The 113,762-nt window shown below is 60.4% G+C and carries 107 protein-coding genes, 1 tRNA gene and 1 pseudogene (2 of these 109 only partly in view); 32 read left to right on the top strand and 77 right to left on the bottom strand.

The genetic code is table 11. The features are described 5' to 3' along the window. The 3 genes from fabF to AB8B33_RS08270 form a co-directional block, all read left to right on the top strand. Positions 1-548, top strand: partial view of a beta-ketoacyl-ACP synthase II gene (fabF, locus tag AB8B33_RS08280; protein WP_439014953.1) — the 3' end only. It extends 718 nt beyond the left edge of the window; only the last 548 of its 1,266 coding nucleotides appear in the window; the start codon falls outside the window, past its left edge; its stop codon occupies positions 546-548. 62 nt (positions 549-610) lie between these two features. Continuing rightward, positions 611-1,036, top strand: coding sequence for a DUF4864 domain-containing protein (locus tag AB8B33_RS08275; protein WP_113319928.1), 426 nt, complete (start codon positions 611-613; stop codon positions 1,034-1,036). A gap of 143 nt (positions 1,037-1,179) precedes the next feature. Further along, positions 1,180-1,509, top strand: a complete 330-nt coding sequence (locus tag AB8B33_RS08270; RefSeq protein ID WP_439014952.1) for a hypothetical protein — start codon at positions 1,180-1,182, stop codon at positions 1,507-1,509. A 72-nt stretch (positions 1,510-1,581) separates the two neighbouring features. Here the strand turns inward: AB8B33_RS08270 and tgt are convergent, their stop codons facing one another. The 5 genes from tgt to coaD form a co-directional block, all read right to left on the bottom strand. Then, a complete protein-coding gene (gene tgt, locus AB8B33_RS08265; RefSeq protein ID WP_439014951.1) occupies positions 1,582-2,715 on the bottom strand; it encodes a tRNA guanosine(34) transglycosylase Tgt in 1,134 nt (377 codons plus the stop codon). Then, complete coding sequence (gene queA / locus AB8B33_RS08260) at positions 2,712-3,797, bottom strand: tRNA preQ1(34) S-adenosylmethionine ribosyltransferase-isomerase QueA (protein ID WP_439014950.1); 1,086 nt, start codon at positions 3,795-3,797, stop codon at positions 2,712-2,714. Before queA ends, tgt begins: the two co-directional genes overlap by 4 nt. 72 nt (positions 3,798-3,869) lie before the next feature. Continuing rightward, positions 3,870-4,379: a peptidylprolyl isomerase gene (locus AB8B33_RS08255; protein ID WP_439014949.1), complete on the bottom strand. Its 510-nt coding sequence runs from the start codon at positions 4,377-4,379 to the stop codon at positions 3,870-3,872. A 25-nt stretch (positions 4,380-4,404) separates the two neighbouring features. Beyond that, positions 4,405-4,977 (bottom strand): peptidylprolyl isomerase, encoded by a 573-nt coding sequence (locus tag AB8B33_RS08250; RefSeq protein ID WP_113183026.1) that lies wholly within the window; start codon positions 4,975-4,977, stop codon positions 4,405-4,407. Between the two features lie 26 nt (positions 4,978-5,003). Beyond that, positions 5,004-5,498, bottom strand: coding sequence for a pantetheine-phosphate adenylyltransferase (coaD, locus tag AB8B33_RS08245; protein ID WP_113319923.1), 495 nt, complete (start codon positions 5,496-5,498; stop codon positions 5,004-5,006). A 92-nt stretch (positions 5,499-5,590) separates the two neighbouring features. Here coaD and AB8B33_RS08240 point away from each other — a divergent pair, with 92 nt between their 5' ends. Next, entirely contained in the window at positions 5,591-5,866 is a 276-nt protein-coding gene (locus AB8B33_RS08240; RefSeq protein ID WP_439014947.1) for a hypothetical protein, read from the top strand. Positions 5,867-5,964: 98 nt separating this feature from the next. Further along, positions 5,965-6,174, top strand: coding sequence for a hypothetical protein (locus tag AB8B33_RS08235; protein ID WP_439017305.1), 210 nt, complete (start codon positions 5,965-5,967; stop codon positions 6,172-6,174). A gap of 230 nt (positions 6,175-6,404) precedes the next feature. Here the strand turns inward: AB8B33_RS08235 and AB8B33_RS08230 are convergent, their stop codons facing one another. The 5 genes from AB8B33_RS08230 to gyrA all read right to left on the bottom strand — a co-directional run bounded on the left by AB8B33_RS08230 (position 6,405) and on the right by gyrA (position 12,612). Beyond that, positions 6,405-6,698 carry a hypothetical protein gene (locus tag AB8B33_RS08230; protein WP_439014945.1) on the bottom strand — a complete coding sequence of 98 codons (294 nt, stop codon included), beginning with the start codon at positions 6,696-6,698 and terminating at the stop codon, positions 6,405-6,407. Between the two features lie 32 nt (positions 6,699-6,730). After that, on the bottom strand, positions 6,731-7,804 hold the full coding sequence (locus AB8B33_RS08225) for a hypothetical protein (RefSeq protein ID WP_439014943.1): 1,074 nt from the start codon (positions 7,802-7,804) through the stop codon (positions 6,731-6,733). After that, positions 7,804-8,211, bottom strand: a complete 408-nt coding sequence (locus tag AB8B33_RS08220; protein WP_439014941.1) for a hypothetical protein — start codon at positions 8,209-8,211, stop codon at positions 7,804-7,806. Before AB8B33_RS08220 ends, AB8B33_RS08225 begins: the two co-directional genes overlap by 1 nt. A gap of 10 nt (positions 8,212-8,221) precedes the next feature. Then, the gene (locus AB8B33_RS08215) at positions 8,222-9,715 is read right to left on the bottom strand and encodes an FAD-binding protein (protein WP_439014940.1); all 1,494 of its coding nucleotides are present in this window, start codon (positions 9,713-9,715) and stop codon (positions 8,222-8,224) included. Positions 9,716-9,810: 95 nt separating this feature from the next. Beyond that, positions 9,811-12,612, bottom strand: coding sequence for a DNA gyrase subunit A (gene gyrA, locus AB8B33_RS08210; protein WP_439014939.1), 2,802 nt, complete (start codon positions 12,610-12,612; stop codon positions 9,811-9,813). A gap of 225 nt (positions 12,613-12,837) precedes the next feature. Between gyrA and AB8B33_RS08205 the strand changes: the two genes are divergently transcribed. Beyond that, positions 12,838-13,485, top strand: coding sequence for a MarC family protein (locus AB8B33_RS08205; RefSeq protein ID WP_113319917.1), 648 nt, complete (start codon positions 12,838-12,840; stop codon positions 13,483-13,485). A 42-nt stretch (positions 13,486-13,527) separates the two neighbouring features. Here the strand turns inward: AB8B33_RS08205 and AB8B33_RS08200 are convergent, their stop codons facing one another. Next, complete coding sequence (locus AB8B33_RS08200) at positions 13,528-14,091, bottom strand: single-stranded DNA-binding protein (protein ID WP_439014938.1); 564 nt, start codon at positions 14,089-14,091, stop codon at positions 13,528-13,530. A 254-nt stretch (positions 14,092-14,345) separates the two neighbouring features. Between AB8B33_RS08200 and uvrA the strand changes: the two genes are divergently transcribed. From uvrA to AB8B33_RS08185, 3 genes are read left to right on the top strand one after another with little or no spacing between them, the layout of a single operon-like run. Next, positions 14,346-17,270: an excinuclease ABC subunit UvrA gene (gene uvrA, locus AB8B33_RS08195; protein WP_113319916.1), complete on the top strand. Its 2,925-nt coding sequence runs from the start codon at positions 14,346-14,348 to the stop codon at positions 17,268-17,270. Next, positions 17,267-17,728: a GNAT family N-acetyltransferase gene (locus tag AB8B33_RS08190; RefSeq protein ID WP_439014937.1), complete on the top strand. Its 462-nt coding sequence runs from the start codon at positions 17,267-17,269 to the stop codon at positions 17,726-17,728. The genes uvrA and AB8B33_RS08190 overlap by 4 nt, the downstream gene beginning before the upstream one ends. 24 nt (positions 17,729-17,752) lie before the next feature. Continuing rightward, positions 17,753-18,559, top strand: a complete 807-nt coding sequence (locus AB8B33_RS08185; protein WP_439014936.1) for a DUF72 domain-containing protein — start codon at positions 17,753-17,755, stop codon at positions 18,557-18,559. Between the two features lie 4 nt (positions 18,560-18,563). Here the strand turns inward: AB8B33_RS08185 and AB8B33_RS08180 are convergent, their stop codons facing one another. Beyond that, positions 18,564-20,036 carry an NAD(P)H-hydrate dehydratase gene (locus AB8B33_RS08180; protein WP_439014935.1) on the bottom strand — a complete coding sequence of 491 codons (1,473 nt, stop codon included), beginning with the start codon at positions 20,034-20,036 and terminating at the stop codon, positions 18,564-18,566. 344 nt (positions 20,037-20,380) lie between these two features. On the opposite strand from AB8B33_RS08180, the gene AB8B33_RS08175 reads away from it, so the two are divergent. The 3 genes from AB8B33_RS08175 to hspQ all read left to right on the top strand — a co-directional run bounded on the left by AB8B33_RS08175 (position 20,381) and on the right by hspQ (position 22,691). Next, entirely contained in the window at positions 20,381-20,719 is a 339-nt protein-coding gene (locus tag AB8B33_RS08175) for a P-II family nitrogen regulator (protein WP_003539626.1), read from the top strand. A gap of 78 nt (positions 20,720-20,797) precedes the next feature. After that, positions 20,798-22,207, top strand: a complete 1,410-nt coding sequence (glnA, locus tag AB8B33_RS08170; protein WP_007811957.1) for a type I glutamate--ammonia ligase — start codon at positions 20,798-20,800, stop codon at positions 22,205-22,207. Between the two features lie 154 nt (positions 22,208-22,361). After that, a complete protein-coding gene (gene hspQ / locus AB8B33_RS08165) occupies positions 22,362-22,691 on the top strand; it encodes a heat shock protein HspQ (protein ID WP_007811955.1) in 330 nt (109 codons plus the stop codon). Between the two features lie 110 nt (positions 22,692-22,801). Here hspQ and AB8B33_RS08160 read toward each other — a convergent pair whose 3' ends face one another. Beyond that, entirely contained in the window at positions 22,802-23,473 is a 672-nt protein-coding gene (locus tag AB8B33_RS08160; protein WP_113319913.1) for an invasion associated locus B family protein, read from the bottom strand. 284 nt (positions 23,474-23,757) lie between these two features. Here AB8B33_RS08160 and AB8B33_RS08155 point away from each other — a divergent pair, with 284 nt between their 5' ends. Together AB8B33_RS08155 and AB8B33_RS08150 are read left to right on the top strand one after the other, a co-directional pair. Continuing rightward, on the top strand, positions 23,758-25,560 hold the full coding sequence (locus AB8B33_RS08155) for an extracellular solute-binding protein (RefSeq protein ID WP_439014934.1): 1,803 nt from the start codon (positions 23,758-23,760) through the stop codon (positions 25,558-25,560). A 126-nt stretch (positions 25,561-25,686) separates the two neighbouring features. After that, complete coding sequence (locus AB8B33_RS08150; RefSeq protein WP_439014933.1) at positions 25,687-26,358, top strand: DsbA family oxidoreductase; 672 nt, start codon at positions 25,687-25,689, stop codon at positions 26,356-26,358. Positions 26,359-26,423: 65 nt separating this feature from the next. Here AB8B33_RS08150 and mfd read toward each other — a convergent pair whose 3' ends face one another. Then, entirely contained in the window at positions 26,424-29,930 is a 3,507-nt protein-coding gene (mfd, locus tag AB8B33_RS08145; protein WP_439014932.1) for a transcription-repair coupling factor, read from the bottom strand. Then, positions 29,927-30,229 (bottom strand): succinate dehydrogenase assembly factor 2, encoded by a 303-nt coding sequence (locus tag AB8B33_RS08140; protein ID WP_007811944.1) that lies wholly within the window; start codon positions 30,227-30,229, stop codon positions 29,927-29,929. The genes mfd and AB8B33_RS08140 overlap by 4 nt, the downstream gene beginning before the upstream one ends. A gap of 95 nt (positions 30,230-30,324) precedes the next feature. Between AB8B33_RS08140 and recG the strand changes: the two genes are divergently transcribed. After that, positions 30,325-32,430 carry an ATP-dependent DNA helicase RecG gene (gene recG, locus AB8B33_RS08135; RefSeq protein WP_439014931.1) on the top strand — a complete coding sequence of 702 codons (2,106 nt, stop codon included), beginning with the start codon at positions 30,325-30,327 and terminating at the stop codon, positions 32,428-32,430. On the opposite strand, the gene AB8B33_RS08130 is transcribed toward recG, so the two are convergent. The 14 genes from AB8B33_RS08130 to pcsA form a co-directional block, all read right to left on the bottom strand. Further along, on the bottom strand, positions 32,427-33,113 hold the full coding sequence (locus AB8B33_RS08130; RefSeq protein ID WP_113319907.1) for a DUF502 domain-containing protein: 687 nt from the start codon (positions 33,111-33,113) through the stop codon (positions 32,427-32,429). The genes recG and AB8B33_RS08130 overlap by 4 nt on opposite strands. A 124-nt stretch (positions 33,114-33,237) precedes the next feature. Continuing rightward, positions 33,238-35,064 (bottom strand): glutamine--fructose-6-phosphate transaminase (isomerizing), encoded by a 1,827-nt coding sequence (gene glmS / locus AB8B33_RS08125; protein ID WP_439014930.1) that lies wholly within the window; start codon positions 35,062-35,064, stop codon positions 33,238-33,240. A 108-nt stretch (positions 35,065-35,172) separates the two neighbouring features. Continuing rightward, a complete protein-coding gene (gene glmU / locus AB8B33_RS08120; protein ID WP_439014929.1) occupies positions 35,173-36,534 on the bottom strand; it encodes a bifunctional UDP-N-acetylglucosamine diphosphorylase/glucosamine-1-phosphate N-acetyltransferase GlmU in 1,362 nt (453 codons plus the stop codon). Between the two features lie 64 nt (positions 36,535-36,598). Next, entirely contained in the window at positions 36,599-37,393 is a 795-nt protein-coding gene (locus tag AB8B33_RS08115) for a FadR/GntR family transcriptional regulator (RefSeq protein WP_439014928.1), read from the bottom strand. Further along, positions 37,386-38,354: a galactofuranose ABC transporter, permease protein YjfF gene (gene yjfF / locus AB8B33_RS08110; protein WP_037106090.1), complete on the bottom strand. Its 969-nt coding sequence runs from the start codon at positions 38,352-38,354 to the stop codon at positions 37,386-37,388. Before yjfF ends, AB8B33_RS08115 begins: the two co-directional genes overlap by 8 nt. Further along, positions 38,351-39,361: an ABC transporter permease gene (locus tag AB8B33_RS08105; RefSeq protein ID WP_439014927.1), complete on the bottom strand. Its 1,011-nt coding sequence runs from the start codon at positions 39,359-39,361 to the stop codon at positions 38,351-38,353. The genes yjfF and AB8B33_RS08105 overlap by 4 nt, the downstream gene beginning before the upstream one ends. After that, the gene (gene ytfR / locus AB8B33_RS08100; RefSeq protein WP_439014926.1) at positions 39,358-40,881 is read right to left on the bottom strand and encodes a galactofuranose ABC transporter, ATP-binding protein YtfR; all 1,524 of its coding nucleotides are present in this window, start codon (positions 40,879-40,881) and stop codon (positions 39,358-39,360) included. The genes AB8B33_RS08105 and ytfR overlap by 4 nt, the downstream gene beginning before the upstream one ends. Positions 40,882-40,999: 118 nt before the next feature. Then, positions 41,000-41,962, bottom strand: coding sequence for a galactofuranose ABC transporter, galactofuranose-binding protein YtfQ (gene ytfQ, locus AB8B33_RS08095; RefSeq protein ID WP_310389604.1), 963 nt, complete (start codon positions 41,960-41,962; stop codon positions 41,000-41,002). Between the two features lie 146 nt (positions 41,963-42,108). Beyond that, on the bottom strand, positions 42,109-43,185 hold the full coding sequence (locus AB8B33_RS08090; protein ID WP_439014925.1) for a BMP family ABC transporter substrate-binding protein: 1,077 nt from the start codon (positions 43,183-43,185) through the stop codon (positions 42,109-42,111). 52 nt (positions 43,186-43,237) lie between these two features. Next, positions 43,238-44,158, bottom strand: a complete 921-nt coding sequence (locus tag AB8B33_RS08085) for an ABC transporter permease (protein WP_439014924.1) — start codon at positions 44,156-44,158, stop codon at positions 43,238-43,240. Next, a complete protein-coding gene (locus tag AB8B33_RS08080) occupies positions 44,155-45,240 on the bottom strand; it encodes an ABC transporter permease (protein WP_439014923.1) in 1,086 nt (361 codons plus the stop codon). Before AB8B33_RS08080 ends, AB8B33_RS08085 begins: the two co-directional genes overlap by 4 nt. Beyond that, positions 45,230-46,798 carry an ABC transporter ATP-binding protein gene (locus tag AB8B33_RS08075; RefSeq protein WP_439014922.1) on the bottom strand — a complete coding sequence of 523 codons (1,569 nt, stop codon included), beginning with the start codon at positions 46,796-46,798 and terminating at the stop codon, positions 45,230-45,232. Before AB8B33_RS08075 ends, AB8B33_RS08080 begins: the two co-directional genes overlap by 11 nt. Before the next feature lie 39 nt (positions 46,799-46,837). Further along, positions 46,838-47,818 carry a quinone oxidoreductase family protein gene (locus AB8B33_RS08070; RefSeq protein ID WP_439014921.1) on the bottom strand — a complete coding sequence of 327 codons (981 nt, stop codon included), beginning with the start codon at positions 47,816-47,818 and terminating at the stop codon, positions 46,838-46,840. 11 nt (positions 47,819-47,829) lie between these two features. Next, entirely contained in the window at positions 47,830-48,555 is a 726-nt protein-coding gene (gene pcsA / locus AB8B33_RS08065) for a phosphatidylcholine synthase (RefSeq protein WP_113319895.1), read from the bottom strand. Between the two features lie 248 nt (positions 48,556-48,803). On the opposite strand from pcsA, the gene AB8B33_RS08060 reads away from it, so the two are divergent. Then, positions 48,804-49,616 (top strand): ferredoxin--NADP reductase, encoded by an 813-nt coding sequence (locus AB8B33_RS08060; RefSeq protein WP_113319894.1) that lies wholly within the window; start codon positions 48,804-48,806, stop codon positions 49,614-49,616. A gap of 48 nt (positions 49,617-49,664) precedes the next feature. Here AB8B33_RS08060 and AB8B33_RS08055 read toward each other — a convergent pair whose 3' ends face one another. The 10 genes from AB8B33_RS08055 to AB8B33_RS08010 all read right to left on the bottom strand — a co-directional run bounded on the left by AB8B33_RS08055 (position 49,665) and on the right by AB8B33_RS08010 (position 60,367). After that, on the bottom strand, positions 49,665-50,279 hold the full coding sequence (locus AB8B33_RS08055) for a GntR family transcriptional regulator (protein WP_439014920.1): 615 nt from the start codon (positions 50,277-50,279) through the stop codon (positions 49,665-49,667). A 101-nt stretch (positions 50,280-50,380) separates the two neighbouring features. Next, positions 50,381-51,583 carry an ABC transporter permease gene (locus AB8B33_RS08050; RefSeq protein ID WP_439014919.1) on the bottom strand — a complete coding sequence of 401 codons (1,203 nt, stop codon included), beginning with the start codon at positions 51,581-51,583 and terminating at the stop codon, positions 50,381-50,383. After that, positions 51,573-52,289, bottom strand: a complete 717-nt coding sequence (locus tag AB8B33_RS08045; RefSeq protein WP_439014918.1) for an ABC transporter ATP-binding protein — start codon at positions 52,287-52,289, stop codon at positions 51,573-51,575. The genes AB8B33_RS08050 and AB8B33_RS08045 overlap by 11 nt, the downstream gene beginning before the upstream one ends. Positions 52,290-52,301: 12 nt before the next feature. Beyond that, on the bottom strand, positions 52,302-53,600 hold the full coding sequence (locus AB8B33_RS08040) for an efflux RND transporter periplasmic adaptor subunit (RefSeq protein ID WP_439014917.1): 1,299 nt from the start codon (positions 53,598-53,600) through the stop codon (positions 52,302-52,304). Positions 53,601-53,857: 257 nt separating this feature from the next. Next, positions 53,858-54,754, bottom strand: coding sequence for a carbohydrate kinase family protein (locus AB8B33_RS08035; protein WP_439014916.1), 897 nt, complete (start codon positions 54,752-54,754; stop codon positions 53,858-53,860). Then, entirely contained in the window at positions 54,751-55,782 is a 1,032-nt protein-coding gene (locus tag AB8B33_RS08030) for an ABC transporter ATP-binding protein (protein WP_439014915.1), read from the bottom strand. Before AB8B33_RS08030 ends, AB8B33_RS08035 begins: the two co-directional genes overlap by 4 nt. Then, positions 55,782-57,296, bottom strand: coding sequence for an argininosuccinate lyase (gene argH / locus AB8B33_RS08025; RefSeq protein WP_439014914.1), 1,515 nt, complete (start codon positions 57,294-57,296; stop codon positions 55,782-55,784). Before argH ends, AB8B33_RS08030 begins: the two co-directional genes overlap by 1 nt. A 3-nt stretch (positions 57,297-57,299) precedes the next feature. Next, positions 57,300-58,157 carry a carbohydrate ABC transporter permease gene (locus AB8B33_RS08020; RefSeq protein WP_310389578.1) on the bottom strand — a complete coding sequence of 286 codons (858 nt, stop codon included), beginning with the start codon at positions 58,155-58,157 and terminating at the stop codon, positions 57,300-57,302. After that, on the bottom strand, positions 58,154-59,026 hold the full coding sequence (locus tag AB8B33_RS08015) for a carbohydrate ABC transporter permease (protein ID WP_439017200.1): 873 nt from the start codon (positions 59,024-59,026) through the stop codon (positions 58,154-58,156). The genes AB8B33_RS08020 and AB8B33_RS08015 overlap by 4 nt, the downstream gene beginning before the upstream one ends. A gap of 84 nt (positions 59,027-59,110) precedes the next feature. Then, positions 59,111-60,367 (bottom strand): extracellular solute-binding protein, encoded by a 1,257-nt coding sequence (locus tag AB8B33_RS08010; protein WP_439014913.1) that lies wholly within the window; start codon positions 60,365-60,367, stop codon positions 59,111-59,113. Positions 60,368-60,627: 260 nt separating this feature from the next. On the opposite strand from AB8B33_RS08010, the gene AB8B33_RS08005 reads away from it, so the two are divergent. From AB8B33_RS08005 to AB8B33_RS07995, 3 genes are read left to right on the top strand one after another with little or no spacing between them, the layout of a single operon-like run. Next, on the top strand, positions 60,628-61,848 hold the full coding sequence (locus tag AB8B33_RS08005) for an ROK family protein (protein ID WP_439014912.1): 1,221 nt from the start codon (positions 60,628-60,630) through the stop codon (positions 61,846-61,848). A 35-nt stretch (positions 61,849-61,883) separates the two neighbouring features. Then, positions 61,884-64,280, top strand: a complete 2,397-nt coding sequence (locus tag AB8B33_RS08000; protein WP_439014911.1) for a PIG-L family deacetylase — start codon at positions 61,884-61,886, stop codon at positions 64,278-64,280. Positions 64,281-64,290: 10 nt separating this feature from the next. Further along, the gene (locus AB8B33_RS07995; protein WP_439014910.1) at positions 64,291-65,157 is read left to right on the top strand and encodes a DMT family transporter; all 867 of its coding nucleotides are present in this window, start codon (positions 64,291-64,293) and stop codon (positions 65,155-65,157) included. Here AB8B33_RS07995 and AB8B33_RS07990 read toward each other — a convergent pair. The 8 genes from AB8B33_RS07990 to AB8B33_RS07955 all read right to left on the bottom strand — a co-directional run bounded on the left by AB8B33_RS07990 (position 65,154) and on the right by AB8B33_RS07955 (position 74,189). Beyond that, entirely contained in the window at positions 65,154-66,047 is an 894-nt protein-coding gene (locus AB8B33_RS07990; protein ID WP_439014909.1) for an ABC transporter permease, read from the bottom strand. The genes AB8B33_RS07995 and AB8B33_RS07990 overlap by 4 nt on opposite strands. Positions 66,048-66,058: 11 nt before the next feature. After that, complete coding sequence (locus AB8B33_RS07985; RefSeq protein ID WP_439014908.1) at positions 66,059-66,997, bottom strand: ABC transporter permease; 939 nt, start codon at positions 66,995-66,997, stop codon at positions 66,059-66,061. Position 66,998: 1 nt separating this feature from the next. After that, complete coding sequence (locus AB8B33_RS07980; protein WP_439014907.1) at positions 66,999-67,994, bottom strand: ABC transporter ATP-binding protein; 996 nt, start codon at positions 67,992-67,994, stop codon at positions 66,999-67,001. After that, on the bottom strand, positions 67,994-69,031 hold the full coding sequence (locus AB8B33_RS07975; RefSeq protein ID WP_439014906.1) for an ABC transporter ATP-binding protein: 1,038 nt from the start codon (positions 69,029-69,031) through the stop codon (positions 67,994-67,996). Before AB8B33_RS07975 ends, AB8B33_RS07980 begins: the two co-directional genes overlap by 1 nt. 13 nt (positions 69,032-69,044) lie before the next feature. Next, positions 69,045-69,878 carry a metallophosphoesterase family protein gene (locus AB8B33_RS07970; RefSeq protein WP_439014905.1) on the bottom strand — a complete coding sequence of 278 codons (834 nt, stop codon included), beginning with the start codon at positions 69,876-69,878 and terminating at the stop codon, positions 69,045-69,047. A gap of 57 nt (positions 69,879-69,935) precedes the next feature. After that, entirely contained in the window at positions 69,936-71,582 is a 1,647-nt protein-coding gene (locus AB8B33_RS07965) for an ABC transporter substrate-binding protein (RefSeq protein WP_439014904.1), read from the bottom strand. Positions 71,583-71,827: 245 nt separating this feature from the next. After that, on the bottom strand, positions 71,828-73,375 hold the full coding sequence (locus tag AB8B33_RS07960) for an alkaline phosphatase family protein (protein ID WP_439014903.1): 1,548 nt from the start codon (positions 73,373-73,375) through the stop codon (positions 71,828-71,830). Further along, positions 73,362-74,189, bottom strand: coding sequence for a DeoR/GlpR family DNA-binding transcription regulator (locus tag AB8B33_RS07955; protein WP_439014902.1), 828 nt, complete (start codon positions 74,187-74,189; stop codon positions 73,362-73,364). Before AB8B33_RS07955 ends, AB8B33_RS07960 begins: the two co-directional genes overlap by 14 nt. 306 nt (positions 74,190-74,495) lie before the next feature. Here AB8B33_RS07955 and AB8B33_RS07950 point away from each other — a divergent pair. The 4 genes from AB8B33_RS07950 (at position 74,496) to AB8B33_RS07935 (ending at position 76,043) form a co-directional block, all read left to right on the top strand. Continuing rightward, positions 74,496-74,571: transfer RNA gene (locus AB8B33_RS07950), tRNA-Lys, on the top strand. Positions 74,572-74,990: 419 nt separating this feature from the next. After that, complete coding sequence (locus AB8B33_RS07945) at positions 74,991-75,245, top strand: hypothetical protein (RefSeq protein WP_007826740.1); 255 nt, start codon at positions 74,991-74,993, stop codon at positions 75,243-75,245. Between the two features lie 80 nt (positions 75,246-75,325). Then, entirely contained in the window at positions 75,326-75,772 is a 447-nt protein-coding gene (locus tag AB8B33_RS07940; RefSeq protein WP_439014901.1) for a helix-turn-helix domain-containing protein, read from the top strand. Between the two features lies 1 nt (position 75,773). Next, complete coding sequence (locus AB8B33_RS07935) at positions 75,774-76,043, top strand: hypothetical protein (protein WP_007826745.1); 270 nt, start codon at positions 75,774-75,776, stop codon at positions 76,041-76,043. 131 nt (positions 76,044-76,174) lie between these two features. On the opposite strand, the gene AB8B33_RS07930 is transcribed toward AB8B33_RS07935, so the two are convergent. Then, positions 76,175-76,354 carry a hypothetical protein gene (locus AB8B33_RS07930; RefSeq protein WP_113183065.1) on the bottom strand — a complete coding sequence of 60 codons (180 nt, stop codon included), beginning with the start codon at positions 76,352-76,354 and terminating at the stop codon, positions 76,175-76,177. Positions 76,355-76,892: 538 nt separating this feature from the next. On the opposite strand from AB8B33_RS07930, the gene AB8B33_RS07925 reads away from it, so the two are divergent. Further along, positions 76,893-77,642 (top strand): cytochrome c biogenesis CcdA family protein, encoded by a 750-nt coding sequence (locus tag AB8B33_RS07925; protein WP_007822496.1) that lies wholly within the window; start codon positions 76,893-76,895, stop codon positions 77,640-77,642. A 31-nt stretch (positions 77,643-77,673) separates the two neighbouring features. Here AB8B33_RS07925 and AB8B33_RS07920 read toward each other — a convergent pair whose 3' ends face one another. Genes AB8B33_RS07920 through cysG form a run of 5 tightly spaced genes read right to left on the bottom strand, consistent with a single transcriptional unit; the run spans position 77,674 to position 82,881 of the window. After that, positions 77,674-78,885: a UbiH/UbiF family hydroxylase gene (locus AB8B33_RS07920; protein WP_439014900.1), complete on the bottom strand. Its 1,212-nt coding sequence runs from the start codon at positions 78,883-78,885 to the stop codon at positions 77,674-77,676. 41 nt (positions 78,886-78,926) lie between these two features. Next, on the bottom strand, positions 78,927-79,439 hold the full coding sequence (locus tag AB8B33_RS07915) for a DUF934 domain-containing protein (protein WP_439014899.1): 513 nt from the start codon (positions 79,437-79,439) through the stop codon (positions 78,927-78,929). Positions 79,440-79,449: 10 nt separating this feature from the next. Beyond that, complete coding sequence (locus AB8B33_RS07910) at positions 79,450-81,120, bottom strand: nitrite/sulfite reductase (protein ID WP_037106157.1); 1,671 nt, start codon at positions 81,118-81,120, stop codon at positions 79,450-79,452. A gap of 8 nt (positions 81,121-81,128) precedes the next feature. Next, on the bottom strand, positions 81,129-81,443 hold the full coding sequence (locus tag AB8B33_RS07905) for a DUF2849 domain-containing protein (protein ID WP_007822491.1): 315 nt from the start codon (positions 81,441-81,443) through the stop codon (positions 81,129-81,131). A gap of 1 nt (position 81,444) precedes the next feature. Continuing rightward, positions 81,445-82,881 (bottom strand): siroheme synthase CysG, encoded by a 1,437-nt coding sequence (gene cysG / locus AB8B33_RS07900; protein ID WP_439014898.1) that lies wholly within the window; start codon positions 82,879-82,881, stop codon positions 81,445-81,447. 49 nt (positions 82,882-82,930) lie between these two features. On the opposite strand from cysG, the gene AB8B33_RS07895 reads away from it, so the two are divergent. The 3 genes from AB8B33_RS07895 (at position 82,931) to mazG (ending at position 84,601) form a co-directional block, all read left to right on the top strand. Continuing rightward, entirely contained in the window at positions 82,931-83,068 is a 138-nt protein-coding gene (locus AB8B33_RS07895) for a hypothetical protein (RefSeq protein WP_162748161.1), read from the top strand. A gap of 93 nt (positions 83,069-83,161) precedes the next feature. Next, positions 83,162-83,749, top strand: coding sequence for a nucleoside deaminase (locus tag AB8B33_RS07890; RefSeq protein ID WP_113325285.1), 588 nt, complete (start codon positions 83,162-83,164; stop codon positions 83,747-83,749). A 6-nt stretch (positions 83,750-83,755) separates the two neighbouring features. Beyond that, complete coding sequence (mazG, locus tag AB8B33_RS07885; RefSeq protein ID WP_113325286.1) at positions 83,756-84,601, top strand: nucleoside triphosphate pyrophosphohydrolase; 846 nt, start codon at positions 83,756-83,758, stop codon at positions 84,599-84,601. An 18-nt stretch (positions 84,602-84,619) separates the two neighbouring features. Here mazG and hflX read toward each other — a convergent pair whose 3' ends face one another. From hflX to dusB, 8 genes are all read right to left on the bottom strand, one after another. Then, positions 84,620-85,945, bottom strand: coding sequence for a GTPase HflX (hflX, locus tag AB8B33_RS07880; protein ID WP_113325287.1), 1,326 nt, complete (start codon positions 85,943-85,945; stop codon positions 84,620-84,622). 78 nt (positions 85,946-86,023) lie between these two features. Then, positions 86,024-86,266, bottom strand: a complete 243-nt coding sequence (hfq, locus tag AB8B33_RS07875; protein WP_003539403.1) for an RNA chaperone Hfq — start codon at positions 86,264-86,266, stop codon at positions 86,024-86,026. Between the two features lie 110 nt (positions 86,267-86,376). Continuing rightward, positions 86,377-87,240 (bottom strand): D-amino-acid transaminase, encoded by an 864-nt coding sequence (locus AB8B33_RS07870; protein WP_439014897.1) that lies wholly within the window; start codon positions 87,238-87,240, stop codon positions 86,377-86,379. 61 nt (positions 87,241-87,301) lie between these two features. Continuing rightward, complete coding sequence (ntrX, locus tag AB8B33_RS07865; RefSeq protein ID WP_007822479.1) at positions 87,302-88,666, bottom strand: nitrogen assimilation response regulator NtrX; 1,365 nt, start codon at positions 88,664-88,666, stop codon at positions 87,302-87,304. Continuing rightward, the gene (locus AB8B33_RS07860; RefSeq protein ID WP_439014896.1) at positions 88,656-90,923 is read right to left on the bottom strand and encodes an ATP-binding protein; all 2,268 of its coding nucleotides are present in this window, start codon (positions 90,921-90,923) and stop codon (positions 88,656-88,658) included. The genes ntrX and AB8B33_RS07860 overlap by 11 nt, the downstream gene beginning before the upstream one ends. 183 nt (positions 90,924-91,106) lie before the next feature. Then, a complete protein-coding gene (ntrC, locus tag AB8B33_RS07855) occupies positions 91,107-92,558 on the bottom strand; it encodes a nitrogen regulation protein NR(I) (protein WP_007822475.1) in 1,452 nt (483 codons plus the stop codon). Beyond that, positions 92,555-93,709, bottom strand: coding sequence for a two-component system sensor histidine kinase NtrB (locus AB8B33_RS07850; RefSeq protein ID WP_113325290.1), 1,155 nt, complete (start codon positions 93,707-93,709; stop codon positions 92,555-92,557). The genes ntrC and AB8B33_RS07850 overlap by 4 nt, the downstream gene beginning before the upstream one ends. After that, positions 93,706-94,725, bottom strand: coding sequence for a tRNA dihydrouridine synthase DusB (dusB, locus tag AB8B33_RS07845; protein WP_439014895.1), 1,020 nt, complete (start codon positions 94,723-94,725; stop codon positions 93,706-93,708). Before dusB ends, AB8B33_RS07850 begins: the two co-directional genes overlap by 4 nt. A gap of 140 nt (positions 94,726-94,865) precedes the next feature. Here dusB and AB8B33_RS07840 point away from each other — a divergent pair, with 140 nt between their 5' ends. From AB8B33_RS07840 to AB8B33_RS07830, 3 genes are all read left to right on the top strand, one after another. Then, entirely contained in the window at positions 94,866-96,086 is a 1,221-nt protein-coding gene (locus AB8B33_RS07840) for a bifunctional 2-C-methyl-D-erythritol 4-phosphate cytidylyltransferase/2-C-methyl-D-erythritol 2,4-cyclodiphosphate synthase (protein ID WP_439014894.1), read from the top strand. Continuing rightward, on the top strand, positions 96,083-96,577 hold the full coding sequence (locus AB8B33_RS07835; RefSeq protein WP_439014893.1) for a CinA family protein: 495 nt from the start codon (positions 96,083-96,085) through the stop codon (positions 96,575-96,577). Before AB8B33_RS07840 ends, AB8B33_RS07835 begins: the two co-directional genes overlap by 4 nt. Positions 96,578-96,656: 79 nt before the next feature. Then, complete coding sequence (locus AB8B33_RS07830; protein ID WP_113325294.1) at positions 96,657-96,962, top strand: hypothetical protein; 306 nt, start codon at positions 96,657-96,659, stop codon at positions 96,960-96,962. Positions 96,963-96,965: 3 nt separating this feature from the next. Here AB8B33_RS07830 and AB8B33_RS07825 read toward each other — a convergent pair whose 3' ends face one another. The 14 genes and pseudogenes from AB8B33_RS07825 to eno form a co-directional block, all read right to left on the bottom strand. Continuing rightward, positions 96,966-97,412: a type II toxin-antitoxin system RatA family toxin gene (locus tag AB8B33_RS07825; protein ID WP_439014892.1), complete on the bottom strand. Its 447-nt coding sequence runs from the start codon at positions 97,410-97,412 to the stop codon at positions 96,966-96,968. A gap of 9 nt (positions 97,413-97,421) precedes the next feature. Next, complete coding sequence (locus AB8B33_RS07820; RefSeq protein WP_439014891.1) at positions 97,422-98,009, bottom strand: AAA family ATPase; 588 nt, start codon at positions 98,007-98,009, stop codon at positions 97,422-97,424. 13 nt (positions 98,010-98,022) lie between these two features. Next, positions 98,023-98,620 (bottom strand): annotated as a pseudogene (locus AB8B33_RS07815) (AAA family ATPase). Between the two features lie 161 nt (positions 98,621-98,781). After that, the gene (gene lipA, locus AB8B33_RS07810) at positions 98,782-99,753 is read right to left on the bottom strand and encodes a lipoyl synthase (RefSeq protein ID WP_113325298.1); all 972 of its coding nucleotides are present in this window, start codon (positions 99,751-99,753) and stop codon (positions 98,782-98,784) included. Positions 99,754-99,858: 105 nt separating this feature from the next. Next, positions 99,859-100,107 (bottom strand): GlsB/YeaQ/YmgE family stress response membrane protein, encoded by a 249-nt coding sequence (locus tag AB8B33_RS07805; RefSeq protein ID WP_113325299.1) that lies wholly within the window; start codon positions 100,105-100,107, stop codon positions 99,859-99,861. 14 nt (positions 100,108-100,121) lie between these two features. Continuing rightward, a complete protein-coding gene (locus AB8B33_RS07800; RefSeq protein ID WP_113325300.1) occupies positions 100,122-100,376 on the bottom strand; it encodes a GlsB/YeaQ/YmgE family stress response membrane protein in 255 nt (84 codons plus the stop codon). A 99-nt stretch (positions 100,377-100,475) separates the two neighbouring features. After that, positions 100,476-101,921, bottom strand: coding sequence for a dihydrolipoyl dehydrogenase (gene lpdA / locus AB8B33_RS07795; RefSeq protein ID WP_439014890.1), 1,446 nt, complete (start codon positions 101,919-101,921; stop codon positions 100,476-100,478). A gap of 16 nt (positions 101,922-101,937) precedes the next feature. After that, complete coding sequence (locus tag AB8B33_RS07790) at positions 101,938-102,516, bottom strand: GNAT family N-acetyltransferase (RefSeq protein ID WP_439014889.1); 579 nt, start codon at positions 102,514-102,516, stop codon at positions 101,938-101,940. A 2-nt stretch (positions 102,517-102,518) separates the two neighbouring features. Further along, the gene (locus tag AB8B33_RS07785; RefSeq protein WP_439014888.1) at positions 102,519-103,160 is read right to left on the bottom strand and encodes an SGNH/GDSL hydrolase family protein; all 642 of its coding nucleotides are present in this window, start codon (positions 103,158-103,160) and stop codon (positions 102,519-102,521) included. Positions 103,161-103,181: 21 nt separating this feature from the next. Next, positions 103,182-104,531, bottom strand: a complete 1,350-nt coding sequence (locus AB8B33_RS07780) for a pyruvate dehydrogenase complex dihydrolipoamide acetyltransferase (protein ID WP_439014887.1) — start codon at positions 104,529-104,531, stop codon at positions 103,182-103,184. 15 nt (positions 104,532-104,546) lie between these two features. Next, entirely contained in the window at positions 104,547-105,935 is a 1,389-nt protein-coding gene (locus AB8B33_RS07775; RefSeq protein ID WP_439014886.1) for a pyruvate dehydrogenase complex E1 component subunit beta, read from the bottom strand. Positions 105,936-105,950: 15 nt separating this feature from the next. Beyond that, the gene (gene pdhA / locus AB8B33_RS07770) at positions 105,951-106,997 is read right to left on the bottom strand and encodes a pyruvate dehydrogenase (acetyl-transferring) E1 component subunit alpha (RefSeq protein ID WP_113322839.1); all 1,047 of its coding nucleotides are present in this window, start codon (positions 106,995-106,997) and stop codon (positions 105,951-105,953) included. Positions 106,998-107,143: 146 nt separating this feature from the next. Next, positions 107,144-107,464, bottom strand: coding sequence for an FtsB family cell division protein (locus AB8B33_RS07765; protein WP_007822443.1), 321 nt, complete (start codon positions 107,462-107,464; stop codon positions 107,144-107,146). A gap of 145 nt (positions 107,465-107,609) precedes the next feature. Then, the gene (gene eno / locus AB8B33_RS07760; RefSeq protein ID WP_037106212.1) at positions 107,610-108,884 is read right to left on the bottom strand and encodes a phosphopyruvate hydratase; all 1,275 of its coding nucleotides are present in this window, start codon (positions 108,882-108,884) and stop codon (positions 107,610-107,612) included. Between the two features lie 475 nt (positions 108,885-109,359). On the opposite strand from eno, the gene AB8B33_RS07755 reads away from it, so the two are divergent. Continuing rightward, the gene (locus AB8B33_RS07755; RefSeq protein WP_439014885.1) at positions 109,360-111,171 is read left to right on the top strand and encodes a methyl-accepting chemotaxis protein; all 1,812 of its coding nucleotides are present in this window, start codon (positions 109,360-109,362) and stop codon (positions 111,169-111,171) included. A gap of 13 nt (positions 111,172-111,184) precedes the next feature. Here AB8B33_RS07755 and kdsA read toward each other — a convergent pair whose 3' ends face one another. Then, positions 111,185-112,033 carry a 3-deoxy-8-phosphooctulonate synthase gene (kdsA, locus tag AB8B33_RS07750; protein ID WP_439014884.1) on the bottom strand — a complete coding sequence of 283 codons (849 nt, stop codon included), beginning with the start codon at positions 112,031-112,033 and terminating at the stop codon, positions 111,185-111,187. Continuing rightward, positions 112,030-112,917 carry a VOC family protein gene (locus AB8B33_RS07745; RefSeq protein WP_439014883.1) on the bottom strand — a complete coding sequence of 296 codons (888 nt, stop codon included), beginning with the start codon at positions 112,915-112,917 and terminating at the stop codon, positions 112,030-112,032. Before AB8B33_RS07745 ends, kdsA begins: the two co-directional genes overlap by 4 nt. A gap of 195 nt (positions 112,918-113,112) precedes the next feature. On the opposite strand from AB8B33_RS07745, the gene lexA reads away from it, so the two are divergent. Then, a protein-coding gene (gene lexA, locus AB8B33_RS07740) for a transcriptional repressor LexA (RefSeq protein ID WP_007822432.1) crosses the window boundary here: on the top strand, positions 113,113-113,762 show its 5' portion. Its footprint extends 76 nt past the window's final position; the window shows 650 of its 726 coding nt (coding positions 1-650); its start codon is at positions 113,113-113,115; the stop codon falls past the right edge of the window.

Here is a 113,762-nt window from a genome sequence, read left to right as displayed (position 1 = left end):
TGGGCGAAGGGGCCGGCATTCTCGTCATAGAAACGCTTGAGCATGCGCTGGCGCGCGGCGCGACGCCGCTTGCCGAACTCGTCGGCTACGGCACGGCCGCTGACGCCTATCACATGACGGCAGGGCCGGAAGATGGCGACGGCGCCCGCCGGGCGATGGAGGCAGCCTTACGACAGGCCAGGATCCCGGCTTCCGAGGTCAAGCATCTCAACGCCCATGCGACCTCGACACCGGTCGGTGACAAGGGCGAGATCGCTGCAATCGGTACGGTTTTCGGCCGCAACGGCGGCATTGCCGTCAGCGCCACCAAATCGGCGACAGGTCATCTTCTGGGTGCAGCCGGCGGGCTTGAAGCCATCTTCACGATCCTTGCGCTGCGCGATCAGATCGCCCCGCCGACGCGCAATCTGGAAAAGGCCGATCCGGCAGCCGAAGGCATCGATCTCGTAAGCAAGGTGGCGCGCAAGGTGGCGATGGAATATGCGATCACCAACGGCTTCGGCTTCGGCGGCGTCAACGCCAGCGCCCTCTTCCGCCGCTGGTCCTGACCGGCTCTTTCCTTACGCGCAAAATAGCCTACACTTCCGCTGACCTAGCCGGAGATGATCCCATGCGCGCTTTCTTCGCAGTGCTGGTTCTGTGTGCCGTATCCGTAATGTCAGGCACGGCCCGCGCCGAAGATCCCGTGCAGACAACACAGACAATGATCGAGGAGCAGATCAGGGCATTCCTCAAGGATGATGCGGATACCGCCTATTCCTTCGCCGCGCCCGGCATCAAGGCCATGTATCCCGACAAGAATGTCTTCTTCGCCATGGTGAAGAAGAGCTACGAGCCGGTCTATCATCCCGGCAACTATGCCTTCGGGCGCAGCAGATCGATCGACGACGGCGCAATGATCTATCAGGAAGTGCTGATTTCCGGCCGGGACGGCAAGGATTGGACGGCGATCTATCAGGTCGCTCGTCAGCCTGACGGTAGCTTCAAGATCAACGGCGTGCAGATCGTGCCGAATGCCGACAGCAAGGGCATTTAGTGGATTAAGCATCCCTGCATATTAAAGTTGTGTGAGGTTTCCCCGAAGAGTAGAGAGCCTATATCATTCTGTCTGGGGATTGAAACTTAATGCCTACTTCTTTCAAGTATTTGGTCGCTGTCGCGGCGATCGGTTTCGCAGCCATGCCGGGCATTGCTCAGGCGGAATCCTTTTCCAAGCTGACACAGCAAAATTATGCCATCGGCAAACTCACCAAGGGGAAGGCCGGTGGTTATGGCTGGGTCGTCTCGAACGGCAATGCACGTTTCTTCTGCCGACTGAATGCCAGCCTGGCGTATGTCAACCAGAAAGAGATGATGAGCATCCTTTCAAGCGGAAGGACCATCAAGCTGGACCGCGCCACGTTTGAGGCATCGATCGGTGGTCCTGATCCGTCTATACCGCAATGGAGCGATCTCCAGGCCGGCCGTGTCAAGCCAGCTGAGGTCGGGAGCTGTACACCTGTTCGCTGATTGATAAGAGCACAGGCGCGTCGTCTCGTTACCAGACGAGAGCCGCAGCAAGGCGGCCCTCGCCGGGATATATCAAACGGGCTCGAGATCGCCCCTCGCCCATTCCTCGATCGTTTCCGCCATGAAATCGGCGAAACGGCCTTCGGCAATCGCCTTGCGTATGCCCTGCATCAGTTCCTGATAGTAGTTCAGATTGTGCCAGGAAAGCAGCATGCCGCCGAGCGCCTCGTTGGCGCGCACGAGATGGTGGAGATAGGCGCGCGAATAATCCCGTGTGGCCGGGCAGCTCGACTGTTCGTCGAGCGGGCGCATGTCTTCCGCGTGTCGGGCGTTGCGAATATTGACCTTGCCGCGGCGGGTAAAGGCCAAACCGTGACGGCCCGAGCGGGTCGGCATCACGCAGTCGAACATGTCGATACCGCGGGCAACGGATTTCAGGATGTCATCAGGCGTGCCGACGCCCATCAGATAGCGCGGCTTTTCGCCTGGCAGGACCGGAAGCGTCTCCTCGAGCATCTTCAGCATCACGTCCTGCGGCTCGCCGACCGCAAGACCGCCGACGGCGTAGCCCTTGAGGTCGAGTTTGGCGAGTTCCTCGGCTGAGCGGACACGCAGGGCCGGCACGTCGCCACCCTGGACGATACCGAACATGGCCTTGCCCGGCTGGTTGCCGAAGGCAACCTTGCAGCGCTCGGCCCAGCGCAGCGACAGCTCCATGGCACGCTCGATTTCCTTGGGCTCGGCCGGCAGCGCCACGCATTCATCGAGCTGCATCTGGATATCGGAGCCGAGCAGCCCCTGGATTTCGATGGAGCGCTCCGGCGACATATGATGCAGGCTGCCGTCGACATGTGACTTGAAGGTGACGCCTTGCTCATCGAGCTTGCGCAGGCCGGAAAGCGACATGACCTGGAAGCCGCCGGAATCCGTCAGGATCGGGTGCTCCCAGCGGATGAGCTTGTGCAGACCGCCGAGGCGGGCGACGCGTTCGGCCGTCGGGCGCAGCATCAGGTGATAGGTATTGCCGAGGATGATATCGGCACCCGTCTCGCGCACCTGGTCGAGATACATGGCCTTGACCGTGCCGACCGTGCCGACCGGCATGAAGGCCGGCGTGCGGATGACGCCGCGCGGCATGGAAACTTCACCGAGGCGCGCGCCGCCATCGGTCTTCTTGAGGGTGAACTGGAAGTTCTCAGTCGTCATCGGTCTTTCCGGAAAAGAAGGCTCGCGTCGCCGTAAGAATAGAAGCGATAGCCTGTCGAAATGGCATGTCTATAGGCCGCTTGCATGGTCTCGAAACCGGCAAAGGCCGAGACCAGCATGAAGAGCGTCGAGCGCGGCAGGTGGAAGTTCGTCATCAGGATATCGACCGCCTTGAAGCGGTAGCCAGGCGTAATGAAGATGCCTGTCGCACCGGCCCAGGGCTTGATCTCACCGCTCTCGGCTGCAGCGCTCTCGATCAGCCGCAACGAGGTCGTGCCGACGCAGATGATGCGCCCGCCCCTTTGCCGCACGGCATTCAGCCTCGCAGCGATCTCAGCGCTGACATAGCCGCTTTCGAGATGCATCTTGTGATCGTCGGTGTCGTCGGCCTTGACCGGCAGGAAGGTACCGGCACCAACGTGAAGCGTTACAAAATGCCGTTCGATGCCGGCTTTGTCGAGCGCCTCGAACAGATCAGGTGTGAAATGCAGGCCGGCGGTCGGGGCGGCGACGGCGCCCTCCTCCCGCGCATAGATGGTCTGGTAATCGGCGCGGTCACGTTCGTCTTCCGGACGCTTGGCGGCGATATAGGGCGGCAGCGGAATATGGCCGACGCTGGCAATCGCTTCGTCCAGTGCAGGGCCGGAGAGATCGAATGCGAGTGTCACCTCACCCGCTTCGCCCTTTTCCTCGACCGTCGCATCGAGCGAGCCGATCATGCAGCTTTCGCCGCCATGGCCGAAGGCGATACGGTCACCTTCCTTGATACGTTTGCCGGGCTTGGCGAAGGCTTTCCACTTGTTGGCGCCGATGCGCATGTGGAGCGTCGCCGACACCTGCTGGCCGCCAGCGCCCTCGCGATAGCGGATGCCTTCGAGCTGGGCCGGAATGACCTTTGTATCGTTAAAGACCAGCGCGTCGCCTGCCCGCAGGAAGGACGGCAAATCTGAGACGTGGTGATCGGAAAGAACCGTCTGCGCATTCGGATCGACGACAAGCAGCCGCGCGCTATCGCGCGGCTCGGCGGGCCGCAGCGCTATGCGTTCATCCGGCAGGTCGAAATCGAAGAGGTCTACGCGCATCAAGGTACTTCCAGGCAAAGCGAAACCCGCCCCGCGCTCTCGCGCAAGGGCGGGTTCCTGCAGAAATCACAATCAGACGTCGGCGGCAACCCGCACGGAGACGATCGAATCCGGATCGGAGACGGGCTCGCCCTTCTTGATCTTGTCGATATTGTCCATGCCTTCGATGACCTGACCCCAGACGGAATACTGCTTGTTCAGCCACGGAGCATCGGTGAAGCAGATGAAGAACTGAGAGTTGGCCGAGTTCGGGCTCTGCGAACGAGCCATCGAGCAGGTGCCGCGAACATGCGGCGTTGCAGAGAATTCAGCCTTGAGATCGTCCTTCGAGGAACCGCCCATGCCGGCGCGACCCGGGTTGAAGTTCTCTCCGCCCTTCTTGCCGAATTGCACGTCACCGGTCTGCGCCATGAAATCGGCGATGACGCGGTGGAAAACGACACCGTCATAGGCCTTCTCGCGGGCGAGTTCCTTGATGCGCTTTACATGCTCGGGCGCGACCTGCGGCAGAAGCTGGATGACAACCTTGCCCTTGGTGGTTTCCAGAATGATAGTGTTTTCCGGATCCTTGATCTCGGCCATTGTCGTTCTCCTTCTTGTCTTGAACTTACTTCTTGCCCAGCGTGACCTTGATCATGCGGTCGGGATTGCTGACTTCGCCGTTCTGGCCTTCGCCCTTCTTGATCTTGTCGACGTTTTCCATGCCCGAGACAACCTTGCCGACGACCGTGTACTGGCCGTTCAAGAAGGAGCCGTCCGCGAACATGATGAAGAACTGCGAGTTGGCGGAATTCGGATCCTGGGCGCGCGCCATGCCGACCGTGCCACGGACAAAGGGCGTCTTGGAGAATTCAGCCGGAAGGTCAGGCAGGTCGGAGCCGCCGGTGCCGGCCTGGCTCGCATCGAAGTTCTTTTCCATGTTGCCATACTTCACGTCGCCGGTCTGGGCCATGAAGCCCGGGATGACGCGGTGGAAGGCGACATTGTCATATTCGCCCTTCTTCACCAGCGCCTCGATCTGCGCCACATGCTTCGGCGCGACGTCAGGCAGAAGCTGGATCACGACCGGGCCGCTCTTCAACTGAATGGTGACATAGTGATCGGCAGCCTGCGCAAAAGCGTCGCCCGCGAAGGAAGCGAGATAGAGCACGCCGGCAAATGCAAGATAAAAGAGTTTCATGTTGGCTCCATTGAGGCGGTATCCGCCTAGGCTTTGCGCTTGGATTTCAGGGCTTGCAAGACGGCCGCCGGCACGAAGGCGCTGACATCGCCGCCCATGGCCGCGATCTGGCGCACCAATGTGGCGGTAATGGGCCGCGAGGCCGTGCCTGCCGGCAGAAAGATGGTCTGGATATCGGGCGCCATCTGCCGGTTCATGCCGGCCATCTGCATTTCATAGTCGAGATCGGTACCGTCGCGCAGGCCGCGGATCAGCAGGCTCGTACCGTGCACCCGTGCGGCGTCAACAACGAGATTGTCGAAGGAGACGACGTCGATATGCGCGCTCTTTTCCGGCAGGACCTCAGCGAGCGACGCGCGGATCAGCGCTGCCTTTTCCTCGAAGGAGAAGAGTGGCGCCTTACCAGGATGAATACCGATCGCGACGATCACTTTCTCGGCGACGTTCAGCGCCTGCACCAGCACGTCAACGTGTCCATTGGTGATCGGGTCGAAGGACCCCGGATAGAAAGCTGTGGTCATATCGTCCGGCCGTTTGTTTTCACGCCTTTTGTCATGGAAGGCGGTTTCCCGCAAGTTATTTAGCCGTTCCGCCCGACGCGTCTGAACGATGAATGAACGGGGCGTTCAAGGCCCGCTCAGATGCGATCTGCTTTACTCGGATCATCAACACAGAAACTGCCGGTCCCGGCAGCGTCACTCCCCGGAAAGACCCGATCATGCTGATCATCCTCATTGCCATAGCCGTTATTTTTTCGATGTTTGCGGAGCTTTTCTACGGCTACTTCGCAGATCGGCATCAGCTTGGCTGGGTACGGCCGGAGGTCAATGAACATACGGCTATCATGCGGCAGCTTGGCCGGATGCGTTCTAATCGATTTGAATTCTGAACGGCAGATGAACACGACATTCAAGGTCGCTTCAGATCACGGTTGGTAAATCCCCCGTCAACATCCGGCGGGAACCTTTTAAAGACGGATGCGTTCAAATGATCGACACATACGAGATGCGGAAGCGCGGCAGGAAGGGAATTAAGATGCCTGGCAAGATCACCATGATTAACATGCTCTGGATGGTAATGATTACGGGCATGCTGACTGCCACAATCGCTCTCTATGACAATCAGAAGATCGATGCCTCCAAGGTCTATGGCCCGTTCGCTTCGGCTCGCTCCGTAAGCGTGCTCGGCCAGTACTGAGGGGCGTGAACGCAACTCCCTACAGAAAGGAACGCCACCATGTTCACGATCCTGACAGTTTTTACAGCACTCATCAGCATCATGTTCATAGTGTCCGTTACTTCAACGATTTCAGCGTTGCGCCGAGAAAGCGAGGAAGTGAAATCGATAAACAAGAAGCATGGCGCTTTCTAAAGCCGCTCCCGCTGCGTAGTATGTATGCAAGCCGGATGTTCTGCATCCGGCTTTTCTCATGTCGAGGATGCAGGCCGCAGCGCCAGACAGCCGCTCTTTCGCAGCGGCAGAACAAGAAGAGCCCCCTTGCCATAGAGCGCACGCACATAGTCGCTGCGTTCGCTTGTGACGACGGCAAAGCCCCTGCCCCATCGCAGGATGGAGACACCCTCGGGCAATGCGCCGGGTTCGATGCTGCCGGCGGGAAAGACTATAGCAGCCGGCGCCTCACCCGTTGCCGCGAAGACCACAGCAAACAGCGCGAAGACTGCGGCAACGACCGCAATCGCAGTGCCTGTCCTGCGTGCCAAGCGCCTGATCAAAGAGCCACCCGTCCGATGTTTCAGAAATCGAATATATGTTCGAGGCCCGGATCGGCAATTGGCCGGTCTTTGAGCAGAGGCGCGAGATCAGCCATCTCGACCGACAGCAGCAGGCGGTCGCTGTCAAAACCGGTGCGAGGCAGGCGCGCGATCACCTCACCGGGCAGATTGCCCTGCTCCATCCCTGAAGGCATGGTCAGCGACACCATGATCTCGTCATTGCCGGCAATCTCGCGGATTGTACCGCCTGCCTTAGCGACCTCCGCGAGGATATGGGTGAAGCGGTCGTAGCGCGGCGTTTCGATCAGCACACCATTGGCACTTTCCGAAATGACCGATACATCGGGAATTGCCGAAAGCGTGGTAGCCGGCAGGCCTGATACGACCGATCGGATCGTCAGCTTCGCCTCACCGGTTGCGGCAACAGCGCTGGCGATCATGCCGGCATAGGCGATCTTTGCACGCCACTCGCCGCCGAGCGCCAGACGACGCTCCCAGCCACGCAGCGGCTCTTCCACCGGTGCGGCCCAAAGCCTGTCGATCCAGAGCTGGAACGGATATTTGTACCATGGGGTCTGGCGCAGAAAGCCGGCATAATCGATCGCCATATCGCGGGCGACGATATCCTGCGGCGTCTTTTCGCTGCCGCGCCAGAGCGCAAAGACCCGGCCGATCGCTTCCTCATAGGCCGCCTTGAGACCCATTTCGAGCGTGAAGCTGACACCGATGGTCGCGATCATCATTCGCGTCTCGCTGTCGGCGCCGCCGTGGCGATCGGCAATACGGGTCAGCGCGCAGTCTGCGACCCAGAAATCCTTCACGCTGGAGAAATAATCGAAGCCATATTCGTCGCCCGTCTTCAGGGTTTCGGCGAGGCCGTCATAGGCATAGACGATATGCCACTCCGGATAGGTGAGATAGGTATTGGCCTCCTGCCGGCGGAATTCGGGATCCGATATCAGCGGCTTGTAGCTGTCGGGTTCGGAATCGGCATGGCAGAAGGTCTCGACGTAAGCAGCCGGGCTGAGCACCAGCAGGACGGCGACCACGAGAACCGCCAGGAGCCAGCCGATGATTTTCAGAAGGCGCCGCATCACGGGGCCTCGCGGCGGAAGATATAGCTGGATGCGATTCCCACACCGCCAAGAAAGAGATGCGGCAGGTTGGCGAGTATCTTGAATGTAAAGGGGAGATCCTGAATGCCGTAGTTGACGATGCCGAGATCAAGGTAACCCGACCCAGTGATAAGTCCAAGCAGACCATCGCTGAAATAGAGCAGACCGAAATAGAAAAGAAAGTTTCGGGATGCGCGGGCCGACAGGAAGGCTGCGATGCCGGCCAAGGCAGCCGAGGCCAGGTGCAGGCTGTCGTCATAGATATCGAGCGCAAAGATGCCGAATGCGCGCCCCTCCGCATCCGTCAGTCCCGGAATGTAATTCAATGTGGCTGCAAAGAGCAGAGCCACTGTATAAAGCGCAGCAATCAGCCGAAGCCTGGACATCATGCTCTCCCTAGAGGCTTCCGAGATAGCGATCCCAGAAATGATTGCGGAAGGTAAGGCCGGGATCCAGCTGACGCTTGGCCGCTGCATATTCCCCAGCGCGGGGATAGGCGCGGGTAAACTGATCCAATCGAGCATGCGGCCGATACGGCAGATAATAGTTGCCGCCGATTGCGAGCACGCGCTCGATAAGCGCTTCCGTCATGCGCTGCATGTCGGCCTCGCCCCTGACCGTCTTTTCCTGCGAGAAGAGCATGACCGCGGCAATGCGGGGTTCCGCGGCGTAAGCCAACACACTGTCACGATCAGTATCGACATAGCGCAGCGTGATGTTGAAGAGCTGTTGATAGGAAGCCGGAATGACATCCTGGCAGGCTGCAACGAAATCAGCGAAGCGGGACGGTGAGACGAAATATTCATGCAGGATATCCGTGCGGGACGGATCCCGGTCATCGAGCGTGACGACGGGTTCGTTCATCAGGCTGTTGCGCGTCGCCTGCGCCGCAAGCGATGGATTGATGACAGCCTCGGTCCACCAGCGAAGATGTTTGGCCGTATCCGAACCGAGCTGCGCCCGGAAGATTTCACGAGACACGTGGCTGATGAAACCGGAACCGGAGGCCGGAGGTATTTTCGTCTGGTCCGGAGCGGCGCGATAGGTGATCAGCAGCGCCTCTTCAAAGAAACGATCAAGCGAAACATCCATTCGGCCATAGGCCATGTTGATCGCGCTATCGCTCGCCAGAACTTCGGCAAAGCGCCGTCCGAGATCCTCGCCCGCCAGATGCTCGAAGGTCGGCTCAAGGAGCACATTCGGCACCATGTCGAGCTCAAGCTCGGTGATGACACCGAAAAGGCCGTATCCGCCCATGGCATGGTTGAAGAGCTCCGCATTCTCCGTGCGTGAGCAGGTCAGCAGATTGCCGTCCACCGTCATCAACCTGATGGAACGGACGGTGCTGCCGCAAGCACTGAATGGAACGGGCCAGCCATGGGCATTGACCGAAAAGGTGCTGGCAACGCCGAAGTCGTTGTTGGACTGCATGACGGCGGGCGAAAAGCCGATGCTATCGAGCTTGGAAATGATCGCCGACCAACGTGCGCCGGCAGCGACACGGTAGGTCTTGGCGGCTGTATCTGCCTCCAGCCAATCCTGATCGAGCGTCAGTGCCGTACCATTCTCGACAAGGCTCTGGCCGCCCATCGAATGGCGCGCGGCGCTGGCGATGAAGGGCCTGTTTGCCTTGACGGCTTCAGCGAGCGCCGCGCGCAACCGGCCGATCATGGCCTCCTGCGGCGGCTCCTTGACGGTCAGATGTGCCGCAACCCGGGTCGGTGTCAGTTCTCCGGCATCATTGAGAATGGTCGCGCCATCTTCAATGCGAAGTTCCGCTGGAAAGGCTGGTCCGGGATCGCTTTGCGGCTGAAGCAAAAAACGCCCCGCCGCCACACCGGCTGCGGCCGAAATGCCGGCCAGCACCCCTCGCCTTGTCCACCTGCCCACAACATTCCCCCTCCGGATGAATCGGCAAGCTCTTCATAGCGCAATAAAAAACCGGGCGGCAGGGGCCGCCCGGTCCGCAATGAGAAAGTGGTGAATTATTCAGCCGATGGGGTTTCGTCGGCTTCGCCCGCTGCAGGAGCTTCGCCTTCGGAAACCACGGCTTCGTCACCGTTTTCCGTCGTCTCTTCTTCTTCCGGCTCGCTGATGCGCTCGACCGAGACGACCTTCTCATCCTTGGCAGTGGAGAAGATTGTCACGCCCTTCGTCGCGCGGCTGGCGATACGGATGCCGCCGACCGGAACGCGGATCAGCTGACCGCCATCCGAGACGAGCATGATCTGATCGCCATCGTCGATCGGGAAGGCGGCGACCAGTTCGCCGATTTCGCCGGTTTTCGACGTATCGGTGGCGCGGATACCCTTGCCGCCCCGGCCAGAGATGCGGAAATCGTAGGAGGACGAGCGCTTGCCGAAGCCCTTTTCCGAAACCGTCAACACGAACTGTTCGCGTGCCTTCAGCTCTTCGTAGCGCTCGTCAGAGAGCTGTCCCTCTTCGGTGACTTCTTCGCCGACCAGAGCGATATCCTCTTCATCCACGCCCGTCGCACGCCGTTCGGCGGCGGAACGCTTGAGGTAAGCTGCGCGTTCCCACGGCTCGGCATCGACATGGCCGACGATCGTCATCGAGATGATGCTGTCGCCACTGCCGAGATTGATGCCGCGCACACCGATCGAGTTGCGGCCGGCAAAGACGCGGACGTCATCGACCGGGAAGCGGATGCACTGGCCGAGCGCTGTCGTCAGCAGAACGTCGTCCTGATCCGTGCAGGTCTCAACAGAGAGGATTTCATCGCCCTCCTCGTCAAGCTTCATGGCAATCTTGCCGTTGCGGTTCACCTGGACGAAGTCCGACAGCTTGTTGCGACGGACCGTGCCCCGTGTCGTCGAGAACATGACGTCGAGATTATCCCAGCTATCCTCGTCCTCGGGCAGCGGCAGGATGGTGGTGATGCGTTCGCCTGACGCCAGCGGCAGCATGTTGATCAGCGCCTTGCCACGCGAGGTCGGGGTGCCGATCGGCAGGCGCCAGACCTTTTCCTTGTAGACGATACCACGCGACGAGAAGAACAGAACCGGCGTATGGGTATTGACCACAAATAGCCGGCTAACAAAATCCTCGTCACGGGTTGTCATTCCCGAACGGCCCTTGCCGCCGCGGCGCTGCGCACGGTAGGTCGCCAGCGGCACGCGCTTGATATAGCCGAGGTGTGAGACTGTCACGACCATGTCTTCGCGGGCGATGAGATCCTCATCGTCCATCTCAAGGCCGCCATCGATGATCTCGGTGCGGCGTGGAGTGCCGAACTCGTCACGGACAGAGGTCAGCTCGTCCTTGACGATCGTCTGGATGCGCACGCGCGACGACAGGATATCGAGGTAGTCCTTGATTTCCTCGCCTATCTTATTGAGTTCGTCGCCGATTTCGTCGCGGCCAAGAGCCGTCAGGCGGGCCAGACGGAGTTCGAGGATCGCGCGAGCCTGCTCTTCCGAGAGATTGTAGGTCAGATCCTCGTTGATGCGATGACGCGGATCGTCGATGAGACGGATCAGGCTTTCGACGTCCTCCGCCGGCCAGCGCCGGGTCATCAGTTCTTCGCGGGCGGACTGCGGGTCCGGAGCCTGACGGATAACGCGGATGACTTCGTCGATATTGGCGACGGCGATTGCGAGACCCACCAAGACGTGGGCGCGCTCACGCGCCTTGCGAAGCAGGAACTTCGTTCTCCGGCTAACGACCTCCTCACGGAAGGAGACGAAAGCGCGGAGCATGTCGAGCAGCGTCAGCTGTTCCGGCTTGCCGCCGTTCAGCGCCACCATGTTGCAGCCGAAGGAGGTCTGCAGCGGCGTGTAGCGGTAGAGTTGGTTCAAGATCACGTCGGCATTGGCGTCGCGCTTCAACTCGACGACGACGCGGTAGCCCTGACGGTCGGATTCGTCGCGCAGATCGGAGATGCCTTCGATGCGCTTCTCGCGCACCAGTTCGGCCATCTTCTCGATCATCGTCGCCTTGTTCACCTGATAGGGAATTTCGGTGATGATGATCTGTTCTCGATCGCCGCGCATCGGCTCGATGGTTGCAACACCGCGCATGATGACCGAACCACGGCCGGTTTCATAGGCCGAGCGAATGCCGGCGCGGCCGAGGATCTTGGCGCCGGTCGGGAAATCCGGACCGGGAATGATCTGCATCAGCTCCGGCAGTTCGATTGCCGGATCATTGATCAGCGCGATGCAAGCGTCGATGACTTCAGACAGGTTATGCGGCGGGATATTGGTCGCCATGCCGACGGCGATGCCGCCTGCGCCGTTGACCAGCAGGTTCGGGAACTTGGCAGGCACTACGACCGGCTCTGACAGAGTGCCGTCATAGTTGTCGCGGAAGTCGACCGTTTCCTTGTCGAGGTCGTCGAGCAGCGAATGGGCGGCCTTCTGCAGGCGGCATTCGGTGTAACGTTCGGCCGCCGGCGGGTCACCGTCGACCGAGCCGAAATTGCCCTGGCCGTCGATCAGCGGCAGCCTCAACGACCAATGCTGCGCCATGCGGGCGAGTGCGTCATAAATCGCGGCATTGCCGTGCGGATGGTATTTACCCATCACGTCCCCGGTAACGCGGGCGCATTTGACGTATTTCTTGTTCCAGTCGATGCCGAGCTCGGACATGCCGTAAAGGATGCGCCGATGCACGGGCTTCAGGCCATCGCGCACGTCGGGCAGCGCACGTGACACGATCACGCTCATGGCGTAATCGAGATACGACCGCTGCATTTCCTCCATAATGGAGATGGGCTCGATGCCTGGCGGGAGCTTCCCGCCGCCGGGGGGTGTTTGCTCAGTCAAAACGGTTCACGTTCTCTTCTAGAATCACTCGAAGATTTATAGCGGAAAGCCTGTTCCCACGCCAATTTGGCCAGGGGTTTTGAACAGGCTTTTGCGTTCGAAAGAGGGCAAATCATGGTATTTGCCCATGGCAGGGAGACAATCAGCGATCATGCATTTGCCAAATCGGAATCGGCACAGCACAATCATGAAAAACAAGCATCTATATGGGGTTTTGGAGAAGCGATGGCAAGCGCCGACCAACTGATCAACGCGTTCACGACGCTTCTCGTCACCATCGATCCGCCGGGACTTGCCCCGCTCTTTCTCGGCCTCACCGTCGGCATGAGCCGCCCGGAGCGAAAGCAGGTGGCGCTGCGCGGTGTAACGATCGCTTTCATCATCCTTGCCGTTTTCGCCCTGTTCGGCTCCAGCGTGCTCGGCGTGCTCGGCATTTCCATCGGCGCTTTCCGCCTGGCGGGCGGATTGCTGCTCTTCTGGATTGCCTTCGAAATGGTTTTCGAGAAGCGCCAGGACCGCAAGGAAAAGACCACGGAAGTGGCGATCACCAAGGATCATATCGAGAATATTGCCGTCTTCCCGCTGGCACTGCCGCTGATTGCCGGGCCGGGCGCCATTTCGGCGACGATCCTGCTCGGAGGGACTCTGCCCTCCACCGTCGAGCGGGCGCAGCTGATCGGCGTCATTGCCGCCTGCCTGCTGATCACGCTGGTGGTGCTTTTCCTGGCTGACCGGCTCGACCGCTTCCTCGGCGTCACCGGCCGGGCGATCCTGACCCGTCTTCTCGGCGTGATCCTGGCCGCACTCGCCGCGCAGTTCGTTGTCGACGGTGCGAAATCTGCTCTCAACCTGATCAGCGCCACGCCGACATGAAAACGGCGCCCGAGGGCGCCGTTTACTACTGAATAAGACCGATCAAAACGGAATGTCGTCGTCGAGATCCCGCGAGAAGTTGCCGCCGCCAACGCTACCGCTGCCGCTGCTTCCGCCGCTACGACCACCACCGCTGCGACCACCACCGGACGCTGGAGCGGGTGCGCCGTAATCGTCGCCATAACCACCGCCACCGAAATCGTCGCCGCCACGGCCGCCGCCGAAGCCGGAGCCAGCACCGCCGCCCTCACCACCGCGCCCGTCGAGCATCGTCAGCGTCGAATTGAAACCCTGCAGCACGATTTCCGTCGAGTAGCGGTCGTTGCCGGTCTGGTCCTGCCACTTGCGTGTCTGCAGAGCGCCTTCGATATAGAGCTTGGCGCCCTTCTTCACATATTGCTCGACCACCTTGCAGAGGCCTTCGTTGAAGACCACCACCGTGTGCCATTCGGTTTTTTCGCGGCGCTCGCCAGAATTGCGGTCGCGCCAGGTTTCCGAGGTCGCGATGCGAAGATTGGCGATCGGCCGGCCATCCTGCGTGCGCCGGATTTCGGGGTCGGCGCCCACGTTTCCGATAAGAATTACCTTGTTCACACTGCCAGCCATATCATTCACCTTACTGCCGCCCTGACCGGCGGCGTTCAAAAATCATCGGCGCACCTTAAACCATAGAGGACAAGCGATGCGCATCCAGCCCCTCTTAATCCACAAGGAATTTTGTTCTTTATTTGTTCTAATTATTCGCTATGATCCTGTCAACAGAATCGAAAACCTTTGTTGTTCCGGACTTTCAGCCTCGACTCGCCCGCTGGCATCACTAAATAAGGGCTGTTATCCCCAAACCATCTGAAGCAGAGACGATGAGCGAACTGAAGACGATCTCCATCCGTGGCGCGCGCGAGCATAATCTGAAGGGCATAGACCTCGATCTGCCGCGGAACAAGCTGATCGTCATGACCGGCCTTTCCGGCTCCGGCAAATCCTCGCTCGCCTTCGATACGATCTATGCCGAGGGCCAGCGCCGCTATGTCGAAAGCCTTTCGGCCTATGCGCGCCAGTTCCTGGAAATGATGCAGAAACCCGATGTCGACCAGATCGACGGGTTGTCGCCGGCAATCTCGATCGAGCAGAAGACGACCTCGCGCAACCCGCGCTCGACGGTCGGTACGGTTACCGAAATCTACGACTATATGCGCCTGCTGTTTGCGCGCGTCGGGGTTCCCTATTCTCCTGCCACCGGCCTGCCGATCGAAAGCCAGACGGTTAGCCAGATGGTCGACCGTGTGCTGGCCTTCGAGGAAGGCACGCGTCTTTACATCCTGGCGCCGATGATCCGCGGGCGTAAGGGCGAGTACAAGAAGGAACTGGCGGAGCTCATGAAAAAGGGCTTCCAGCGCGTCAAGGTGGACGGCCAGTTCTACGAGATCGCCGATGCACCTGTTCTCGACAAGAAATACAAGCACGATATCGACGTGGTCATCGACCGTATCGTCGTGCGGCCTGACATGGCCTCGCGCCTGGCCGACAGTTTCGAAACGGCGCTGAAGCTCGCTGACGGCCTCGCCGTTGCCGAATTCGCCGACAAGCCGTTGCCGCCTGAGGAAACCTCGGCTGGCGGCTCGGCCAACAAATCGCTCAACGAGACACACGAGCGCGTGCTGTTTTCGGAAAAATTCGCCTGCCCGGTCTCCGGTTTCACCATTCCGGAAATCGAACCACGGCTCTTCTCGTTCAACAATCCCTTCGGCGCATGCCCGACCTGCGACGGTCTCGGTTCGCAGCAGAAGATCGACCCTGACCTGATCGTGCCCGAGCCGGAGCGTACGCTGCGCGACGGCGCTATCGCGCCCTGGGCCAAGTCCACTTCGCCCTATTACAACCAGACGCTGGAAGCGCTCGGCAAGCATTTCGGCTTCAAGCTCGGCAGCCGCTGGAACGACCTTCCCGAAAAAGCCAAGGATGTCATCCTGAACGGCACCGAGGAGAGGATTGAATTCCACTATGCCGATGGCGCGCGCTCCTACACGACCTCGAAGAATTTCGAAGGCATCGTGCCCAATCTCGAGCGGCGCTGGAAGGAAACGGATTCGGCCTGGGCGCGCGAGGATATCGAGCGCTTCATGTCGGCGGCCCCCTGCCCGGCCTGCAACGGTTTTCGCCTGAAGCCGGAAGCGCTGGCGGTCAAGATCAACAAGCTGCATATCGGCGAAGTCACGCAGATGTCGATCCGGATCGCACGCGACTGGTTCGAGACGCTGCCGGCGGCATTCAACGCCAAGCAGAACGAGATTGCCGTGCGCATCCTCAAGGAAATCCGCGACCGCCTGCGGTTCCTCAACGATGTGGGTCTCGAATATCTGAGCCTGTCTCGTAATTCCGGCACGCTTTCCGGCGGCGAGAGCCAGCGTATCCGTCTTGCCTCGCAGATTGGATCAGGCCTGACCGGCGTTCTCTACGTTCTCGACGAGCCGTCGATCGGCCTGCATCAGCGCGACAATGCCCGTCTTCTCGATACGCTGAAGCACCTTCGCGACATCGGCAATACGGTCATCGTGGTCGAACATGACGAAGATGCGATCCTGACGGCTGACGATGTGGTCGATATCGGCCCCGCCGCCGGTGTGCATGGCGGCCAGGTAGTGGCGCATGGCACACCGCAGGAAATCATGGCCAATCCAAAGTCGCTCACCGGCAAATATCTGTCGGGCGAGCTTGGTGTGACCCTGCCCGATGAGCGGCGCAAGCCTAAGAAGGGCAAGGAGATCAAGGTCGTCGGCGCACGCGGTAACAATCTGAAGAACGTCACGGCGGCCATTCCGCTTGGCGTCTTTACGGCTGTGACGGGTGTCTCGGGTGGCGGCAAGTCCACCTTCCTGATCGAGACTCTCTACAAGTCGGCGGCACGGCGTGTCATGGGCGCTCGTGAAATCCCTGCCGATCACGACCGCATCGATGGTTTCGAGCATATCGACAAGGTGATCGACATCGACCAATCGCCGATCGGCCGCACGCCGCGTTCGAACCCTGCGACCTATACCGGCGCCTTCACACCGATCCGCGACTGGTTTGCCGGCCTGCCGGAGGCGAAGGCGCGCGGTTATCAGCCAGGTCGTTTCTCCTTCAACGTCAAGGGCGGCCGCTGCGAGGCCTGCCAGGGCGATGGCGTCATCAAGATCGAGATGCACTTCCTGCCTGATGTCTACGTCACCTGCGACGTCTGCCACGGCAAGCGTTACAACCGCGAAACGCTCGATGTCACCTTCAAGGGCAAGTCGATTTCCGACGTGCTCGATATGACGGTGGAGGAAGGTGTCGAGTTCTTCACGGCAGTCCCGGCCGTGCGCGACAAGCTGCAGTCGCTCTTCGATGTCGGCCTCGGGTACATCAAGGTCGGTCAGCAAGCCAATACGCTCTCGGGCGGCGAAGCGCAGCGCGTCAAGCTCGCCAAGGAATTGTCGAAACGCTCGACCGGGCGCACCCTCTATATTCTCGACGAGCCGACGACCGGCCTGCATTTCCATGATGTCGCCAAGCTTCTGGAAATGCTGCACGAACTGGTCAATCAGGGCAATTCGGTCGTTGTCATCGAGCACAATCTCGAAGTCATCAAAACCGCCGACTGGATCCTCGATTTCGGCCCCGAAGGTGGTGACGGCGGCGGCGAGATTGTGGCTTTCGGCACGCCAGAGACGATCGTCAAGGAGAAGCGTTCCTATACCGGCCAGTTCCTCAAGGAGCTGCTGGAGCGGCGACCGGTCAAGAAGGCGGTCGCAGCGGCGGAATGACCATGCGGCTCGCCACGATTGCGGACCTGCCCGCCGTCGTCGCGCTGACGACGGCCGCCTACCAGCCCTATACCGATCTGTTCGGCTGTCCGCCGATTCCAGTGACGGAAGATTACAAGCCGCGGATTGAGCACGGCGAAGTCTGGCTGCGGGAGGCTGACGGTGCTGTAGCGGGGCTCTCGGTCGTCGAGCGCCATGTCGACCACGTGATGCTTTTCAGTATCGCGGTATCGCCGGACTTCCAGGGAGCGGGACATGGTGTGGCCATGTTGCGCTGGCTGGAGGACAAGGCGCTGGAGTGGGAAACGCCCGAGATTCGGCTCTACACCAATGCACGGATGGAGCGGAACATCGCGCTTTATTCCGCCTTCGGTTTTCAGGAAACGGGTCGCCGGCCCAATCCCTATCGGCCAGGATGGACCATCGTCGATATGACGAAAAAGGTTGGTGCGATCTGAGAGATCGCAAGCGAGGAGGAACAGATGAGCAAATCGGGCACGATCCGCGTAGGCATCGGCGGCTGGACGTTCGAGCCGTGGCGCGGCCATTTCTTTCCCACCGATCTCAAGCAGAAGGACGAGCTGAACTATGCCAGCCGCCAGCTAAAGGTCATCGAGGTCAATGGCACCTATTACAGCACGCAGAAGCCGGCGGTTTTCGCCAAATGGGCTGCCGACGTGCCTGACGGCTTCATCTTTTCGCTGAAGGCGACGCGTTACACCACGAACCGCCGTGTGCTAGCCGAGGCCTCGGAATCGATGGAGAAGTTCCTCTCGTCCGGCATCAGCGAACTCGGCGATCATCTCGGCCCGCTGCTCTGGCAGTTTGCGCCAACGAAGAGGTTCGAACCAGATGATTTCGAGGCGTTCCTGAAGCTGCTGCCGGAAAAGCAGGACGGGCTGAAGCTGCGCCATGTCGTGGAAGTCAGGCACGATTCCTTCAAGGTGCCGGAATTCATTACACTCCTCGAAAAATATGGCGTGGCACCCGTCTGCGCCGAGCATTTCGACTATCCGATGATTGCCGATGTGACAGCGGATTTCGTCTATACGCGGCTGCAGAAAGGGTCCGACGATATCCCGACCTGCTATCCGGAACCGGAGTTGAAGGACTGGACCAAGCGGCTGCAGATCTGGGCCGAGGGCAAAGTGCCTGACGACTTGCCGCTGATCGACAAGGACAGGAAGGTCAAGGTCGAGCCGCGCGACGTCTTTGCCTTCATGATCCACGAGGGCAAGGTCAATGCGCCGCACGGGGCGATCGCCCTGCAGAAGCGGGTCGATAAGTAATTATTCAGTAGGGCAAGACGTGCGCGGCGAGGTCTTCGGCTGTCAGGCCCTTGCCGGCGCGATGGCCTGCCTCTCCATGCAGCCAGACAGCAGCGGCCGCGGCCTCGAAGGCCGGCAGGCCCTGGGCGAGCAGACCGCCGATAATGCCTGCCAGCACATCGCCGGAGCCGGCGGTAGCAAGCCAGACCGGTGCGTTGGTGTTGATCAGCGCCCGGCCGTCTGGCGAGGCGATAACGGTATCCGCCCCCTTATAGATGATAGCAGCATTGGCGCGGCTGGCAGCGGCGAGCGCCTTGTCGACCTTGCCCGCCTTCTCGTCGGCGGCAATATCGGGAAAGAGGCGGGCAAACTCGCCGTCGTGCGGCGTGAGAACGAGGCGCGGCACTCCCTTGAACAGCTCGAAAAGCGCCTGCGGATCGTCCTTGAAGGAGCTGATGCCATCGGCGTCGAGAACGAGATGACGGTCGCGCAGTAGGGATACGAATTTGCGGGCCTTCTTTCCGATGCCGAAACCGGGGCCGAGAACGAAGGTTTGAAGGCGTGTGTCCTTCAGCCATCCTGCCAATGCTGCTGCATCATCAATGGCGTGCAGCATGACGGCTGTCAGGTGCGCGCTATTGGCGGAAAGTGCTTCGGTCGGCGCGGCGATGGTAACGAGCCCTGCCCCGGCCTTCAACCCCGCCATGGCCGACATGCGGGCGGCGCCCGTCTTGCTCGCCTCACCCGAAAATACGACAAGGTGACCACGCTTATATTTGTGGGTCTCCAGCTGCCCGGTCGGAATGACAGCGCGCCATGCGGCAGGTGTATTCTCGTCCACACGGCCATCCGTCTGCGCCCTGATGATGCGTCCGGGGATGCCGATGTCGAAGACCTCGAGCGTGCCGCAAAGCTCCCTGCCAGGCATCAGCAGATGGCCGGGCTTGCGGGTCATGAAGGTCACCGTATGCGCCGCTCGGAAGGCGCCGCCGAGCACGGCGCCGGTGCGCCCGTCCAGGCCAGATGGCAGATCGATGGCGATGACGGGAGTTCCTGCCTTGCCGACCTTGTGGATCAGATCGGCGACCTCGGATGGCACATCGCGTGCGAGGCCGGCTCCGAAGAGGCCGTCGATGATGACATCACCTATCTGCTGGTCATAGCACGCGATATCCTGCCCCTTCAGCGCACAGGCTGCCCTAGCGCTGCCCGCATCGCCCGTCAGCTTTTCCGGGTCGCCAAGATGGAAGATCTCCACCCGTCCACCACTCTCCTGCAGAAGCCGGGCGACGACATAACCGTCACCGCCATTGTTGCCGGGGCCACAGAACACCGCGAAACGTTGTGCGCCGGGATAAAGACGCAATGCTGCAGCGGCGACCGCGGCACCTGCCTTTTCCATCAGGCCATAGGAATCGATTCCGGATTCGGCTGCAGCCTCATCGGCCGCAGCCATTTCGACAGGTGTCAGGAGAAGATCGGCGAGGCGTTTGCTCATGCCCCTATTCAATTCAAAAAGCGCCTAAAAAACAACCGCATGATTATCACAACGAAAGAGCAAATATTGTGCATTTGCCTATTTTTCGACCCGTCCGCCGCGAGCCATAAGAATTTATGAGTCGAGGGATTTTTTCAATTTTCGCGTCATTTTTGATCGAAACGCACTATTGTTCACCTCGTTTTTCATCAAAACGACACGGAAACGCAGGCAAACAAGGTCGCACGCACAAAATTCCGCGATTTTTTGCGTCAGACGGATTTCAAACTGGCACGATATCTGCATCATATCCCGCGAGCGGGAAGGTTCCTGCTGTAACGGGAGAAGCGGAGAGACATTTTCTCATGAAAAAGATCGAAGCGATCATTAAGCCTTTCAAGCTGGACGAGGTGAAGGAAGCCCTTCAGGAAGTCGGTCTGCAGGGTATCACTGTCACGGAAGCGAAGGGCTTCGGTCGCCAGAAGGGCCATACCGAACTCTACCGCGGCGCAGAATATGTCGTCGATTTCCTGCCGAAGGTGAAGGTTGAGGTCGTGCTCGCAGATGAAAACGCGGAGGCCGTCATCGACGCGATCCGCAAGGCCGCGCAGACGGGGCGCATCGGCGACGGAAAGATTTTCGTTTCCAACGTCGAAGAGGTCATTCGCATCCGAACCGGTGAAACCGGTATCGATGCCATCTGACCGGCTTTGCCTTCGGCGAAGCTTGACCATCCTCATCGCACATAACGTAACATCATCACAAAACAGAGGAAGCATCTTATGGCGAGTGCAAGCGAAATCCTGAAGCAGATCAAGGACAACGATGTAAAGTTCGTCGACCTGCGCTTCACCGACCCCAAGGGCAAGCTGCAGCACGTTACGATGGACATAGCCTGCGTCGATGAAGACATGTTCGCTGACGGCGTCATGTTCGACGGTTCCTCGATCGGCGGCTGGAAGGCCATCAACGAGTCCGACATGGTGCTGATGCCCGACACGGACACGGTGCATATGGACCCGTTCTTCGCCCAATCGACCATGGTCATTGTCTGCGACATCCTCGACCCGGTTTCCGGCGAAGCCTATAACCGCGATCCGCGCGGCACCGCCAAGAAGGCCGAAGCCTATCTGAAAGCATCCGGCATCGGTGACACGATCTTCGTCGGCCCGGAAGCCGAATTCTTCGTCTTCGACGACGTGAAGTACAAGGCTGATCCGTATAATACCGGCTTCAAGCTCGACTCCACCGAACTGCCGTCGAACGACGACACCGACTATGAGACCGGCAACCTCGGCCACCGCCCACGCGTCAAGGGCGGCTACTTCCCGGTTCCGCCCGTCGACAGCGCCCAGGACATGCGTTCGGAAATGCTGACGGTTCTCTCCGAAATGGGCGTCGTCGTCGAAAAGCACCACCACGAAGTGGCTGCCGCCCAGCACGAGCTCGGCATTAAGTTCGACACGCTCGTTCGCAACGCCGACAAGATGCAGATCTACAAGTACGTCGTTCATCAGGTCGCCAATGCCTATGGCAAGACGGCAACCTTCATGCCGAAGCCGATCTTCGGCGATAACGGCTCTGGTATGCACGTGCACCAGTCGATCTGGAAGGGTGGCAAGCCGACCTTTGCCGGCGACGAATATGCAGGCCTTTCCGAAACCTGCCTCTACTATATCGGCGGCATCATCAAGCATGCCAAGGCGATCAACGCCTTCACCAACCCGTCGACGAACTCCTACAAGCGTCTCGTCCCGGGTTATGAAGCTCCGGTACTGCTCGCCTATTCCGCCCGCAACCGCTCGGCCTCCTGCCGCATTCCGTTCGGCTCCAACCCGAAGGCAAAGCGCGTCGAAGTCCGCTTCCCGGATCCGACTGCCAACCCCTACCTCGCCTTCGCTGCCATGCTGATGGCAGGCCTCGACGGCATCAAGAACAAGATCCATCCCGGCAAAGCCATGGACAAGGATCTTTACGACCTGCCGCCGAAGGAACTGAAGAAGATCCCGACCGTCTGCGGCTCTCTGCGCGAAGCGCTCGAAAGCCTCGACAAGGACCGCAAGTTCCTGACGGCCGGCGGCGTCTTTGATGACGACCAGATCGACGCGTTCATCGAACTGAAGATGGCCGAAGTGATGCGCTTCGAAATGACGCCGCATCCGGTCGAATACGACATGTACTACTCGGCATAAGACAAGACAGGAAGCCCCGGTTCGCCGGGGCTTTTTTCGACCCCGAGGTCATGAAAGCCGATGGGCAGACATGACGATCATGTGACGAAATCCCGTAAAAATCTTGATTTGCGGGGGACCGATCACCAAATCAGGTGAGAAAGGAAGTCGTACCATGAAAGAAAGAGTTGCAAAGTTCAGTATAGGCGAAGTGGTCCGGCACAAGGTTTTTCCGTTTCGCGGCGTCATCTTCGACGTTGATCCGGAGTTCGCGAATACGGAAGAGTGGTGGAATTCCATTCCCGCGGAAGTCCGCCCCAGCAAGGACCAGCCGTTCTACCATCTGCTCGCCGAAAACGACGACAGCGAATATGTCGCCTACGTCTCCGAGCAGAACCTGGTGAGCGACGAGAGCGACACACCGCTTCGCAATCCGCAGGTCGAACAGATCTTCGACCGCGGCCCGACAGGCCAGTTCAAACCCAAGATGAGCTTCGCCCATTAAAGTCGGATCACATAACCTCCATGACAAGGCCCCGCATGTCGGGGCCTTTCTTTTGGCAACAAAAAACCCGGCCTGAAGCCGGGCTTTTCGTCAATTCGTTAAAGTCCCGATTACTGGGCCTTTGCTGCCTTCTGGGCGTCTTCCAGCTTCTTGCGGGCTTCTTCAGCCTTCTTCTGCATGCTGTCCTGCAGGCTGCGCTGGCTTTCGGCGAGCTTCGATTCGGAAACCGGTTCACCGTCATAGGCGCCGGTGAAGCCTTCGAGCGAAACCTTGATCGGGTTCGCAGCACGGCGGAAGTTGATCGAGGTGAAGACCACGTCGCTGCCCTTCTTGAGGCTTGCGATCATGGCGTCCGTCAGCGGAATTTCAGCGGTGCACTTGTCCGGCAGGCAGACGGCGTAATCGAGCTTCTGGCCCTTGCCACCATCGATCTGCATGCTGATGCCCGGAGGGATCAGGCGTGCGGCCGGAACCGAAACCTGAAGGATCTTGCGGTTGATCTTGCCTGAAACCGAGATCAGGCCGACAGCCGTCACCAGCTGGCCGCCGTTGGCGAGAACCAGATTCTGAACAACGCAGATGTCGTTGTCTTCCTGCTTGCTGCAGGTCTTGTACCAGCCGAGGCGCGGTGCGCCGACGGCCTGTGCGGGAGCGTCAGCCGACGCTGCCGGAGCCTGGGCGGCTGCGTCCTGTGCGAAGGACGAGACCGGAGCCGAAGCACCGAAGATCACTGCCATAACGGACAGTGCTGCCCGCATTTTCTTTTCAGACTTGAACATCATAACGAATTCCGTCTCCTGATATCCGTTTCGGGGCTACGTTCGGCCGCCCCAACCACCGGGTCGTTCGGCACTCCACCTCTTAAAAAAATAAGGCAAATGCATGACCCCAAAACTTCGGGTCACGTGTTACATCGCAGCGTTGAAGATATCCAGCATTTCTTTGGCAATTTCGCGGGCATTTTGGCACATAGGTAAAGAAAGCGGCGGCTCCGGTTGGAATTGAGCGCTCCCATGCTACCCTTCCGGCGAATCGTGCCCGTCGCCACGCATCAAGGAATTTCAGAATGCTTCGGATCGTCCTCCTCGCCGCTTTCATGCTTACCTGCGGTGCCGCCACCGCGGAACCCGTGCATGGTATCGCCATGCATGGTTCGGCAGCGCTGCCTGCCGATTATAAGCACTTCCCTTACGTCAATCCCGACGTGAAGAAGGGCGGGAAGATCACCTACGGCGTGGTCGGCACTTTCGATAGTTTAAACCCCTTTATCCTGAAAAGCATGCGCACGACGGCGCGCGGCATGTGGGATCCGCAATTCGGCAACCTCATCTACGAATCCATGCTGCAGCGTTCGAGCGACGAGCCCTTCACGCTCTACGGCCTGCTGGCGGAAACGGTGGAATGGGATGAAGACCGCACCTTCATCCAGTTCAACCTCAATCCGAAAGCCAGGTGGTCGGACGGGCAGCCGGTCACGCCCGAAGACGTGATCTTTTCCTTCGAGCTCCTGCGCGACAAAGGGCGCGTGCCCTTCTCCAGCCGCCTCAATCTCGTTTCAAAAATGGAGAAGATTGGCGACCACAGCGTACGCTTCACCTTCAATGAGAAGGCAGACCGCGAGACGCCGATGATCTTCGGCCTGTTTCCCATCCTGCCAAAACACGCGATCGACCCCGATAGCTTCGACCGCAGCTCGCTCACGCCACCTGTTGGATCCGGTCCCTACAAGATCAAGAGCCTGAAGCCGGGCGAAAGCATCACCTATGAGCGCGACCCGAATTACTGGGGCAAGGACATTCCGGCCAAGGTCGGAATGGACAATTACGACCAGCTCACCGTGCAGTATTTCTTGCAGGATACGACGCTTTTCGAGGCCTTCAAGAAAGGCGACGTCGATATCTATCTGGAAGGCAATCCGGGGCATTGGGCCAATGCCTATGATTTCCCGGCCGCAACGTCGGGCGCGGTCGTGAAGGATGTGTTCAAGCCGAAACTGCCGAGCGGTATGCTCGGCTTCGTCTTCAATACGCGGCGGCCGGTCTTTAGCGATATCAAAGTGCGCGAGGGCCTGTCGCTGGTCTTCGATTTCGAATGGGCCAACAAGAATCTCTATTCCGGCGCTTACAAGCGCACGCAAAGCTTCTGGCAGAATTCCGATCTCTCGAGTTTCGGGGTACCGGCGGATGCACGTGAGCTGGCGCTGCTCGGACCGATCAAGGACCAGATCGACGCCGCCATTCTTGACGGCAGCTATAAGCTGCCGGTGACCGATGGCTCGGGACGCGACCGCAACGTGCTGAAGCAGGCCGTCGACCTCCTGAAACAGGGAGGCTACACGATCCAGGGCGGCAAGATGGCCGATCAGAGCGGCAAGCAGCTCGCCTTCGAGATCATGACCCAGAATGCTGACCAGGAGAAGCTCGCCGTCGCCTACCAGCGATCGCTGCAGACGATCGGTGTCGCCGCGTCGATCCGCACCGTCGACGATTCGCAGTATCAGAGCCGCACGAACAGCTTCGACTATGACATGATCATGAAGGCCTACACTTCATCGCTCTCACCCGGCAACGAGCAGCTCGGCCGCTGGTCGTCCGCTGCACGCACGCGTGAAGGGACGGACAGTTTCGCCGGGGCCGACGATCCCAATCTCGATACGCTGATCGATCATCTGCTGCGCTCGCGCTCGACAGAGGATTTTACGGCGTCCGTCCGCTCCTATGACCGGCTGCTGCTCTCCAACCACTATGTGCTACCCCTCTACCACATCGATCAGCAGTGGGTTGCGCGCAACAAGCGCATCGGTCACCCGGATGTGGTGCCGCTCTATGGCTATCAGTTGCAGACATGGTGGGATACGAGCGCGCAATAATCACATCATCAGGCGCGTCGTTCTATTTCCTTTCTCTTGCCTCGACCTTCCTCTAAAGATCGTCGAAAACATCTTCTATGCGATTGAGCCAACCGTCATTGAGGGATGGCAGAATAAGGAATCACAATGGAACGCATCACCATCGACGTTGTCTCTGATGTCGTCTGCCCCTGGTGCTATCTCGGCAAGGCGCGGCTGGAGTTGGCGATCGCCGAGGTGCAGGATGAAATCGGCGTCGATATCAACTGGCGCCCCTACCGCCTCAACCCGGACTATCCGCCCGAAGGTGTCGACCAGAAAAAGATGCTGGAGCAGAAACTCGGTGGCGCCGAACGCGTGGCTGAGGCGCACAGGATGCTGACCGGCTATGGCCGCGAAGTCGGCATCAAATTCAATTTCGAGGCCATCAAGATCGGGCCGAATACGCTCGATGCGCACCGCCTGATCCACTGGGCTGGTGTCGAGGACCGGCAGAAGCAGGAGGCAGTCGTCTCGGCGCTGTTCAAGGCCAATTTCGAGGAGGGCCGCAATGTCGGCGATCATGAGGTGCTGCTCGATATTGCCGAGAAGTCAGGTCTGCAGCGCTCGGTCATTGCCGCCCTGCTCGCTTCGGACGCCGATAGCAGCGTCATTCTCTCGGAAATCGACGCAGCGCAGCGCATGGGTGTCAACGGGGTGCCGTTCTTCATCTTCGACCAGCAATATGCCGTCAGCGGCGCACAGACACCTGATGTGCTGGCGGGCGCTCTCAGGGAAATTGCCGCAGCTAAGGCCGAAGCACGTGCCGGGATGAACTGACGCGCGTCAGGATCGACAAACTGAAAACGCAGTTGGAGGGCAGTCCGGTTTTCGTCGGGCTGCCCTTAGCTTTTCGCGAGTTCCGCAAGCTGCGTCATGATAACGGCTGCACCTTGCAGACGCTTTTCCGGAGTCGGCAGGTCGCGGGTCAGGAAGAGGCTGTGGTCAGGGCGGATCTTCGCCATCGCGCCCTGCTTGCCAATATAACCGACGAGATTGGCGGGGTTGGGGAATTCCTTGTTGCGGAACTGCACGACGACGCCCTTGGGGCCGGCATCGAGTTTCTCGACATTGGCCGAGCGGCAGAGCGACTTGATGTAGACGATCTTCAGCAGGTGCTGGACCTCCACCGGCATCGGGCCGAAGCGATCGATCATCTCGGCACCGAAGCCATCGATCTCCTTGAGATCGGTAAGTTCGCCGAGGCGGCGGTAGAGCGCCATCCGCAGGTGCAGGTCGGGTACGTAGCCTTCCGGGATCATCACGGTCGTGCCGACGGATATCTGCGGCGACCAGCCGGTATCCTGGATCTCGTCGACGCCCTTCACCTCGGCGACTGCCTCTTCCAGCATCTGCTGATACAGCTCGAAGCCGACTTCCTTGATGTGGCCGGACTGTTCCTCGCCGAGCAGGTTGCCCGCACCGCGTATATCGAGGTCGTGGCTTGCGAGCTGGAAGCCGGCGCCGAGTGTGTCCAGCGACTGCAGCACCTTGAGGCGGCGCTCGGCAGTTGCCGTCAGCACCTTGTTGACCGGCAGCGTGAAGAGCGCGAAGGCGCGCACCTTCGAACGGCCGACACGGCCGCGCAGCTGGTAGAGCTGCGCGAGGCCGAACATATCGGCGCGATGGACGATCAGCGTGTTCGCCGTCGGCACATCGAGGCCGGATTCGACGATGGTGGTCGAGAGCAGCACATCGTAACGGCCTTCATAGAAGGCATTCATGATGTCCTCCAGTTCGCCGGCCGGCATCTGGCCATGGGCGACAGCAACCTTCAGCTCCGGCACGTCGGACTGCAGGAAGGCGTGGACGTCTTCCAGATCGGCTAAGCGCGGGCAGACATAGAAGCTCTGACCGCCGCGATAGTGCTCGCGCATCAGCGTCTCGCGGATGACGAGGCTGTCGAAGGGCGAAATGAAGGTGCGCACCGCCATGCGGTCGACCGGCGGCGTGGTGATCAGCGAGAGTTCGCGCACCCCGGTCATGGCAAGCTGCAGCGTGCGCGGGATCGGCGTTGCCGAGAGCGTCAGCACATGCACGTCGCTCTTCAACTCCTTCAGGCGTTCCTTGTGCTTGACGCCGAAATGCTGCTCTTCGTCGATGATCAACAGGCCGAGATTGGCAAAGTTGATGCCGGCGCCGAGCAGCGCGTGGGTGCCGACGACGATGTCAGTCTTGCCGTCGGCGACTTCCTTCTTGGTGAGCGCCAGCTCCTTGGAGCCGACGAGGCGCGAGGCCTGCTGGATGCGGATCGGCAGACCACGGAAGCGCTCGGAGAAAGTCTTGAAATGCTGGCGGGAGAGCAGCGTCGTCGGCACGACGACGGCGACCTGCACGCCGTTCATGGCAGCGACGAAGGCGGCGCGCAGTGCGACCTCGGTCTTGCCGAAGCCGACGTCGCCGCAGACCAAGCGATCCATCGGGCGGCCGGCGCCGAGATCTCCGCGCACGGCTTCGATGGCGTTGTCCTGATCTTCCGTTTCGTCATAGGGGAAACGGGCGGCGAATTCGTCGTAGAGCCCTTCCGGCGTCGTCAGCACGGGCGCGTGGCGCGTCAGGCGCTCGGCGGCGATGCGGATCAGCGCATCGGCCATATCCAGCAGCCGCTTTTTCAGCTTGGCCTTGCGCATCTGCCATGCGCCACCGCCGAGCTTGTCGAGCTGTACTTCCGTGCCCTCACCGCCAAAGCGCGATAGAAGATCGATATTTTCGACCGGCAGGAAAAGCTTGGCATCATCTGCATATTGCAGCTCGAGGCAGGCATGCGGCGCACCGGCCGCCTCGATGGTGCGAAGGCCGACGAAACGGCCGATGCCGTGTTCGGCGTGGACGACGATCGATCCTTCATCAAGGCCGGCGACTTCGGAGATGAAGTCTGCCGCACGCTTCCTGCGGCGGGAGCGGCGCACCATACGGTCGCCGAGAATATCCTGCTCGCCGATGACGATGAGATCGCCGGTTTCGAAACCGGATTCGAGGCTGAATACAGCCGCTGCCGCCTCACCCTTTGCCAAGCCGCCGAGATCCTTCAGCGCGGTGATCGGCTTGACCCGCTCAAGGCCGTGTTCGTTCAGCACTTGCAGCAGACGCTCGAGCGACCCCTCGGTCCAGGCGGTGATGACGACCTTCGCGCCGCTGGCGCGCTTGTCGGCAATATGTTTGACAACGACGTCGAAGACGTTGACGCGCTCGGCATCGCCGCCGCCTTCGGCATTGGAGCGCGCCCATCGCGGCCCCTGGCGTGCATCGAGATTGACGACGCGGCGTGCTTCGCCCTCGTGTTCGTTGAAAGGCGACACTCTGATAGCGTTGATCGCATCGAGCGTGCGCGCGAAGGTCTTGCTGTCGAGATAGAGCTGACCGGGCGAGACCGGCTTATAGGGCGTGCCCTGCGCCATCTGGCCCTTGCCCGGCTGGCCGGAATTCAGGCGCGCATCGTAATAGTCGTAGACGAGCTTGGAACGCTCTTCGGCCGCCTCGCGAACCGTATGATCGGTGACGATGCGGAAGCCGGAGAGGTAATCGAACACCGTCTCCAGCTTCTCGTAGAACAGCGGAAGCCAGTGCTCCATGCCGGGATAGCGGCGACCTTCGGAGACGGCGAGGTAGAGCGCATCGTCGCGCGTAGCGGCACCGAAGGTGGAAAGGTAGTTCTTGCGGAAACGGCTGATCGTATCCGGCGTCAGCGTCACCTCGCTCATCGGGTTGAGATCGAGGGAGCGGACCTGCCCGATCGTGCGCTGGCTTGCCGGATCGAAGCTGCGGATCGATTCCAGCGTGTCGCCGAAGAAATCGAGGCGGACGGGCTCTTCCGACCCGGGCACGAAGACATCGAGGATGCCGCCGCGCACGGCATATTCGCCGACCTCGCGCACGGTCGCCACGCGCTCGAAGCCGTTGCGCTCCAGCCGGCCGGCAATATCCTCCATGCGCACCTGATTGCCTGGGCGCGCCGAGAAGGTCAGGCTTTCGATGATATCCTGCGGCGCCACCTTCTGCAGCATGGCATTGGCCGTCACCAGCACGATTGCCGCATGCGGCTTCTTGCGGTGGGCGATCAAGCCCGAGAGCGCGGCCAGACGGCGTGCCGAGGTATCGGCGCTTGGCGACACACGGTCATAGGGAAGACAGTCCCAGGCGGGCAGTGTCAGGACCGGAATATCGGGCGCGACGAAGCCCAGCATCTGCTCCAGATCAGTCATACGATGACCGTCCGACAGAACATAGGCAACGGGTTCGCCGTTGCGGGCGAGCTCGGCAAGCAGCAGCGGTTCCATGCCGGCAGGCACGTTGCCGATCGTCAGCGGCTCGGCGGCGGCTGCAAGCTTCTTGGCGTCAAAACCAGGGATCATTCAGGCATCCGGGGCGTGTCAAAATCGGGCTTATAGGCAGCGATGCGGGCAAACATGGGTGTCTTTAAATGCTCGGGCGTCGGCCAGGTTCCCATGATCCAGCGCACGAGGTCATTGTCCTCCTCGGCCATGATCGTCTCGAACTCGTCAAGCTCGGCTTCGCTCATGGTGGGGAGTTCGTTTTCAGCGAACTGGCCGAAGACAAGATCCATCTCTCTGATACCGCGGTGCCAGCAACGGAAAAGAATCCGGCGGCGGCGCGGGTCAAGACCGGCGCTCGTGAGCGTTACACCTGTCATGGCATTCACCTTCTTTGTTGATGCGCCTCTATAGACCCTCGAAAGCGGCTTGTCAGCCTTGCCAAGGCCCTATTGTTCATCGCATTTTGGCGCCCATGCGCCCCGCCATTCTCGATCCGCTGTTTTCTCCCGTTTCGGGCCTTCCTGGCGTCGGCCCGAAGATCTCGGAGCTCTTCGTCAAGCTGCTCGGACGAGAGACGCCTGACGATTGCCGGGTCATCGACCTCCTGTTCCATGCGCCCTATTCACTGATCGACCGACGCAACCAGCCGGGGATAGCCCGTGCGCCGCAGGGCGCTATCGTGACGATCACCGCCCGTGTGGACCGACATCAGGCGCCGCCACGCGGCAAGAGCAATATTCCCTACCGCGTCTTCCTGCACGATGAGACTGGCGAGCTTTCGCTCGTTTTCTTCCGCGGACAGGCGGCGTGGCTGGAAAAACAGCTGCCGATAGACGAGGAGGTAACCGTCAGTGGCAAGGTCGATTGGTTCAACGGCCGCGCCTCCATGGTCCACCCCGACTATATCGTCAAGGCGAGCGATGCCGAGAACCTGCCGCTGGTCGAGCCGATCTATCCGCTGACGGCGGGGCTTTCGCCGAAGACGCTACGCAAGATCATCGACGCGGCCCTACCCCGCATGCCGGAACTGCCGGAATGGATCGATCTTTCGCTGGCGCAGAAGCAAGGTCTGCCATCGATCCGCGACAGCTTTCATATGCTCCACGAGCCGCGGGATCCATCCGACATCGATCCGCAAGCCCCTGCCCGCCGGAGGCTTGCCTATGACGAGTTCCTGGCCGGTCAGCTGTCGCTGACGCTGGTGCGCCAGAGGCTGCGCAAAGTGGCCGGGCAACCCGTATATTCCACTGGAGAAATCAGCGATAAAATATTGCAAAACCTTCCCTTTTCGCCAACGCGCAGCCAGACAGAAGCAGTTGCCGACGTCCTGAAGGATATGGCCGGCACGGAGCGCATGCTGCGGCTGCTGCAAGGCGATGTCGGCTCCGGCAAGACGCTGGTCGCGTTGTTGTCGATGGCTGCCGTCATCGAGAGTGGCGGACAAGCCGTGCTGATGGCGCCGACGGAAATTCTCGCCCGCCAGCATCATGCGACGATCTCGAAATTTGCGGGTGCCGCCGGTCTTGGCGTCGAAGTGCTGACGGGCCGTACCAAGGGTCGCGAGCGCGAAGATATTCTCGAGCGTATTGCATCGGGCGAAGCGCAGATCGTCATCGGCACGCACGCTCTCTTCCAGGACAGCGTCAATTACAAGAACCTGATGCTGGCCGTCGTCGACGAGCAGCATCGTTTCGGCGTGCACCAGCGCCTGCGGCTAACGGCAAAGGGCATCTCGCCGCATATGTTGGTCATGACGGCAACGCCGATCCCACGCACGCTGGTGCTGGCAGCCTTCGGCGACATGGACGTCTCGAAGCTGACGGAGAAGCCGGCTGGCCGCAAGCCGATCCAGACGATCACCGTTCCGACCGAGCGGACCGGCGAGATCGTTGGCCGCCTGAAGAGCGCGCTGATGGAAGGCAAGAAGGCCTACTGGATCTGCCCGTTGGTCGAGGAATCCGAAGAGCTGGATCTGATGTCGGCGGAGGAGCGGCACGCGACGCTGGTCTCTGCGCTCGGTCCAGGCATTGGCCTCATTCACGGGCGCATGAGCGGACCAGAGAAGGATGCCGTGATGCTCGCCTTCAAGAGCGGCGAATTGCGGCTGCTGGTGGCGACCACCGTCGTCGAAGTCGGGGTCGACGTGCCGGATGCGACGATCATGGTGATCGAACATGCCGAGCGCTTCGGGCTGGCACAGCTCCACCAGCTTCGCGGGCGTGTCGGACGAGGCGACGAGGCCTCGACCTGCATCCTGCTCTATAAGGGGCCTCTCGGTGAAACGGGCCATGCGCGGCTCTCCATCATGCGCGAAACGGAAGACGGCTTCCGGATTGCGGAAGAGGATCTGAAGCTGCGCGGCGAAGGCGAAGTTCTCGGGACACGTCAGTCAGGTACGCCGGGCTTTCGTATCGCCAGTCTCGAGGCGCATGCCGACCTCCTGGAGATCGCCCGCAAGGACGCGGCCTATCTGATCGAGCGCGATCCGGAATTGACGAGCGAACGCGGCGAGGCAGTGCGCACCCTGCTCTATCTCTTCCGTCGAGACGAAGCGATCCGGTTTCTCAGAGCCGGTTAGTCGACCTTGGATATCGCTTTCGGCTTGGGACGGACGACCGGCAAATGTTCCGGGGCGACGAGGCCGCCTGAAATCAGGAATTTGGCGGCATCCTCCGGGTTCATGTCGAGCATAACGATCTTCTCGCGCGGCACGAAGACGAGGAAGCCCGCCGTCGGCACCGGTGTCGGCGGCAGGAAGACCGCGACCATATCCTCACCCATCGCATTGAACTTCGAGCCAATCTCGCCCTTGGCATCGGTGGCGATGAAAACGAGCGCCCAAAGGCCTGGGCCAGGATATTCGATCAGGCCGACCTTCTTGAAGGAATTCGACTGTTCCTTCAGCACCGTTTCGAAGATCTGCTTCACGCTTCTGTAGATAGTGCGCACCAGCGGCATGCGTTGAACGATAGATTCGCCGAAGCGGACGATGCTCTGACCGATGAGGTTCTTGCCGAGGAAGCCAACGATCGTGATGATAATCACCGCGGTCAACAGACCGAAGCCGGGAATGGCGAAATTTATGTAGCTTTCCGGATTCCAGCGCGCCGGGATATAGGGCCGCACCCAGCTGTCAGACCAGTGGATGAAGGTCCAGGTCAGCCAGATGGTGATCGCGATCGGTGCACAGATGATAAGGCCGGCGAGAAAATTATTCCTCAGCCGCATTGCGACCGGCACTCGGGGAGCCTTCTCGGTCATCTTTTCTGATGAACTCCGTTTCAGTCTTTAGACAGTCCGGTTCACCCGGCCTTCCCCCTGTGTCCGCAGGCACAAAACTGCCAGAATTCGGCTTATCATACAATATATTTCGGCCTGTTAGGACTTACTCCACAGTCACCGATTTTGCGAGGTTGCGCGGCTGGTCGACGTCCGTGCCCATGAAGACCGCCGTGTGGTAGGCGAGCAGCTGGATCGGCAGCGAGAAGATCATAGGCGAGATGATTTCATCGACATTCGGAAGCGTGATCGTCGCCATCGTCGGCAGTTTCGAAGCAGCCGCACCGTTCTCGTCGGTGATGAAGATGATTCGGCCGCCGCGGGCTGCGACTTCCTGCATGTTGGAGACCGTCTTCTCGAAGAAACGGTCATAGGGTGCGATGACGATGACGGGCATGTTTTCGTCGATCAGCGCGATCGGTCCATGCTTCAACTCGCCGGCGGCATAACCTTCGGCGTGGATATAGGAGATTTCCTTGAGCTTCAGCGCGCCTTCCATGGCGAGCGGGAAGCTGGTGCCGCGGCCGAGATAGAGCACGTCCTTGCACTTTGACAGTTCGCGGGACAGGCCTTCCATCTGCGGCTGGATGAGATTGAGGACGCGGCTCATGATGCGCGGCATTTCCGCAAGATGGCGTACCATCGCCTTCTCGTCGTCGGCGCTGATCGTGCCGCGCGCACGGCCGGCACCGATTGCCAGCGAAGCAAGCACGGCAAGCTGGCAGGTGAAGGCCTTCGTGGAAGCGACGCCGATTTCCGGCCCGGCCATGATCGGAAAGACGGCGTCGGATTCGCGGGCGATGGTCGATTCCCGCACGTTGACGACGGCGCCGATCTTCAAACCGTTGTCCTTGCAGTAGCGGAGTGATGCCAGCGTATCGGCGGTCTCACCCGACTGCGAGATGAAGAGGGCTGCCTGCGAGGGCTGCAGCGGCATTTCGCGGTAACGGAATTCCGAGGCGACGTCGATTTCGACCGGCAGGCGCGCATAACGCTCGAACCAGTATTTGCCGATCAGGCCGGCGAGATAGGCCGTGCCGCAGGCCGAGATTGCAAGACCGGTCGCGGCCTTGAAATCGATGGCGGATGCATTCGGGCTGATCGTGTTGGCGGCGAAATCCACATAGTGGCTGAGCGCATGGGAGATGACCTCGGGCTGCTCGTAGATTTCCTTTTCCATGAAGTGGCGGTGATTGCCCTTGTCGACCACATAAGCGGTCGCCTGGGAGATCTGCCGCGGACGCTTGACCACCTTGCCGGAGAAATCGAGTACGGTCGCGCCCTCGCGGTTGATGATCGCCCAGTCGCCATCGACGAGATAGGTGATCTCGTTGGTGAATGGCGATAGCGCAATGGCATCCGAGCCCAGGAACATTTCACCCTTGCCGTAACCGATGGCCAGCGGCGGGCCGGAGCGGGCCGCCATGATCGTGCCTGGGTCATTCTTCAGCATGACCGCCAGCGCATAGGCGCCGGTGACGCGGTTCAGCATCTTCAGCACGGCTTCGCGCGGGGAAAGACCCTCGCGCAGATATTTCGCCATCAAGTGGGCGACTACTTCCGTATCGGTCTGGCTTTGAAAGGCAGCGCCCTCGTGGCTCAGCTCGTCACGCAGCTCGGAGAAGTTCTCGATGATGCCATTGTGGACGACGGCGACGCCTTCGACGAAATGCGGATGGGCGTTGGTCTCGTTCGGCACACCATGGGTTGCCCACCGCGTATGGGCGATGCCGGTCGTTCCCGGCAGCGGCTCGCTGTCGAGACGCTTTTCGAGATTGAAGAGCTTGCCCTCGGCGCGGCGGCGATCCATCACACCTTCATGGATGGTGGCGACGCCGGCGGAATCGTAGCCGCGATATTCCAGCCGCTTCAGCGCATCGACGAGACGGCCCGCAACCGGCGCATTTCCGACGATCCCCACAATTCCACACATGCAAACATCCCCTCAGACCTGTCCAGTGAGGCCACTCCTAGCGATTCTCGCTTATTTCTCAATTGGTACGGCGGTCACTTTCGGTTTCCGCCCGTTACGCAAAAAGGCTCAACCCTTGGCCTTTTTCGCCGCCTTAATGGCAAGCGCCCGCTCGCGTAGCAGCTTGGCCCGCTCGGGCTTGATTTCCTGCCGCGCACGGCCGAAAGCCAGCGCATTATCAGGCACATCTGCCGTGATGACGCTACCCGAAGCGATATAGGCGCTGTCCCCTATCGTGACGGGGGCAACCAGCGACGAGTTCGAGCCGATGAAGGCATCCTTGCCGATGACAGTCTCGAACTTGTTCACGCCGTCATAATTGCAGGTGATCGTGCCGGCACCGATATTGGTGCCGGAGCCGATGACGGCATCACCGATATAGGTCAGGTGATTGACCTTGGCGCCCTCGCCGATCTTGCCGTTCTTGACCTCGCAGAAATTGCCGACCTTGGAGCCAACAGAGAGATCGGCACCCGGCCGCAGACGCGCAAACGGACCGACCGTTGCGCCTTCGCTGACATGGGCGCCCTCGATATGCGAGAAGGCATGAATGACCGCGCCGCTATCGATGACGGCGCCGGGACCGAAGACGACGTTCGGCTCGATCAGCGCATCCTGGCCAATCACGGTGTCATAGGAGAGGAAGACCGTTTCCGGAGCGATCATCGTAACACCCGAGAGCATCAGTTCATGACGGCGGCGCTCCTGCCAGAAACGTTCGATCGCAGCGAGTTCAGCACGGTTGTTGCAGCCGGTCATCTCGACTTCAGGCGCATCGACGGCAGTGACGCGGCCACCGAGCGAGCGGGCGATCTCGACAAGATCCGTCAGATAATACTCGCCCTTGGCATTGCTGTTGCCGATGCGTGACAGAAGGTCGAGAGCCTTGCGGCCGTTGATCGCCATCAGGCCGCTATTGCACCACTTGACGGTGCGCTCGGCATCGGTCGCGTCCTTTTCCTCGCGAATGGCAATCAGTTCGCCGTCCTTGACGAGCAGACGTCCGTAGCCGGTCGGACGATCCGTGTGAAAACCAATCACGACGATGTCACTGCCTTCGGCAATCGCCTTGCGCGCCTCGAGCAGCGGAGCCGCCGTCTGGAGCGGCACATCACCGTAGGTCACAAGGATATCGTCATAGCCTTCGGCAATCGCCTCGCGGGCGGCGAGAACAGCGTGGCCAGTACCGAGACGTTGTTCCTGAATGTAGGATTTGATCGTCACGCCGCCGATATCGGCGGCCCTCGCCACTTTCTCAGCATCGCGGCCGACGACGAGGGCCACGGATGAAACGCCTGTCGCGGCCACGGCATCGACGACATGGGCGATCATCGGCCGGCCGGCGACCTCATGAAGCACCTTCGACTTTGCGGATTTCATTCGCGTGCTGTCGCCGGCGGCGAGAATGACGGCAAGGCAGGTGCGTTCCATGGGCAGACTCCGAGAATCCATTGCTAGTCGGCTGTTCTGCCGCTCATAGCAGCAAGGCGAGGCTTCAAAAAGACGAAATCGGCAGGGAAACGATGGGCTCGGAGAGCGCGGAGAAGGCCTCGTGGACGTGATCCCTGCCCTCGACGATGACATCTTCCATCGCCTTGCGTGCCGCTGCGGCATTGCCTGCGGCGATGGCATCGACGATGCGCATGTGGGTTTCGGCGATGTTGGCGAAACCGTTCTGCGAGGGCGGCGTGCTCATGCGGAACATGCCGACAAGTGCCGCCTCGATGAGCCCACCGAGCGTGCGCATGAAGGGATTGTGGGATACCTCGGAAACGGCGAGATGGAAGCGCAAGTCGGCAAGTGCCAGGCTGTCGGACGTGTGGCCGCTTGCGGCCATGTCGAGCGCCAGACCGCGCAGCAATTCGATATCGGCCGCGTTTGCACGCTCGGCCACGAGACCGGCAGCAAATGGTTCGAAAGCCAGGCGGATATCGTAGAGTTGCAGGAGGAATTCTTCGCTCACACCGTTGGCGAAATGCCAGGAGATGATTTCGGTGTCGAACATGTTCCAGAAGTTCTTTTGCGTCACACGCGTGCCGACACGCGCCTTTGCAACGACCATGCCCTTGGCGGCAAGCGTTTTCATCGTTTCACGCAGCACCGTGCGTGAGACCTTGAAGCGCTGCGCCAGCTCTCCATCTCCAGGCAAGATCGTGCCGACGGGATAGATGCCGGCAACGATTGAACGGCCGAGTTCGTCGACGACATGCGCGTGGCTTGTTCGGGTTCTTCGCCCTGCCTTACGGGTTTCAAGCTGTCTGTTGCGCAATCCGATACTCCTCCTAGCCATATCTCCTGTTCAGACTGGAAAGGAAAAGGATGGCCTTCTGCATTACCATGAATGCAAAAAGCAGCAGGCCAATCAGGATTTTCGTCCACCAGCTCGACAGCGTACCGTCGAAGGTGATGTAAGTCTGAATGAGCCCCTGGATCAGCAGACCGATGAAGGTCCCTGCCACGAATCCCGCTCCTCCTGTCAGCAGCGTCCCTCCGATGACGACTGCCGCGATGGCATCCAGTTCGACGCCCACCGCCGCAAGAGAATATCCGGCAGAGGTGTATAGGGAAAAAACGATTCCGGATAGGCCCGCCAGGAAACCCGACAATGCGTAGATCTGGATCGTCGTGCGCGCCACCGGAACGCCCATCAATTGCGCCGTCTGCACGCCGCCGCCCAGCGCATAGACGTTGGTCCCGAAACGGGTGCGGTGGGCGATGAAGATGCCGGTTGCGAAGACGACCAGCATGATGCCGCCGATCAGCGTCAGGCGTCCACCGCCCGGCAGACGGTAGTAGAGGCTGGTCAGCGTCGAATAATATTCGTGATCGATCGGAATGCTGTCGATCGACAGGACATAGGCCATGCCGCGAGCAAGGAACATCCCGGCAAGGGTCACGATGAAGGGTGGCATCTGCAGGAAGTGGATGATCATGCCCATGACCGCACCGAAGGCCGTGGTAATGATGAGAACGATTGCGAAGGCCGCCAGCGGATGAATGCTGGTGTTCTGCAGGACCACGGCCAGAAAGACGCCAGTGAAGGCGATAACGGACCCGATCGACAGATCGATACCACCGGAGATGATGACGAAGGTCATTCCGACGGCGGCAATGCCGAGAAATGCGTTATCCGTCAGCAGGTTGCCGATGACGCGTGTCGACAGCATGTTCGGATATTGCAGCGTGCAGACCGCATAGGCGAGCACGAAGATGACGATCGTTGCAAGGAGCGGCAAATATTTGGAATTCATTTGTGCCCTCCTGCGTCCGTTCGGCGAGTGAAGAAGCTGGCGAGCGATTGCATGGCCGGCGACTGGATGACCAGGATGACAATGATGATGACCGCCTTGATGATGAGGTTGAACTCCGGCGGAAAGCCGGAAAGCAGGATACCGGTGTTGACCGCCTGGATGATCATCGCGCCGATCAGCGAGCCGATGATGCTGAAGCGGCCACCGAGCAGCGAATTGCCGCCGACGACCACGGCAAGGATGGCATCGAGCTCCAGCCAGAGGCCGGCATTGTTGGCGTCCGCCCCCTTGATGTCGGCGGCGACGATGATGCCGGCGATGGACGCGCAGAGGCCGCTCAGCATATAGACCGCCATCAGCAGCACCGGCGTCTGTACGCCTGAAAGCGTGCTCGCGCGCCTGTTGATGCCGACTGCCTCGATCAGCATGCCGAGCGCCGTGCGGCGAACCAGCAGGATGACCAGCAGGGCGGCGATCAGCCAGATGACGACGGGCATGGGCAGGAAGGCGAAGGAGCCGCTGCCGAGAAAGATCAGCCCGTCATCGTTGAAGGTCATGATGACACCTTCGGTGATGAGCTGGGCTATCCCGCGGCCGGCGACCATCAAAACAAGGGTCGCAATGATCGGCTGGATGTTGAGGACGGCAACGAGAAAGCCGTTCCAGAAGCCGCAGAGCAGACCGATGATAACGGTAAGGGCCAGCGTATAGGCAAGCGAATTACCTTCGACGATCGACGAAGCCGCGACGGCGCCGCAGATCGCAATCACGGCGCCGACCGAAAGGTCGATGCCCTTGGTGGCGATGACGAGGGTCATGCCAATCGCCAGCAGCGCCACGGGCGCGCCGCGATTGAGCACATCGATGATGCTTCCATAAAGCCGGCCGTTTTGAATAATCACATCAAGAAACTGCGGGAAGAAGCTGAAATTCAAGAGAAGAACAACTAAAAGCGCAATCAATTGCGGCGCAAGACGAGAGCCCAGCACCTTCAGCGAGGCAGTCATGCATCCTCCGTTCGTTTGTCGGCGGCAGCAATGGCGTCGACGATGCCGGCGGCGGTAATGCGCTCACCGGTCAATTCAGCGATATGTTCGCGATCGCGCAGCACGATGACGCGCGAACTGTAGGCGACCAGTTCTTCCAGTTCCGAGGAAATGACGATCAGCGACATGCCCTTGGCGCACAATTGCTCGATCAGCTTGATGATCTCGGCATGGGCGCCGACATCGATGCCACGGGTCGGTTCGTCCAGGATCAGGAAATCCGGATTTGTGGCGAGCCAGCGGGCAAGGATCGCCTTCTGCTGATTGCCGCCCGACAGCAGCCGGATGGGTTTTTCGCGATCGGTCGTGCGGATATCGAGCGCCTTGATGTATTCGTCGGCAATCGCATTCTGTTCTGCGCGCGAAAGCGGCCGTGCCCAGCCTCGGCGGGCCTGCAGGGCAAGGACGATGTTCTCGCGGATGGACAGGTCGCCGATGATGCCATCGGTCTTGCGGTCCTCCGGGCAAAAGCCGAAACCCTTGCCGATCGCAGCACGCGGGCTTGACAGCGTCACCGGCGACCCATCGATCCTGGCGACGCCGCTGTCGGCGCTTTCGATACCGAACATGAGTTCGGCGGTCTCTGTGCGCCCGGAGCCCAGAAGTCCGGCAATACCGACGACTTCGCCGACACGGACCTCGAGATCGAAGGGCTTCACCTTGCCGCGTTTCCCAAAGCCCTCGAAAGTATATTTGACCTCGCCGGCGGCAATGGTGCGTTCTTTGGCGGCATGTTCCGTCTGGGCGAGTTCGCGCCCGAGCATCATGGCGATCAGGTTCTGCCGTGGCAGTTCGGCCGCCTCGTGCGTACCGACGAGCCTGCCATTTCGCAGCACGGTGATGCGGTCGCCGATTGCATAAACCTGTTCAAGAAAATGTGTAATAAATACAATACCTAATCCGCGCTTCTTCAAGTCATTTATGACGCCAAAAAGCATTTCGACTTCATGCGTATCGAGACTTGCCGTTGGCTCATCCAGAATGAGCACCTTGCCGGAGAGATCGACAGCCCGGGCGATCGCCACGATCTGCTGGACGGCGACCGAGAATCGGTCGAGCTGCGCGGTTACATCGATATCGAGGCCATAGCCTGCTAGAAGTTCGCGGGCATTCCGATTCATGGTGCGGGCATCGATCATGCCGAAGCGCTTCGGCTGGCGGCCGAGGAAAAGGTTTTCCGCAACGCTGAGATTCGAAAGGAGGTTGACCTCCTGGTAGACGGTGCCGATGCCGAGCTTCTGGGCGGCCAGCGTATCGGCCGGATCGATCTCGTGACCTTCCAGCGTCAGGCTTCCGCCGTCGCGGCGATAGGCCCCTGTAATGCACTTGATGAGCGTCGATTTGCCGGCGCCATTTTCGCCGAGAAGCGCATGTACCTCGCCCCGGCGTAACGTGAAATCCACCTTGTCCAGGGCAACGGCGCCGGGGAAGAATTTCGATATGCCTGAAGCTGCGAGAATATTCTCGAAATTGTGAACCATGAGGGTTGCTGTTTCCTGATATTGCGCCTTACGCCTGTACCAAAAACGGGCATGACGCCCTACTGGTACCGGCAGTTCCGCACCGGTCCATGATGGACCGGTGCGGTTCCAGCTGCAATCAGTAACCCTGACCCTTCTTCTCTTCGTAGACCTTCATCGGGTCGTCGGCAGGCGTGTAGAGCTTGGACTCGGTCTGGATCCACTTCGGCGGAGCCTTCTTGTCCTTCAGATAGGCATCAAGCGCATCGAAGGCCGGACCTGCCATGTTCGGCGTCAGCTCAACCGTGGCATTGGACTCACCCTCGGACATGGCCTTGAAGATATCCGGCACGGCGTCGATGGAGACGACGAGGATATCCTTGCCGGGCTTCAGGCCAGCTTCTTTGATCGCCTGGATGGCGCCGACGGCCATATCGTCGTTATGGGCGTAGAGAGCGCAGATATCCTTGCCGCCATTTTCCGCCTTGAGGAAGCTTTCCATGACTTCCTTGCCCTTGGTGCGGGTGAAGTCACCGGTCTGGCTGCGAACGATCTTCAGGTTGTCGTGACCGGCAAGGGCCTCTTCGAAGCCCTTCTTGCGAGCGATGGCCGGCGACGAACCGGTCGTGCCCTGCAGCTCGACGACATTGCACTTCTTGTCGCCGACGGTCTTGACCAGGAAGTCGCCTGCAACCTTGCCTTCATGGACCAGGTCGGAAGTAACAGCTGTCAGATAGAGATCGTCGGGAGCCTTGATGGTACGGTCGAGAAGGATAACCGGAATCTTGGCTTCCTTGGCTTCCTTCAGAACGTCGTCCCAGCCGGTTTCAACGACAGGAGCAACGAGAATGGCATCGACGCCCTGTGCAATGAAGGAACGAAGAGCCTTGATCTGATTTTCCTGTTTCTGCTGTGCATCGGCAAACTTGAGATCGATGCCGCGCTTTTTTGCCTGTTCCTTCGTCACGGTCGTTTCAGCCGCGCGCCAGCCCGATTCCGAGCCGATCTGCGAGAAGCCGACGGTCAAGCCGGCAGCCGAAGCCGAACCGAACATGCAGGCAGCCAAAATCGTGGCACTCAAAAGTGCAGTCTTCAATTTCATGATGTCCTCCCAATGCCGCGTCTCGCGGCGCAGGATCAAAAAATCATATAGTAATACTTTTGTAAATGAGCATTTTAGTATGCACCGCAGCAAAAAAGGCGCCCTTTTCAGGGCGCCTTTTCGCAACTGCGAGTTACAAACTCTGCTTATTGCGCCGGCAGCTTGTCGTCCACGCCTTCGATGTAGAAGTTCATGCCGAGCAGCGTGCCGTCATCGGCCTTCTCGCCGGCCTTCAGCCAGGGCGTGCCGTCCTGCTTGTTGATCGGACCGGTGAAGGGATGCAGTTCGCCGGACTTGATCTTGGCCTCGGTTTCCTCAGCCATCTTCTTTACGTCGTCAGGCATATTCGTGTAGGGCGCCATCTTGAGGATACCGTCCTTCAGGCCGTCCCAGCTCTGCTCGGACTTCCAGGTGCCATCCAGAAGCGCGTGAACACGCTTGGAGTAGTAGTTGCCCCAGGTATCGACGATTGCCGTCAGCTGCGCTTTCGGGCCAGCTGCGATCATGTCCGATGCCTGACCGAAAGCGTGGATGCCACGTTCTTCGGCAACCTGCATCGGTGCGGTCGTGTCGGTATGCTGCGTCAGCACGTCGACACCCTGGTCGATCATGGCCTTGGCGGCGTCGGCTTCCTTGCCTGGGTCGAACCAGGTGTTGACCCAGATGACCTTCAGCTTGAAGCTCGGGTCGATCGACCTGGCGCCCTGCTCGAAGGAGTTGATGCCCATTACGACTTCCGGGATCGGGAAGGAGGCGATGTAGGCAGCGCCGTGGTTCTTCGAGGTTTTGGCAGCGATCTGGCCGAGGATGTAGCGACCTTCATAGAAACGCGAGTTGTAGGTCGCGAGATTCGGGCCGGACTTGTAACCGGTGCCGTGCTCGAACTTGACCTTCGGGAACTTGGCAGCGACCTTCACCGTCGCGTCCATGAAGCCGAAAGACGTGGTGAAAATCAGCTGGCAGCCAGAGCGGGCAAGGCGCTCGATGGCGCGCTCGGCATCCGGGCCTTCCGGAACGTTTTCGAGATAAGGCGTCTCGATCTTGTCGCCGAATTCGGCCTGGACCTGCTGGCGGCCGACATCGTGCGCCTGCGAATAACCGCCGTCATTGTGTGCCCCTACATAGACGAAGCAGACCTTCGTCTTATCCGCTGCCGCGGCAGCAGAGGAAATGCCAATCACGGCTGCTGCCGATGCGGCAAGTGTGAGTGCGAACTTCTTCATGATGACCCCTGTTGGTTTGAAGTTATTCCGGAAACCCGTCCGTGTTCTTGTTTTATCGCTCCGGTACGAAGGCTTTTCCAAGCGACGCGGGCGTGTTGATCAACGTCGTGCGTCGATTATGAGAAATGATGATGAGAACTACAATAGTCGCGGCGTAGGGCAGCATCGAGAGGAACTGCGCGGGAATGCCGAGGCCAAAGGCCTGCGCATGAAGCTGCAGGATCGTGACCGCGCCGAACAGATAGCCACCGGCAAAAACCCTCCACGGACGCCAGGAGGCAAAGACGACAAGCGCCAGCGTGATCCAGCCGCGGCCGGCCGACATGTTCTCCACCCATTGCGGCGTATAGACGAGCGAAAGCTGCGCACCGGCGAGACCCGCGCAGGCACCGCCGAACATGACGGCCAGATAGCGCGTGCGGATGACGTGAATGCCAAGCGCATGGGCCGAGCCGTGACTGTCACCTATTGCCCGGACCTTCAGGCCGGTCCGGCTCTTGAACAAGAACCAGCTGACGCCGAGGAGCAATGCGATTGACAGATAGAAGATCAGGTCCTGCTTGAAGAGCACCGGGCCGATAACCGGAATACCGGACAGGAGCGGAATGTCGATCTCCTCCAGCCGGATACCCGGTACGCTGACATAGGGCTCGCCGAGCTGGCCGGAGACGCCAAGGCCGAGAAGGGTCAGCGCCAGGCCGGTTGCCACCTGGTTTGCCACCAATGTCAGCGTCAGGAAGGCAAAGAGCAACGAAAACAGCCCGCCCGCGACGATGCCGCAGATGATGCCGACATAGGGAGAGCCCGAGATCTGCGCACCGGCGAAGGCGGCGACAGCGCCCATAATCATCATGCCCTCGACACCGAGATTGAGGACACCGGAGCGCTCCGTCACGAGTTCGCCGAGTGCGGCGATGACGAGCGGCGTGGAGGCGGTAATGACCGTCAGAAGAATGGCTTCGAAGATGCTCATGCCACGCCACCCCTGACCCGCGACCAGACGATGCGGATTTTGTAATAGATCAGCGTGTCACAGGAGAGCACGAAGAAGAGGATCAGCCCCTGAAAGACACGCGTGACCTTGTCCGAAACACCGATCGAAAGCTGCGCCGCCTCACCACCCAGATAGGTCAATGCCAGCACCAGACCCGAAGCGATGATGCCGAGCGGATTGAGGCGGCCGAGGAAAGCGACGATGATGGCGGTGAAGCCATAGCCCGGCGAAATCGCCGGCTGCAGGTGGCCGATGGAACCCGAAACCTCGCAGATGCCGGCAAGGCCTGCCAGCGCGCCGGAAAAGAGGAAGCTGAACCAGATCATCTTCTTCGAAGAGAAGCCTGCAAAGCGCCCTGCCCGTTCCGACTGGCCGAGCACGACGATCTCGAAGCCCTTCAGCGTGAAGCGCATCATGAACCAGACGAGCACCGCCGCAATAATGGCGAAGATGAAGGCCCAATGGGCGCGTCCCGATTCCTCCCAGATCGTCGGCACAATCGCCTCCGGCGCGAAATCGCGCGAGACCGGGAAATTAAAGCCTTTGGGATCACGCCATGCGCCCCGGATCAGCCAGTCGAGAAACAGCTGGGCGATATAGACCAGCATCAGCGAGGTCAGGATCTCGTTGGTATTGAAATGCGCCTTCAGGAGTGCCGGAATGGCAGCAAACAGCGCGCCGCCGAGCGCGCCCAGGATCAGCATCAGCGGCAGGACGAGCGGCGAATGCCAGTCGTAGAAGACGATCGGAATATATGAGCCGGTGATCGCGCCGATGGTGAACTGGCCTTCGGCGCCGATGTTCCAGTTGTTGGAGCGATAACAGACCGCGAGACCGACGGCGATCAGGATCAGCGGTGCGGCCTTGACTGCCAATTCATGCAGCGACCACACTTCCAGAAGCGGCTCGAGGAAGAAGGCGTCGAGCGCTTCGACCGGATCCTTGCCGAGCATGGCGAACATGATAGCGCCGAATATCAGCGTCAGGACGAGAGCGAGAAGCGGTGAAACGAAGGCATAGAGTTTCGAGACCTGCGGGCGCTTTTCAAGCTCAATGCGCATGAGCAGCCTCCGCAACATGCTTGCTTTCATGCAGCCCGCCCATCAGCAGGCCGATCTTCTCGCGCGTGAGTTCACCTGCCGCATAAGGTTTCGAAAGACGTCCCTCGGAAATGACAGCGATATCAGTCGCGACTTCGAAGATCTCGTCGATATCCTGGCTAATGACGACGACGGCCGAACCCGCCTTTGCCAGGTCCACCAATGCCTGACGGATGCGGCTTGCGGCACCAGCGTCCACGCCCCAGGTCGGCTGATTGACGACCAGAACGGAGGGCTGACGATCAAGCTCGCGGCCGACAATGAATTTCTGCAGGTTGCCGCCGGAGAGCGAGCCTGCGGCTGGGTCATCTCCGCTCTTGCGCACGTCCATGGCTTCCGAAATGCGACGTGCGGCAGATTTTACTGCGCCGTAGCGGATGATGCCGAGGATGCCGAGGAAGGCTTTGCGGTCGGACTGGCTGCGGGCCAGCACCAGATTATCGGAGAGTTTCATGGTGGAAACGGCCGCATGGCCATGCCGCTCTTCCGGCACGAAGCCGGCACCGAGCAGGCGGCGCGCGGTAATGCCCTGCGCTCCGACCGGCTTCTTGCGGATCACGATCGCTTCGGCCGAGGTGACAGGATATTCGCCTGACAGCGCATCGAAGAGTTCGCTCTGTCCATTGCCCGCAACGCCGGCGATCGCGAGGATCTCGCCCGACCGTACCGTCATGGAGACACCGCGCAGCGGCATGGCAAAGGGCGTGCGTGCAGCGACGGAAAGGTTCGAGACCGCAAGCTGCACATCACCCTTGTCACTGCGCTCGGGATGCGTGACGGAAGCTACCTCGCTGCCGACCATCATGCGGGCGAGAGAGGCTGGCGTCTCCTGCTTCGGATCGCAGGCGCCGGTTACGCGGCCATGACGCAGCACGGTGGCGCGATCACAGATGCGCTGCACTTCTTCCAGTCGGTGGCTGATATAGAGAACGGAGCGACCCTCGGCGCGCAGCTTGAAGAGGGTTTCGAAGAGCTTGTCGGCCTCCTGCGGCGTCAGCACCGATGTCGGCTCGTCGAGAATAATAAGCTTCGGGTTCTGCAATAGAGCGCGAACGATCTCGATCCGCTGGCGCTCACCGACCGAGAGATCGGCGACATGGGCGTGCGGATCGAGCGGCAGGCCATAGGCCTGCGACAGCGCCCTCGCCTCTTCGGCGATCCTGCCGATCGGAATGCTGTCATCAAGCGAAAGCGCGATGTTTTCCGCAACGGTCAGCGCCTCAAACAGCGAGAAATGCTGGAAGACCATGCCAATGCCGAGCTTCCGGGCCTCGCCCGGCGAGGTGATCGTGACCGACCTGCCCTCCCAGAGGATATGCCCGTCCGTCGGCTCCAGAACGCCGAACAGCATCTTGACCAATGTCGATTTGCCTGCGCCATTTTCGCCGAGGAGCGCATGAATTTCGCCCGGCGCTATATCGAGATCGATTTCATTGCAGGCGGCAAAGCTACCGAAGAATTTCGTCAGCTTCTGGACCGATAATAACGTACCGGAAGCCGGCACATTCAATGGCGACACGTTCCCCTCATTTCTTCTGCCGACCGGTCCGTTCGGATCTCATGGAATCAGCAGCGTCGTTCCGGTTGTTCTTCTTGTTTCCAGATCTGCGTGGGCCCGCCCAACCTCACGCAGCGGATAGGTTTGGTTGATATTGATACGCACTTTGTTGCTGCGCACAACATCAAATAGATGGTTTGCACAATCGGTTAGCTCCTGACGTGAGGCGATATAGGTGAAGAGCGTCGGCCGCGTGGCATAGAGCGAGCCCCTCTGGGCGAGATGCGCCATGGTAAAATTCTCGATCGCGCCCGAGGATTGGCCAAACGACGCGAAGAGCCCGCGCGGCTTCAGGCAATCAAGTGATTGCGGGAAAGTATCGCGGCCGATCGAGTCATAGACCACGTCCACACCCTTGCCACCGGTGATCTCCCGCACGCGCTCTGCGAAGTTCTCGGTCTTGTAGTTGATGACATGATCATAGCCATGTTCGAGCGCCAACTGGACCTTGTCGGCGGAACCTGCCGTGCCGATGACGGTTGCACCGAGCGCCTTCGCCCACTGGCCGGCGATGAGGCCGACGCCGCCGGCTGCGGCATGAAACAGCAGCACGGTCTCGGGGCCGACCTTGAAGGTTCGGTTCAACAGATATTCCGCCGTCATGCCCTTCAGCATCATGGCAGCGGCCGTTTCCAGGCTGATGCCGTCAGGCACCTTTACCAGATGTTTCGTCTCGATATTGCGTTCCGCGCTATAGGCGCCATCGGCACTGGCATAAGCGACGCGGTCGCCCACGGCGAAATCGGCTGCGCCGGGGCCGACGGATGTGACGACGCCGGCGCCTTCCTTGCCGGTCACGAAGGGCAGATGCGGCGCCTTGTAGGTGCCGTCGCGGAAATAGACGTCGATGAAATTCAGTCCGACCGCTTGCTGGCGGATCTGCACCTGCCCCTCAGAAGGCGGCGGCAGATCGATATCGACATATTCGAAAACCTCGGGACCACCGTTTCTGGAGAAAGAAACCGCTTTCGTCTTTGTCATCTCAGTCTACCTCATTTACGTCCAAGCGCCGGGAAGAATTGGAGCACGGCACCGATAACGTAAAGATAGATCCCGCTCACGATGAAGAGAACGACCGCCCATTGCGGCATGTCGAAATACTTCAGCAGCGAATAGGCACCGAGTGCCGACCACAGCAGAAAGACGCCGAGGTTCAAAGGGCGCAGACGCTGGACCCGTACGGGGTGCAGGAAGTTGATCGGCAGGAAAGTCAGGATCACGGAGACAGTGACGACGATAAAGGCGGTCATTTCGCTCGCATGCATGACGAAGAGCGTGAAGACCACCATATTCCAGACGACGGGGAAGCCGGAAAAGAAATACTCCTCCGTCTTCATGCCCATATCGGCATAATAGATGGCACTGGAAACGACGATCATGCCGGCGGCCGCAAAGGACCAGGGCTCGCCGATCATGCCGCTCTGATAGAGCGCAAAAGCCGGCAGCAGCACATAGGTCACGTAATCGATGATATTGTCGAGCGTATCGCCGGACCAGTTGGGCAGGACTTCCTTGACGCGCACCTTGCGGGCGATCGGCCCGTCGATGCCATCCACCAGGAGTGCCAGGCCCAGCCACCAGAACATATCGACGAAACGATGCTCGGCGGCGGCCACCACACCGAGAAAGGCGAGGAAGGAACCGGACGCCGTCAGTATATGGACGGAAAATGCGCGCATTTCCGCGTAAGGAACGCGCTTGTAATTGAAGATTTTCATGTTCCCCCGTGACCACCTGTCGCGCCCCGCGCCGCGGCGGGCGTCATTTTTCGCCTAATATGCATCCTTTGAATAGCTTAGCCAGCGCAAAAGCGACAGTTCATCACAGGCCAAGAATCCTGACCGTGACATGCATATTTCGCTCCCCAGCCGTGCGATGGAATGGATTGCCTTTAATTCAGCGAGGTTTTGTAATATCTGCCTCGCATGCCGATGATCATCCTGCGAACGACGAGCCCGATATCGAAATGAACGCTCCTGCAAAGACCGAAGAATTCGCCTCCGCCATTCCCGCCGGCGTTTACGCCGAGACGGTGCTGAGCGTGACGCATTACACTGACCGGCTCTTCCGTTTCACGATGACCCGGCCGGATGGCTTCCGTTTCCGTTCGGGCGAATTCGCGATGATCGGCCTGATGGTCGAAGGCAAGCCGGTCTTCCGCGCCTATTCGATCGCAAGCCCGGCCTGGGCCGAGGAGCTGGAATTCTTCTCCATCAAGGTGCCGGATGGCCCACTGACCTCGCATCTGCAGCTCATCAAGCCGGGCGACCAGGTGCTGATGCGCAAGAAGCCGACGGGCACGCTGGTTCTCGACGCGCTCACCCCGGGCAAACGCCTCTACATGTTCTCGACCGGCACCGGCGTCGCGCCGTTCGCGAGCCTCATCCGCGATCCGGAAACCTACGAGAAGTTTGACGAGGTCATCCTCACGCATACGACACGCGAGATTTCCGAGCTGAAATATGGCTTCGATCTCGTCCACGAGATCCAGAACGACGAGCTCCTCAAGGAAGTCGTCGGCGACAAGCTGCGCCACTATGCGACCGTCACCCGCGAAGATTTCGAATATCGCGGCCGCATCACTGATCTTATTTCCTCCGGCAAGCTCTTCACCGATCTCGGCGTTCCGCCGATCGATCCGGCGATCGACCGCGGCATGATCTGCGGTTCCTCCGCCATGCTGAAGGACACAAAGGAGCTTCTGGAAAAGGCCGGTCTCGAAGAAGGCGCCAACAGCAAGCCCGCCGAATTCGTGATCGAACGCGCCTTCGTCGGCTGAAGCCAGAAAATAGATTTCCAGGTAACGGCTCCGGAAACGGGGCCGTTTCTATTTCTGGCTCAGATAATCGATCAGATCGGCCATGGCCTCGCGCGCCTGCTCGACCTCACCCTGCTGAATAGCCGTTATGACTACGACGTGGAGAGAGATGGAGCGATCCATCCGTTCCGGATTGGCGGTCGAATACCACAGGCGGCGGGAATGGGTCTGGACCGGCCCCAATGCTGCGGTCATGAAGCTGTTCGGGCAGGCATCCTCGAGGATCTCGTCAAAGGCCTTGTCGGCTGCGAAAAAGCCCGCCACATCGCCGCTGACAGCACATTCTTCCATCGCGCGGGCGCAGGCAACGAGCCGGGCCCTCTGCTCCTCATTCGCAGCATCGGCGACGAGAGCTGCCGCAACCGGCTCCAGCTTGCGGCGCACCTGCATGACATTGGCATGATCTTCAGCATGGATTTCGGCGATCTGCAGGCCGACGCGCGGCTTCACTACGATCAGCCCCTGCCAGGCAAGCTTCTGGATCGCTTCACGCACCGGTGTGCGGCCATGGCCCGCAAGATCGATGAGCTGTTTTTCCGTTACCAACGCACCCGGCGCCAAAGCCAGCGTCACGATAGCGTGCTCCAGCGCCAGGTAGGCGAGATGGCTTAGCGATTCCTGCATGCGGGCGAATCCCAGACTGATATATCAATACTGGCACGGTTAAATGCCAAAGACAAGTTATCCTGATATATCAAGGTCATGCAGTACGCGAAAGCACTCCCTTATTCGTGACGCAGCGCCTCGATGGGATTGAGCTGTGCTGCACGTCTGGCCGGAAAGAAGCCGAAGATCATGCCGATCGCCGCCGAGAAGACGAAGGCAATGAAGATGATGAGCGGGCTGACCACGAAGGGCACATTGAGGAAGCTGACCGTACCGTATGCAAGTGTCAGACCCAGCATGATGCCGGCTATGCCGCCGAAGAGCGACAGGGCGACGGCCTCGACGAGGAATTGCGTCAGCACCTGATTTTCAAGTGCGCCGATCGCAAGACGGATACCGATCTCGCGCGTGCGCTCTGTCACCGATACCAGCATGATATTCATGATGCCGATACCGCCGACGAGCAGGCTGACGGCGGCGACCGCGCCGAGCAGGCCGGTCAGCAACGTCGTCGTACCGGTCATGGCCTCGGCGATCTGCGTCATGTCGTTGACGTTGAAATCATCCTGACGGCCGGGGATGATCTTGCGGCGTTCGCGCAGCAGGTTCTCGACATCGGCTTGCACCTTTGATGTCGAGACGCCGTCACGCGCGGAGATGAGGATCGTCGGCACATTGGAGCTGCCGCTGATGCGTCGCTGGAACACCTTGACGGGCATGATGACGGCATCGTCCTGGTCGTTGCCCATGCCGGACTGGCCGCGCTTTGCCAGGACGCCGATGACCGGGCAGGAAACCTTGCCGACACGGATCAGCTGGCCGGTCGGATCGGCGGCGCCGAAAAGCTGCTCGCGCACAGTCTCGCCGATGATGCAGCGCGACTGGCCGCGCTCTTCTGCCGGCGTGAAATTGCGGCCAAGCGCCAGATCCCAGTCCTGTGCGATGAAATAGTCGTTGGTCGTGCCATAGACCGTGGTGGAATGGTTCTGCCCACCGAAGATGACCGTCGCCGTCGACTGATTGGATGGCGCCACTGCCCGCAGGCCGGAGACCTGATCGCGGATCGCCTCGACATCCTTCAGCGTGAAGCGCCGCGCCTCGGAACTGGCGCGGCCGGGACCGAACTGGCCGGGGCGCACAAAGAGCATGTTGGTGCCAAGGCGCGAAAGCTCGGTCGAAACCTGCGCCGTCGTGCCATTGCCGATGGTGACAAGCGCGATGACGGCGGCAACGCCGATGACGACGCCGAGCACGGTCAGGAAGGAACGCAGAAGATTGCGGCTGATGGCGCGCAGCGCCAGCTTCAGCGTCTCAAAGAACATGTTCTGCCCTCCGCTGATGCTCGACCTCTGTTTCCAGCTTGCCGTCGACGAAGCGCAGCAGGCGCCCTGCATAGGCGGCAATATCGGGCTCGTGGGTGACCATGACGATGGTGATGCCCTGCTCGCGGTTCAGCCGCGTCATCAGATCCATGATCTCCATGCTGGTCTTGGTATCGAGGTTGCCGGTCGGCTCATCGGCAAGCAGCAGAGCGGGTTCGGTGACGATGGCGCGGGCGATCGCCACGCGCTGCTGCTGACCGCCGGAAAGTTCCTGGGTCTTGTGGTTTTCCCTGCCCGACAGGCCGACAAGGCCGAGCGCTTCCCTCGCCCGCCTGCGCCGCTCGCCGACCGCCATACCGCGATAGATCAACGGCAGTTCGACATTCTCGACTGCAGATGTGCGCGACAACAGGTTGAAGCCCTGAAAGACGAAACCCAGCATATGGCGGCGCAAAAGTGTCAGCTGGCTGCGATCGAAGCCACCTGTCGAAATACCCTGGAAGACATAGTCGCCCGAGGTCGGTACATCGAGGCAACCGAGAATATTCATCCCCGTCGACTTGCCGGAACCGGACGGTCCCATGATCGCGACGAATTCATGCTCGCGGATCGAAAGGTCTACGCGGTCGAGCGCGCGGATGGCCGCAGCGCCCTCACCGTAGATTTTCGAGACCTGCCTGAACTCAAGAAGTGGCGGGCGTTCCATCATCGGCTCCCGTCAGTTCGTCCGTGCCGCGGCATCGGTGATGATTGCATCCTTTTCGGTGAGTTCGCCCGATGTGACCTGGGTGAATTGACCATCGGAGGAGCCGACCTGGATCACGACGGGCGCGGGGTGGCCGTCGCGCAGCACCCAGACGCGGCGCTGCGTGCCGGTGAGCTTGGAATCACCACCGCCGCCACTGCGGGGCAGACGCGGCGGACGGAACAGGCTGAAGATGCCGCGACCACCGCGCCCTTCCACTTGCGGCGGCGCATAACGGAGGGCCGCATTCGGCACCATCAGGGTATCCTTGACGGCCTCGACGGTGATATCCGATGTCGCCGTCATGCCGGGGCGCAGCAGCAAGTCGGCATTGTCGACCGAGAGGACCGCCTTGTAGGTGACGACATTGTTGACCACTTCGGAAGCAAAGCGGATCTGCTCGATCACGGCCGGGAAGGTGCGGTCGGGATAGGCATCGACAGTGAAAGTCGCCTTCTGGCCGACGGCGATCTGGCCGACATCAGCCTCATCGACATCCACTTGCAGCTCCATCTTCTTGAGATCGCCGGCAATTGTGAAAAGCACGGGCGCCGAAAGCGAGGCAGCAACGGTCGCACCCGGATCGACGGAGCGGGTGAGGATCACGCCATCGATCGGCGAGACGATCTTCGCCTTGCCGAGATTGACCTCGGCAAGCTGCAGGTCCGCCTCTGAGGCCAGGACCTCGGCCTCATTGATATCCTTGGCGGCGACTGCCGAGTCATATTTGTAGGTCGCATCGTCGAGGCTCTGCTGGGTGGAGACGTTACTTTTCACGAGGCTCTTCAGGCGGTCGAGCGAGGTCGCAGCCGATTCCAGATCTGCATTCGCCTTGACCACGTTGGCCTTTGCCGAGTTGAGCTTGGCACGCGAACTCTTCACATCGGCTTCCAGCTTGTTGGTATCGAGGACGGCCAGAACATCGCCTGCCTCGACGGTGCTGTTATAGTCGACATTGACGTCACGCATGGTACCCGACAATTCGCTCGATATATCAACCTGCTGGGTCGGCTGGACGGAACCGGTGGCGGTGACGAGCACTGTGAGGTCGCCGTGCTTGATCGGCTGGGTCGTGTAGGTGATTTCGGCACGGCCTCGGCCCGCATAGAAATAGGCGGCAGCGGCGGCAGCCAGGATCACGAGCACCAGAACGATCAGGCGTCCACGCCAGCGACGGCCCTTGCTCTGCCGGCCAGCAACCAGCACGGCAGCCAGATCGGCATTTGCGCCTGTTACAGAACCGGTCTCTTTACCAGCCTCCAAATTGTCCATCTAATCCTCGATGTATGCTTCGCCGTATCAGCCCTGCTTCACGCCGAGATAATCATGCCGAAGATGAACCCAACATTACCGATGCCCTGACGATGGCACGGAAATGCGGCTGAAAAACATGAAATATTCGTAAGGAAACAGCTGGATGGCGCAGTCAGCGAAAGCTGTTCGGCAACAAGCCCGCGGGCTCGACGCGAATAATTCGGTCGACCTAGAGCGATCCACGGCTCTGGAAAGGCCGCGGCATCGTCCAAGCCCTAACGTGCAGGCAGAATTGCGGCGCCGCCTGCCGCCTGAACCGCGAGGCTGCCCATGGCAATGCCTTCGCGCAGGCAGATATCGGCGCTCGCGCCGCCAAGCCAGGCATGGATGAGCCCGGCATTGAAGGCGTCCCCCGCACCGGTCGTATCCACGACGTTGACGGTGGGGGCATTCTGATGGAGGCGCAGATCTCCGGCCGCGAAATAAGCTCCGCCGGCGCCAGCCTTCAACGCCACCGCCGGGAAGCGCTCGGCGAGCCTATCCAGCGCTACGTCCGGATCGGAGTATCCGGTGATGGCGACGGCTTCCTCGACATTCGGAAGGAAGAGATCGACGCCCTCGCAGCGATCGAGGAAATCGTGCTGGTAGATCAGCGTCTCGTCCCAGCTCGGATCGAGAGATACGGTGAGACCGTTCTCCCTCGCCTTTGCGATCAGACCGGGGATTTCCGCCAAGGTGGCAAATTCGGCGATGTGCAGATGACGCGCCTCGTTCCACGCAAGCGCCTCACCGAGCGTAGCCGGCTCCGCGCCGCCGGCACGACGGGACAGAAAGGCCCGCTCCTCGCCATTGTTGATCGCGACCGTGACCTGTGGACCGGCATCAGCCGCCCGGTCGAGAAAACGAAGGTCGACGGCGCTCGCTTTCAGTTCCGCGATCAGGCCATTCGAAAGCCCATCAGTGCCGAGACGGGAGAGCAGAGCCGTCTTGCGGCCGATATGGGCCGAATAAGCGGCCATGATGAAAGCGCCACCGCCTGCTGCAATACGCAAGTCATCGGCAAAGAGCTCACGCCCGAGCACAGGCATGGTCTCCAGTCCTGTGAAAATCAGGTCGCAATAGATCCGGCCGATGCTGAGCACCGCGGATCGCATGTCATTATCAGATGTCATTGGCGCCCGAGGGCCTTTTCCGTTTTTGCATCGAAAACATAGAGAGCACCGGAGGCTGCATGGGCATTCACGGTGCTGCCGACGGCCGGTATCACCTTACCGGGGGCGGTTGCAATCACGGACGTGCCCGTCACATCGAAATGCACCAGCGTTTCGGCGCCGAGCGGCTCGACGGCCGTCACCGTACCTGAGAGCGAAAGGACGCCCGTGCCTTCGCCGATAACCAGATCATGCGGACGCACGCCGATCAGATGCGGACCGCCCTGCCCGATGCGCAAACCATCGGCAGCAGCCGTGCCCGGCAGAAGGTTCATCGACGGGCTGCCGATGAAGCGCGCGGTGAAGACGTCGGCGGGGTTCTCATAGATATCCATCGGCGTTCCCGCCTGCAGGATGTGACCATCCTTCATGACGACGATACGGTCGGCCATGGTCATGGCCTCGACCTGATCATGGGTGACGTAAACGATCGTCGTGCCCAAGCGCTGGTGCAGGCGTTTGATCTCGATGCGCATCTGGGTGCGCAGCTGGGCGTCGAGGTTTGACAACGGTTCGTCGAAGAGGAAGGCAGAGGGATTGCGCACCATAGCGCGGCCGATCGCAACACGCTGACGCTGGCCGCCGGAGAGCGCGGCCGGACGACGGGCAAGATAATCCGTCAACCCGAGGATCTGCGCCGTCTCATCGATGCGCTTGTCCTTGTCCGCCTGCGAGAGCTTGGAGGTGTAGAGACCGAAGCCGATATTCTGGCGCACGCTCATATGCGGATAGATGGCGTAGTTCTGGAACACCATGGCGATGTTTCGCTGTTTCGGCTCGCGCTCGTTGACCACCTCGCCGCCGATCCTCAGCGTGCCGCCGGAAATGTCTTCAAGGCCGGCGATCATGCGCAGCGTCGTCGACTTGCCGCAGCCGGACGGGCCAACGAAGACAACGAATTCACCATCGGCGATCGCGAGATCAATGCCGTGGACGACATCCAGCTTGCCGTAGCGTTTGACGAGCCCCTGCAGTTCAATATTTGCCATCAGGCCGTCCCCATCAATGCCGTGAATCTGGTTTGAAGTTCCTGAGCAGCGGCGGCTTCGCGCGCTGCATTTTCCTGCGCTTGTCTGGCGAATGCGGCAGCCTTTTCCTGGTAGGCTGCAAGCGCATCCGCCATCGGTGCCGGCGCGGGGCCGCCGAAGCGGGCGCGGACGGCAACGAAATGTTCCGGCGAGACGATCTCGGCAAATTGCGCCTTGTCGATACCGGGTTTGCGGCCGGCCAGTTCCTCGAAAGCTGCGAGGAAAGGCTCGTAACCGTCATCCGAAAGACCACCGCCCTTGGCGACCACCGCGCGGGCCACCGTTGCGGCAATTTCATGCGCCTGACGGAAGGAGAGCCCTTCCAGACGCACCAGCGAATCCGCCAGTTCCGTGATCGTGATGCAGGAGCGGCGGATATTGTCCGCTACGCGCTCGGGATCGATGCTGATCTGGGAAATGAAGGCGGCCAGCAGGTCAAGTACGCGGGCGGCCGAGTGGAAGGCCTCGTAGCCCATGCCCTGCGTTTCGCCTTCGCTGTCGTTCATATCGGTGAAGGGCGTATTGTGCATGACGTCGAGCACAGTGCGGGCGCGGCCGAAGGTCTGGCTCGCGAGATGGCGCATATGCTCGATCGGCACCGGATTTCGCTTCTGCGGCATGATCGAGGAAATCTGCACCAGCGCGTTCGGCACATAGATCTGGCCGACCTCGAAGCTCGTCCAGAACTGGAAATCCTGGATCAGGCGGCCGAGATGCAGGAACATCAGCTCGATCGCGCTATAGGTCGAGGTCGTATAGTCCACAGCGGCGATGCAGCTGTAGGAATTGCGCAGCGGCGCGGCAAAACCCAGCAGTTCGGCAACGCGGGCGCGGTCGATCGGGAAGCCCGACGTTGTGATCGCCGCAGCGCCCATGGGGCTGAGATTGACGATCTCGCGAGCTTCGGCAAAGCGCTCGATATCGCGGATCAGGACTTCAATCGCTGCCGAGAGATAATGACCGAAGGTGGTCGGCTGGGCCGGCTGGCCGTGGGTATAGGCGACGATCAGCGTCTGCTTCTCCCAGTCGGCCGTGGCGATCATCGCATCGAGCAGCTTGCGCGCCTTGACCATGAGCGCATCGATGCGTTCCTTCAGGCCAAGCTTGAACAGCGTATGGTCGATATCGTTGCGTGAGCGCGCCGTATGCAGGCGGCCGGCGATATCGACGCCAATGCGAGCCTTCAGCTCCTTCTCGATGAGGAAGAAAAAGTCTTCGACCTCGCCGGTATAGACGAGCTTTTCGGGATTGATGTCATGGTCGATCGCCTCGAGCGCGCCGGCGATCTTGCCGGCCTGCTCACGGTCGAGAATGCCGGTTTCGACCAGCATGACGAGATGAGCGCGGTCGATGCGGCGGAAGCCATCAACATGATGGGTCTTGGCGCCATCGAAGAGCGGCTTCAACACCGTTTCCTTATAGACAGGATCAGGAAAGACGCTCTTGTCGGAAAGACGGGGGTTGGTTTCGGTCATGTTTTATCCCTTCAGACCGGCCAGCATGACGCCGCGCACGATGTAGCGCTGCAGCACCAGGAAGACGAGCAGCGTCGGCAATGTCGCAAGTGCTGCACCGGTCATGATCATTTCCCATTGGATGGATTGCTCGACGGCAAAGCTCGAGAGGCCCACCGGCAGCGTGTAGAGTTCGCGGCTGGTGGTGACGATCAGCGGCCAGAAGAAGGCCGTCCAGTTGCCGAGGAAGGTGAAGATCGCCAGCGCCGAGAGGGCCGGCGTCACCAGCGGCATCGCCACCTTCCACCAGATCTGGAATTCGTTCAGGCCATCGATGCGGGCAGCTTCGAGGAAATCGTTCGGCACGGTTTCAAAGAACTGCTTCATCAGGAAGGTGCCGAAGGCCGTCATCATGCCCGGGAACATGATGCCCCAATAGCTGTCCAGCCAGCCGAGTTGCGCCGACATCAGATACCAGGGAATGACGAGCATTTCCGTCGGGATCATCAGGGTCGAGAGGATCGCCAGGAAGATCAGGTAGCGACCACGGAATTCGAACTTGGCGAGCGTATAGCCGACAAGGCTGTCGAAGAAGACGTTCGAGAGCGTCACCGTGCAGGCAACGATCGTCGAGTTCAGGAACCAGCGCATGAAGCGGCCGTCCGAGAGAACGGTGATGTAGTTCTGCAGCGTCGGTTCGGCCGGGATGAGGCGCAGGTCGTAGACCTGGCCTGCTGTCTTCAGCGATGTCGAGAACATGAAGAGCAGCGGCGAGACCATGATCAGGCCACCGATGAAAAGCAGCGTCCAGATGAGGATGGCGCCGGGGCGGATATTGGCTTTCGGCAGCGGTGCCGTGGTGTTCGTGGTCACGGCACTCATTTGCGCTCCCTCAGGATCCAGAGCTGCAACAGGGATACACAGAGCAGGATGGCGAAAAGCACCACGGTTTGAGCTGCCGCATAACCCATGTTGTAGGATGAAAAGGCCGTCTGATAGATCATGAGAACCAGAGGCTTGGTCGATCCGAGCGGGCCGCCGGGATCGTTGGTTGTCATGTTGTAGACCTGGTCGAAGATGCGTAGGAAGCCGATCGAGGAGAAGACGACGAGGAAGACGGTCGTCGGCTTCAGGAGCGGCAGAGTGATCTTCCAGAGGATCGGCCATTCGCCGAGACCATCGATCTTCGCAGCCTCGTAGAAGGTGCTCGGGATGGCGCGAAGGCCAGCCATGAAGATGATGATCTGGAAGCCGAGGCCAGCCCAGATGGACGTGACCATGATCGACGGCAGCGCCTGATCGACGGAGCGGATGAACTGCTGCTGCGGCAGGCCGATCATGCCGAGCACATCGTTGATGACGCCGATCGGAGCCGGCTGATAGAACCAGCGCCAGACCCAGGCCATGGCGGCAGCCGTCGTCAGGAACGGCAAGAAATAGAGCGCGCGGATCAACCCGTGCAGGAAGCGCACGCGATCCAGGAAGAAGGCCACGACGAACGAGATGATGAGGCTCAGCGGCGTGCCGATGACGAGATAGGTGAAGGTGTTGCGGAAAACCTTCCAGAACTGCGGGTCGTTATAGAGCTTCACATAATTGGCGACGCCGATGAATTTCGGCGGCTTCATCAGGTTCCAATTGGTGAAGGACAGGTAGAAGGCCTGCAGCGTCGGATAAAAACGGATCACGCAGTAAAACAGGATCGGCAGGGCAAGGAATGTCCAGACCCAGACGAGGCGCTTCTGGCGCATCGTCAGCCGATCCCAGAACGATCCGGCGGGACGGCTCAAGGCCGCCCCCTCCGTATTCGCGGGTGCGGAGCTCATGGCCGTCCCTTATTTGCTCTTGGCATTGTCGATGATTTCCTGCTCGGCCGTTGCGGCCTGGGCAATGGAATCCTCGGGTGATTGTCCCTCGAGCAGAACGCGGTTGACCATGTCGATGGCGTTCTGGCGCTGGCCGGCTTCATCCACGAAGAGCGAGGTGTGGGAGTATGCGAGCGCCTTCAGGAAAGGCGCGTAGATCGGATTCTTGAGGTTCTCGTCGGTCAGCGCTGCTTCGCGGCGGGCCGGCAGTTCGCCGACGGTGCCGAGCCAGATCTTCATGGCTTCCGGCGAGGTCACGTAAGCGAGGAACTTCTTGGAGGCCTCAAGCTTTTCGCCCGATACCTTGGCGCCGATGCCGTTGGCGAAGTAGCTTGCATAGTTCGAGCGCAGGCCATCGGCATTGGCCGGCAGCTCGGTCACACCCCATTCGAAATCCTTGATGCTGCCGAAGGAGCCGAGACGGAAAGTGCCGTCGATGGTCATCGCCGCCTTGCCGCCGCGGAAGGCTGCCTGGCCCTCATCCATGAAACCGGTCTGACCGACCTTCTTTTCAGTCTGCAGGCTGGTGTAGAATTTCAGCGCCTTGATGCCGGCATCGCTATTGTAGGTCACCTTGGAATAGTCGGCAGTATAGGGCTCGCCGCCAAACTGGCGGATCAGCACTTCACGCCACCACTGGTGATCCTGGCCGCCCATGTCGAGCGTCGTGCCTTCGACGGCAATGTTGCCGGCGGCATCGCGCTTGACTGTCTTTTCGGCGGCAGCGACGAATTCATCGACGGTCTGCGGCGGCTTGTTCGGGTCGAGACCAGCTTCCTGGAAGAGCTTCTTGTTGTAGAAGAGCGCCAGCGAACGGACGGCGGTCGGCAGGCCGTAATAGTCGTCACCGCGCTTCATGGCTGATACGATCGGGAAGAAGTCCTTCTCGATCTGGTCATGCGGGAAAGCGTCTGTTGGCAGCGGCTGCAGCAGTCCACCAGCGATGAACTGGTCGAGCCAGCCATAGAAGAGCTGCATCACATCAGGACCATTGCCGGCGAGATTGGCGGCAACGACGCGCGTCTGGTAGTCAGCATAGGGGAAGGTCGTCTGCTTGACGGTAATGTCGGGATTGGCCTTTTCGAAATTGGCGATCAGTTGGTCCATCGCCTTGACACGCGTATCGTAGACATACTGCCAATATTCGATTTCGACGGCCTGGGCGCTGTTGACCGCAACCATGCTGATGCCGGCAAAAAGCCCGGCCAATAAGATTCCGCGACGCATATTATCCCTCCATTGCCGAGCCGGCCTTCGAACCGCTCGCGCTCATCTGGTTCCCCAGGGCATCCCGCATATCGGCAGCGCCCCGATTTGATTGGCTCGGGAAGATGGAACTGAGGCTCCTCTTCCTCGGCATCGCACTGCGACCCTTTCAGGCTGGTTCGGGCGAAAGGTTTTGTCAATAAGATAATTTAGTTTAATTATTCTATTGCTCCTTTCATGATATCGGCGCTATCCATATCGGCAGAGACGAGGGCGGCGAGATGACACGGCAATCCGGCAAGCAGCAGATCGCGATGGGCAAGAACCCCGAGCGCAGCCGTGACCACAATCGTCGTGTCGTGCTCGATGTCGTGCGCATGCATGGTTCGCTCGGCCGCATGCATATCGCCAAGCTGACGCACCTGACTGCGCAGGCGGTGGCCAATATCGTCGACGAGCTCGTCAGCGAAGAGCTGCTGATGGAGATCGGCCGCTTGCGTTCCGGCCGCGGCCAGCCGCCGATCCAGTTTGCCGTCAACCCTGATGGAGCCGTCACGATCGGCGTCGAAATCGCTGCCGACCATATGGTTACGACGGTACTCGACCTTTCCGGCAAGGTGCGTTCCGAGACCATCATGCCGGTGGAGAATACGAGCCCGGAACATATCGTTCCGCTCTTTACCGGCGAGGTGAAGAAGGTCCGCAAGCACTTCCCGTCCAAGCTTCTCGGCATCGGTGTGGTCATGCCTGGCCCCTTCGAGATCGAAGGCATGAGCTCGGTCGGCCCGACCACCCTGCCCGGCTGGAGCAGCATCAATCCGGCTGCATTGCTCAGCGAAGCGAGCGGCGAGACCGTTATCGTCGAAAACGATGCGAATGCTGCCGCCGTCGGCGAGCGGCTGTTCGGTGCGGGCCGCGCCATTTCCAATTTCTGCATGATCTATTTCGGCGTCGGCGTGGGCCTCGGGCTGATCCATGACGGCGCACCTTTCCGTGGCGCCTTCGGCAATGCCGGCGAAATCGGCCATGTGGTCGTTGCCCCGCGCGGAAAACCTTGCCCGTGCGGCCAGCGCGGCTGCCTGGAACGTTATGCATCCCTGCATGCGCTGAAGGAGAAGCTCACCGAGGCGGGCTATGAGAATGCTGATTTTGCGGCGATCGAAGTGCTGCACCGGGACGGCAATCCCGTCGTGAAGGAGTGGATCGCGGAGACCGCTGACTATCTCTCGCCGATGGTGGCAATGCTGGAAAACGTTCTCGATCCGGAGACCGTCATCCTCGGCGGTGCGCTCCCCGATGCCGTCATCGATGAGATCGTCGCGGCCATGCAGACCCTTCCCGTTTCTGTTGCCAGTCGGCGCACGCGCGCCTTGCCGCGCGTCATTCGCGGCCAGACGGGCCAGTTGACGGCCGCACTTGGCGCAGCGGCGCTGCCGCTCTTCGAAGCCGTCACCCCCAAACTCGACATTTCACCGACCGCCGTCGCCGATAACGCAGCTTAAGATGCGCGCCACCGGTCTGCCCCAATGGAGGAACCATGCTGACCGATCGAGATCGTATTGAGAAACAGAAGCGGAGCCTTTCGCTCACGCGGCTGCACCGGGCCCTGTCCCGCCTGACCTCGACCGTCACCATGATGAATACCGGCGCGCATCCCGATGACGAGCATAACGGCCTGCTCGCCTATCTGCGCCTCGGCCTCGGCATGCGCGTCATCGTCGCCTGCTCGACGCGCGGCGAAGGCGGGCAGAATGCGCTCGGACCGGAACGGCTCGGCGCGCTCGGCATCATGCGAAGCCGCGAGATGGAAGAGGCTGCCTACGAACTCGACGCCGATGTCTACTGGCTCGGCCACGGCCCTGATGATCCGATCCATGATTTCGGCTTCTCCAAGAATGGCGACCGGACATTCGACCGATGGGGCGAAAAGCGCATCGTCGAGCGGCTAGTGCGGGCCTATCGCACGGAGCGTCCCGATATCGTGCTGCCGACCTTTCTCGACGTACCGGGTCAGCATGGGCACCACCGCGCGATGACGCGGGCGGCGGAAGCCGCTGTCGGACTTGCCGCCGATCCCTCGGCTTTTCCCGAACATTTCGACGAGGGTCTGTCGCCATGGCAGGTCGCGAAATTCTATCTGCCGGCATGGTCAGGCGGCGGGGATACCTACGATGACGAAGTGCCGCCGCCGGTTATGACATTGCCGCTCGAAGCCACTGATCTCGAACCTGTCAGCGGCGTCACCTACGACCATATCGGCGAATGGTCGCGGTATTACCATGCCTCTCAGGGCATGGGCCGCTGGTACGATATCGGCGATACCGAATGGCCACTGCATCTGAAGCTCAGCGCGCAGGGTTCCGTCGCGGAGGCGTCCATCCTCGATTCGCTTCCCTCGACGCTCGCCGATCTCGCCCGCGAAACGGAGCTGCCGCAAAGTGTCGTCGATGCGCTGATGCGCGCGGATGGCGCAATCGGCAAGGCGATCGAGCGCTTTCCGGAACGATCCGCCATCGTCGATGCGCTGCTACAGGCGGCACATCAAGTTGAAAAGGCGCTTGAGGAAGCGCCTGACGCCTTCCTCGAAACGCACGGGCATCGTCTGCAGCGCAAGCTCGTGGAAATCGATGCCGCACTTTGCGAAGCCGAACAGGTCTTCGTCCGGGCGGTTGCCGAACCCGCCGCGCTTTCGCCTGGAGCAACCGGCACGCTGATCCTTCATCTCAGCGGCAATGCCGGAACCGCTGTTGTCGACGCCAGCATCAGATTGCCGGCAGGCATTTCGGCGAGCGTCAAGGAAACCTCGCCGAAGCAGATTGTGTATGCGCTGACAGCAACCGCAGATGCGCCGCTCACGCGGCAATATCAGCCAGGATGGTCGAGCCTCGGCGGCAACGGCAATGCCTTCGTCGAGGTAACGGCACAGGTCGGAAGCCGTTCAGTCACGGTGACCGTCGATCTTGAGGAGCCGCTTACAGTCGCGTCGCAACACTCGCTGAACCTTCAGCCCAATGCTTTCATCATTCCCGTAGATGGCGAGAGGCCGGAGCTGGAGATCAAGGCTGCGTCTGCAGGACCTGTCAGCTTTTCCGCGCCGGCCGGCTGGGCGATCAAGGAGGCTGATGGCGCGCTTACGCTTTCCCCTCCTACCTCGATAAGGCCTGGCCTCTTCGCCATCACGCCGCTCGTGGACGGGCAGCCGGCGATGCGCATCTCGCCGATCGCCTATCCGCATATCGGCCGCACCAGCTTTCGCGAACCGGAACTGCTGCGCGTTTTGGCGCTCGACCTCAAACTGCCTGATGGCGCCAAGATCGGCTATGTCGGCGGCGGTGCCGATCGCGTCGGGCTCTGGCTTGGCCGCATGGGGCTCGATGTCACCGAACTCGATGCGCGGGCCCTGTCCGGCGATCTCTCGCGCTTTACGACCATCGTCGTCGGCATCTTCGCCTTCGGCAGCCGCAAGGATCTGGCAGCTGCAACCGCCCGCCTGCATCGCTTCGTGGAAGATGGCGGCCACCTGCTGACGCTCTATCATCGCCCGAGCGATGGCTGGCAACCGGATGCCACGCCGCCGAAGCGCATCGATATCGGCTCGCCCTCCGTCCGTTGGCGCGTGACCGATCCGGCAGCAGAGGTGACTGTGCTGGAGCCCGAGCATCCACTGCTTAAGGGGCCGAACAGGATCACATCCGTGGACTGGGATGGCTGGGACAAGGAGCGCGGCCTCTATTTCGCCGCCCGCTGGGACGAGGCCTATGTACCGCTGCTTGCCATGCATGACCCCGAGGAACAACCACTCAAGGGCGCATTGATTTCGGCTGAAATCGGCAAGGGGCGGCATACACATACGAGCCTCGTACTGCATCACCAGCTCGACAAGCTGACATCAGGTGCCTTCCGGCTGATCGCCAATCTCGTCCAGCCCGCCTGAGGCAACAGGAATGGATGCATCCACTGCAGCCAGGGACAGCCGTTTCGGCATTGTCTGGCTGCTTTCCGATACGACGCTGGTGACCGGCATGACGGTGCTGGTGAAGATGCAGGGTGCGTCCTATCCGGCGATCCAACTCGTCTTTATCCGCGCGCTGATCGGGCTCGTGCTTATCTTGCCATTAATTTGGCGACACCGCCGGCAGCTTGCCGGTTCCAGGGATCCCCTGCGCAACATCATGCGCATCAGCTGCAATGCCGTCGCGCTGACCAGCAATTTCGTGGCGCTGACCATGCTGCCGCTGGTGCTCGTCAATGCACTTGGCTTCACGCGGCCGCTGGTTTCGATGCTGATGGCCGTCGCCATGCTCGGCGAGAGGGTCAGCCGGTGGCGGTGGATCGGCGCGGTATTTGCCTTCGTCGGCGTGCTGATCATGTTGGCGCCGGATACATTCGCCTGGAATCTCGGGCTGTTGGCAGTGCTCCTCTCGATCATCTTCGGGGCGCTGGCGACGATCCAGACTCGGATGCTGCATTACGAAAACACGACTGTGATGATGGTCTTCTATACGGCCGGCCTGACCGTCATCACCTTCATTCCGGCGCTTTTCGTATGGCAACCGGTACGCAGCGAGGATTGGCCCGCCCTGCTCGGAATCGGACTGCTGGCGCAGATCGGGCAATTCTGCTTCCTGCGCGCCTATCAGATCGCCAGCGCCAGTCTGCTTGCGCCGTTCGGTTATCTGTCAATCGTCTTTGCAACGGCGAGCGGCTATGTCTTCTTTAGTGAGGTGCCGGACTTGCGCACGCTCATCGGCATAATCGTCATCATCGCAACGCTGCAGGCAGTCGCCTTCCTGGAACGACGCAAACGCTAGCGTAGCGTCGGGTCCAGCCAGTCGCGGAGCCAGTCACCCACAACGGAGACGGACAGAGTAGTGATGACGATCACCGCGGCCGGCATGAGCATGATCCAGGGTGCGGACTGGATATAGTCGCGACCGTAACCCACCATATTGCCGAGGCTCGTCTGTGGCGGCTGCAGACCGATGCCGAGGAAGGAGAGGCTCGATTCCAGCAGGATCACAGCGGGGATGTTGAGCGTCATGGCGATGACGATCATGGCGGAGATATTCGGCAGGATGTGGCGCAGATAGATACGCCAGGGCGAAGCGCCGATGTCGCGTGCCGCCGCCGCATAGCCCTGCGCATTGGCCGAGATCGCAAGCCCCCGGGCGATGCGGGTCACCTGCTCCCAGCCGTACAGGCCGAGCAGCATGATGAAGATCGGAAGCGAATTGCCGAGGAAGGCGAGCACGGCGATTGAGATGATCATGAAAGGCATGGCAAGCTGCGCATCGACGAAGGTCAGAATGACCTGATCGACCCAGCTGCGGAAATAGGCGGCGATAAAGCCGAGCGTCACGCCGACCACGGTCGAGAGCATCGTGGCGCATATGGCGATGGTCAGCGAGATGCGGATCGAGATCAGCGCACGCGAAAACACGTCGCGGCCGAGCTGGTCCGTTCCGAGGATATGAGCGAAATCGCCGCCGAAGAAGACAGGTGGTTTCAGGCGTGCGCGTACATCGACCGCCATGAAATCATAGGGGACGATCAGCGGCGCGATCACGGCGACCAGGATCACCAGAGCAAGCCAAAAAATCGCGATCAGAACCGCCGGCGGCCAGGCCTCCAGAAAAGCGGTGATCTTCTTCTTTTCCTCGATGACGCTGCCGCTGGCGGCAATCTGCTGGTCGATAGCCATTTCGTTCTCCCTCAAGCTGTGACGCCGCGACCGCGGCTGCGCATCCGCGGATCGATGAGCCCGTAGAGCAGATCGACCACGAGGTTGGAAATCACCATCATCAGACCGATCAGGAGCACGATGACCTGCACCACGGCGAGATCGCGCGCCTGGACCGAGGAGACGAGCAGCCGGCCGATACCCGGCCAGGAGAAGACGCTTTCGACGATGACCGCGCCACCGACGAGATTGCCCATCATGAAGCCGAAGATCGTGACGATCGGCACGGCGGCATTCGGCAACACATGGCGGGTGACGACCTCCGAGGACCGCACGCCCTTGGCGGCTGCGGTGCGCACGAAGGGGCGGCCAATCACCTCGATCATGGCCGAGCGCGTGTAGCGGGCAATGATGGCGGCACCTGCAATGCTCAACGTCGCGATCGGCAGGATCATGTGGGCGTAGGTCGAATAACCGCCTGACGGCAGCCAACGCAATTGCACGGCAAAGATCAGCGCCAGCACTAGGCCGAGCACGAAGGTCGGCACCGTGAAGCCGAGGACTGAGAGTGACATGATGAAGCGGTCGAAGAAGGAATTACGATACAGCGCCGCAGTGACGCCGGCCGTGATGCCGAGCGCGGTCTTGATGAACAGCGTCGGCACCATGATCTGAAGCGTCGCGGGCAACCTCGCCAGCACGGACTCAATCGCCGATCGGTTCTCGCGCATCGAATTTCCGAGATCGCCGTGGATGATGGCGATCAGGTACTTATAGAACTGCACCCAGAGCGGCTGATCGAGGCCCCACTGACGACGGAAGGCGGCAATCACCTCAGGCTGGGTTTGCGCCGGATCGAAGAAGCGCGTCGCGGGATCCCCGGCAACACGCAGAATGATGAAGGTAAAGGTGACGATGATGAAGAGCGTCACCAGCGCCCGCAGCAGGCGGATCAGAATGAATTGCAGCATGTCAGGCCGCCTCCCCGCCTGTTAGCGACGGATTGTTGACGAGATGGCAGGCGACGGAGCGGCCGCCTTCGGCGATGAGTTCGGGTTTGAGCGAACGGCAGACCGGGCGCGCCTCCGGACAGCGTGTGTGGAAGGGACAGCCGGAGGGTACGTTGACGGGATTGGGCGGATCGCCGGTCAGGATGATGCGGCTGCGCGCCGGTCTTCCCGGTTGCGGCACGGCCGAAACCAGGGCCTTCGTATATGGGTGGGCCGGAGACTGCAGGATATCTTCCGGTATGCCCATCTCGACGATGCCACCGAGATACATGACGGCCACGCGGTCCGAGACCTGGCGCACGACCTTCAGATCGTGGCTGATGAAGACGCCGGTAAAGCCGGTGCGGGCGCGGATATCCTCGAAGACATTCAACACCTGTGCCTGCACCGAAACATCGAGGGCCGAGACCGGCTCGTCACAGACCAGCAGCTCCGGCTCCATCGAGAGGGCGCGGGCGATGATGACGCGCTGGCGCTGGCCGCCTGAGAGTTCATGCGGATAGCGGCTGCCGTGATGGGCGATCAGGCCGACGGCGGCCATCACTTCGGCGACGCGGCGCTTGCGGTCGGCCGGCGTCATTTCGGGATTATGGATGATCAGAGGCTCTTCGATCTGGCCGGCAACGGCGATGCGCGGATCGAGCGCGCCGAGCGGATCCTGATAGATCATCTGCATGCGTTTGCGCATGGCACGCCAATGGGCGTTCGGCACCGCACCGACTGGCTCGCCGCCGAACCAGACATCTCCTGATGTCGGCGGGACATGGCCGAGCAGCAGCCGCGCGGTCGTCGACTTGCCGCTGCCGCTTTCGCCAACGATGCCGAACATTTCGCCCGGCGCCACGGTGAAAGTCAGGCCATCGACTGCCTTGAGGGTCTTTGCCGACGAGAACAGGCCGCTGCGCTGGCGGAGCGTATAGTGGCGCTTCAGCGCGCGAACGGAGAGAGCGCCCTTCACTACGCCACTCCCGCAGCATTTGCCTGAACGACAGCTGATGTCTTCGGCACAAAGGAGGATCCCGCGCCGAGATGGACGCAGGCAGCCAGGTGCCTGTCATCCACGCCCGCCGAACGCATGGGCGGCACGCAGTGCAGGCAGTCCTCATCGGCCAGCATGCAGCGCGGCGAGAAGGTACAGCCCGGCGGCAGCGCGCTCGGCGGCGGTACCGTGCCGGGAATGGCCATCAGACGCTGACGCGGGCCGTCGATGCGCGGCAGCGCGGCGATCAGGCCGCGCGTATAGGGATGGGCCGGATTGGCGAACAGATCCGATGTCGGGCTATCCTCGACGATGCGGCCGCAATACATGACCGCGACACGTTCGGTCATTTCTGCCACCATGCCGAGATCGTGCGAGATCAGCACCAGCGCCATGCCGCGCTCGCGCCTGATGTCGTCGAGCAGGTCAAGAATCTGTGCCTGGATGGTCGCGTCGAGCGCGGTCGTCGGCTCATCGGCAACGAGAAGATCAGGATTGCCGGCAAGCGCCATGGCGATCATGACACGCTGGTTCATGCCGCCGGAAAATTCATGCGGATATTCGCCGAGCCGCTGGCGGGCATTGGCGATGCCGACGCGGTCGATCAACCTTTCGGCCTCCTTGCGGGCCGCCTCCCCCCGCATGCCCTGATGCAGTCGCAGCGCCTCCGTCAACTGCCAGCCGATCTTGTGCAGCGGATTGAGCGAGCTCGACGGGTCCTGGAAGATCATGGCGATCCGCCCGCCGCGCACGCGGCTGAGCGTTGCGTCGTCGGCACCCAGTATCTCCTGGCCGTCTGATGTCACAGAGCCGCTGACACGAGCGTTGCGGCCGAGAAGGCCGAGCGCCGCCATCCAGGTGATCGACTTGCCGCAGCCGGATTCGCCGACGATGCCGAGCACCTCGCCGCGGGAGAGTGTCAGATCGATGCCGTGCAGCGCACGGGTGAAATGGCGGTTGCTCTCGAAATCGACCGAGAGATTGCGGATTTCAACAAGGCTCGACGGCGTGCTCATGCTCGTCCTTCCGTTACTGACTCTCTTGCTGGGTGATATTGCCGACCTGCAGGACGTAACGTTCCCGGCCTTCCAGGATCACGCAGCTCAAGATCTGCTGCACATAGGCGCCGGTATCGACGTTGATGCGGTTCGGAAAGCTTTCGACTGCATCGCGGTGGCTGTGTCCGTGGACGACGACCTTGCCGAAATTCTTGCGCGAGAGCAGAAACTTGTCGCGTATCCATGTCAGATCCTCACGCCGCTGATCGGCGAGCGGGCGATCCGGATCGACCCCGGCATGGGCGAAGAAATAATCGCCATCGCTGTGCGAGAATGGCAGCGAGAGCATGAAATCCTTATGACGTTTCGGAAGCGCGGACAGAAATTGCTGCCGCAGCGCCTCGGCAAGATCCGGATCGGCTACTGCTGCGAGCACATCATCTTTCGAGAGCCCGTAGGAGGTGAGCGTCTCAAGTCCACCCTTCAAAGCCCAGGGCGAAACGACACCGGCATCGTCGACAAAGGCGATCAGCCAATCGTCATGATTGCCTCTGAGGCACATAACCTGCGCATTGGCCGGCGGGTTTGCCCTGTGGTCGATGATCATGTCGATGACATCAAGAGAATTCGGACCGCGGTCGATGAGATCGCCCAGATAGATGATCAGCGCCTGCTCTGCCGGGTGCTGCTCCATATCGGCAGCAATCGCCTGCTGCATGGCTTCGAGAAGATTGCCATAGCCGTGGATATCGCCGATCGCATAGATCCGGCGCGCGCCTGTAACGGCAGGGCTTGCAGTGTCGAATTCAGGCCAGTCACCATCCGTCCTGTCGACGGGCAGCACGCGGCGCATCGGGGCAATCATCAATACTATCCTCGGGAGAATGGAGGGCGGGTTGGCCAGCACCCCGCCCCGCCTGCATTACTTCTTGATGGAGAAAGCGCCCGGACGGAAATCCATGACGAACATGGCCGACGGCTTCCACTGGATGTCGGCGCGCTTGCCGTAGAGGATGGCGTTCTGGTGCAGGACGATCAGAGCCGGATCCTCGACTTCGATGATTTCAAGCGCGCGAGCGAAGGCTTTCTTGACTTCGGCCCTGTCTGTCGAGGTGTTCAGGACGTTGCAGAGCTTGTCGAACTCCTCGTTCTTCCACATGCCGGTCTTCGGGTTCGTACCGCTGTGGTAGGTGCCGTTCGGGCAATTGTTGGCGAGCAGCGCGACCGGATAGGCGAAATATGCCGTATTCGAGAGATCCTGCATCATACGATCAGGAGCGGGGTCGTTCGGGTTGTCGACAACCGAGAAGTCGATGTTGAAGCCGATATTGCGCAGATTATCGAGATCGAACTGGGCGACCGTCAGCTCGTTCGGATAATAGTCGTTGTGCACGCGATAGGTGATCGGTTCGCCCTTGTAACCGGCCTCGGCCAACAGCTTCTTGGCGAACTCCGGATCGTAGGCCGGCGACTTGAAATCGTCCACGAAGAGATCGCCGAACAGCTTATGCTGGAAGCCCTGCGGAACGGCGGTAAGGCCACCCCAGAGCGAGTCGACGATCGTCTGGCGGTCGATCGAGTGCGAGAGAGCCTGGCGGATCAGCTTGTTCTTCAGCGGGCCGTTGTTGGTGTCGAGCGCGATGAAGCGGATATTGGCAACCGGACCGCCGGCGACTTCGAAATCGGAATTGCCCTTGATCATCGGAACCTGGTCCGGACCGACGTCGCTAACGATGTCGTATTCGCCGGATAGCAGGCCGTTGATGCGGCTTGCGGCTTCTGGAACGATGTTGAAGTTCAGCTTGGCGATCGGTGGCTTGCCGCCCCAGTAATCGTCATGGGCAACGAGATGGATGGCTGAATCCTGATCGACGCTGTCGACCTTGTAAGGGCCGGTTGCGACTGGATGCAGGGCGAAATCCTTCCAGGACTTAGCGTTCTGGAAGGCGCGCTTGGAGATGATGGCGGCATAGTTGACGCGGGCGAGACGCGCTTCGGTGTCAAGCGTCGACTTCTGCATGACAAAGCGGACGGTGTAGTCATCGACCTTCTCGACCGACTTCAAGAGCGGCCATTCAGACTTGCGGCCTGCGGCGGTAACGGCCGGAGGAACGATGCCGGTCGTGCCGTCGGCGCGGGCGAAGGTGGGCTGGTTGGCGTCACGGGCCTTTGCCTGTTCCGGCAGCAGGCCATAGCGTTCGTCGGAGAAGGAGAAGACCACGTCATCGGCCTTCATCTCATCACCGTTGTGGAACTTGACGCCCTGGCGCAGCTTCACTTCCAGGATCTCAGGCGAAACCCACTTCCATTCGGTGGCGAGGCCCGGTTTGGCGCCGAGGTTCGGATCGGACAGATCGAGCGCGATCAGCTGCTCGTAGATGTCGTTCTGATATTTGCGGGCTGCCGTACCCGTATTGTCGGTCGTGTCGAGCGTCCCGGCGCTGCCCATGCTCTGCAGCGCGACATTGATGGTCGGACGGTCTTCGGCACGCGCGATCTGGTTGAAGCCGAGGACTGTAGTGGCAAGAAGGGCTGATGTCAGTGACAATGTTCTGAAATTCATGTTCATGGCTATGTCTCCGTTCGGAAAAATGGCGCCGGCTTCGGAAAGCCGGCATGGCTTCGCCGTTCGCCTGCCACTCCTCAGTCGGCCTGCGTCCGGGATCTGAATGAAGCGCCCCGGCTAATCGGGGCGCTGTTTGGTGAAAATGCTTAAAGCGTGCCGCGATCTTTCAGATGCGTCTGCCACGCTTTAGTTTTTTGTTTTGCGTATGCCGTTATCGCAAAACCGCTGCGCGTTTTTGCGCGTCATGCTTATGCGGTCTGCAATTCGACCTTCAGTTCCTCGCGCCGCATCGGCTCGGCGGCCGGCCTGCCTTCGAGGACGAGATCGGCTTCGTCGATATAGTGATGGGTCCCGACGCGGGCGATCGCGATGCGGGAGACCTTGTCGCCGGCAGATGCGGTAAAGTGGGTGACGACAGGTGCCGAAACTGGCTGGCCGCCTTCCAGCAATTCGTGCATGACGCGGCCAGTCATCGTGGCGGCCGGCTCGACACCGAGAAGATGCAGCACGGTCGGGGCAATGTCGTAGATACCGGTGCGCGAGGCGATCACCTCGCCGCCGCTGCGGATGCCGGCGCCGCCACCGACGAGCACGGCAGCAAGCTCGGTCGCATGCAGGCCGCCATGCGTGCCGCCCCCAACCGGAATGTTGTAGTTTGCAGCATCGCAGTAAGAGGTGCCGGGAATGCCATGGGCGTTGCTGTCGTTATCGCCCTTCAGGTTGATATAGAGATCCGGCGCACGGCGATGTGCCGCGCCCGACAACCCTAGCGCCAGCGTGCCGGCGATGATGCCCTCACTTGCGCCCGGTGCGATCGCCCGCGTGAAGGTCGCGCCGTACCATTCCTGTGCGGCCAGCACATCGAAGGCTGCCTGCAGCAGACCGCGGTCGAACTTGCGCAGCCAGAGACCAGGGGCGCGGCCGCCGCGGTAAAGGATGTCGGCGTCATTATCGAAGTGGTGGTCCGCCGAAATGCCCGCGTCTCTCAACGCTTCGCCGACGGAAATGAATTTCGCCGAGGTGGAATGGCCGTGATCCGAGGTCACGAATATCGCAATTGCATGCCGCTCCGGCTGGCGTTCGCGCCACTCCATGAGGTCACCGATCGCCGCATCGCAATCGCGCATCGAGGCGAGCATGCCTTCGGCGCCGAGGCCGTGGACATGCGAGGCGCTGTCGACCTCGGTCAGCCAGATGATCGCCGCCGACGGTTTCCTGGCAGGCCAGACGCTATCGGTGAAGACAGAGACCGCGCGCCGCTCGGCGCCGCGGTTGAAGCCGGTCGGCGGAACGGAATGCCGTTCGGCAATCTCGACGGCAAGCTCCGGCGGGAAGGCGATTGCCGGATGGCGAACATTAAAACCCGCCTGCCCCCAGTCGGCGCCCTTCCAGTTCAGCGCGGTGAAGGAGCCCTGCCCGCTCGACGTGACGGTCGCGAAGGAGAGCCCATGCTTGGCAAGCGTTTCCGACAGATTGGTCGCGGTCGCCATGCCGCCGACGAGGCGCCGGTCGCCGGCCCGCCAGTCGTGGATCGTGTCGGTGCCGGTCAGCCGGCCGGAGCCATCGCGCGAGTAGAACTCGTTGCCGAGAACGCCCGTCGTTTCGGGGCGTGCACCGCTTGCAAGCGCCGTCAGCGCGCCGCGCGTCTCGCTCGGGAAAACCGTGCGGTGATCGCGGCTCGTAACACCGGACGTCTTCAGCGCCGCGAGATTGGGCATGGTCGTCGCGTCGATCATATCCGGCCGCAGGCCGTCGACACCGAGCACGATGACATGGCGGACATCAGTCATCTTCATTCACCTTCTCTTCTATTGTCGTGCCGGTCGGACCGGCATTGTCATTGACGCTTTGGGGATAGAGGACACTGGCGCCGGCCTCCGTCAGCAGGCGCACGAATGGCTCCTCCAGCGGCTGGTCGGTCACGAAGGTCTCGATTTCGGAGAATGGAATACTGCGGTAGCGGCCGACGGCGCCAATCTTGGTGTGGTCGGCCACATAGACATTGGAACGGCTCTGTGCGGCGAGCCGTGTCTTGAGCTGCATGTAGTGCTTGGTGCGCTCGACCAGCCCGTATTCGGCATCGAGGCCGTAGACGCCGATGATCGACAGGTCGAAGCTGCAGTCGCGGATCGCGTCGAATACTTCGTCGCCCAGCAGCGTCTTGCCGTTATAATCATATTCGCCGCCGGTCAGGATCACCTTGTGACGCAGGCCCGCCTGCAGCGCCTCGCCGATAGCTGGCATGTTGGTCATGACCGTTACCGGCGGGCCATTGCGCATCGCCTGGGCGACAGCAAGCACCGAGCTTCCGCCCGTCATGAATATCCATTGATCGGGCTGGATCATCGCGGCGACGAGATTGCCGATCGCCTGCTTTTCAGCCCGCTCCATGTTGACGCGCTCGTCGAGCGCCGCCTCGCGGCCTGATGGAATCGCGCCGCCGTAAACACGCTGCAGCGAGCCGCCCCGCTCCAGCGTCACGAGATCGCGCCGGATGGTTTCTGTCGAAACACCGAAGGTCTCGGCAATCGCGCTAATCGACATGCCGCTGCCGCCATTGATGAGACGGATGATGGTCTGGTGACGGCTGGCTGCGGGAAGCTTGGACATGAAACAACTGCTCGCCTTGATGACGTGGCATTTCTAGGCCGGTCATGTTTCAATGCCGTGACAGTTTTTTGATGTTTTTGTTTATTCCCTCAAAGTCGCACAAAGCTCCACATTTTCGCGCTATGCGCCTTTGTCGCTCGCTGTGACGAGATCAAATGATCGGTGGGTGGGCAGTTTCCGAAAAATGGCACGTCCGCAAGAAATGCGCCAAACGCGTAAATAGGAGGATTTTTTCAGTTGACCGCGATAGGTCACCTGCATATGTTCCGCGCACTTCCGGCCGGGGTGCTTCGCACCGCGGAGAGTGAGAGCGTAGCTCAGCCGGTAGAGCAACTGACTTTTAATCAGTAGGTCTCGGGTTCGAACCCCGACGCTCTCACCATAATTTCCTAATGAAATCAAATCCGTAGAGATAACAACCGGCGCAGATTGTTGACGCCTATTGCCCAGCCTTTACGGCACATGGCGAGCATTTGCGGAACACGACTGGCGCAAGCCACATCGGGAATTTGCCGAGTTAGCAAAGCGATGGGCCGGCCGCCTTCCAGTCGAATCGCGAGGAATCTGCGACACTGCCGCCTTCTGTGTCATGTTCACGCCTTGGCCATCGGCCGCTAACTCCTGTGATTTCTCTGAAAGTTTGGTCATGTCCTTCTCTCTGGCAACGCGGCACAGGCACGCCCAGTTGATGAACGACTCGCTCTTCTCTGAGGCTGGGGGGTCGCTCAGGTTTTCTTGACGTTCGCATACAAGGCGGGCATTCGCTGGCCAATCAAGCGGCGTCGGTGTAAAGCACGTGCCATGGCCCTAGATCCTCAGAAGGCATTTACAGATTACAGTGCGGCGGACTGCAGCGTGCAGTTCTGGACCGCCAACGCACCGGCCGTGCAATTCACCTCTCTGGAAGCCGCTGTCAGGTTCGCAAAAGACCATGGCGGCAGATGGGAGGAGATTGAGATAACGGTCCATCTGCCGCGCGAAGACATCGTCTTCGCCACCGGAAAGGTGCATCAGCTAATTGATGCTTTGCCAGGTGACGCCCGGGAAAAGCGGTAGCCAGGTCGATCAGTTGCAAATCGGAACCGTACTGCGCATATACCGGCCGGGTTGTAAGGGCTGCCAGGGGCACAAGCCCAATGATCCCATCTCCTCACTGCGAGGCGTTTTCATTGATTAATTTCGCTCACAATGATAATAAATCCCATCGACAGAGCGTATCGGGCGATATTTTCATAATGAGCGATTTTGATCATTTAACCGGCCGACAGTTGGCGGCCGCCCGCGTTTTACTGGGGATTGGTCAGGTTGAGCTGGCCAGCAGGTCAAATGTATCAGCACCGACCCTGCGACGCATGGAAGCCAGCGAGGGCGCTGTCGAGGGCATGCGCAATAACGTCGCTTCAGTCATTGCGGTATTGCAAGCCGCCGGCGTCACCTTTCTTGATGGGAACTATTCCGGTTCAGGCGGCCCAGGTGTACGCCTGACGCAGCCTTCCGGCGCGTCGATCGACGTCAAAGAGCGCGAGACCATTCAGTATCGCGAGTTTTATGAGAATGATGCACCTCCTGGTGCTGGAGGTTAAAATGGCGAAAACACCCAAAGAACCAAAGCTCGAGCATTCCGATTTCTCCGGCGAGTTCGAAGACGACGGCGTAACCGTGCTCGTCGATATACATCGGCCGGCGGGCACCAATGGCGATTGGACTCTCGAGGTCATTTCGCAAACCGAGGTCGTGACGACCTGGGAAGATGCATTCGCCACGGATCTGGAAGCTTGGGAAGAGTTCCTGGCCACCGCAGAACGAGATGGCGTGCGAAGCTTTCTCGATGAGGATGAGCCGCTGGTGCATTGATGGGATCGACCCGTTCCCTGGCCTCTCCTCGCGGCCTACCAATCCGTGCACTGCCACATTGAGGAGACCTTTAAGCTTCCGGCACTGGTGCCGGAAGCGAGTTTCTCAACGCGAATTCGCGATGCTCACCGTCAGTAGCTGCAGGAGCGACCATCCCTGGGCCTGAAGCCATCTGCACAGGCGCGATTCATCGAATCTCCCGGCACGTAGCCCGAAGCGGAGCCGTATGAATTCGGGGGAGTTGCGCACGCGGTGAGCAGCGAGATGCCGATCAGCGCTCCGGCTGCTACCAATGCCCGAAATCTGCTCATCAATGTTTCTCCTCGGTGGATGTTCCAGCGTCAATCTCTGACGCTAGAGCGCCCTGCGTTCATTCGGATGCACAAAGGACGCTCTAACTCTTTGAATCTACGCATCGGCTTTCCGAAAATCGATTCCGATTTTCGGGCCGATGCTGTAGCGCATACCAGCACCAAACAGTCATCGCAACTAAACGACATCACAAGCTTGCTCTTGGCCGCCGTAGCCAACAGGCCGGATAGAGTAGCGAGAGATCCGGCGTCGGCCTCGTATGTCCGCCGGCCGGACCTCCCGGCATTCGCAGTGGGGTGCCTGCAAATGCCGGGCAATACCACCGGTCATGCCCGAGTCGATCCATTCACAGAGCCAAAGATGGTTTGCGCGCGGTTAATATCCACATGCCCTGTCCCGTGTTGGGATGGACAGAGCTGCCTCAAGGCCTGCGGCAATTTGGAGATCCGCCCGGCTGCGCTCAGCGCAAAAAGGTGATTGGCAATCACCCCTTTGCGGCGCTAGGAACATCGCTCAGACTGCTGCCGGAGAGAATGCGTGTCGATTGCCGATATTTCCCTTTGGAGCGCGCTGCTTGCCGGAGCGCTTTCCTTCCTGTCGCCTTGCGTGCTTCCACTCGTTCCGCCTTATCTCTGCTATATGGCGGGCATTTCGGTCGAGCAGTTCCGCGGCGGCGGCACGGTTGCTGCGGCACCGGATGTGCGGCGCGGCGTGCTCTTTTCGGCGCTTTTCTTCACGCTCGGCTTTGCGACCGTCTTCGTGGCGCTCGGCGCCGGCGCCTCGACCATCGGCATGGTGCTGCGCCAGCACCTCGATCTGCTTTCCAAGATCGGCGGCCTGATCATCATCGTCATGGGGCTGAATTTTCTCGGGCTTTTCCGAATCGGCCTCTTGGCGCGGGAAGCCCGTTTCCAGGGCAATGGCAAGCCGGCGACGCTGACAGGCGCCTATATCATGGGACTTGCCTTCGCGTTCGGCTGGACGCCCTGCATCGGGCCCGTGCTCGGGGCAATCCTCGGCGTTGCCGCATCGCGTGAAACGGTCGGCTCAGGTGCGGGTTTGCTTGCCGTCTATTCGCTCGGCCTTGCCGTGCCCTTCTGGATCGCTGCCGGCTTTTCCGGGGCCTTCATGCGCTTCCTGTCGCGCTTCCGCCGGCATCTCGGCACGGTGGAGAAGATCATGGGCGTCTTCCTTGTGCTGACGGGGCTTGCCTTCCTGCTTGGCTGGGTCAGCAATGTCGCGATCTGGTTCCAGCAGACCTTTCCGATCCTTATGCAAATCGGCTGAGCGAAAGGCTCAGCCGGTATATTGCGACAAATCAGGCTTTCTTCCGGCTCAGCCGTTCCTTGATCGCATCCGGAATATCGCGGAGGCCGCGCCCCGGTTCGATGCCTTCGCGCATGACGATATTGCGCAGCGGCGGAATGGCTGAGAGGACATGCAGGCCTGCGGCGCGCAGAACCTGTACCGGCAAGAAATCGGAGAGCAGCGAACGATTCAGAAGATCGACGCTTGCGGTGCGCGTCATGATATCGGCACGGCGTTTACGGTCGAAGCTTGTGCCGGCATCGGCGGCGACAGGCAATTCCGCGCGCGCGCAGAGAAGATCGGTCAGCGCCATGATATCGCGAAGGCTGAGATTCAGGCCCTGGGCGCCGATCGGCGGGAAGACGTGTGCGGCCTCGCCGATCAGTGCGATCCGGCCTTTGCCAAAGCGATGCGCCATCATGCCCGACAGCGGCCAGATCTGCACGCCCTCCTCGACAGTGACTTTGCCCAGCAGGGATTGCATGCGCTCTTCCACGACATTGCCGAGTTCGGCGAGCGACAGCTCGACGCGGGCGGCGGCATCCGAGGGATTCTGTACCCAGACGAGGCTGGAGCGGTTGCCCGGCAGCGGTACCTGGGTGAAGGGGCCGTGCTCCGTGTGGAACTCTGTGGAGATGTTCTGGTGCGGCAGCGTGTGGGCAAAATTCAGCACCATGGCCGATTGTGGGTAAGACCAAGTGCGCACATCGATGCCGGCCGTCTCCCGCAGCTTCGATTTGCGGCCATCAGCACCGATAGCAAAATCGGCACTGATCTCTTCTCCGCCTGCGAGCGTGATCGTTACGGATTCCGGAGCGATCCCGATCGTCTCGGCCATGTCGCTGAAACGGCTGATATTGCCCTCAGCGGCCACCGCAGCTTCGAGCACATCCATCAATGCCTTGTTCGGGAAATTATAGCCGAAGGCATCCAGCCCGACTTCGGCGGAGCGGAAGGTCGTCGTCGGCGCACGCAGCAGACGGTTGGTGCCGTCGATGATGCGCATGCTGGTGAGTGGTGCGGCTGCCGGGCGAAGCTTTTCCCAGAGTGTCAGGCGATCCAGAAAGCGAATCGACTGGTCCATCAACGCCGTGGTGCGGCGATCTTCCTTGGGGGATGGAGGGGCGACCAGCGCCACGTTGCGACCGCCGCGCGCCAGGGCGACTGCGGCGATCATGCCGGCGAGACCGCCGCCGATCACCGCCACTTCGAATTTGCTCATGCTATCGTTCCGTCATCAAAAAGACGGCAGAACCGGCAGCCTCAGGCGGCCGGCTTTGCCTGACGGCGCCAACTATAGCCCTTGCCGGCTTCGGCGTCACGCACCGCCGGCTGATAATGATGCGGAATGGACGGCAGGCGCTTTTCCGACAGGCGGCGGATCGCCGTCTCATTGGTAACGGCGAAACTATCGATGCCGACGCGCAGCATCAGCGGCACCTGGTCGATCAACACGTCGCCAACGGCGCGCAGCTCGTTGGTGTAGCCGAGGCGCTGGCGCAGCAGCGAAGCATGGCTAAAAGCACGGCCATCGTTGAAGGCCGGGAATGCGACAGCCACGATCTCCAGACGATAAAGATAGGGCTCGAGCTTCGACACATCATCCGCCGGCCTGATGACCACGCCCAAGCCGACATCATTGCTCTCGTCAGCCTTGGCGACCAGCTCGTCGAGCGTCAGCAGCGGCTTCTGATCGCCCGTCGCCTTCACCTCGTCGGTCTCGATCACCCAGGGATCGTTCTCGATAAAACCGGTTTCTCTCCAGATCTTCGTCATCATCCCCTCCTTATGCCGCTTCCGCTGCCGAGCCGTAGAGCGCTTCCTTGAAAGGCTGCGGGCCGACGCGGCGGTAGGCGGCGAGGAAGATTTCCGAGGGATCGAGACGCAGGCGGAGATAGGTATCGACGATCGTTTCGATCGCATCCGTCACCTTGTCCGGCTCGAAGCCGCGGCCGATGATTTCGCCGATCGAGGTGTGCTCGTCGCCGGAACCGCCCAGCGTGATCTGGTAGAGTTCGGCACCCTTCTTTTCCACGCCCAGAAGGCCGATATGGCCGACATGGTGGTGGCCGCAGGCATTGATGCAGCCGGAGATCTTGATCTTCAGCTCGCCGATCTCGGCCTGACGGGCCGCATCGCCGAAGCGGCGGGAGATTTCCTGGGCGAGCGGAATGGAGCGCGCATTGGCGAGCGCGCAATAGTCGAGCCCCGGACAGGCGATGATATCGGTGATCAGGCCGGCATTGGCTTCAGCCAGATTGATCGCGACGAGGCCGCGATAGACGGCTTCGAGATCGGCGAGAGCGACATGCGGGAGGATGAGGTTCTGCTCGTGGCTGACGCGGATCTCGTCGAAGGCATATTCCTCTGCGATATCGGCGATGGCATCCATCTGTGAGTCCGACGCATCACCCGGAATGCCGCCGATCGGCTTCAGCGAGATCGTCACCATGCCGTAATCGGGGTTCTTGTGCGGCTGGACATTCTGCTGAACCCAGCGGGCGAAAGCCGGATCGGCCTTCTTCCAGCGGGCGAGGTTTTCCCAACCCTCGGCACGTTGCGGCAAAGCCGGCGGCGCGAAATAAGCGGTGATGGCCTGCACGTCCTGTTCCGGCAGCTTCAGCTCGGAATCCTTCAGCTGTGCGAATTCGACTTCGACCTGACGGGCAAGCTCTTCAGCGCCGGTCTCGTGAACGAGGATCTTGATGCGGGCCTTGTACTTGTTGTCGCGGCGGCCATGCAGGTTATAAACGCGCATGACTGCGGTCGTGTAGGACAAGAGATCCTCTTCCGGCAGGAAGTCGCGGATCAGCTTGGCAACCATCGGCGTGCGGCCCTGACCGCCACCGACATAGACGGCAAAGCCGATTTCGCCCTTGTCGTTCTTCTTCAGATGCAGACCGATGTCGTGGACCTGGATGGCAGCGCGGTCGCGCTCTGCACCGGTGACGGCGATCTTGAACTTGCGCGGCAGGAAGGAGAATTCCGGATGAACGGAAGACCACTGGCGCAGGATTTCGGCATAGGGACGCGGATCGGCGACTTCATCGGCGGCGGCACCGGCAAAATGGTCGGCCGTCACGTTGCGGATGCAGTTGCCCGAGGTCTGCATGGCGTGCATTTCGACCGTCGCGAGCTCGGCCAGCACATCAGGCATATCCGACAGCTTCGGCCAGTTGAACTGCAAGTTCTGGCGCGTGGTGAAGTGGCCATAACCGCGGTCATAGGTGCGCGCGATATGGGCGAGCATACGCAGCTGGCGCGAGCTCAGCGTGCCATAGGGAATGGCGATGCGAAGCATATAGGCATGAAGCTGCAGATAAACACCATTCATCAGGCGCAGCGGCTTGAATGCGTCCTCGGCCAGTTCGCCGGAAAGGCGGCGCTGAACCTGATCGCGAAACTGCTCGACGCGCTCGGCGACAAAGGCGTGGTCAAATTCGTCGTAACGGTACATCGTCTTCCTCAGACTGCAATGAATTCTGGATCGGCCGGCTTGTAGCCAGGCGCATATTCCATGGTCGGGCCTTGGGCGCGGATACGCTCGCGCAGACGTAGCGGCCAGAGCTGGCCGTTGGTTTCCTGAACTTCGACGACAGCAACGTCAACGACCTTGTTGTCGGCATAAGATTTCTTGCCGATCTCCTCAAGGGCAGCGACGGCTTCGGCATGGCGGGCGACGAGCGCCTCCTGCAACGAGGTCACCCATTCGCCATTGGCGTTCAGCCAGACGGCAACGCCGTCCGTCAGGCGGTTGGCGGTCAGAACCTTGTCTACCATGTCAGCTCCTTGCAAGTTCATCGAACCGGATGCGTTCACGCACCAGCGGTTCGGACAGTTCGAAATTGGCGCCTGCGACCGCATCGCCGATAATGACCATGACCGGTCCCGTCAACTCGTCACGGTGCTGCAGGTCGGGAAGATCGCGCAGGATTCCGTGCAACAGGCGGCGATCCGGACGGCTGGCATTTTCGATGACAGCGACTGTGGTTTCCGAGGGAATGCCGGCCTGCATAAGACGTTCGGCAACAGAGGCCGCGACGGTGCGGCCCATATAGACAGCGATCGTGGCGCCCGACACGGCAAGGCTCGCCCAATCCGGCAAAACGTCGCCGGTCAGATCATGTCCGGTCGTAAAGACCAGCGAAGAGGCAACGCCGCGCAGTGTCAGCGGCAGCTCGAAATCGGCGGCAGCGGCAAAGGCGGAGGTGATGCCGGGCACGATCTCATAGGAGATGCCGGCCGCGCGTAGCGCTGCCATCTCTTCCCCTGCCCGGCCATAGACGAGTGGATCGCCGCTCTTCAGGCGCACAACGCGTTTTCCCTGGCGACCGAGATCGACCAAGAGATCGTTGATCTCCTCCTGAGACTTCGAATGGCAGCCCTTGCGCTTGCCGACCGAAAGACGCTCGGCATCGCGGCGGCCCATATCGACGATCGCCTGCGGCACGAGCGCGTCATAGACGATGACATCGGCCTCCATCATCACGCGCTGGGCGCGCAAGGTCAGGAGATCTTCGGCACCGGGACCGGCGCCGACCAGCCAAACATGGCCTTCAACGCGATCCAGCGAGCGCAACAGACCATTGGCGGCGCGGCGGGCCTGCGGCAGGTTGCCGTTAGCGACAGCATCGGCGACCGGGCCTGCAAAGAAACGACGCCAGAAGATGCGGCGGGAAACGCCACGGGGAACGAGGTGTTCGACGGCCTTGCGATAGCTGGTCGCAAGAGCGGCGAGACGGCCGAGCGAGGGCGATAGGAGCTGATCGATCTGGGCTCGGATCATCTGCGCCAGCACCGGCCCTGCCCCTTCGGTACCGATCGCAACGGCAACAGGCGCACGATTGACGAGAGCGGGCGTGTAGAAATCGCAATAATCGGGCTGGTCGACGGCATTGGCCGGTATCTTCGCGGCGCGTGCGGCATCGACGATACGGCGATCCTGATCCGCGTCACCGGTTGCCGCAAACACCAATACGGCACCCTCGACCTGTTCGGGCGCAAAAGCTTCGCGGACAGTCTCGATGCGGTTGGCAATCAGAAAAGCGTGGTAGTCGGCTTCAGGGCGATCCGCATGCGCGACAATGCGCGCCTGCGTGTTCAAGAGCAGGCGGACCTTGGCGAAAGCTTCGTCGCCATTGCCGAAAACGGCCGCAGTCCGACCTTCCACGCGAAGGAAGGCGGGAAATACCGAAAGCTGTTCAGTTCTGGGAGGCATTCTCAATCCACTTCGAAGTTCTCCGAATATGCATTCTCCGGACAGGCGAATGAAGAAACAGAATTCCAAAGGCCGGCCAGTCGCGTATTCTTTTACCCGCTTGATCAATGATTTGAGAAAACTGACCCGTGCGGCGCAAAAACCACATATCTTGAGCGGTTCGCGCAGCTTTTCGCCCAAAGGATGAAGCGATAAAGCCTGTGGCAAAGTCCCCGGCGCTGGACTTATGCATTCCGCTTCATTCCGCGGGGCGATAGGATGAGCCAAACAGGAGATTTTCATGCCGGAAAAGACAATCGCCTCCCGCCTTCTGCAGGTCATGGAGGATAACATCCTGCCGATGACGGAACTTGGGGTCGCTTCCGGCAACAAGGTGTTCGGGGCAGCGATCCTGCGCAAATCCGATCTTGCGCTCGTCGTCACTGAGACCAATAACGAGCTCGAAAATCCGCTCTGGCACGGCGAAGTGCATACGCTAAAGCGCTTTTACGAGCTCAACGACAAGCCGGCGACGAAAGACCTGATCTTTCTCTCCACGCACGAACCCTGCACCATGTGCATGTCGGCGATCACCTGGGCCGGCTTCGATAATTTCTATTATTTCTTCAGCCACGAGGATTCGCGCGACAGCTTTGCCATCCCGCACGATCTCAAGATCCTGAAGGAAGTCTTCGGGCTCGAGCCGGGCGGCTACAGGCGGCAAAACGCTTTTTGGAAGAGCTTTGCGATCGCCGATCTCGTCGAGACCGAGGATGCTGCGCTGAAGGCCGAACTCAAGGCGCAGACAGAGCGGATCAAATCGCGCTACGCCGCGCTCTCCGACACCTATCAGGCCACCAAGAGCGCCAACGACATTCCGCTGAGCTGAGAGACCATGGAACCTTCGAAAGACATTTCGCGCCTGATCGAGATCATGGCCGCGCTTCGCGATCCCGAGACCGGCTGCCCGTGGGACATTGTGCAGAATTTCGAGACCATTAAGCCCTATACGATCGAGGAAGCCTACGAGGTTGCCGACGCGATCGAGCGCAAGGATATGGACGATCTCTGCGACGAACTCGGCGACCTGCTGCTGCAGGTGGTCTTTCATGCGCGCATGGCCGAAGAAGCCGGCGAGTTTTCCTTCGGCGATGTGGTGGAAGCCATTACCCGCAAGATGATCCGTCGCCACCCACATGTTTTTGCCCGTTCGGATGCGGATACGCCCGACGCCGTGAAGAAGCAGTGGGACGAGATCAAGCAGGCAGAGAAGCGCGAGCGCACGGAGCGCCGAGCGCTACGTGGCATCACGGAAGATTTCAAGACGGGCTTCCTCGGCTCGGTGCAACGCAGCTTTCCGGCGCTGACGGAAGCGTTGAAGCTTCAGGAACGTGCCGCCAAGGTTGGTTTCGACTGGTCGGCACCTGAGCCCATCCTCGACAAGATCGAGGAGGAGGTCGATGAGCTGCGCGTTGCGCTGCGTGAGGGCGATAAGTCAAAGGTCAGCGACGAACTCGGCGACCTCATCTTCGCCGTCGTCAATATCGGCAGGCATGTAAAGGCCGATCCGGAACAGGCGCTTCGTGGTACAAATACGAAATTCCGGCGCCGATTCAATCACATCGAGACGGTTCTTGATGCAGAAGGTGAGAGCCTGGAGGCGGCTAGTCTGGAACGGATGGAAGAGATCTGGCAGGCGGCCAAGGCGATCGAGCGGGCTGTCGTAGCCGGGGCGGAGTGAAACTCCGCTCGAACGGGATTACCGCTCCCAGTCTTCCTTTGCAGGCTTCGGACCATTGCCGATCCGGCGCTCGAGCTCGGTAGCCTCCGTCTCAGATAGACGCAGGTCCAATGTCACGGAGCCATCCTCATTGTCCTCGCGGCTATCGACGATAGCGTGGTCGTAAAGCCAGGGCAGCAGCGCGAGCTTGTCGACCGGCAACGTGACAGTCGTTTCCGTCATGACACCGGACAAACGACGGCTGATTTCATCCATCAGCCTGTCCACGCCCTCACCGCTGATAGCGGAAACGGCAATGACATTCTTCATGCCGGAGGACTTCTGCACCATGGCGTCATGGGCTTCGGGTTCCAGCCGGTCGATCTTATTCCAGACTTCGAGAATGCGGCGCTCGCCTTCGGCCTCGTCGATGCCGAGGTCATTCAGGATGCGCAGAACATCAGCGCTCTGGGCCTGATTGTCCACATCAGACATGTCGCGGACATGCAGGACAAGATCGGCTTCCAGCACCTCTTCCAAGGTCGCGCGGAAAGCGGCGACCAGATGGGTCGGCAGGTCGGAGATGAAACCGACGGTATCGGACAGGATGACGGTGCGGCCATGCGGCAGCTTCATACGGCGCAATGTCGGATCGAGGGTGGCGAAGAGCATGTCTTCGGCGAGAACCCCTGCCCCGGTAATGCGATTGAACAGCGTCGATTTGCCGGCGTTGGTATAGCCGACGAGCGCCACGATCGGATGCGGCACCTTCCTGCGCTTGGCGCGGTGCAGCTGGCGTGTGCGCACCACCTGCTCAAGCTCGCGTTCGAGCTTGATGATGCGGTCCTGCAGCAGGCGTCGGTCGGCTTCGATCTGGGTTTCACCCGGACCGCCCATGAAGCCGCCACCGCCGCGCTGGCGTTCAAGGTGGGTCCAGCTTCGGACCAGCCGGCCCTTCTGATAGTTCAGATGCGCAAGATCGACCTGCAGCGTGCCTTCCTTGGTGGAAGCGCGGCGGCCGAAGATTTCGAGGATCAGGCCCGTCCGGTCGATGACCTTGGCGTTCCATTCCTTTTCCAGATTGCGCTGCTGTACCGGCGTCAGCGGATGGTCGACGATGACGAGGCCGGAATCACGCTCATCGAGCTGGTTCTTGATCTCTTCGATCTTGCCGGTGCCGAGCAAGGTTGCCGGGCGCGGATCGTTGACCGACACGATGGAAGCGTTGACGACGTCGAGGTCGATCGCCTGAGCCAGGCCCGTCGCTTCGTCGAGACGGCTTTCGGGAGTGCGGGTCGATGCCGATTCGGTCTGCCCACCGCGCGAGCGCGACTTCAGCACGGGGACGACGACGGTCGCGCGCATATCATCCCTGTGCTTGGCTGCCTCAGGGATGATGGAATCGTTCTTTGTATCGCGTGTCGAAATGACGGCTGGCCTTGGTTAGGAAGCTGCTTCTTCGCTCTCGAACATCTGCATTGGCTGACCAGGCATGATAGTCGAGATCGCGTGCTTATACACGAGCTGCGAATGGCCGTCACGGCGAAGCAGAACACAGAAATTGTCAAAAGAAGTGACAACGCCCGTGAGTTTCACGCCGTTAATGAGAAAGATTGTCAGGGAAATCTTTTGCTTGCGTACAGTATTGAGAAATAAGTCCTGCAGATTCTGAGAACGTTCCGCCATCGCGCCGCTTCTTTCTTTATTGCCGACCTGATCAAGCCGGTAGAATATCAATCAACCTCACCAGCAAGGCAGGTGGCACCCTCATTCCACCTGTCCAGCAAATCTTGGTATCAAATCGTAATCTTTTCCGCAACGTCGAAAAAGGCTTCCCGAATATTCTGCGAGAGGCTTCCGGGATGACCATTCGCAATCGCCTGTCCATCAATGGAAACCACTGGAAAACAAATGCTTGTGGCTGCGGTAATGAAGACCTCGCGAGCGGCCATCATCTCCGAAACGGAGAACTTTCGCTCGACGATTTTAACCCCCAATTTGGCCGCGACATCGATCAGAGTCGTGCGGGTGATGCCGCGCAGGATGCCATGTTCGGCGGGCCGCGTTACCAGTGTACCGTCGGCATCGACGATCCAGACATTGGTCGCAGCCCCTTCCTTCACCATGCCATCGGCATCGACGTAAATCGCTTCCTGGGCACCGGCTTCCTTCGCCTGCTGGCGCGCAAGCGCATTCGACAGCAGCCCGACCGACTTGATGTCGACGCGATCCCAGCGATTGTCGGGAACGGTGATCGCCTTGATGCCAGCGGCATTCTTCTTGGTAATGACAGATGGATCCGTGCTTTTGGCAGTGACGACGATCGCTGGCGGCGTGCCTTCGGCGGGGAATACATGATCTCGGCGGGCAACGCCGCGCGTCACCTGCAGGTAGAAAAGGCCGTTGCGGACGTGGTTGCGGCGCAGCGTCTCGCGAATCACCTGCGTCAGCGCCGCACGGCTCATCGGCCAGGCGATGCGCAGCTCAGTGAGCGAACGGTCGAGACGGTTCAGATGCCGGGTCAGGTCAACGATCAGGCCGTGACGGACCTCACAAACCTCATAGACGCCATCCGCGAACTGATAGCCACGATCCTCTATATGCACCATGGCGTTGGAATGCGGCACGTAGCGTCCATTCACATAGGCAATTCTTGGCATTGAAAACCTGTTTGGGGCAAAAGAAGGGAGCCGGCGCGACTTGAGCCCGCGCCGGAGAAAATCAGACGCCGAGCGACTTCAACTTGCGATGCAACGCCGAGCGCTCCATGCCGACGAATTCGGCCGTGCGTGAAATATTGCCGCCGAAGCGGTTGATCTGGGCGATCAGGTAGTCCTTCTCGAACATCTCGCGGGCTTCGCGCAGCGGCAGTGTCATGATGTGGTAGTCGTTCTTGGCTGAGACCTTGGGCAGCATGTCCCCGAGATCCGTCGGCAGCATGTCTGCGGTGATCGGCGCATCCGGACCGTCTGTGCGGGCAAGGATCATCAGCCGCTCGATATTGTTGCGGAGTTGGCGGATATTGCCGGGCCAGTCATGGGCCTGCAGCACAGCCATGGCGTCATCGCCGATGCGGCGCGGCCGGATACCCGCCTGTTCGGAAATCTGGCGCATGAGCTGGTCGACGAGGAATGGAATGTCCTCACGGCGCTCGGCAAGCTGCGGCACGCGCACCGGCACCACGGCCAGGCGATGATAGAGATCCTCGCGGAACCAGCCCTCGGCGATGCGGCTTTCCAGATTGTAGGCGGTCGAGGAAATGATGCGGACATCGACCTTCACCCGCTTGGATCCGCCGACACGCTCGAACTGCTGATCGACCAGCACGCGCAGGATCTTGTTCTGAGTTTCACGCGGCATTTCGCCGACTTCATCGAGATAGAGGATGCCGCGATGGGCCTCTTCTAGCGCGCCGATCTTGCGCGCCTGCCCCGGCGCCCCCTCGGTGCCGAACAGCGCCACTTCCATGCGGTCGGGGGTGATGTTGGCGGCATTGAGCGCCACAAAGGGGCCGTTGGCGCGCGTCGATTTCTTGTGGATCATGCGCGCCACCAGTTCCTTGCCGGAGCCGGATGCGCCGAAGATCATGATGCGGCTATTGGTTGGCGCGACCTTTTCGATCGTCTGGCGCAATTGCGAAACAGCGACCGAAGTGCCGATCAGCTCCAGCGCATCGCCGGCGCGGCGCTTCAATTCGACGTTTTCGCGCTTCAGCTTGGAATTTTCCAGAGCGCGCTCGGCGATCAGGATCAGGCGGTCGGCCTTGAAAGGCTTTTCGATGAAGTCGAAGGCGCCGCGCTTGATGGCGGAAACAGCCGTCTCGATATTGCCGTGGCCGGAAATCATCACCACGGGAAGCTCGGGATGGCGCGTCCTGATCTCGTCGAGAAGCGAAAGACCGTCGAGCTTGCTGCCCTGCATCCAGATATCGAGGAAGACAAGACGCGGCACGCGATCGGAAATTGCCGCCAGCGCGCTGTCGCTGTCATGCGCCATCCGGGTTTCGTGGCCTTCATCCGACAGGATACCGGCAACGATCTCGCGAATGTCATGCTCATCGTCGACGACGAGAATATCAGAGGCCATAAACGCTTTCCTTGTCACTGGCTGACGGGGTAGCGGCCACATCCCGGCGTGGCAGATGCACGCGGATCATGGCCCCTCTTCCCTGGTCAAAATCTGCGGGTGCATCGTGCAGTTCGAGCTGCCCGCCATGTTCTTCGATGATCTTCTTGACAATGGCGAGGCCGAGGCCGGTGCCCTTCTCGCGCATCGTCATATAGGGTTCCAGAATGCTGTGGCGGTTCTCGACAGGCAGGCCGCGGCCATTGTCGACGATATCGACGGTAAAGCGGTCGCGCGCCTCATCCAGAGAGGCGCGGACGAGGATCTTGCGCGCTTCGCGTTCCTCGCTCGGCACGGCCTCGATTGCTTCCACAGCGTTCTTGATGAGATTACCGAAGGCCTGCCCCAGCATGCGACTGTCGAACATGCCTTCCAGCCGCTCCTCGCCGAGTTCCTGCTGGAAGGCGATATGGTTGTTGCCCATCTCGCGCAGGAAGATTGCGTCGTGAAGGATAGCGCGCAGATCGCTCGGTTCCTTCGTCGGCTTCGGCATGCGGGCAAAGGCGGAGAATTCATCGACCATGCGACCGATATCGCCGACCTGGCGGATGATCGTGTCCGTGCACTGGTCGAAAACGGCGCGATCGTTCTCGTCGATCTGCTTGCCGTAGCGACGTTGGATACGCTCGGCCGACAGCTGAATCGGCGTCAGCGGATTTTTGATTTCGTGAGCGATGCGGCGGGCGACATCGCCCCAGGCGGTGGAGCGTTGCGCAATGACGAGATCGGTGATGTCATCGAGCGTGATGACGTAGGATTCACTCAGATCGCGCACTTCCTCGCGCGTCACCTGGACGCTCAGTGTGCGCACCGTGCCACCACGCACCAGCGCGATCTGCTTGCGGAAATCGCCGCGGTAGCGAGAGGCGGCTTCCGTCAGTACCTGTTCCACTTCGGGGGTGATTTCCGACAGCTGCTTTCCGAGCATTTCGTCGGCATGCAGCGCCATCAGCGCCTCGGCTGAACTGTTGACGATGGTGATGCGCCGGTCCTGCTCAACGCCGATGACGGCGGCGGTGACACCCGAGAGCACGGCTTCGATGAAGCGGCGGCGATCGTCCACCTCGTCCTTCGCCTCGAGGATCTCGTCGCGCTGCGTGCGGATTTCCGAGATCATCTTGTTGAAGGTGCGCGACAGGCTGGCAACGTCGCCATCGACAGCGTGAACGGGCACAACGATATCCATGTTGCCGGATGCGACGCTATCGGCAGCAGTAATCAGCAGGCGGATCGGCCGCACGATACGGTCGGCCACCGCAATCGCGGTCCAGATCGCCGCGAGCAGCACGATCAGAGCAAAGCCGATGTAGAGCACTGCAAAGGCGATCTGCAGCGAGACGCGACCGGCTTCCATCGAACGGTATTCGGTGGCGTTCTCCTCCATCATGCGCATGGCATTCATGACCTTGGGGTCGACTGCGCGCACCGTGTAGAGGAAGGTTCCGGGGATCGACTCGAGCCGGATGATGGCGCCGACAAGGTTGGTCACACCGGGCGGGATCAGCGTCGGCTGGCCGGCCGCCGCCTTTTCCAGCGCATCCTGCGGGATGGCGGGCAGCGGTTTTTCCGTGGCGATGTCTGCCTGGACGATGACCGAGCCATCGCGCTCGACAAGGAAGGCGCCAAGCAGGCCGCGGCCCCTTGCCTGACGGGTCATCAGCTCACCGAAGCCGGTCTTGTCAAGGCTGTAGAGCGCGCGGTTACGCTCGAGATCGTTTGCCATCGAAACCGTCTGGCCCTGCAGATAGCTGGCGTTTTCCAGCATGTAGGCCTGGCCGATATTGCGGGACGAACTGACGATCGCCTGGGTTCGGAGAGCAAACCAGCGGTCGAGGCCGGCGTTCAGCGTGATACTGGCAAAGATCGCAACAAGGATCGCCGGCGTGATCGCGACGATCGAGAAGAGCACGACGATCCGGATGTGCAGGCGTGCAGCGGCGCGGCCGCGCGTGCGGGCCTTGAAAAGCCGCGCAACTTCGCGACCGATCAGCGCGATCAGGCCGAGGACGAAAAAGGAATTGATGACGACGGAGCCGATGACGACGTGAGAGGTCGGGGCAATCGGCGTCACGCCGAGCAGCACGAAGAGCGTGACGGTTGCGCAGACCAACGCGCCGCCGGCAAGCACAAGACCGGGTACGGCAAACAGGGCACGACGATCGGTCACCGTTGTCACCGCCTCGTTCGCCGTTTCCGGCGATACCCCTTCTTCGTCCATTCAGCCTCTCTTCGAACGGCAGTGCCGTCGCGCCCAACGAGAAGCCCAACCAACGCCGGTTTACGAAAAACCGGCGTTCCAACGACTCGATCGTGGGCGAATGTCCAAACCCTATGCGTGACCTTTAAGCAACGCATTGTGGCGAAAATGCAACGCACATTGCCACAATGTCAAGGTCGAAGGTCAGGCTGTACGCGAGCTTCTGTAGACGGAAACGCCGAGTTCGCGGATCTTTTTGCGCAGCGTATTGCGGTTCAGACCCAGCAAATCGGCAGCCTTGATCTGGTTGCCACGGGTAGCCGTCAATGCCGCAAGTATTAACGGATATTCCATTTCCGTCAGCACGCGGTCGTACAGGCCGGGCGGTGGCAAGTTTTCGCCGAAACTGGCGAAATAACTACGCATATTCTCTTCGACCGCCTGGGCAATCGTCATCGAACCGCTGCGGATCGGACCCTTGTCGATCGGGCTATCGGGAACATCGGAGCGAAGCTCGGCGTCGATGATTTCGCGGGTGATGACATCCTGTGGATAAAGCGCCATCAGGCGGCGGATGAGGTTTTCCAGCTCGCGCACGTTGCCCGGCCAGGCATAGGCCTTCATCAGTTCCAGCGCTTCCTGATCGAAACGCTTGGAGCCGAGGCCTTCCTTTTCGGCCTGCTGGACGAAATGGCGGACGAGATCGGGAATATCCTCCGCACGGTCGCGCAGCGGCGGCAGGCGCAGCGGCACGACATTGAGGCGATAGTAGAGGTCTTCACGGAAGAGGCCCTGATTGATCGCCTGCTTCAGATCCTTGTTGGTCGCGGCAACGATTCGCACATCGGTGCGGATCGGCGTGCGGCCACCGACGGTCGTATATTCACCCTGCTGCAGAACGCGCAGAAGACGCGTCTGGGCATCCATCGGCATGTCGCCGATTTCATCGAGGAAAAGCGTACCGCCTTCGGCCTGTTCGAAACGGCCCGTAGAGCGGGTCTGTGCGCCGGTAAAGGCGCCCTTCTCGTGGCCGAAGAGCTCGGACTCGATAAGGTCACGCGGGATGGCCGCCATGTTGATGGCGACGAAGGGGCCGTTGCGGCGCTTGCCGTAATCATGCAGCGCGCGGGCGACGAGCTCCTTGCCGGTGCCGGATTCGCCGGTGATCATCAGCGTCAGGTCCGTCAGCATGAGACGAGCGAGAACGCGGTAGATTTCCTGCATCGCCGCCGAGCGGCCGACGAGCGGCATGCCGTCCTGTGTGTCGTCGTCGAGCTTTGCCGGCTTTCTCTTCGGTTCGGCGAGCGCCCGGCTGATGATACCGATCAGCTCCGTCAGGTCGAAGGGCTTCGGCAGGTAGTCATAGGCGCCCTTTTCCGACGCCTTGATCGCCGTCATGAAGGTGTTCTGCGCGCTCATGACGAGAACGGGCAGGTCCGGCCGCGCCTTCTTGATGCGCGGCAGAAGGTCGAAGGCATTCTCATCCGGCATGACGACGTCGGTCACAACGAGATCGCCCTCGCCGGCCGAAACCCAACGCCACAGCGTCGCGGCATTGGAAGTAATGCGCACATCATAACCGGCGCGGCTCAAGGCCTGATTGAGCACCGTGCGGATGGCCGCATCATCATCGGCAACGAGGATCGTGGCTGTCATCGATTGGGTCCTGTCGAGCTTGCAATAGCGGCGTCATCAAGCGAGGCATCCTTTGAGGCCGGCATGAGGACGCGGAAAATCGTGCGGTTGTTCTGGGTGTCGCATTCGATGATGCCGCCATGATCGCCGATGATCTTGGCAACCAGGGCGAGGCCGAGACCGCTGCCATTCGGCTTGGTGGTGATGAAGGGATCGAAGAGATGCGGCAAGAGGTCCGTCGGCACGCCGGGACCATTGTCGATGACACAGAATTCCAGCGGCAGCGAGATTTTCTCGCGCGTGCCGGCGACCGAAAGACGGATGCCCGGACGATAGGCCGTCGTCAGGATGATCTCGCCATCCGGCCGGTCACCGACGGCTTCGGCAGCGTTCTTCACCAGATTGAGGAAAACCTGCACGAGCTGGTCGCGATTGGCGTAGACGGCCGGCAGCGACGGGTCGTAATTCTCGGTCACGCGGATATTGCGGGCGAAACCCGCCTTGGCAACGGCCTTCACATGATCGAGCACGGAATGGATATTGACCGGCACGCGGTCAACAGGGCGCTCGTCGGAAAAGACTTCCATGCGATCGACCAGCGAGACGATGCGATCCGTCTCGTCGCAGATCAGGCGCGTCAAGGCGCGGTCGTCATCGATTACGGACTGTTCGAGAAGCTGGGCAGCGCCGCGGATACCGGAGAGCGGATTCTTGATCTCATGTGCGAGCATGGAGGCAAGACCCGTGACCGAGCGGGCAGCCGCGCGATGTGTCAGCTGCCGGTCGATCTTGTCTGCCATCGACCGTTCCTGGAAGACGACAACGACCGAGCCCGGCTCCGCAATGACCGGCGCAACATAGAGATCGACGAGCTTGTCCTGGCCGAGGCGCGGCGAGCTCAAATCAACGCGGTATTCGTTGACCGGCGCCTTGCGTTCGCGCACCTGATCGATCAGCGCCAGAAGCGGGCTGCCGAAGGGAATAAAGGTCGAGATGCGGTAGCGGGAGAGATGCGCAGCGCTGGCGCCAAAGAAGGCCTCGGCTTCCCAGTTCGCAAAAACGATGAAACCGCCCTCATCCACCATGACGACGGGGTTTTGGATGGCGTTCAGCACCGCCATTGCCATAGCGTTGACTGGATTCTCGGAAGAAGCTGTGCCGTCCGTGCTCATGCCGCCTCCCGCCGCTCTACTGCACCTGCCGCTATCGCATCGCCGAAGCGGGCAATCACATTATCAGGATCGCGCGATGTCATGATCGCAGCCTTTTGCTCGCCCGGAAGATCCGGCGCGAAGCGCTCCAGATACCATCCGAGATGTTTGCGGGCGTGCCTGACGGCAACGGTCTCGCCATAAAATTCCAGCATCATGCGATAGTGCTCGACGGCAATGGCCGCGATCTCTTCGCGCGCTGGTTCACGGGCACCTGCCAAAACACCGGCATGCCACGGCCTGCCCTGGCTGCCGCGGCCGATCATGACAGCATCGGCGCCCGAGCGGCGCAGGATCTCCTGCGCATCCTCAGCCGTTTCAACATCGCCATTGGCGATCAGCGGCACGGAAATGACATCGCGCACGGGACGGATGGCATCCCAGTCCGCCCTGCCCTCATAAAACTGCATGCGGGTGCGGCCGTGGATGGTGATGAGCTGGACGCCAGTCTCTTCGGCGCGCTTGGCAATATGTGGTGCGTTGATGGAATTCTCGTCCCAGCCGAGGCGCATCTTCAGCGTGACGGGGATATCGACTGCCTTGACGGTCGCCTCGATCAGCTCCAGCGCATGATCCGGATCGCGCATCAGCGCCGAACCGGAATAACCACCGATGACCTTCTTGGCCGGGCAGCCCATGTTGATGTCGATGATATCGGCGCCATGATCGGCCGCGATCTTGGCGGCTTCGGCCATCCAGCGCGCTTCACGGCCGGCGAGCTGCACCATATGCGGACGGAAACCGGCAGCCCGCAGGCGCACCCAGGATTCGGCGGTATCATTCACCAGTTCCCGGCTTGCTACCATTTCGGTGACAACGAGGCCCGCGCCATGGCGCCAGGCAAGTTCGCGGAACGGCATATCCGTGACACCCGACATCGGCGCAAGCACAACGCGGTTCCGCACGGACACTGGTCCGATTCGGAAAGGCGCTGCGAGGTCCTTGGAAATCAAATGATTATCTTTCAGGCACACCATGTAACTGCATTATTTTTAGCCATAGTTCTGCGGCTTGCCAAGAGGGTCGAGACCGAATTGATATTTTTTGGGCAAATGCTGGAAAAGGTCCGAGCAAGACGATAGAGCAACTGACATCCATTCCGCATATTCAGGGATTTATGCTGCAAATGCATACTAAGCAACCGATATCGGCTGGAATTGTCGTCGTTGCGGCGGGCCGCGGTGAACGCGCCGGATCACACGAGGAAGGCCCCAAGCAGTATCGGATGGTCGGCGGCAAGCCGGTTATCGTTCACACGCTTGAAAATTTCATGACATGGGAAGCGGCAACGCACATCGTCGTTGTCATCCACCCCGATGACGAAGCGCTTTTTGCCAGGGCATCCCGACACGTCATCTCCGCAACGCCGATCGAGACGGTTCATGGCGGCGCGACCCGACAGCAGTCGGTGCTGGCCGGCCTGCGACACCTTAGGGATAAGGGCATCAGCCACGTGCTGATCCACGACGCGGTGCGCCCCTTCGTCGATCACCAGCTTCTCGACCGGATCGCCGATACGCTTTCGGCCGGCGCGCCCGCGGTTCTTCCGGCAACGCCGGTCGCTGATACGCTGAAGCAGGCCGGCAGCGACGGGATCGTAGTTAAGACCATTCCGCGCGACCAGCTCTATGCGGCCCAGACGCCGCAATCCTTCGATTTCGCCACCATTCTCGAGGCGCATGAGAAGGCAGCCGCCAGCGGCAGGACGGATTTCACCGACGATGCATCAATCGCCGAGTGGCTCGGTATTCCTGTAACCATCGTCGAAGGCGCACCGACCAACGTCAAGCTGACAGTCAGAAGCGATATAGCCATGGCCGACGATAAGCTCTCAAACGCCCGTATCCCGGATGTGCGCACCGGCAACGGTTATGACGTGCATCAGCTCGAGCCCGGCGACGGTGTTACACTCTGCGGCGTCTTCATTCCGCATGATCAGAAGCTCAAGGGCCATTCGGATGCCGATGTGGCGTTGCATGCCTTGACGGATGCGCTGCTTGCCACCTGCGGCGCCGGAGATATCGGCGATCATTTCCCGCCATCCGACCAGCAATGGAAGGGTGCCCCTTCCCGCATCTTCATCGAACATGCAGCAAAGATCGTGCGCGATCATGGCGGCACCATCACCAATGCGGACGTCTCGCTGATTGCAGAGGCGCCGAAGGTCGGGCCGCATCGCGAAGCCATGCGCGCCAATCTTTCGGAATTCCTCGGCATCGACATCGAGCGCTGCTCGGTGAAAGCCACCACCAACGAGACGATCGGTTTCGTCGGCCGCCGCGAGGGGATCGCCGCGATTGCAACGGCAACCGTCGTCTATGGAGGCAGGAAGCGATGAGCCTGTTTCCCGCAGATATCACTTCGATGGCGGAAAACATCATCCGCAATTTCACGGCTGCGGGTCTGATGGTATCGACGGCAGAGTCCTGCACCGGCGGACTGATTGCCGGCGCGCTCACGGAGATCTCGGGATCGTCCGCTGTCGTTGACCGTGGCTTCGTGACCTATACGAACTTGGCCAAGATGCAGATGCTCGGCGTGCTGGAAGAGACGCTCATCCGTTTCGGCGCGGTTTCAGAGGAGACGGCCCGGCAGATGGTGCATGGTGCCCTCTTCCGCTCGCGCGCCGACCTTGCGGTCGCTGTGACGGGCATCGCCGGGCCTGGCGGCGGATCACCGGAAAAGCCAGTCGGGCTGGTGCATCTTGCGGCGAAATCACGTTCGGGTAAGCTTGTCCATCGTAAGATGCTTTACGGCGACATTGGCCGCACGGAAATCCGCCTGGCAACAATCCGGACGGCACTTCAAATGGTTATTGAAATTGCGTGATATTGAGTGAAGGAACAAAACGCAGGAATTTCAGTTTTTGCCGCGTGTAGGCAAGAACTAGTTTTGAAGGAACGGTCAAATGAGATACTTGGCATGCATCGGTGTCGTCTTGAGCCTCGCCTGCGTTTCGGCGGCTGAAGCACCATCCAACTATCAGGTTAATGGTGGCGTGCGGGTGGATTCGGACCCCGTTCTTCTGCGCAAATACGACCATGCGCTCCGCCGCTGCCAACCGGAAGCGCTGGGCTATCGCGGATCGCCTGATACCACCAGCCTGCTCTACAACGCAGCACTCAGAGGCTGCCTCTATCGCTACAGCTTCATCGACCGTGGCTCCTACGCTTATCCCGCGACGCAGATCTTCGACCATTTCTTCGATCGCTGACTGTCAGCCGTAGATCGTTGCCGCCCGTTTTTCGAAGGCGTCCGTGAACATGCGGAAAGCCCTGTCGAACATTGACCCCATGAGCGCGCCGAGAATGCGGCTCTTGAACTCATAGTCGATGAAAAAATCGACCGTACAGCCGCCGCCTTCCGCCTCGACGAACCGCCAGCGATTGTCGAGGTAGCGGAACGGGCCGTCGATATATTTGACGTCGATGACGCGCTCGGCCCTGTTGAGCAGGACCTGGGTCGTGAAGGTTTCGCGGATCGCTTTGTAGCCGACCGTCATGTCGGCGATCAGCAGTTCCTTGCCGTCACGCTCCTTGCGGTTCTTCACCGACAGAGCTTCGCAGAGCGGCAGAAATTCCGGATAACGTTCGACATCAGACACCAGGTTGAACATCTGGTCGGGCGTGTGCGGGACAGGGCGATGCGTTTCGAATTGCGGCATGAAGCGCAGTTAAGCCGGGACATCGAGAAGATCAAGAAGCGCTCGCATCTGGCGGCGGGATTTCACCTGCAAAACGGGCACATGCGGTCCGTGCGCAGCAATGGCTGATGTCACGCGCGGCGAGAATTTCTTCTCGAAGGTCCAGATGAATTCCAGAAACTGCCAATCGACCTTCTCGATGCAGCCGGGTGCCATTTCCGGGCGTGTGCGGCCAATGTGCTTCAGCCAGCGGGTCACAACTCCCCAGACGCAAAGCAGGCGCGGCATCCGCACCCAGATGACGATATCGGTGCGCGGCAGGCGGATATCGAAAGTGGACGGATTGGTGCCATCCATGATCCAGCGCTCGCCGGCAATCCTTTCGACGATCCGCTGGCGCTGTTCCTGCCTGCTGCGTTCCACCCAGCCCGGCAGCCAGAGGATATCGCGGTCGATCGAGAGATAGGTCAGGTCGAAATGGTTCGCCAGTTTCTGAGCAAGCGTCGACTTGCCGCCGCCCGAGCAGCCGATGACCAAGATGCGTCTCGCGTCGCGAATCTGCCCGGCGGCAAAGGCGTCGTCGACATAGTTGATTGCCTCGTCCGATTGCCGTTCCATTGCGAGTTCCTTCTTACTCGTTCACAGCCGGCAGTCTGGAGAGCAATTCGTCGCTCTCTTGGAAGGACTTGAGCGTCAGAACCGGGATGTCGCGGCCATGGCTTGCCAGCATCGCCGCGAATTTCGGCGCTTCCCGCTTTTCGAACGTCCAGATGTATTTCAGGAATTGCAAGTCGATCCGCTCAGGGCATCCCGGTGCCATGTCCGGCCGGGTCCGACCGCGATATTTCCACCAACGCCCGAGCACGCTGCGCACGGAAACGCTGCGCGCCGGGCGGCGCCAGAGCACCATATCGGCGCGCGCCAGACGGATCCGGCAATGTGCTTGGGTTGTTGCCGTCCATGATCCAGCGTTCGCCCGCAACGGCATCGCGGATGCGCTGAACGGATTCCTCCCGCGGACGCAGCTTCCAGCCGGGCAGCCAGAAGATGTCGCGGTCCATAGAGACGTAAGTCAGTCCGAATCGCCGTGCGAGCGCCTGGGCAAGCGTCGACTTGCCGGTGCCGGAGCAGCCGAAGACCAGGATGCGCTCGGCACGGGGAATAATGGTGGCAGCTTCGGCAATGGAGACTGCACGCACGGATTCAGGCGACGTCGTCACTTGATGCATGGCAAACTCGCTTTCGACAGGATCGCCTTCGCGGACCGATCTGTTGCGAAGAGCGGCGTGCTGGCTAGCTGCTTCGCGTGACCTGATGATGACAATGAAGCGAACAAAGAAAAACCGCGGCGAAAATCACCGCGGTCCTATTAAACACATGTGGCAAGCTCTTACTCGGCAGCCATCAGCAGCTTCTTCTCACGCGCAGCCTTCAGGCGGGCGAAGTCGTCGCCAGCGTGATGCGAGGAGCGCGTCAGCGGGCTGGAAGCGACCATCAGGAAGCCCTTAGTGTAAGCGACCGTCTCGTAGGACTTGAACTCTTCCGGAGTGACGAAGCTCTCGACCTTGTGGTGCTTGCGGGTCGGCTGCAGGTACTGGCCGATCGTCAGGAAGTCGACATCGGCGGTGCGCAGATCGTCCATGAGCTGGAGAACCTCGTTCCGCTCCTCACCGAGGCCGACCATGATACCGGATTTGGTGAACATGGTGGGATCGAGCTCCTTCACGCGCTGCAGCAGGCGGATGGAATGGAAGTAGCGGGCGCCCGGGCGAACCGTCAGATAGTTGCCGGCAACCGTTTCCATATTGTGGTTGAAGACGTCGGGCTTGGCAGCGACGACGCGTTCCAGCGCGCCAGGCTTCTTCAGGAAGTCGGGCGTCAGGATTTCGATCGTCGTCATCGGCGAAGCGGCGCGGATTGCCCAGATGACCTTTTCGAAATGCTCGGCGCCGCCATCTTCCAGATCGTCGCGGTCGACGGAGGTGATGACAACGTGGCTCAGGCCCATCTGCTTGACGGCCTTGGCGACGTTTTCCGGCTCGGCCATGTCGAGCGCATTCGGCTTGCCGGTCGCGACGTTGCAGAAGGCGCATGCGCGCGTACAGATCTCGCCCATGATCATGAAGGTGGCGTGCTTCTTGTCCCAGCACTCGCCGATATTCGGGCAGCCCGCCTCTTCGCAGACGGTGACGAGCTTGTGCTCCTTCACGATCGAGCGGGTTTCGGCGTAGCCTTTCGAGGTCGGCGCCTTCACACGAATCCAGTCCGGCTTGCGCAGGACTTCCGTATCCGGGCGATGCGCCTTTTCCGGATGCCGCACACGCTTTGCGTCTGGATTGATCGTGTCGAGAATGGTGACCATGTCAGTTCAACTTTCCGCCGCCCCATGCGGCCCGGATTGTCATATTGCGCATCGTTCGTTTATTCAAATCTTTCGATCTGAAGGGATGCGCCCTGTCTTCGCACTTTATCTTCGAACCAGCCGCGCGAAGAATATCAGCAGGCAGGCGCCAATGAAGCCCGTCACGAAGTAGCCGAACCTTCCGCCGGCAACCTCGATATGGAACTGTGCCAGGATGGCGGTGGCGACGACCGAGCCGACAATGCCGAGCACGATGTTCAGCAATATGCCGTAACGCGCTTCCATCAGCTTGCCCGCGAGCCAGCCCGCAAGTCCACCGATAATGATTGCCGAAATCCAGCCGACGCCTTCCATCCCGTGTTTCTGCCCTACGCTATCGCCCTTGCGATCAGCACCACGACAATGGCGCCGACAGTGGCGTGGATGATCTGAACCACCAGTGCATTTTCAATGCCCAGAGAAATCCCCAATGCATTAAACAAAAACCCGCCCACGAACGCGCCGATGATGCCGCTGAGCAGGCACCGTATCAACCCACCACCACCGACGACCAGGCTCGCGAGGAAGCCCGCGACCAGACCGATCAGCAGAAAGACGAGAAGCGACTGCGTGCTCATAGACATGATGATTTCCTTTCGTTTTTTCCACCCCGGGGAGCGAATGGATTTTCCATCCCGGGCAATGGCGTTCCGCCACGGGATAGAGGGCGCACAAGAAAATTATCAAGCGTTCAGAACGCGGCCGTAAGCATCGAGCACGCTTTCCTTCATCGTCTCCGAAATGGTCGGATGCGGGAAGATCGTGTGTATCAGTTCTTCTTCCGTCGTCTCCAGGTTCATGGCGACCACGAAGCCCTGGATGAGCTCGGTGACTTCGGCGCCGACCATGTGGGCGCCGAGCAGTTCGCCGGTCTTCTTGTCGAAGATCGTCTTGACCAGACCCTGGTCTTCGCCGAGCGCGACAGCCTTGCCGTTGGCGCTGAAAGGGAAGCGGCCAACGCGGATATCGCGGCCCAACTCCTTGGCCTTAGCCTCGGTCAGGCCGACAGATGCGACCTGCGGGTTGCAGTAGGTGCAGCCCGGGATCTTGAGCTTGTCCATCGGATGAACGTTCGGCAGGCCGGCAATCTTCTCGACACAGACGACGCCTTCATGCTCGGCCTTGTGGGCCAGCAGCGGCGGGCCGGCAACGTCGCCGATCGCGTAGATGCCAGGCACATTGGTCCTGCCATAGCCGTCGATGACGATGAAGCCACGATCGGTCTTCACGCCGACAGCCTCAAGGCCGATGCCTTCGACATTGGCCTGCACGCCGACGGCTGAAATCATGCGGTCTGCAGTGATCGTTTCCGTCGTTCCGTCTTTCTTCTGGATGGTGGCAGTGATCGAATTTGCGCCCTTCTCCACCTTGGCGACCTTGGCCTCCAGATGGATCTTCATGCCCTGACGCTCGAACTGCTTCTTGGCGAGAGCGGAGATTTCCACATCCTCGACCGGCATGACCTGGCTCATGATCTCGACGACGGTGACGTCGACGCCCATCGTGCGGTAGAAGCTTGCGAATTCGATACCGATCGCGCCCGATCCCATGACAAGCAGGGACTTCGGCAGTTCGTCCGCCTTCATTGCTTCAAAATAGGTCCAGATCAGCTTACCATCCGGCTCGATGCCCGGCAGTGCGCGCGGACGCGCGCCGGTCGCAACGATGATGTGCTTGGCCGTATAGGTGCCTTCGCCGAGCGCGTTCTTCGGCACCGGACCCATCGGCTCCATCGGCTTCTTCGTCGTCTTGGAAACGACAATCTCGCCGGGCTTGGTGATCTTTGCCTCACCCCAGATGACATCGACCTTGTTCTTCTTGAACAGGAAGCCGACGCCGTTATTCATGCGATGCGCAATACCGCGCGAACGGGTGACGATCGCCTTGATATCGGGCTTGATCGTGCCTTCCAGCACCAGGCCGTAATCCTTGCCGTGCTGGGCGGTATGCAGGACGTCAGCCGAGCGCAGCAGCGCCTTGGTCGGAATGCAGCCCCAGTTGGAGCAAATGCCGGCGAGATGTTCGCGCTCGACGCAGGCGACCTTGAGGCCGAGCTGCGCGGCGCGGATGGCGGCGATATAGCCGCCGGGACCGGAACCGATGACGATGACGTCGTAGGATTGAGCCATTGCTTTCCTGCCTTTGTTACGCTCGCGCGCGGGTCATGAGAACCCATGCGTGCTTTTTGCTGTTATCGAAGAGCGGCACGGCATTCATGCGCGCCGCTTCCGAAAATCCGTTTCTTCCGTAAAGCGACAGAGCCGCTTCGTTACTATCCGACGTGATCAGGCTGACCGGCAGCACGTCTGCCCTTGCGAGCTGATCTTCCAGCAGCCTCTTGCCGATGCCGATACCGCGCATATGGCGATAGACCGCGAGACTGCCAATGAACCAGTGTCCGATCACCGATCTCTGCATCGCCAGCATCGGCTCTATGGCCGGATGCCGCGCTTCGAGATCACGTATGCCTTCATCCACTTCGTAACCGATCGCCATTCCGGCGATCTCATCATAGGCCTCGCCGATGACGGCGTTCTTCCAGCCGCCGAGCGCCTCGTCGCTCATCTTCAGCCGGCCCCGCTCCAGCGGTGTATCGCTCGTGCCGCTTGCGACATCGGCAAACCAGAGCCATGAGGCAAAGCCGTGAGAAGCAATATCCGCCAGTATCGCCAGTTCCGAAGCATCCCGGCGGGAGGCCTGTCGGAGAGCGAGAAAGGCAGTCATCGTCAGAGGCCCAGCATCATCCGCACGATGGGCTCAAGGCCGCGACCGAGCGCACGCGTATTCTCCGCATCGAGGTGAATACCGTCGATCGGCGTCGTCTTGGCGACGGAATTGCCGTCGAAGAAGCCGCAGCCGAGTTCATCAGCGAGATCACGGTAAAGCGTCGGAAGCTTTGCCGATTCCTCGATGCCACCGGGGAAGGATGCCGCGAAGGGCACATTGCCCGTCGCGCAGATTGCCGGCGACGCCACGATCAGGATCTCCGGCCCATCGAATTCGAAGGGCCAGGCATGATTGCGGATCAGCCGCACCAGACGGCCGATGCCCTGGCACGCGGCAAAGGCCGAGCCGGCAACGACCGGCTTCATGTCGTTGGTGCCGAGCAGCAGGATAACGAGATCGAGCGGCGCATGCGTCTGCAGAACAGTCGGCAGAATGCGTGCGCCATTGCGATCGCAATCGGCAAGATGGTCGTCAAAGGCGGTGGTGCGGCCGTTCAGGCCTTCCGCGATGACGCGAACTCCGCTTCCGAGCGTTGCCTGAAGCACGCTCGGCCAGCGGTTTTCGTAGGCATGACGGCCGATCGTGACGGCGTCATAGCCCCAAGTCAGCGAGTCACCATAGCAAAGAACAGTCTTCGTCATGTCCGCCCTCCCGCGTCCTGCTTAGACCAGCATGCCCATCGGATTTTCGATGTAGCCCTTGAAGGCCTGCAGCAACTCAGCACCGAGAGCACCGTCAACGCAACGATGGTCAGTCGAGAGCGTCACGGTCATGACCGTAGCAATCGCCATTTCGCCGTTCTTGACGATGACGCGCTGCTCCCCCGCGCCGACTGCGAGGATGGTCGCATGCGGCGGGTTTATGACGGCTGCGAAGTTCTTCACGCCCATCATTCCCATGTTGGAGACCGAGGTCGTGCCGCCCTGATATTCCTCAGGCTTCAGCTTGCGATCTTTCGCGCGCTTGCCGAGATCGCGCATCTCGTTGGAGATGGTCGATAGCGTCTTCTCCTCAGCCTTGCGGACGATCGGGGTGATCAGGCCGCCAGGGATCGAGACAGCCACGCCGACATCGGCATGCTTGTGCTTGACCATGGCATTTTCGGTCCAGGAGACGTTGGCATCCGGAATGTCGCGCAGTGCCAAAGCCATGGCCTTGATGACCATGTCGTTGACCGAAAGCTTGTAGGCCGGAGCACCGTCCTTGCGGGGAGCGGCGTCGTTCAGCTGCGCACGCAGCGCCATTAGCGCGTCGAGTTCGCAATCGACCGAAACGTAGAAGTGCGGAACGGTCTGCTTGGATTCGACGAGGCGACGGGCAATCGTCTTGCGCATGCCGTCATGCGGCACGAGCTCGTAGGAGCCCGGCTCGAAGAGCTTGAGCACGGCTTCATCCGAAGCGCCCTTCGGAGCGGCAGCGGCCGGAGCCGGTGCAGCAGCCTGCGGGGCAGCAACAGCAGCCGGAGCGGCCTTGGCGCCACCACCGGCAGCAGCAGCTTCGACATCACTCTTGACGACACGGCCATGCGGACCGGTGCCGGCAACGGCAGAGATATCGATACCGGCTTCCTTGGCGAGACGGCGAGCAAGCGGCGAAGAGAAGGTGCGAGCGCCAGCCGAGGAGGCGGCAGCCGGGGCGGGGGCCGGAGCTGCCGGTGCCGGAGCGGGTGCTGTCTCAGCCTTCGGTGCTTCGGCTGGTGCCGGAGCAACCGCAGCCTTCGGCGCCGGAGCGGCGGAGCCGGCACCGCTTGCGGCGGCGGCGACATCTTCGCCATCGGCGGCGAGAACGGCGATCAGGGCGTTGACCTTCACGCCTTCGCTGCCAGCCGGAACGACGAGCTTGGCAACGGTGCCTTCGTCGATGGCTTCGACTTCCATCGTCGCCTTGTCGGTCTCGATCTCAGCGATCACATCGCCGGACTTGACCTTATCGCCTTCCTTGACCAGCCACTTGGCCAGATTGCCTTCTTCCATGGTCGGAGAGAGGGCGGGCATCGTGATATTGATCGGCATCGAAAGGCCCTCCCCTTATTTGTAGCAAACGGCTTTCACCGCATCGACCACTTCGCCGACATTCGGAAGCGCGAGCTTCTCGAGATTGGCGGCGTAAGGCATCGGAACGTCCTTGCCGGCGATCGTCAGGATCGGCGCATCGAGGTAATCGAAGGCCTGCTGCATGACGCGGGTGGCGATTTCGGTGCCAACGGAGTTCTGCGGATAACCTTCTTCGACGGTGACCAGACGGCCTGTCTTCTTGACCGATTCGATCACGGTCGGAAGATCCATCGGGCGAAGCGTGCGCAGATCGATCAGTTCGACATCGATGCCGAGCTTTTCGAGTTCAGCAACCGCCTTCGTCGCATAGGTCATGCCGATGCCGAAGGAGACGACGGTGACATCCTTGCCCGGGCGGTGGATGCGGGCCTTGCCGATCGGCAGAACGAAATTATCGAGCTTCGGTACATCGAAATGCTGACCGTAGAGAATTTCGTTTTCGAGGAAGACGACCGGATTCGGGTCACGGATCGCGGCCTTGAGCAGACCCTTGGCGTCGGATGCCGTGTAGGGCATGACAACCTTCAGGCCGGGGATCGCGCTATACCAGGCCGCGTAATCCTGGCTGTGCTGGGCGCCGACGCGGGCAGCAGCACCGTTCGGGCCGCGGAAAACGATCGGGGCACCCATCTGGCCGCCCGACATATAGAGCGTCTTGGCAGCCGAGTTGATGATCTGGTCGATCGCCTGCATGGCGAAGTTGAAGGTCATGAACTCGACGATCGGCTTCAGGCCGGCCATGGCAGCACCGACGCCGACGCCGGCGAAGCCGTGTTCGGTGATCGGCGTATCGATAACGCGGCGAGCGCCGAATTCCTGCAGAAGACCCTGGGTGACCTTGTAGGCGCCCTGGTATTCGGCAACTTCCTCGCCCATGACGAAGACGTTGTCATCGGCGCGCATTTCTTCGGCCATGGCGTCACGAAGGGCTTCGCGCACCGTCATCGACACCATCTCGGTACCGGCAGGAATTTCCGGGTCGTTCGGCACGAAAGCCTTGGGCTCGGCCGGAACCGGAGCAGCAGCTGCAGCCGGCTTTTCTTCCTGGGCAGCAGGCGCCGCGGCGGCCGGAGCCGGCTGAGTGGCAGCCGGAGCGGCGGAAATCGCGTCGGCGGATTCGCCATCCTGCAGCAGGATGGCGATCTTGGCATTCACCTTGACGTTTTCGGTGCCTGCCGGAACCAGCAGCTTGCCGATGACGCCTTCATCGACGGCTTCGACTTCCATCGTCGCCTTGTCGGTTTCGATTTCGGCAATCACGTCACCGGACGTGACCTTGTCGCCTTCATTCTTGAGCCACTTGGACAGCGTGCCTTCTTCCATCGTCGGAGAGAGGGCGGGCATGAGGATATCGATAGGCATGGGTTCCCTCCCCGATTAGAGCAGAATGTCGGTGTAGAGTTCGGATGCATCCGGCTCCGGATCGGCCTGGGCGAAATCGGCACTGTCGGCGACGATGTCGCGGACTTCCTTGTCGATCGCCTTCAGATCGTCTTCGGTCGCCCAACCCTTTTCCATCACGCGCAGGCGAACCTGCTCGATCGGGTCCTGCTCGGAGCGCATCTTCTGCACTTCTTCCTTGGTGCGATACTTCGCCGGGTCCGACATGGAGTGGCCGCGGTAGCGATAGGTCAGCATTTCAAGGATGATCGGGCCCTTGCCCGAGCGGCAGTGCTCGAGCGCCTCATCGGCAGCAGCTTTGACGGCGCGAACGTCCATGCCGTCAACCTGGACGCCCGGGATACCGAAGCCGGAACCGCGAAGCGAATAGTTCGACTGAGCCGTCGCGCGAGCCGTCGACGTGCCCATGGCATAACGGTTGTTTTCGACGATGTAGATGATCGGTAGCTTCCAGAGAGCAGCCATGTTGAAGCTCTCGTAGACCTGACCCTGGTTGGCAGCACCGTCGCCGAAATAGGCAATCGAGACAGAGTTGTTGCCGCGGTACCGGTTGGCGAAGGCGAGACCGGTGCCGAGCGACACCTGCGCGCCGACGATGCCGTGACCGCCGTAGAAATGCTTCTCCTTGGAGAACATGTGCATCGAACCGCCCTTCCCGTGGGAATAGCCGTTGCGACGCCCCGTCAGCTCAGCCATGACGCCGCGTGCTTCCATGCCGGTAGCCAGCATATGACCGTGGTCGCGATAGGCGGTGATGACCTGATCGCCTTCCTTCTGCGCCATCTGCATGCCGACGACGACAGCCTCCTGGCCGATGTAAAGGTGACAGAAACCACCGATGAAGCCCATGCCGTAAAGCTGGCCCGCCTTTTCCTCGAAACGGCGGATGAGCAGCATCTCGCGATAGGCCTTCAGCTCCTCGTCGCGATCGAAATCGGCGATAGGACCACCGTTCGATGCCTTGGCTGCGGATTTCGCACTGTTTTTGCGGCTGGAAACGGTCGCGGTTTTGCGCAACGCCATTCAACCCTCCCTATGGGTTTATCGGTTCTCAGGTGGCGCGTACCATAGGGAAGAAAAATGACCACAGCAATGCCATAATTGCATGGCTCATATTCGCAGGTAAATTATTGATAAATAACAGGAATTTTTGATTAACCCAAATTCGGTTAATTGCGGTAGTGATTGTAAATGACAATCTCATCCGCGCGCGACATGTTGAGCTGATATCGCGCCTTTTCGTCGAGCATATCCTTGTCCAGCGAGCCGTCACTCAGGAGCGCTACCTGCGCCTCCAGATGCTCACGCTTAACCTTCAGCACAGCCAATTCCTTCTCACGCGCGACACGCTGGCGCTCGAACGCCTCCGTCGCACGCAGACCATAGTCACCGTGAATGCAATGATAACCGAAATAGGAAAGGAAGGCGACCGTCATGGCCGGAATGACGAAGCGGCCAGTCTTTCTCTTCTTATGATGCTTTGTCCACATACACGCATGCTCTAACGCATTACCAATCGTTTCAATTTACCGCGCAGAGATTAACCGTTCGTTGACTCAAAGCCCACCACGGGCAGACTCAACAAAAAACCCGCGCCGGAGCGCGGGTTCCAAATGACTGATTTATCAGTTCGTATTAGCCGCGGATGATGGAGCGGCCGGCATACTGAGCCTGCGGGCCGAGACCTTCTTCGATGCGGATCAGCTGGTTGTATTTGGCAAGGCGATCCGAGCGCGACAGCGAGCCGGTCTTGATCTGGCCGCAGTTGGTGGCAACTGCGAGATCGGCGATCGTGGAATCTTCCGTTTCGCCCGAGCGGTGCGACATCACGGCAGTGTAGGCCGCCTTGTGCGCGGTGTTGACGGCATCGAGCGTTTCCGTCAGCGAGCCGATCTGGTTGACCTTGACGAGGATCGAGTTGGCGACGCCCATGCGGATACCGTCACGCAGGCGAGCCGAGTTGGTGACGAACAAGTCATCGCCGACGAGCTGGCACTTTTTGCCGACGAGATCGGTCAGTGTCTTCCAGCCTTCCCAATCGTCTTCTGCCATGCCGTCTTCGACGGAAATGATCGGGTACTTGCCGACGAGTTCGGCGAGGTATTCGGCCATTGCGCCCGGTTCGAGCGTGCGGCCTTCGCCTTCCATCACATACTTGCCGTCCTTGAAGAATTCCGTCGAGGCGCAATCGAGGCCGAGATAGATGTCCTCGCCCGGCTTGTAGCCGGCTTTCTCAACCGACTTCATGATGAAGTCGAGGGCTTCCGGAGCGCTCTTCAGGCCCGGGGCAAAACCGCCTTCGTCGCCGACATTGGTGTTGTGGCCCTGGGCGGCGAGTTCCTTGCGCAGCGTATGGAAGACTTCCGAGCCCATGCGGACAGCTTCACGGATAGAGTCTGCGCCAACCGGCAGGATCATGAATTCCTGGAAATCGATCGGGTTGTCGGCATGTGCGCCACCGTTGATGATGTTCATCATAGGAACCGGTAGCAGGCTGGCCGAAGCGCCACCAACATAACGGTAGAGCGGCAGGCCGGAAGCCTCCGCGGCGGCCTTGGCAACAGCGAGCGAAACGCCGAGGATGGCGTTGGCCCCAAGGCGCGACTTGTTCGGCGTACCGTCGAGCTCGATCATGATCTTGTCGATCTGGATCTGGTTTTCAGCGTCGATGCCGCCGATGGCGTCGAAGATCTCGGTGTTGGCGGCTTCGACGGCCTTTTCGACACCCTTGCCCAGGTAGCGCTTGCCGCCGTCACGTAGTTCGACGGCTTCATGCGCGCCGGTCGAGGCACCCGAGGGAACAGCCGCACGGCCCATGCTGCCGTCTTCGAGATAGACATCGACTTCGACGGTGGGGTTACCACGGCTATCAAGAATCTCGCGGGCGATGATATCGGTAATTGCAGTCATGGTTTTTTCCTGCTCGGTGGGTGGATAAATCGTTTGAAACCGTCTTAATCGAAGGTGCGCAAATTACAATGCCGCAATTTTGCACGTTCGGGCAGCGCATCAGACGTGGCCTATAGCACAATCATGTCAGGGTTTTGAAGGGAACGGCAGTCGCCGGCCAGCATATCCCATCCATCGAAAGACGATAAACTGTTTATCCGGGCGGAATGTTGGCAAGCCACCATCGTTGGCAGCAACCCACGGCTGAAAATTCCTGCAACAGCCCCAATTTTGGACGGCTTCTCGCCCTTTGATTTCAGCCTTCGGTAACCATCCCGGTTTAATTTTGAAAGCTTGGGAGAGGCCCTCAAAAGTCGGTCGTTTCGGCCACTCAGGCAAATACGGAACGGCTGGAATGAACAGCTGCGGCCCCCTCCAAAAACAACCAGTACGGGATTTTATCGACTCTCTTGGCGGCATTTCATATGAGGCACAGATGAAACTCAATATTGCACGCAGCCTTGCCATTTTCGGTGCCGTTGTCATCCTCGGACTGGTGACCTCCATCGGCTTGCAGAATTACGCGTTCAACATGCTTCGCGTGAACGGACTGATGTATAAGCAGATCATCTATGGCAAGGATCTCGTCGCCGATATTCTCCCGCCGCCGCTCTATGTCATCGAACCCTACATGCTCGCGCTCGAAGCCGTCGAGCAGCCGGCCTCGGCAACGGCCAATATCGAACGCATCCGAACGGTTCTGAAGCCGGCTTATGAAGACCGCCGCAAATATTGGTCAGAAACGCCGCTCAGCGCCGATCTCAAGCGCAAGCTTCTCGATGACGTTCTCGTCAGGGGCGACGCCTTCTGGCAAGTCATGGATGAGGAGGCGGTGCCTGCAATACTCAAGGGCGACAAGGCCGCCGTCGAACCGGCGCTCCTCAAGCTTGCGACGAATTTTCATGTTCACGAAAAGGCCGTGAACGAACTCGTGGCGATGGCGAACGCCTTCCAGGCGGATGCCGAAAAGCAGGCTGCCGAACAGACGGAACTGCTCTCCGCCGTTACGCTGTCCGCCGCCGCGCTTTCCTTCGTGCTCATCGTTGCCGGGCTCTACATGTTCCGCAGGCGCGCGATCGTGCCGCTATCGGCGATGCGCGACTACATGGCGGTCCTCGCGAGCGGCGACTATTCCCGCGAAGTTCCCTATGTCAGACGATCCGACGAAATCGGAGAAATGGCGCGCGCAGTCACGGTCTTTCGCGAATCGGCGGAAGAACGGAACGCCATCCGCGCGCACCAGGACGAGGAACGGCAGGCACAGATGCGCCGCGATGCAGAACTCGACGCATCGAAGAGCGTGGAGAATGCCACGCGCCAGCGCGTCATCGAAAGCCTGAGCGCCGGCCTGGAGCGTCTTTCACGCGGCGACCTGACCGTGCGTCTCGACGAGCAGTTCGCCAACACTTATGAGAAGCTTCGCGAGACCTTCAATACCAGCATCATCATTCTTTCCGATGCCATGAAGGACATCTATGCCGCCACGAATACGGTCGGCGACAGTTCGCGCGAAATCGCACTCAGCACCACTGATCTGGCACAGCGTACCGAGAGTCAGGCTGCCTCACTCGAACAGGCGGCTTCGGCGCTGGATCAGATCACGGTTACGGTGAAAAACTCCTCGGAGCGGGCCCAGGAAGCCAATGCGATGATGTTGGCCACGAAGGAGAGTGCCGCGCATTCCGCCGAGATCGTTCGCGAAGCGGTTACCGCCATGGAGAAGATCGAGGAATCAGCGGTCAGGATCGGCGATATTATCAACGCCATCGATGAGATCGCCTTTCAGACCAATCTTTTGGCGCTCAACGCGGGCGTCGAGGCAGCACGCGCCGGAGACGCAGGGAAAGGCTTTGCCGTCGTAGCTCAGGAAGTCCGCGAGCTTGCCGGCCGCTCCGCCAATCTCGCCAAGGAGATCAAGCTTCTCGTCGAGACGTCGTCGCGGCAGGTCTCCGCGGGCGTGGCACTTGTCAACCGCACCGGCGAGGCACTCGGCGATATCGACCGCCAGGTGCTGCAGGTGACGGCGCTGACCGAAGCGATCGTGCGCTCGTCTTCAGAACAGTCGGTCGCGCTCGTCGAGGTCAACGCTGCCGTCAACCGTATGGATCAGGTGACACAGCAGAATGCGGCGATGGCCGAGGAGACAAACGCCGCCTGCCAGGAGCTCGGCAACGAGGCGTCCCATCTCGGGCGCATGCTCTCCCGCTTCGCACTGGAGGAAAGGCGCCCGTCCCGCGCGGCAGCCTGATGCTGCCTGCCGTTCAGGCGGCCTTGGCGATCGCGTCGAAGGCGAGAAGCTTCTCGAGAAGCCGCGGCATGTCCTTGAGATAGACCATGTTCGGCCCGTCGCAGGGCGCGTTATCCGGATCCTGATGGGTTTCGATAAAGATGCCGGCAACGCCGACGGCAACGGCTGCACGCGCCAGCGTTTCCACGAACTGCCGCTCTCCGCCGGAGGTTTCCCCCTGCCCGCCAGGCTGCTGGACTGAATGCGTGGCGTCGAAAATAACGGGGGCGCCGGTTGCTGCCATGATCGGCAGGGAACGCATGTCGGAGACCAGCGTATTGTAACCAAAGGAAGCGCCGCGCTCGCACAGCAAGATGTTCGGATTGCCGCTCTGGTTCAGCTTGCCGAGCACGTTCTTCATATCCCAAGGCGCCAGGAACTGGCCCTTCTTGACGTTGATAACGCGGCCGGTCTTTGCCGCAGCCACCAGGAGATCCGTCTGACGAGACAGGAAGGCCGGTATCTGCAGGATGTCGACGACCTTGCCCACTTCGGCGCATTGTTCTTCAGTGTGGATGTCGGTCAGAACCGGAATGCCGAGTTCCTTCTTGAGATCGGCAAAAACCTCCAGGCCCTTTTCAAGGCCGACGCCGCGTTTGCTCGACAAGGAAGAGCGGTTCGCCTTGTCGAAAGACGTCTTATAGACGAGCCCGATACCGAGCTTGGCGCACAGTTCCTTCAACGTGCCGGCAACCATGAACGCATGGTCGCGGCTTTCCATTTCGCAAGCGCCGGCAATCAGCGACAGGCGCCCGGCATTGGAGAAAGTGACCTTGCCGGCGCCTTCGCCGACCGTCACCACGGAGTTGGTAGTAGAGCTCATGATGTTTCCTCGAAAGCGAAGAGCACGCCCTGGCCGGGCGCGGGCTTCACCAGAATACGGTTGCCCTTGCGTGTGTAGGTCACCCCGTTAGCAGCCAAATGCGCTTCTGTCACGGCCAGATCGCCAACCGCAAAGAGGATTGCCCGGCCGCCCAGGCCGCGATCGATATCCGGCGTCGCCAGATCGAAATAGGCCTCCAGCCCCTGCGGGGTCATCAGGCTGATCTTTGCGTTTCCGGTAAGCACCTCCAGCCCGAAACTCGTATCGCCAGCAGAAGCGGCTTTTGCCGCCGAGCGAACGAAGTCGCCGAAGGCTGTCGGCTCGGGGGCTGCGAGAGCGATCTCGGCAATGCCTGTCACGCCATTGGCGTGGGTCTCCAGCACGTTGCGGTCGGCAGGAAGCGGGTTGATGCGCTCGACAGCGAAGAGAAAGAAATCCGGTGCCCGGAGGTCGGCAGCGAAGGCGAGCCGGAAGCCGGCAATGCTCTCAGTGCCATCCGGCATTTTCACAGGGCGTTCGAACTGCAGCACAGAACCGGCACTGATGCTGCCCTCCACGAATCGAGCATGTTCGTGCTTTGCATCCGCGGTGGCGAAGGCGATGGCGGACAGTCCCTCGCTGCCGCAGCGGAAGCGGAAAGCCTGATCGCGAGCCGTGAAGACATTGCCCTCACGTGCCGTCACCTCGCTCTCCTCGACGCTCGCGACACCGAGCGGCTCGATATAGGTTTTGTCGGCAAAGAAAACACAGGCATTCTCCGTGCCGAAGGGATGGCGGGCATCGGGCGCGACGGTAAAGCCCAGCTTGCCCAGCCTTTCGCGGGCAAGGTCGATATCGGTAACCGGCAAAACGAGATGATCGATCGGAAGCGTGTCTTGGCTCATCGGTTCTTCTCCCAGCAGTGACAAGGAGATGTGCTTCAGCAGGTCTCGTGAAACAAGGCCAGACAGGCCTAAGGGCGATAAAAATCAAATTCTCGACAGATTGAACAGAAGTTTTACGAAAATTTAGCTACTTGCGGAACACATATGGAACATATAGTGTCCGTTCTGGATTTGTTTCAAGACTGGGGAGACGCCATGCTCACGCGCAAACAACAGGAACTCCTTCTTTTCATTCATGAAAGGATGAAGGAGTCAGGCGTTCCACCGTCTTTCGACGAGATGAAGGACGCACTGGATCTGGCCTCGAAATCCGGTATTCACCGGCTGATCACGGCGCTCGAAGAACGCGGCTTCATTCGCCGGCTTCCGAACCGGGCGCGCGCGCTCGAAGTCATCAAACTGCCGGAAGCCTACAGCCCGAGCCTGCAGCCTCGGCGCGGCTTTTCACCGAGCGTCATCGAGGGCAGCCTCGGCAAGCCCCAGCCCGTGGCGCCTCCTGCCTCGGCGAAGCCAGCACCCGCTGCCGATAACGGCAATGCGGTCTCCGTTCCCGTCATGGGCCGCATCGCCGCCGGTGTTCCGATCTCGGCAATCCAGAACAATACGCATGACATCACCGTTCCCGCCGATATGCTTGGCTCCGGTGAACATTATGCGCTGGAAGTTCGCGGCGACTCGATGATCGAAGCCGGCATCTTCGATGGCGACACGGTCATCATCCGCAATGGCAGCACAGCCAATCCGGGTGATATCGTCGTCGCGCTCGTCGATGACGAGGAAGCAACGCTCAAGCGTTTCCGCCGCAAGGGCGCATCGATTGCGCTCGAGGCAGCAAACCCTGCTTA

This window comes from Rhizobium sp. 768_B6_N1_8, from assembly GCF_051811225.1.
GTDB lineage: Bacteria > Pseudomonadota > Alphaproteobacteria > Rhizobiales > Rhizobiaceae > Rhizobium.
Note: the sequence above shows the minus strand (reverse complement) of the source record. Positions and strands in the feature narration are given on the sequence as shown.

Excerpts from the sequence above, each read along its gene's own strand:
- AB8B33_RS08240 (WP_439014947.1), top strand. The coding sequence starts at position 5,591 with ATGAACGGGGCGTTCAAGGCCCGCTCAGATGCGATCTGCTTTACTCGG.
- AB8B33_RS08190 (WP_439014937.1), top strand. The coding sequence starts at position 17,267 with ATGACCATGCGGCTCGCCACGATTGCGGACCTGCCCGCCGTCGTCGCG.
- AB8B33_RS08035 (WP_439014916.1), bottom strand. The coding sequence starts at position 54,754 with ATGACATCTGATAATGACATGCGATCCGCGGTGCTCAGCATCGGCCGG.
- AB8B33_RS07890 (WP_113325285.1), top strand. The coding sequence starts at position 83,162 with ATGCCGGAAAAGACAATCGCCTCCCGCCTTCTGCAGGTCATGGAGGAT.
- mazG (WP_113325286.1), top strand. The coding sequence starts at position 83,756 with ATGGAACCTTCGAAAGACATTTCGCGCCTGATCGAGATCATGGCCGCG.
- AB8B33_RS08235 (WP_439017305.1), top strand. The coding sequence starts at position 5,965 with ATGATCGACACATACGAGATGCGGAAGCGCGGCAGGAAGGGAATTAAG.
- AB8B33_RS08275 (WP_113319928.1), top strand. The coding sequence starts at position 611 with ATGCGCGCTTTCTTCGCAGTGCTGGTTCTGTGTGCCGTATCCGTAATG.
- recG (WP_439014931.1), top strand. The coding sequence starts at position 30,325 with ATGCGCCCCGCCATTCTCGATCCGCTGTTTTCTCCCGTTTCGGGCCTT.
- dusB (WP_439014895.1), bottom strand. The coding sequence starts at position 94,725 with ATGGTGTGCCTGAAAGATAATCATTTGATTTCCAAGGACCTCGCAGCG.
- AB8B33_RS07805 (WP_113325299.1), bottom strand. The coding sequence starts at position 100,107 with ATGGAAGGCGTCGGCTGGATTTCGGCAATCATTATCGGTGGACTTGCG.
- hflX (WP_113325287.1), bottom strand. The coding sequence starts at position 85,945 with ATGCGCGCGACCGTCGTCGTCCCCGTGCTGAAGTCGCGCTCGCGCGGT.
- tgt (WP_439014951.1), bottom strand. The coding sequence starts at position 2,715 with ATGACGACTGAGAACTTCCAGTTCACCCTCAAGAAGACCGATGGCGGC.
- AB8B33_RS08150 (WP_439014933.1), top strand. The coding sequence starts at position 25,687 with ATGGAACGCATCACCATCGACGTTGTCTCTGATGTCGTCTGCCCCTGG.
- yjfF (WP_037106090.1), bottom strand. The coding sequence starts at position 38,354 with ATGAATTCCAAATATTTGCCGCTCCTTGCAACGATCGTCATCTTCGTG.
- AB8B33_RS08115 (WP_439014928.1), bottom strand. The coding sequence starts at position 37,393 with ATGGCTAGGAGGAGTATCGGATTGCGCAACAGACAGCTTGAAACCCGT.
- AB8B33_RS07850 (WP_113325290.1), bottom strand. The coding sequence starts at position 93,709 with ATGAGCACGGACGGCACAGCTTCTTCCGAGAATCCAGTCAACGCTATG.
- AB8B33_RS08090 (WP_439014925.1), bottom strand. The coding sequence starts at position 43,185 with ATGAAGAAGTTCGCACTCACACTTGCCGCATCGGCAGCAGCCGTGATT.
- AB8B33_RS07990 (WP_439014909.1), bottom strand. The coding sequence starts at position 66,047 with ATGGCTATCGACCAGCAGATTGCCGCCAGCGGCAGCGTCATCGAGGAA.
- ntrX (WP_007822479.1), bottom strand. The coding sequence starts at position 88,666 with ATGGCCTCTGATATTCTCGTCGTCGACGATGAGCATGACATTCGCGAG.
- AB8B33_RS07775 (WP_439014886.1), bottom strand. The coding sequence starts at position 105,935 with ATGCCTATCGATATCCTCATGCCCGCCCTCTCTCCGACGATGGAAGAA.
- AB8B33_RS07940 (WP_439014901.1), top strand. The coding sequence starts at position 75,326 with ATGATCCCATCTCCTCACTGCGAGGCGTTTTCATTGATTAATTTCGCT.
- AB8B33_RS07755 (WP_439014885.1), top strand. The coding sequence starts at position 109,360 with ATGAAACTCAATATTGCACGCAGCCTTGCCATTTTCGGTGCCGTTGTC.
- AB8B33_RS07985 (WP_439014908.1), bottom strand. The coding sequence starts at position 66,997 with ATGCTGCAATTCATTCTGATCCGCCTGCTGCGGGCGCTGGTGACGCTC.
- AB8B33_RS07745 (WP_439014883.1), bottom strand. The coding sequence starts at position 112,917 with ATGAGCCAAGACACGCTTCCGATCGATCATCTCGTTTTGCCGGTTACC.
- hfq (WP_003539403.1), bottom strand. The coding sequence starts at position 86,266 with ATGGCGGAACGTTCTCAGAATCTGCAGGACTTATTTCTCAATACTGTA.
- coaD (WP_113319923.1), bottom strand. The coding sequence starts at position 5,498 with ATGACCACAGCTTTCTATCCGGGGTCCTTCGACCCGATCACCAATGGA.
- AB8B33_RS08105 (WP_439014927.1), bottom strand. The coding sequence starts at position 39,361 with ATGACTGCCTCGCTGAAGGTGCTGGGCTCTCGTCTTGCGCCGCAATTG.
- AB8B33_RS07765 (WP_007822443.1), bottom strand. The coding sequence starts at position 107,464 with ATGTGGACAAAGCATCATAAGAAGAGAAAGACTGGCCGCTTCGTCATT.
- AB8B33_RS08185 (WP_439014936.1), top strand. The coding sequence starts at position 17,753 with ATGAGCAAATCGGGCACGATCCGCGTAGGCATCGGCGGCTGGACGTTC.
- AB8B33_RS08000 (WP_439014911.1), top strand. The coding sequence starts at position 61,884 with ATGCTGACCGATCGAGATCGTATTGAGAAACAGAAGCGGAGCCTTTCG.
- AB8B33_RS07995 (WP_439014910.1), top strand. The coding sequence starts at position 64,291 with ATGGATGCATCCACTGCAGCCAGGGACAGCCGTTTCGGCATTGTCTGG.
- AB8B33_RS08005 (WP_439014912.1), top strand. The coding sequence starts at position 60,628 with ATGACACGGCAATCCGGCAAGCAGCAGATCGCGATGGGCAAGAACCCC.
- AB8B33_RS07825 (WP_439014892.1), bottom strand. The coding sequence starts at position 97,412 with ATGCCGCAATTCGAAACGCATCGCCCTGTCCCGCACACGCCCGACCAG.
- AB8B33_RS08020 (WP_310389578.1), bottom strand. The coding sequence starts at position 58,157 with ATGAGTGCCGTGACCACGAACACCACGGCACCGCTGCCGAAAGCCAAT.
- AB8B33_RS08055 (WP_439014920.1), bottom strand. The coding sequence starts at position 50,279 with ATGCAGGAATCGCTAAGCCATCTCGCCTACCTGGCGCTGGAGCACGCT.
- glmU (WP_439014929.1), bottom strand. The coding sequence starts at position 36,534 with ATGGAACGCACCTGCCTTGCCGTCATTCTCGCCGCCGGCGACAGCACG.
- AB8B33_RS08175 (WP_003539626.1), top strand. The coding sequence starts at position 20,381 with ATGAAAAAGATCGAAGCGATCATTAAGCCTTTCAAGCTGGACGAGGTG.
- AB8B33_RS08030 (WP_439014915.1), bottom strand. The coding sequence starts at position 55,782 with ATGGCAAATATTGAACTGCAGGGGCTCGTCAAACGCTACGGCAAGCTG.
- AB8B33_RS07935 (WP_007826745.1), top strand. The coding sequence starts at position 75,774 with ATGGCGAAAACACCCAAAGAACCAAAGCTCGAGCATTCCGATTTCTCC.
- AB8B33_RS07860 (WP_439014896.1), bottom strand. The coding sequence starts at position 90,923 with ATGGACGAAGAAGGGGTATCGCCGGAAACGGCGAACGAGGCGGTGACA.
- AB8B33_RS08140 (WP_007811944.1), bottom strand. The coding sequence starts at position 30,229 with ATGACAGGTGTAACGCTCACGAGCGCCGGTCTTGACCCGCGCCGCCGC.
- lipA (WP_113325298.1), bottom strand. The coding sequence starts at position 99,753 with ATGGTCACCATTCTCGACACGATCAATCCAGACGCAAAGCGTGTGCGG.
- AB8B33_RS07945 (WP_007826740.1), top strand. The coding sequence starts at position 74,991 with ATGGCCCTAGATCCTCAGAAGGCATTTACAGATTACAGTGCGGCGGAC.
- AB8B33_RS08250 (WP_113183026.1), bottom strand. The coding sequence starts at position 4,977 with ATGAAACTCTTTTATCTTGCATTTGCCGGCGTGCTCTATCTCGCTTCC.
- AB8B33_RS07835 (WP_439014893.1), top strand. The coding sequence starts at position 96,083 with ATGAGCCTGTTTCCCGCAGATATCACTTCGATGGCGGAAAACATCATC.
- AB8B33_RS07930 (WP_113183065.1), bottom strand. The coding sequence starts at position 76,354 with ATGAGCAGATTTCGGGCATTGGTAGCAGCCGGAGCGCTGATCGGCATC.
- AB8B33_RS08085 (WP_439014924.1), bottom strand. The coding sequence starts at position 44,158 with ATGAGCATCTTCGAAGCCATTCTTCTGACGGTCATTACCGCCTCCACG.
- ytfQ (WP_310389604.1), bottom strand. The coding sequence starts at position 41,962 with ATGAAATTGAAGACTGCACTTTTGAGTGCCACGATTTTGGCTGCCTGC.
- glnA (WP_007811957.1), top strand. The coding sequence starts at position 20,798 with ATGGCGAGTGCAAGCGAAATCCTGAAGCAGATCAAGGACAACGATGTA.
- AB8B33_RS07780 (WP_439014887.1), bottom strand. The coding sequence starts at position 104,531 with ATGCCGATCAATATCACGATGCCCGCCCTCTCTCCGACCATGGAAGAA.
- pdhA (WP_113322839.1), bottom strand. The coding sequence starts at position 106,997 with ATGGCGTTGCGCAAAACCGCGACCGTTTCCAGCCGCAAAAACAGTGCG.
- AB8B33_RS07970 (WP_439014905.1), bottom strand. The coding sequence starts at position 69,878 with ATGATTGCCCCGATGCGCCGCGTGCTGCCCGTCGACAGGACGGATGGT.
- AB8B33_RS08205 (WP_113319917.1), top strand. The coding sequence starts at position 12,838 with ATGGCAAGCGCCGACCAACTGATCAACGCGTTCACGACGCTTCTCGTC.
- AB8B33_RS07975 (WP_439014906.1), bottom strand. The coding sequence starts at position 69,031 with ATGAGCACGCCGTCGAGCCTTGTTGAAATCCGCAATCTCTCGGTCGAT.
- AB8B33_RS08040 (WP_439014917.1), bottom strand. The coding sequence starts at position 53,600 with ATGGACAATTTGGAGGCTGGTAAAGAGACCGGTTCTGTAACAGGCGCA.
- AB8B33_RS07955 (WP_439014902.1), bottom strand. The coding sequence starts at position 74,189 with ATGTCCAAGCTTCCCGCAGCCAGCCGTCACCAGACCATCATCCGTCTC.
- AB8B33_RS08050 (WP_439014919.1), bottom strand. The coding sequence starts at position 51,583 with ATGTTCTTTGAGACGCTGAAGCTGGCGCTGCGCGCCATCAGCCGCAAT.
- AB8B33_RS08080 (WP_439014923.1), bottom strand. The coding sequence starts at position 45,240 with ATGCGCATTGAGCTTGAAAAGCGCCCGCAGGTCTCGAAACTCTATGCC.
- AB8B33_RS08255 (WP_439014949.1), bottom strand. The coding sequence starts at position 4,379 with ATGGCCGAGATCAAGGATCCGGAAAACACTATCATTCTGGAAACCACC.
- AB8B33_RS07790 (WP_439014889.1), bottom strand. The coding sequence starts at position 102,516 with ATGACTGCCTTTCTCGCTCTCCGACAGGCCTCCCGCCGGGATGCTTCG.
- AB8B33_RS07785 (WP_439014888.1), bottom strand. The coding sequence starts at position 103,160 with ATGACGAAGACTGTTCTTTGCTATGGTGACTCGCTGACTTGGGGCTAT.
- pcsA (WP_113319895.1), bottom strand. The coding sequence starts at position 48,555 with ATGAAAATCTTCAATTACAAGCGCGTTCCTTACGCGGAAATGCGCGCA.
- AB8B33_RS07800 (WP_113325300.1), bottom strand. The coding sequence starts at position 100,376 with ATGTCTATGAGCACGCAGTCGCTTCTCGTCTTTCTGCTGATCGGTCTG.
- glmS (WP_439014930.1), bottom strand. The coding sequence starts at position 35,064 with ATGTGTGGAATTGTGGGGATCGTCGGAAATGCGCCGGTTGCGGGCCGT.
- AB8B33_RS08155 (WP_439014934.1), top strand. The coding sequence starts at position 23,758 with ATGCTTCGGATCGTCCTCCTCGCCGCTTTCATGCTTACCTGCGGTGCC.
- AB8B33_RS08180 (WP_439014935.1), bottom strand. The coding sequence starts at position 20,036 with ATGAGCAAACGCCTCGCCGATCTTCTCCTGACACCTGTCGAAATGGCT.
- AB8B33_RS07820 (WP_439014891.1), bottom strand. The coding sequence starts at position 98,009 with ATGGAACGGCAATCGGACGAGGCAATCAACTATGTCGACGACGCCTTT.
- AB8B33_RS07960 (WP_439014903.1), bottom strand. The coding sequence starts at position 73,375 with ATGAAGATGACTGATGTCCGCCATGTCATCGTGCTCGGTGTCGACGGC.
- AB8B33_RS07830 (WP_113325294.1), top strand. The coding sequence starts at position 96,657 with ATGAGATACTTGGCATGCATCGGTGTCGTCTTGAGCCTCGCCTGCGTT.
- hspQ (WP_007811955.1), top strand. The coding sequence starts at position 22,362 with ATGAAAGAAAGAGTTGCAAAGTTCAGTATAGGCGAAGTGGTCCGGCAC.
- AB8B33_RS07965 (WP_439014904.1), bottom strand. The coding sequence starts at position 71,582 with ATGAACATGAATTTCAGAACATTGTCACTGACATCAGCCCTTCTTGCC.
- AB8B33_RS07895 (WP_162748161.1), top strand. The coding sequence starts at position 82,931 with ATGAAGAAACAGAATTCCAAAGGCCGGCCAGTCGCGTATTCTTTTACC.
- AB8B33_RS08220 (WP_439014941.1), bottom strand. The coding sequence starts at position 8,211 with ATGTCCAGGCTTCGGCTGATTGCTGCGCTTTATACAGTGGCTCTGCTC.
- AB8B33_RS07840 (WP_439014894.1), top strand. The coding sequence starts at position 94,866 with ATGCTGCAAATGCATACTAAGCAACCGATATCGGCTGGAATTGTCGTC.
- uvrA (WP_113319916.1), top strand. The coding sequence starts at position 14,346 with ATGAGCGAACTGAAGACGATCTCCATCCGTGGCGCGCGCGAGCATAAT.
- kdsA (WP_439014884.1), bottom strand. The coding sequence starts at position 112,033 with ATGAGCTCTACTACCAACTCCGTGGTGACGGTCGGCGAAGGCGCCGGC.
- AB8B33_RS08225 (WP_439014943.1), bottom strand. The coding sequence starts at position 7,804 with ATGCGGCGCCTTCTGAAAATCATCGGCTGGCTCCTGGCGGTTCTCGTG.
- argH (WP_439014914.1), bottom strand. The coding sequence starts at position 57,296 with ATGACCGAAACCAACCCCCGTCTTTCCGACAAGAGCGTCTTTCCTGAT.
- cysG (WP_439014898.1), bottom strand. The coding sequence starts at position 82,881 with ATGCCTCCCAGAACTGAACAGCTTTCGGTATTTCCCGCCTTCCTTCGC.
- AB8B33_RS07920 (WP_439014900.1), bottom strand. The coding sequence starts at position 78,885 with ATGAGCAAATTCGAAGTGGCGGTGATCGGCGGCGGTCTCGCCGGCATG.
- AB8B33_RS08130 (WP_113319907.1), bottom strand. The coding sequence starts at position 33,113 with ATGACCGAGAAGGCTCCCCGAGTGCCGGTCGCAATGCGGCTGAGGAAT.
- AB8B33_RS07905 (WP_007822491.1), bottom strand. The coding sequence starts at position 81,443 with ATGGTAGACAAGGTTCTGACCGCCAACCGCCTGACGGACGGCGTTGCC.
- AB8B33_RS08045 (WP_439014918.1), bottom strand. The coding sequence starts at position 52,289 with ATGGAACGCCCGCCACTTCTTGAGTTCAGGCAGGTCTCGAAAATCTAC.
- AB8B33_RS07910 (WP_037106157.1), bottom strand. The coding sequence starts at position 81,120 with ATGTACCGTTACGACGAATTTGACCACGCCTTTGTCGCCGAGCGCGTC.
- AB8B33_RS07870 (WP_439014897.1), bottom strand. The coding sequence starts at position 87,240 with ATGCCAAGAATTGCCTATGTGAATGGACGCTACGTGCCGCATTCCAAC.
- AB8B33_RS08160 (WP_113319913.1), bottom strand. The coding sequence starts at position 23,473 with ATGATGTTCAAGTCTGAAAAGAAAATGCGGGCAGCACTGTCCGTTATG.
- AB8B33_RS08270 (WP_439014952.1), top strand. The coding sequence starts at position 1,180 with ATGCCGGGCATTGCTCAGGCGGAATCCTTTTCCAAGCTGACACAGCAA.
- AB8B33_RS08070 (WP_439014921.1), bottom strand. The coding sequence starts at position 47,818 with ATGACAAAGACGAAAGCGGTTTCTTTCTCCAGAAACGGTGGTCCCGAG.
- ntrC (WP_007822475.1), bottom strand. The coding sequence starts at position 92,558 with ATGACAGCCACGATCCTCGTTGCCGATGATGATGCGGCCATCCGCACG.
- ytfR (WP_439014926.1), bottom strand. The coding sequence starts at position 40,881 with ATGGTTCACAATTTCGAGAATATTCTCGCAGCTTCAGGCATATCGAAA.
- queA (WP_439014950.1), bottom strand. The coding sequence starts at position 3,797 with ATGCGCGTAGACCTCTTCGATTTCGACCTGCCGGATGAACGCATAGCG.
- lpdA (WP_439014890.1), bottom strand. The coding sequence starts at position 101,921 with ATGGCTCAATCCTACGACGTCATCGTCATCGGTTCCGGTCCCGGCGGC.
- AB8B33_RS08200 (WP_439014938.1), bottom strand. The coding sequence starts at position 14,091 with ATGGCTGGCAGTGTGAACAAGGTAATTCTTATCGGAAACGTGGGCGCC.
- AB8B33_RS08060 (WP_113319894.1), top strand. The coding sequence starts at position 48,804 with ATGAACGCTCCTGCAAAGACCGAAGAATTCGCCTCCGCCATTCCCGCC.
- eno (WP_037106212.1), bottom strand. The coding sequence starts at position 108,884 with ATGACTGCAATTACCGATATCATCGCCCGCGAGATTCTTGATAGCCGT.
- AB8B33_RS08015 (WP_439017200.1), bottom strand. The coding sequence starts at position 59,026 with ATGCGCCAGAAGCGCCTCGTCTGGGTCTGGACATTCCTTGCCCTGCCG.
- mfd (WP_439014932.1), bottom strand. The coding sequence starts at position 29,930 with ATGATCCCTGGTTTTGACGCCAAGAAGCTTGCAGCCGCCGCCGAGCCG.
- AB8B33_RS07915 (WP_439014899.1), bottom strand. The coding sequence starts at position 79,439 with ATGACGAAGATCTGGAGAGAAACCGGTTTTATCGAGAACGATCCCTGG.
- AB8B33_RS08010 (WP_439014913.1), bottom strand. The coding sequence starts at position 60,367 with ATGCGTCGCGGAATCTTATTGGCCGGGCTTTTTGCCGGCATCAGCATG.